Below are 114,918 nucleotides of genomic sequence, written 5' to 3' on the forward strand. Positions count from 1 at the left end.
CAGCATTCATATTATCAAACTATCCAGGAATCCCAAGCAGCAGGTATAAAATATTGGAGTAATTTTGTTGAACAAGCATATTATTGTTTATCTGAGATTGCTGAAGAAGTATCAATTGTAGGAGATTCATTAAATCAAGAATAATATGAAATGTTGTTACAGTGAACGGTTAATTAATAAATTGCTTATATTAAATGAGAGAGCAAAAGATAAAATAGATATAGGAGTAGTCAAAAAAGCTATCTATTTTGCTAAAAAATATCATGGCAGTCAAATGCGGCAATCAGGTGAGCCATATTACTCTAGAAGTGGCTTATATGATTTCCGATTATTTATTCCGCACTGATATTATTGTAACCAGTATATTGCATGATACAATAGAAGATACTGAACTTACCAAAGAGAAAATAGCAAAAGAATTTGGAGTAAAAGTAGCAAATCAAGTACAAGATTTAACAAGGATAAAATGTGAAGGAGTAAAGACTAGTTCTGCAAAAACAGTAGAATTATTGTATAAGGAAAAAAAATATGATGTACTTCTAGTCAAGTTATTTGACCGACTCCATAATATGCAAACTATAGGAGCTAAATCTCCTGAAAAGATGAAAAAAATAGTAGATGAAACTTTACAAATATTTTTAATGCTTGCAGCAGTTCTTGGGGTGCATGAAATTGAATTAAGTAAATATTGTTTATGTACAATATCCAATTATAATAACATAAGGTATTATGTAGATATTATGGATAATTTCCAACTTCCTTCTCTAGTGTTATAAAGTAATTTAAGGCAAACCAATATCCTATAATAATTGGAATTATAATAATCCATAGTCCCCAGTAATTTAAATATTCTACTAAATAAACAATTCCAAACGCAGTAATGACATACATAATAGTACGAGATAATGCAAATAAAAGATTGGGGTAAGTAAATCTTTTGAGAACAGGAAAATGTTTCAATAAAATAGGAGTAGCTGGAAACTCAGATATCCAAAATGATGCAAACGCTAATTGAACTATTAATACACCACTACTATTGAAACGATAAAGTATATACGGAAAAATTAATGTTAAAATCATAGAGAAATATAATTTTAATTTTAAAATCCTTAAAGGATATATTCTATAGCTTATTACAGCTAACAATATACCACTTAAAGTACCAATTATTGAAATTAAAAGATTCTGATGAATTACTTGCTCAACAGTGTACGAATAGTGATTTTTTAATATTTGTGGGCAATATATAAAAGCTATATAAAAAGATATAGTGGAAGCACAATATATCAAGAAATAAGATATAGAAGTTTTTGTACTTACTTTTTGTTCCCAAATTAAATTATCTTGTAGAATATTTGTATTGCGATTACATCCTATAACGACTCGTGAAATCCTAATACATTAGAAGTAAGTCATAATGTGCTAACTTTTAAAATATTATTAGAAGCACCAAGTATTAGACAGATAACTATTAACAATAAAAATGCTTTGGAAAGGAATGATGGACTTATAATTAGTCAATATGGTAGTAATTCATCTATACATAAAGTTATGCTATCTAAAATATTGAAATTTTTCATTCTAAAAATGGAAGAGGTGTAAAACAGGAAGTTTAAGTACATTATTATGTCATATTTGGAATTGCTGCTTCCAAAAGAGTATACAATACGAAAAAATACAAAAATGTGCGTAAAAAACTGTCCGGAAAACTGTTGACAGATCACCCTTTATACAATGGTAATTTTTATGTTTAAAAGAAAAAGAGATGATGGGGAAACAGATACATCGTTAAATAATTATCATCAATTATTAAGGAAGATACCAAAGACAAAATGGAGTGTTTTAGATGTTAAGAATTTACTAAATTATGTTCAAGCAATAAATAAAGATAAGGCTTTAGTAGGTTTGGATATCAAAGATATAAAAGGTAATACACCATTATTATTGGCTATAGACCAGAAAGATACGAACACTATTCATTCGTTGCTGAAGTTTGTTGGGCAAAAAGACGATGAAGGTAAATTCCTAATTGATCTAAATATACAGAATAAGGATAAGTATACAGCATTATTACTGGCTATAGACCAGAAAGATACGAACACTATTCATTCATTGCTGAAGTTTGTTGGGCAAAAAGACGATGAAGGTAAATTCCTAATTGATCTGAATATGCAGCATAAATATGGGTATACAGCATTATTACTGGCTATAGACCAGAAAGATACGAACACTATTCATTCGTTGCTGAAGTTTGCTGGGCAAAAAGACGATGAAGGTAAACTCCTAATTGATCTAAATATACAGGATAAAGATAAGTATACAGCATTATTACTGGCTATAGACCAGAAAGATACGAACACTATTCATTCGTTGCTGAAGTTTGCTGGGCAAAAAGACGATGAAGGTAAATTCCTAATTGATCTAAATCGTTGTAATTACAAAGGTAATACGCCGTTATTATTGGCTATAGACAAAGGACAGAAAAGTACTGTTGATGCGTTACTAAAGTTTGTTGGGCAAAAAGACGATGAAGGTAAATTCCTAATTGATCTAAATCGTTGTAATTACAAAGGTAATACGCCGTTATTATTGGCTATAGATACAGAACAAGAGTACACTATTAATTCGTTGCTGGAGTTTGTTGGGCAAAAAGACGATGAAGGTAAACTCCTAATTGATCTAAATATACAGAATAAGGATAAGTATACAGCATTATTACTGACTATAGACCAGAAAGATACGAACACTATTCATTCGTTGCTGAAGTTTGCTGGGCAAAAAGACGATGAAGGTAAACTCCTAATTGATCTAAATCGTTGTAATTACAAAGGTAATACGCCGTTATTATTGGCTATAGACAAAGGACAGAAAAGTACTGTTGATGCGTTACTAAAGTTTGTTGGGCAAAAAGACGATGAAGGTAAACTCCTAATTGATCTAAATATACAGAATAAGGATAAGTATACAGCATTATTACTGGCTATAGACCAGAAAGATACGAACACTATTCATTCGTTGCTGAAGTTTGCTGGGCAAAAAGACGATGAAGGTAAATTCCTAATTGATCTAAATCGTTGTAATTACAAAGGTAATACGCCGTTATTATTGGCTATAGACAAAGGACAGAAAAGTACTGTTGATGCGTTACTAAAGTTTGTTGGGCAAAAAGACGATGAAGGTAAACTCCTAATTGATCTAAATATACAGAATAAGGATAAGTATACAGCATTATTACTGGCTATAGACCAGAAAGATACGAACACTATTCATTCGTTGCTGAAGTTTGCTGGGCAAAAAGACGATGAAGGTAAATTCCTAATTGATCTAAATCGTTGTAATTACAAAGGTAATACGCCGTTATTATTGGCTATAGACAAAGGACAGAAAAGTACTGTTGATGCGTTACTAAAGTTTGTTGGGCAAAAAGACGATGAAGGTAAACTCCTAATTGATCTAAATATACAGAATAAGGATAAGTATACAGCATTATTACTGGCTATAGACCAGAAAAATACGAACACTATTCATTCGTTGCTGAAGTTTGCTGGGCAAAAAGACGATGAAGGTAAATTCCTAATTGATCTAAATCGTTGTAATTACAAAGGTAATACGCCGTTATTATTGGCTATAGATACAGAACAAGAGTACACTATTAATTCGTTGCTGGAGTTTGTTGGGCAAAAAGACGATGAAGGTAAACTCCTAATTGATCTAAATATACAGAATAAGGATAAGTATACAGCATTATTACTGGCTATAGACCAGAAAAATACGAACACTATTCATTCGTTGCTGAAGTTTGCTGGGCAAAAAGACGATGAAGGTAAATTCCTAATTGATCTAAATCGTTGTAATTACAAAGGTAATACGCCGTTATTATTGGCTATAGACAAAGGACAGAAAAGTACTGTTGATGCGTTACTAGAATTTGTTGGGCAAAAAGACGATGAAGGTAAACTCCTAGTGGATGATAAAGGTAAACCCTTGCTTGATCTAAATCGTTGTAATTACAAAGGTAATACACCGTTATTATTGGCTATAGACCAGAAAAATACGAACACTATTCATTCGTTGCTGAAGTTTGTTGGGCAAAAAGACGATGAAGGTAAACTCCTAATTGATCTAAATATACAGGATAAAGATAAGTATACACCGTTATTATTGGCTATAGATAAAAGACACAAGCAAACTGTTGCTGCGTTACTAAAGTTTGTTGGGCAAAAAGACGATGAAGGTAAACTCCTAATTGATCTAAATATACAGGATAAAGATAAGTATACACCGTTATTATTGGCTATAGACAAAGGACAGGAAAATACTGTTGCTGCGTTACTAAAGTTTGCTGGACAAAAAGACGATGAAGGTAAACTCCTGCTTAATCTGAATCTCTTTAATGATGACGGTAATACGCCGTTATTATTGGCTATAAAAAGGGAAGATACGAACACTGTAGATGAGTTACTAAAGTTTGCTGGGCAAAAAGACGATGAAGGTAAACTCCTAATTGATCTAAATATACAGAATAAGGATAAGTATACAGCATTATTACTGGCTATAGATACAGAACAAGAGTACACTATTAATTCGTTGCTGGAGTTTGCTGGGCAAAAAGACGATGAAGGTAAATTCCTAATTGATCTAAATATACAGAATAAGGATAAGTATACAGCATTATTACTGGCTATAGATACAGAACAAGAGTACACTATTAATTCGTTGCTGGAGTTTGCTGGGCAAAAAGACGATGAAGGTAAATTCCTAATTGATCTAAATATACAGGATAAAGATAAGCATACACCGTTATTATTGGCTATAGACAAAAGACAGAAAAGTACTGTTGATGCGTTACTAGAATTTGCTGGGCAAAGTACCCCCCTACTTGATCTGGATCGTTGTAATTACAAAGGTAATACGCCGTTATTATTGGCTATAGACAAAGGACAGGAAAATACTGTTGCTGCGTTACTAAAGTTTGCTGGACAAAAAGACGATGAAGGTAAACTCCTGCTTGATCTTAATATCCAAGATCATGAAGATTATACAGCATTATTATTGGCTATAGACAAAGGACAGGAAAATACTGTTGCTGCGTTACTAAAGTTTGCTGGGCAAAAAGACGATAAAGGTAAATTCCTGCTTAATCTGAATCTCTTTAATGATGACGGTAATACGCCGTTATTATTGGCTATAAAAAGGGAAGATACGAACACTGTAGATGAGTTACTAAAGTTTGTTGGACAAAAGGATGATAAAGGTAAATTCCTGCTTGATCTTAATAATATACACGATAAGTATACGCCGTTATCATTTGCTATAAAAAAGAAAGATATAGACATTATAGATAAGTTACTAAAGTTTGCTGGGCAAAAAGACGATGAAGGTAAATTCCTGCTTGATCTTAATATCCAAGATATGAAAGGTAATACACCGTTATTATTGGCATTAATATGCTCTACCTTAAAAAAGTCCGATACAACTAATACTAAAAATATTGCTGTTACAGATGAAATCATTATTAGTAGGTTACTGAATTTAGCTAAAACATCTCATGAAGGCAAGCAACCTTTGGTGGATATAACAATTAAGAATAAAGATAATTATTCAGCACTACTTTGGTTTCAAAAATATAATAATATAATAAGTGGCACAATACTTAATTTTTATCAAAGATATATCAATAACAAAAATGATGATGTTCAACAAGAAGTGCCATCGCAAATTAAAACATGTTCTATGCAAAACATTGTTGGTGCTACTACATTTCAGGAGCTATCTGCCACTGGATATTTTATAGATAAGACTATGTTTATCGAGGAGTTTCTTCTGAGTAAACCAAAAATAATACTGATTACATGTCCTAGAAGATGGGGAAAATCTGTCAATATGAGTATGATACATCAGTTCATAACAGTTCATGTTGATGATGAAGGGAATAACAATATATCTGACATAAAACAAAGTGAGAATTATAAAGTATTTGCACAACCAAATTATCTAAATACTAACAATACAATGCATATCTTAAATAGTAAAAATATTATAGACCAATATATGGGAAAATATCCTGTGATATATCTTGATTTTCGAAAGATTAAATATGAAAATGATGAACAATTAATATACTCGTGTATTAAATTATTGCAAGACGCTTTTATATCTCATGAATATTTATTAAAAAGTGATCGACTCACTGATCGTCAAAAACAATATTTTAACGACTACTATGACGTAAAAAAGTTTGATAAAACATTGATAAATGAATATGTCAGTATGATTAGTCACGGCTTATCTACTTTAGCAAAGCTGCTAAAAAAACATTTTCAAAAAAAAGTATTTGTTTTAATTGATGAATATGATACTCCAACAAATGAGTTATCGTTAGTACCGATTCCATTACATGATGTGAAAGAATATATTGTAGAAAAGAAATGCATTCCGCTAGCAAAACTTACAGAAGATGACATTAATAGTAATTTACTAGATGCTATAAATAGTATAAAGGAAAAGAAAATAATAGGTACTTCAAAGATTATAGCATCATTAATGGAAAGTATACTAAAACCAACAGATGCCGGGGAGAGTTATTTAGAAAAAGCATTAATTACAGGAATATTTAGGATATCTAAAGCGGGTTTTTTTTCTAACTTAAATAATATTACAGAATATAACTTTTTTGATAATCCATTTTCTAAGTTCTATGGATTTACTAAAGAAAATATACAAAGTTTGAAAGAATTTTTAGTTGATGGTGCCGATAATACTATTGAACAAATGATGAAATGGTATGGTGGTTATATAATAGGTGCACAGAATTTGTGCAATCCTTGGGATATAATGCAGTTTATATCTCACGATTGTCAATTTGATGTATACCGTGATAATAGTAGTAACTTGTCTTTTATTCAAAAAGTTTTAAAAAACACAGACATAAAATCAGACTTTCTCAAGTTAGTTGGAGGTTCTTTCATAGATGAAGAGTCTTGCATACCTAGCAATATGAGATTAAAGCTAAGTTTTGATTTGGATAGTTTTATTAAATTAATTGCTGTTATTAGTAGTAAAGAGGAATATTATACCAATATTCCTAAGGATTCTCTAGAAATGATTTTCCCATTTCTTCTAGCAACAGGTTATCTATCTAAGAATAAAGGTAAAATTAGCATAGTTAATAAAAGTAGTACAAATCTTTTTTGTGAGAAGCTCCTAAATATTTACCACAAAAACATAGTAATGAATTTTAATATATCTACTAAAATACAAGATGAATTATCACTATTTTTTAAGCAAAATAATGATAAGAACTTTGCACAAGTATTCCATGAGGCATTACCTGCTGCATTAAAAACAAATGCACTATGGAATGAAAGTTTAATTCAGGGAATTTGCACTTGTTTGTCATTATCATTATTAATGAATGAGAAAATATCTTGGTGTGCTAGCAATCCAGTGTATACTACAGTCGAGAGAAAAATACCTGACATTGTTCTAGTGAAAGATAAGACAGCATTATTAATTGAATTAAAGTATTCTTCTAATTCTTATAATAACACGTCGTACAATAATGCTTATCAACAAGCCTTAAAGTATTGTGATTTCTTCTTAGTAGAATATGAAATTATATATAAGAAGTGTATTCTGATATATGTGTATCCAGATACAACAATAGTAAAATCTTCCGATTTTCAACCACCAAAAACGATACAAGGAACAAATTGTTTATATGCAGGGTTAAGTGAAGATTCAATCAACTATAATATACAAATGATGAATAGTGCAAATTTAATTTTGGTTGACATTAATTCAATCAATAATATTGTCAGTAATTTAGCAATTTTAAAAGTTGCATATCAAAATAATAATCATGCCGTTGTTTTTCTTAAAAACAATAATTTTATATCAATAATTGATCCATTAAGTGAAAAATCTGAATTTAGTAATATTTTAGAAAAGCTTTCAGGTATTCTTTTAGAGGATAAAAAAATTCAAGAGGTAAATATTATTTATTCTGGCTTACAACAAACTGATACTGGAGTATGTGCTGACATATCATTGATTTTATCTAAATATATTGTAGATAAATTAAAAAATATTAAATTAGTTCAAGATATAATTACAATTATTCAATCTTTAGCAATAGAAATGTATTCGGGGCAGATATTAACAGATAGTCAAAATATAATAGTGGTTAAGTATTTTTTTCCAAAATTAACATGTAAGCAAGATGTAAGAATAATATTTGACGTGAATAAAAATAATAAAGATACACATTTGTTAGATAATGATAAAATTATCTCATTACAAAATGAAGTAACTCAACAAGATAATCATGATATGCTTGTTCAATCTTTAGATTTAATAGGCAGCAATTTCAAATATGACATTATGGATCAGTGAGTCTTTTGCGAAGATGGAAGCATAAATAGGGTCTATCAGAAAGATAGTGTAAGTATGATATCAGAGTTAGTCCATCTTTGATCAACATTTGCCCATTTTTGGTCATCAGTACCACAAAGTATAGCAAATTAATTCAAGGCAACTGACCAATCTTTAATTGTATGATTCATAAAGATTATTTCAATTTTAGGATGTGCTAAAATAATGGTATGGACCTACCCTATATACAGAATGAGAAGCGTATGCTAATCTTCTAGGATAGGAAATGAATCCTAAACAACAATAAGGAGGTCCATATGGAAGTTACCACAATTGGTATAGATATTGCAAAAAGAATTTTTCAAATTCACGGTGTAGATAAAAATGGCAAGACAATATTAAAGAAGAAATTAATGAGAGAACAGGTTTTAACTTTTATGGCTAACGTACCAAAATGTCTAGTAGGCATGGAAGCTTGCGGTGGAGCTAGCTATTGGGCAAGAGAATTAGTTAACCACTCTGCACTGCAAGTGCAGAGCTTAATATTACGGCATGAATGCCTCATGTATGTACTAACTTAAAAGTTAGAAACTATTTGTATATGGCTCATTTAGAAAGTGTCACAACACAAAAAAATATATCTGTGAAGTGTAAGATTTTGTTAAAAAATATCCTATCTTTTCTTGATAAGATATTTAAAATTTATGTTGAAACGACGCACTGCAAGTGCGGGGTTTTTCTCCCAAAGTGGGACAATAAAATTAGGTCATAATGTAAAACTAATGGCACCACAGTTTGTTAAGCCTTATGTCAAAACCAATAAAAATGATCAAGCTGATGCAGAAGGAATATGTGAGGCAGTAGCAAGACCTAGTATGAGGTTTGTACCCATTAAAACTGTAGAGCAACAAGATATTTTATTTATTCATAGGGTAAGACAGAGATTGGTAAAAAATCGTACTGCACTTGCTAATGAGATTAGAGGGCTATTATATGAATTTGGTTTTACTATTCCGCAAGGAATCAATAAGATTATAACAAAATTAACTGAGATTTTAGACGAAGGGCATTTAAGTCAGCTAAGCTACCAAACATTTAGTGAGTTAAAAGAAGAATTTGTAGAAAATGATAAAAAAATAAAAGAGCTAGAACAACGATTAAAAATCATAGCTAGCCAGTATAGTAATCACCAACAACTAATGATGATACCAGGTATAGGTTTAATAACTGCCACAGCCTTAATAGCCTCAATAGGTAATGCTAGTTGTTTTGAAAATGGTAGGCAACTATCAGCATGGCTGGGATTAGTGCCAAGGCAACACTCTAGTGGTGGCAAAAATAAGTTGCTTGGTATTAGTAAAAGAGGTGATATCTATTTACGTACTTTGTTAATTCAAGGGGCAAGATCCATTCTGAATAGCAAGATAAGATTTACCACGGAAGAACAAAAATCTAAAAAAGATTATAGCAAGTTTACTGAGTGGATGTTTAATTTATCTGAGAGAAACGGTCATAATAAAACAGTTGTCGCGGTAGCTAATAAGCTAGCAAGGGTGGTATTTGCATTACTTAGTTCAGGTGATGATTATACCGAGAGTAAAGTTTGTAGTTAAAAAACTACTCCAAATAATTGATGAAATGACATTATAGGTAATAGAAGTTTAACAAATTCCAATCCGGAATATGCGAAGAATGATAATATTGATGGTAACTAAGACGAACCTTAGCTTACAAAAAAACTGATTTAGCTAAGGGCTATTTATAAGTCGATAAAATAATAAGTATAAGTTTGTAAGCCAGCGAATTCCATCAGGGCTATAGGATAAATTGCTTGATTTATTGTCTATAAGCCGGATACATGACTGCATTCGATTTTTTTGCTGTTATATATTATTTTTTTCTTGCATTGTTGGGTAGGTCCATACATAGCTAAATGGATAGATTAGAAAAAACACGTTTAAGTTGGATAAAACTATATAAAGAGGTAAAGGATGCTGGGATTGTATGCCGTAGATGTGGTATTTCTCGACCTACTTTACGAAAATGGTTACAATGTTATGAAAAGAGCGGTGTTGATGGATTAAAAGAGCTAAGCCGTAAGCCTTATAACTGTCAAAGCAAGATAACAGCTCAACAAGAAAAGCTTATTTTATCACTAAGAAATGAACGTAAATTAGGAGTTAGGCGGGTTCAAAGTGGCCCACCGTAACAGAACATGCGAAAAGCGAAATGCATACCTTATATCCATAATACCGATAGGCTTTTCAGAAGAAGGTATTTTTTGTATAGCCCTTCTCTAATTTAAAGCCTTATTTCTCTGTAACCCTAATAATCTTCAACGTTACATAAATTGATATCCTTATTTTATTTAGCAAAAAGCTAGCTCTAAATTTAATATTTTTCACAGCAAAAAGTAACGTTTTTATTGTCCCCCAACGGGGATTATAAAAAACCCTCGCCTTTAGGCGAAGGGAAGATATAATGAAGTCGTATTAACGACGAATTAGTGAAATAAGATGAGGAGTTGAAACTGGACTGATTTTTCAAGACAAATTTTTCACTAATTTTGTTTCCCATTTTACATAATTTTTAAGCTGCATTTTGTAAGTAATCAAGATACACGTTCATCGGTTTTTTATAACCAATACTTGAATGGAATCTTTGATTGTTATATTTATCCATGTATTTATCAATACCATCTTTAAGTTCTGCGATATTTTTAAAATCATTTATAAATATACAATTATATTTTAAAGTTCTAAAAAATCTTTCAATCACAATATTATCAATGCTTCTACCCTTACCGTTCATTGAGATTTGTATATTATTCTCTTTTAGAATTCCCGTATGCTCATGTCCAGTATATTGACTACCCTGATCACTATTGAATATTTGTGGTGCAGGGTATTTATTCAGTGCATCTTTTAATACATCGGTTACAAGTGATGCATCCATAGAATTAGATACTTTATAACTTAGTATTGCCTTACTATGCCAATCTATAATCGCCACAAGATACATAAATCCTCCGTTAGTTCTAATATAAGTAATGTCACCACTCCACACTTGATTAACATAAGGTACATGAATAGTTCTATTCGTTCCTGATTTGTGCCAGTACGGCTCAAGCAAATAGCTATAAATTTTATGTTGACCATCCTTCACAGAAGTAGATTGCTTTTTATGAGGATGAATAGCTTCTATACCCATTATTCCCATATATTTAAGCACCCTATCTCTGCCCACATTAAAGCCGTCTTCCAATAATTGTTTGTATATATAACGATAACCATACTCAGGGTTATCCGTATATATTTCATCTATTCTATTTAAAATATCAAGATTATATAAGCTCATTACTTTAGCTTTATAATATACTCCAGATCTGCTTATCTTTAATAGTTCACATTGCCTTGTCTTTGCTAACGTACTCAGCTTGGGGTCGACAAGACTTTTCTTATTTGATAAGTCCAAGCTGTTTAGCTTTCCCACCGCCCAGTCCCTCTCGACTGTAGCCTTACCTAATGCTTTTGCAAGTTCATCGTTTTGATTCTTAAGTTCACTAATCTGCCCTTTGTACTCACTAACAGCTTTTGCTGGCTCAAATGCCAATGACGCATTATCTAAAAATTGTCGTTTCCAGTTTTGCATAGTTTTAGCCGTTACTTCATATTTGACCGATAACTGACCTATTGTTGATTCTTCTTTTAACATCTCTAATACTATTTTAGTTTTTGCTTCTGCACTAAAATTTTTAATTTGTTTTTTACCCATTTGTTTCTCTTTAATTTTATTTATTATTCTATACTTATTGAGAAACAAAAATACCTGCTTCTTTGTCTAATTTTTTCAGTCCATTATAGTTATAGGACTAATAGCCATAGTAAACACGATTTAAAAGTGCATTTAGTGTGGATACCAAAATATCGTAAAAGAATATTAACTGGCAAAGTAGCTGAGAGAGTAAGGGATGTGTTAAGGCAAATATCGATGGATCATGAGGTTTACCTAATATCAGGAAAAGTGGTAGCAGATCATATTCATATGTTTGTATCCTATAAACCGCAAATAGCGTTAAGTAAGTTGGTACAGTATTTAAAAGGTGGTAGTGCAAGAATCATGTTTGAAGAATTTCCCCATTTAAAAAAGCAGTTTTGGGGACGTCACTTATGGGCTAGAGGATATATGGCAGTTAGTTCAGGTAACATAACAGATGAAATAATTCAGAAATATATAGAAGAACAAGAAGGAGAACCAATTGAAGTAGGTCAATTTCAAATTGACTCTACTTTATAACCCCTCAGCTTAGAGCTGAGGGGTGTTCAGTTTGGTGATTGACACACTATGCATTTTAGCCTAGTTTGTCAATTGATTGCTAAGTATTATCTAGGTTTTATTTGATAAAAAGTAGCCACTCTAGTATTTCAGATGAAGAGATAAAAAAATATTACGATGTAGTGTGGGATACCCAAAATATAAAGCACATGATAATAATAAAAACAATGCTATATACTGGAGTTAGAGTAGGTGAGTTGGTAAAAATTAAAGCAGATGATGTCGAGCTTAATAAGTGTCAGATACGCATTAATGATGGCAAAGGTAAAAAAGACAGGATAGTACCTTTTCCAACAGGTTTTAGAGAAGTGTTAGCTCTTTATATTAAAAGTATAAAGAACAAGAAGAAAGTAGAATACTTATTTGAGTCAAATTGGAATAAACCTTATTCTGAGCATGGTATTCGGAAGATTCTAATGACTTATACTCAACAAGCCAATATGAATCATACTATAACTCCTCATAAATTAAGACATTTTCTATTTACCTGGATGAAAAAGCAAGGTATTGATGATGCTTTGATACAACCTTATTCTGGTCATGAATCTAGGCAATCTTTAGAGATATATTCTAAGCTATCGATAACTGATGCTCAAAAGACGTACAATAAGGTTATAAATGACTTTCCAATATGATAGTAGAAAACACAAAATAAAAAAGGATACTTTTAGCTATAAAAAGAGAGGGGAATTTTTAAAAGGTGACTAAGTTTAAATATTAGTTGTAAAACCAATGGATATAAGGGGTTGTAGGTAATTGACAATTTTAATTAAGATACAAAATGTGTAAAAAGTAGCTACCGTCAATAGTGCATTATGATTGGGTCTATCATAAAGATTGTGTAAGTATGATGTCAGAGTTAGTCCATCTTTGATCGACATTTGCCCATTTTTGGTCATCAGTACCACAAAGTATGGCAAATTGATTCAAGGCAACTTACACAATCTTTATGACAGACTCTTACGATTAGAGATACAGGTGTTGGATTTCGCGAGCCTTTCTAATTAAGTGTGTAAATTTTTCATAGGGCTTAAATTCTACCTTCAAATTTTATCAAAAAGTGAGCCATAGCTGCGTTCCAGTTTGGAATCGGCATAACCCATTTCTTGGTCATATAATCAATTGCCAAATACAAGGTCTTAAAAACGGCATTATCATTTGGAAAAACCCGTTTATTGTCCCACTTTGGGAGAAAAACCCCGCACTTGCAGTGCGTCGTTTCAACATAAATTTTAAATATCTTATCAAGAAAAGATAGGATATTTTTTAACAAAATCTTACACTTCACAAATATATTCTTTTTGTGTTGTGACACTTTCTAAATGAGCCATACACAAATAGTTTCTAACTTTTAAGTTAGTACATACATGAGGCATTCATGCCGTAATATTAAGCTCTGCACTTGCAGTGCAGAGTGGTTAACTCTTAGTAACCTTACGTAATTGGCTATTGACAGATTCTACACTATTAGTTGTGTATATTACTTTCCTTATCGCCTCAGGGTATCCTAGAAAAACCGTATACTTGCAGCAAAACTGCGTAACACTATCTAATTTTTTTGCTAGTATGAATTTATTGTATAAATTTGGGTTTCTACTATGCAAATATCACCGATTAATCAAAACTTACGCTATGTTTTATGATAAGTGGCTTTGTACTGAGATATTATTAAAATTCTTTACTATGAAAAAATGGCTTTCAGCCAAGGTTTTTAGTCATACTTGAGATAACATAGCGTAAGTTTTGTAATAAAAACTAGTTGAAAAAGTACCAATTATATTATAACATTTGAAATATTAATAATAATGATAATTAATCAAATGAAAAAACCAAAAGTAGCGACCTTAAGTGCTGAAGAACGAGAAGAACTAATACAACATGTCAAGGAAAGTTCATTAACGGGAGATGAACAGCAAACGATAGTAGAACTTGTGAAATTTTGTAATGAGCTAATAGACAAGCTAGCATCATCAAATATCAGTATAAATAAGCTTAAGGAAATGCTGATTGGTTTTAAGGCAGATAACAAAAAAAAGATAGTTCAGATTCATTAAAAGAACCGCCAAGTGAATCTGATAACGGGAATGGTGGTAATGAAGAAGAGTGCGATAAGCCCAAAAAGATAGATCGTAGTAATTGGCAAGGTAAATATGGGTTTGATGATTATAAGGATGCGAATACCAGCTATTTAACTCCTGAGAATTTTTGTAGTGGTGATAGCTGTCCTCACTGTTGTAATGGCAAACTATATAATAGTGAAGCTAGAAAATTGCTACAATTTACAGGTAATGCTCCAATTACAGTCAACAGATATGTAAAGAAAACGCTACGTTGTAATGCTTGTGATTATATAGTTATGAACAGTTAACCACTCTGCACTGCAAGTGCAGAGCTTAATATTACGGCATGAATGCCTCATGTATGTACTAACTTAAAAGTTAGAAACTATTTGTGTATGGCTCATTTAGAAAGTGTCACAACACAAAAAAATATATCTGTGAAGTGTAAGATTTTGTTAAAAAATATCCTATCTTTTCTTGATAAGATATTTAAAATTTATGTTGAAACGACGCACTGCAAGTGCGGGGTTTTTCTCCCAAAGTGGGACAATAAAAATATCAACAAATGGACAAATAGTAGCAGAAGTGCAATAGTGTTACAAAAGACCTATGGTACTCCTTTCTACCGTTTATCTAGGCTGCAAAGTTTAAGTGGTGTTCCTGTGGCATATAGCTCGCTCTGGCAACAATATTTAGATGTTTGGCAAGAAGGTGGTGGAGCTGAAATTTACGGGGTATTATTGGAAATGGCTGCCGAATGTAATTCACTGAACCTTGATGATACTAGAGCTAGGATTTTAGAAATTACTATAGCCAATAAGAAATTACGTACTCAAAATAAGAAAGGACGCAGCTGTTATACTACTACAATATGTGCTAAGACTGCAAATAATGAGGTGATAGTTTTATATTTTACCGGTAATAGGCATGGTGGAGAAAATATAGGTAACGTACTAAAGAATCGTAAGAATAGAACAGATTCTATCCAATTAATGACTGACGCAAGTAACAATAATAACCCGGTATTATCAGAAGCAGATCAAGAATTACTGGCAATAATAGTGATGATCAATTGTTTGTCACATGGTCAGAGAAAATTTACAGAGAATGAACTATATTACCCTGAAGAATGCGGATATTTTCTCAAACAAACACGAGGGATTTACCACAATGAACATCAATGTAAAGAGATGAGTCCTGAAGAAAAACTTGGGTATCATCAGGAACATAGCAGTAAATATATAGAAAACATATATAACAAAATAGACGAATTATTTAACGACAAGAAAGTTGAGCCTAATAGTAGGCTTGGACAAGCTATGAAATATTGGATAAATAGTTAACCACTCTGCACTGCAAGTGCAGAGCTTAATATTACGGCATGAATGCCTCATGTATGTACTAACTTAAAAGTTAGAAACTATTTGTGTATGGCTCATTTAGAAAGTGTCACAACACAAAAAGAATATATTTGTGAAGTGTAAGATTTTGTTAAAAAATATCCTATCTTTTCTTGATAAGATATTTAAAATTTATGTTGAAACGACGCACTGCAAGTGCGGGGTTTTTCTCCCAAAGTGGGACAATAAAGAAGGTTTGACCCAATTTTTAAAAATCCCAGTTAGCAATCTTGATAATAATTGGGCTGAGAGATCACTGCGTACCATTATTTTACAAAGGAAGAATTCATTATTCTTTAAAACAATCAATAGTGCTGAGATACATAGTGGTCTGTATAGTATAGTAAAGACTTGTAGTGAGAACGAGATCAATGCCTTTAAATATTTAAATTGGCTACAAGAGCAGAGTAGCAAAGCAAAGAAGCGTCCTGCGAATTATACGCCTTTTGCCTATGCAAGATATATGAATAATACGGAATTAATCGAGACAGCAGCTTAAACGACAGGAAGCCAATCATTAGAGAATTTGGCAGAACTAGGATCACCATTATGAATAAGAATGTGTAAGGTTCTATAACAAATTTGATAAGATGAATTATCAGATGGGAAAAGTTTTGCGGTAAATTTACCTTTGGATAGGCGTTTAGAGCATAGCCAAAAGCCTTGACCGTCAAAGGACAAAATTTTAATGGCAGTTCTGTTTTTATTATAGAATAAAAACAAGGAACCATTAAGAGGGTCAGAAGAAAGTTTTTGTCTACAAACAGCGATTAAGCCATCGATACCCTTGCGAAAATCGATGGCAATAGTGGCAACAAAAATAACTGACGCCGGGGTTAGTTGCAGCATAAAAATGTCTGAATTATGGTTTTTGGTTCTAGTGTTTGGATAATAAGTTTGGTACCATTTGGTTTAATAATGTGACAAGTATAGTGATTTTGTTTGGGGGCAGCTACAGGATCGGTATCTATAGAATTTAATAGTTGAAATGGGAGAAAATTAATATTTTGTTGTAGAGCTTGATTTGAAGTTGAGACAGGAGAAGTTTTGAGGGTAGGCTCATGGGCTTTTTTAATTGAACTGATTGTTGCTTTATTAATATTAAGATGTTTAGCTATCTCTTGGTAAGAATAATGATGGAGTAATTGGTAAACTAATTCCTTTAGATGGTTTGGTATAGGATCAAACTTATTAGTTTTAGTTTGACGCCAGGCTTTAAATTGCTGAGCTACTTGCTCAATAGTAATTGATGGTATTTGCATAGTATGAAACCCAAATGTATAAAAAATTCATACTAGCAAAAACATTAGATAAAGTTATGCAGTTTTGCTGCAGGTATACGAAAAACCGAGTCAATCATTTAATTTGTGTAAGTTCATTTTTTATTTTCCAATAAATCATATTTAAAATCTCCACAAAGTATTTCAAATTGATTTAAAGCTAAAGACCAATCTTTAATAGGCATGGTCCATTTTTTGGCTGCATTTTGTAGGGATAAAAATATTATTTTTTGAATTGACTTATCATCTGGAAACACCCCTTATTTTTGATAATTTTTCTAATTTGACGATTTACAGATTCTATAGTGTTAGTAGTATAAATTACCTTTCTGATCTCTTCAGGAAAGGCAAAAAACGGTATTATCCCAGACCAATTACGTTGCCAAATATCAGAAATTACCGGATATTTTTTATCCCATTTTACACCAAATTGCTGAAGTTTTAAACGTGCCATTTCGTCATTATTAGCTGTATAAATTTGTTTTAGATCTGATGTGACCTCTTTTAAATCTTTATATGACACATACTTTACTGAATTGCGAACCATATGTACAATACATAATTGTACTATAGTACTCGGGAATACACTGCTTATAGCTTCTGGAAAGCCCTTTAAACCATCCACACAAGCAACATAAATTTGTTCAATTCCTCGATTCTTTAACTCAGTAACTACTTGCATCCAAAATTTAGCACCTTCATTTTTGCCTATCCAAATGCCAACTAACTCCTTTTTCCCTTCTATATTTACAGCAAGTGCTAAATATACTGCTTTATTTATTACTATGTGATTGTCTCTAGATTTTACATAGATACAGTCCAAGTATAATATTGGATACACCCTATCTAAACAACGATTTTGCCACCTAGTTACTTCTTCTATCACCCCATCTGTTATGGTGGATATCAAGTCACCAGATACATCAGTTTGATATATTTCTTCTAAATGCCCTCGGATCTCGCTGACTGTCATACCGCGACCATAAAGGGATATCACTTTCTCATCAAATCCATTAAATCTCCTCAGCCCTTTTGGTATTAATTGAGGATTATACTCTCCTTCCCGATCTCTTGGTACTTCTACTGTCAGCTTACGACCATCCCCATCAATTACTGTCTTCTCATAGCTACCATTACGACGATTATTATCTACTTTTGGCATCTTGCTATGTTTTGAATATCCTAATTCATGATCCAACTCACTTGCTAATATTTTCTCAACTATTTGCTTCTTTAGCTGTTGAAATAAACCATCTCGACCAAATAACTCCGATGGATCTGCTTTTGATAATAATTCTTCTACTAGCTGATTACTGATGTCTAATGTATCTTTATCTGTATCTAATTTTTTAGCCATAATTCCTCCTTGCTTGCTTAAGTTACTTTTTTTACAGTAATCTCTTACTGCTTTCTTTGCAACTTACACAAACTATAGGACAGACTCGAAAAACCATTAAATTTTCCCAATGAACATACCAAGATTTAGCAATTTGTGGATACTGTTTACTCCATTTAGCTTCAAAAGATTCTAAAGCAAGATGTGCTTCTTCCTCTGTGCTAGCAGTATATATAGGCTTTAAATCAGCCGCTAATTCTTTTCGGTCTTTATATGATACATATTTTAAACTATTTCTAATCTGATGTACAATACATAATTGATGTTCGGTTTTCGGAAAAACTGCTTCTATTGCCTCAGACATACCGGTTAAATTATCACTGCAAGCAATAAGCATGTCTTGCATACCTCTGTTCTTCATCTCAGTAAAATTACCAAGCCAAAATTTCGCTCCTTCATTTTCACTGATCCACAATCCTAAAATATCCTTCCTTCCAGATAAATCAATACCTAATGCTACATATACAGACTTATTGATAATTCGTTTATCTTGACGTACTTTTACTACTAAACAGTCAAAAAATACTATAGCATATACTCGATCCAATGGTCGGCTTTGCCATATCTTGACATCCTCAATTACATCATCAGTAATTTGACTTATCAAACTTTCGCTAACGTCAGCTCCATACAATTCTTGCATTTGAATCTTAATATCAGATAAGCTCATTCCTTTAGCGTATAATGATATTATTTTATCATCAAATCCTTCAATACGTCTTTGACGCTTCGGAATTAATGCAGGTTCAAATGTACTACTTCTATCCCTTGGAACCTCAATCTCTACAACTCCATTATTTGTTACTAGATTCTTTACATTCCTACCATTACGAACATTATCACTATCAGTATGACAATATTTATCATATCCTAAATGATTATTCATCTCTGACTGCAATGCCTTCTCTACAAGCCGTTTGGTTAATTGTTTTAATAAACCATCCTCTTTAAGTAATGTTGATATATCTGTATCATTATTTATTAATAAATCTATCGCTTGATTCATTGCTTCATTTTGTTTTTGGTGCATTATAATTTCTCCTTTTGTTATATTATATTTTTATATAACCTTTGAAAAATTTACACACTTATTTGTACAGAGCCGATTTCGCTTTTCGCACGTTCTGTTACGGTGGGCCAATAAGGTTTATTCCAATTTGACTCAAATAAGTATTCTACTTTCTTCTTGTTCTTTATACTTTTAATATAAAGAGCTAACACTTCTCTAAAACCTGTTGGAAAAGGTACTATCCTGTCTTTTTTACCTTTGCCATCATTAATGCGTATCTGACACTTATTAAGCTCGACATCATCTGCTTTAATTTTTACCAACTCACCTACTCTAACTCCAGTATATAGCATTGTTTTTATTATTATCATGTGCTTTATATTTTGGGTATCCCACACTACATCGTAATATTTTTTTATCTCTTCATCTGAAATACTAGAGTGGCTACTTTTTATCAAATAAAACCTAGATAATACTTAACCCGAGTTGCCAATTAATTTATAAGAGCAGAGCTAGGTTTTATAAACGTTTGAGGTTAATTTGTAACATTAAAACACTCAATAAAAACTATATTTTTTAGAAATATGTTTGTATTGAAAATGTTTTAGTATCGAATCTCACATGGAATCAGCTTTAAATATAGCTTTTGCCAGTATAATTAATTGGCAACTCGGGTTAATAAAATTTCTGTAGCTTTTGGAAAATTAAACAATCTCAACCTTCATCTTGCATCAAACTGAGGTTATATAGAGCACTAGATAGTCTTGGTAATACTGTAGACTTTCTGCTACGTAAGCATAGAGACAAGCCTGCAGCACTTGCATTTTTTCGTAAAGCCTTTAGAGAGAATAATTTTCCTGAGAAAGTAGTAATTGATAAAAGCGGTAGTAATACGGCTGCTCTTAATGATTTGAATACAGAAGTTCCTAAAGATTATAAAATTAAGGTTATTCAGACCAAATACCTGAATAATCTTGTAGAACAAGATCATAGGTTTATCAAAAAACGTACAAAGCCAATGCTTGGTTTTAAGAGTTTTCATTCTGCAGAAATGACTATTACCGGTATAGAAAATATTCGTATGATGCAAAAAAGACAAATAATTGGAGCTAATGATAATCTTTCTACTTTTGAGAATTTTGCTATGTTAATGGCATCATAATGTCCAAAACCTTAGTTTTAACAATCTTGATGTAGTATGATTTATAGATGCGACAAAACCTGCAACAATATCAACTTAATATTTTTGTTGGAATAAAGTTCTGTATTAGTTAACATATAAGAGTTCTGATTAGTTGAATATTTTTCAGCATCATCTACTAGTTTACTTTTCTTATTTATTGTATTAATTTGTATACTCTCCTTGATTACACAATCCAATTTTCTTTTAGTCATGTTTAACCACCATGAAATAAGTTTAAAAAATTATATTATTCTATTGCCATAATTTTAGTATTAAAATTATTAACTATAAATTTATTTTAAATGCATTTAAATAAAGTTATTTGATAAACTATCTAATACTGTATAGACTATATTCTAATTCTTAAATATACATGTAGTCCAATATGTCAATAAATCTAGATCATATTATAATAATTGTATTTCTAATAATAACATTATTTACTGGACTTAAAGCTAGTAAAAATATAAAGGATATAGCAGAATATGCTATTGCTAATAAAATGTTTAGTAGTGAAATTCTTGCAATTACTATACTAGCAACATATATTACTGGTGGTAAAGGAATAGGATATACAGGTTATGTATTTGATGATGGTATTTTACCGATATTACCAACAATTTTTTGTGGAGTAATATTTTGTTTTATATTTATTATTTCATTTATTTTACCACGTATTAAATATTTTGATGGTTGCTTAACCGCCGCAGAGTTAATGGGTCAAATTTATGGTATCAAAGCTCGCTTTACTATAGGCATACTTGGAAGTTTTTATAACATTACCTTAGTGACACTACAAATTATATGGATTGGTAATATTGGTGAGTTACTTAATATTCCTAAATTATATAGCATAATATTTGGAGGTATGTTCTTAGTAATCTATTCTGCCATGGGTGGTATAAAGTCAGTAACCATAACTGATATTATACAATTTATAGCTATAACAGTTATGGTTCCTATAATAACTTACGTAGTACTTAATAAAATTGGGGGTATAGAATCTTTAATTAAACAAACTCCTACTCAATATTTTAACATTTTACACTACCCACATTTAAAAGATTACCTTATTTATTGCTTATGGTATATTTTTCCAGCTTTTCCTTTAAGTTTTCCTTTTATACAACGAATGCTTATAGCTAGAAGTAATAAACAGCTTATAAAGAGCTATTATATTAGTATGTTTTTCTTAATAATATTCTTTGCATTACTTACATTAATTGGATTATCTTCAATCGTCTTGAAAGAAACTGGAGTTATAAACCCTCAAATCAGAGGAGACCAAATAATAACTTATTTAATAAATAATTATTTTGTCTCTGGCGTTAAAGGCATTCTAGCCATTGGTCTTATCGCTGCCGTTATGTCTACAGCTGATTCTTTTTTAAATTCAGCAGGATTATTGCTTGCACATGATGTAATAAAACTTATTTGTGATAAAAGAGATATTAAAGTTAATGAGTTAAAATTAGTACGCTATATAACCTTTGGACTTGGAACGATTGCAGTATTATGGGCACTAGTTAATAATGTTTTACCTAGGATACAATATGTAGGGATAGTAGATATAGCTAAAGGTATAAATATAGCATCTGAAATTGTAGCATTAATTTTTACAATTCCTTTAATTGCAGGCATTATGGGTCTTAAAGGTAATCCTAGTTCTTTTTTTATTCCAACTATCATTACTGCTATATTTTTTATTGTTACTAAATTATTTTTTGACAATGAATTTCTAGTACCTATAACTATTTTTATAAATGTGATTAGCTTTTTTATAAGCAATTACATTATCAATCGTGGATTCATAATTGTAAAACGTGATAATATACTCAGAAAATCAACTAGTTCACATATAACTAATTATCTTAGCAATTTTTGTACATTAATAAAATCTTTTAAATCTAGAATAGAATATTATGATAACTCTAATATGTTTGCATTATTCATAGCATTTAACTATATCAGGAGTTTCGCACTTAGCAAAAAATATGTTAATCTAGCAAGAAAGAGTTTTAGTTAAGCATGGCAAGATCAAAATGTAGCAAAGACTTATATAAATCATTTTTACAAGCAAGTAGCGTAAGATATAGTGGTAAAGCATTATCTGAAGTAAGTCCAATAAACCTATCTCATGATAGTGCAAGTCGATGGTTAAATAGTAAGGATTTCCGCCCTAGCGGGATCTACAGAGAAGTGTCAAAATATATTGATAGGGAAGCTTCTTGTTTATTAGTGGGAGATGACACGTTATTGTCAAAGCAATACAGTAAGAAAATTGAGCTTGTACATTATCAATATTCTGGAGCTGTACATGATGTTATACCTGGTATAGGGATGGTCAACTTACTGCATTACAATGCTAAAACTGATCAATCTACCCCTGTAGATTATAGAATATATGATAAAGAAACTGATGGAAAAACAAAGAATGAGCATTTTTGTGATATGCTTACTTTAGCTAAGGAAAGAGGGATCAATCCTGATGCAGTAGTAATGGATGCGTGGTATAGCGGTTTGGAGAATTTGAAACATATACGTAATTTAGGTTGGACATGGGTTAGTAACCTAAGAAAAAATAGAAAAGTTAATCATAATGTTAGCTTAGAAAGTTTAGAGATTCCTGATGAGGGACTAAAAATTCACCTACGTGGATACGGTTGGGTTACGGTATTTAAGTTTGTGGCAAAAAATGGTCGCATTGATTACATAACAACTAACTTAGAAAATCCAACACGTGAACAAATAGAAAAAATTGTTAAGGCACGGTGGTCTATAGAAGTTTATCATCGAGAATTAAAACAAACTTGTGGTATTGAACGCTGTCAGGCACGCACGGGTCGAGCTCAGAGAAATCATATTTGCCTTGCTGTATTTGCTTGGCTCGATATGAACAAAAGGAGGATAAATGAAAAAATTACTTTATATCAACAAACTTGGGAAGTTATAAAAACATCAATTCAGAACAACATTAGATGCCTTTTAGCTGATTCGCAATTTTGCTAACTGCGAAACTCCTGTATATGTTACCCTTATTTATATATAGTGATGCAAAAGCTGATTTATATCACTTATTACTATTATTTCGAATAATAGGTGGGCTAATATGCATGGGTTTACTATTAAGACATTATTGGCCACTTGCGATAAAGCAATATTTTCAATATTACTACTATTTTTCTTTATGGTATTGTTTACCTTTTATTACTACTTTTACTTTTCTTTTAGAGGATAAAAATCCAGAGTGGTTAATAAATATCACTTGCTCAATAGTGTTATTAATTATACTAGTAGATTGGGTAATGTTTATAATACTATCTACTACTGCTATATTGTTTGCTGTTACTATATACTATTTATTAGTTAACAATTTTATAATAAATGTTTATAGTATATATTTACTAGTATATACATGTATTCTTTCTATTATTATTAGTATAATCTTTGTACGTAAAAAGCAACAATATTTACATACCTTAATTAATAATCAACAAGCACTAAAAAAATTATATGCTTCCACTAATGACGAATTAATAGATGCTTTAAATTATCAAGAAAAAATAGCACGTAGCTTAGGTAAAGAAGGACTAGAAATATTACAACAAGCACAAAATATTACAAATAATTTATGTAAAGAAATAATGACAAATTCTAGCGAAATCTTTACTACAACCTATAGTAAATTAACTTCTATTATGAAGTACCTTGAAGAAATAGCAAACCAAGCAAAAAATTATATAAGGCTTGAAGTAAAAATTATTAACTTAGATCATCTACTAAAAGAAATTAACGATAAAGTAATAAAATTAGACAGTGCCATAGTTCTTACTTTTTTGAATAAAATTCCTTATAAAACTTTAGTATGTGATGTAAATTTAATAGGAAAACTCCTTATAAATACAATAATACAAATAAAAAAATATAGAGTTAATACGAGTAATATACAAATATATATAGATTCTACTGAATTATGGTATAGACTTGATTCTATAAAAAACTACACTAAGAAAATTCCAGCTATAAGATTTATAATAACAACATTAGAAGACATTGGTGAACTACCAAATTTTTACATGGGAGATGTAACAAATGCTGCATTTACTTTAAATAATAAACAAGATTTATATCAAACAAAAAATATAAAGATAATAAATGCACATTATGGAGCATTACATAGTAATGAATTCAATAACGAATATAGTATAATTATTGTTCTTCCATTAAACATACGTGACGTAAGACCAAAAACTATGGATTTAAAAGAAAATGATACAGTTTTACAAGAGGTCATATCTGATTCTTTAGATATAGAAACAATAGAAAATCAATTAATACAAGATATTAATAAGAAAAATCAAAGTATAGATATAACAAGCTTCAAAAAAGCCATAAAACTGATAAAAAAATATCATGCAAAGCAAAAACGTAAATCTGGAGAACCTTTTTACTTACACCCAATCGCTGTGACAAAAATATTACTACAATTTACTTTTGATGAAGATATATTGTTAGCAGCATTACTTCACGATGTAGTGGAGGATACCCCCATGAGTTTGTCGAAAATTGAAGCAATTTTTAATCCAACCGTAGCTGCACTAGTTAGTGGAGTAACTAAATTTGATCAAACTAAAGAAAAATTAAAATTATCTAAATATGAAAATATACTAAAATTATTAGAACAAGAGGATACTAGAGTTTTAATGATAAAAATTGCAGATCGTATTCATAATATGCGTACACTCTCTTATCACGAATCATATGAAAAACAAAAAATTATAGCAGAAGAAACTCTACAATTTTATATTCCTATGGCTAACAAATTAGGACTCTCTAAAGCTGTTACAGAACTCAAACACTTAGTCTTTCAGATATTAAACAATCTCTCGACACCGTCGAGTTAGTCACTCTGAGGTGATACCCTTTGTCTAGACAAATTTTTTAAATTTTAGAGGTGTCCAAATAGGTGAAGCTAGACTGATTTTAACAATTGTAAAGGAGTCAAAAGCAGCTATTAAGGAATATATCGATTTTTATAACAACGAAAGAATGCACCAAGCATTGGGGTATAGGACTCCTAGCTTGATGGGTTCTGTCGCATATGTTGGACAATAGAAAAAAGATTGATATAATGATCTAAAAAAGATGTTAAGATGTTTCGTATTACTGCAAGATTATTATCATATTTCAAAGGATTTTGTTCTTCACCAAAAATAATAATATTATTTGTCTATATGAAATGCCGATTTTCTTTAAGTTATCGAGATTTGGAAGAAATGATGAGTATAAGGGGAGCAAAAATTGATCACTCTACATTACAAAGATGGGTTATAAAATTTGTACCATTGATAGATCAGGTGGTTAGAAAAAGAAAGAAGCCAGTTGGTAGTAGTTGGAGAATGGATGAGACTTATATTAAATTAAACGGTAAATGGGTTTATTTATATAGAGCACTAGATAGTCTTGGTAATACTGTAGACTTTCTGCTACGTAAGCATAGAGACAAGCCTGCAGCACTTGCATTTTTTCGTAAAGCCTTTAGAGAGAATAATTTTCCTGAGAAAGTAGTAATTGATAAAAGCGGTAGTAATACGGCTGCTCTTAATGATTTGAATACAGAAGTTCCTAAAGATTATAAAATTAAGGTTATTCAGACCAAATACCTGAATAATCTTGTAGAACAAGATCATAGGTTTATCAAAAAACGTACAAAGCCAATGCTTGGTTTTAAGAGTTTTCATTCTGCAGAAATGACTATTACCGGTATAGAAAATATTCGTATGATGCAAAAAAGACAAATAATTGGAGCTAATGATAATCTTTCTACTTTTGAGAATTTTGCTATGTTAATGGCATCATAATGTCCAAAACCTTAGTTTTAACAATCTTGATGTAGTATGATTTATAGATGCGACAAAACCATTTTTGCTCCCCTTATACTCATCATTTCTTCCAAATCTCGATAACTTAAAGAAAATCGGCATTTCATATAGACAAATAACATTATTATTTCTGGTGAAGAACAAAATCCTTTGAAATATGATAATAATCTTGCAGTAATACGAAACATCTTAACATCTTTTTTAGATCATTATATCAATCTTTTTTCTATTGTCCAACATATGCGACAGAACCATTTAAAAGTCAGTGTGCCAAGAATCAATAACTTCATCGTAGTAAGTTATTGAATGCTAAGTAATAGATGGTGGTATGTCCACCGATATCGGCTAGCACGAGCAGATATCAAACGACCCCACGGTGCTATTTCTGTCAAGGAGATGGTATTGATGTAAATTGTAATCATCTTTTGACCCCCTATTGTAATAAACTATTGACCCCTCTAACCATATAAAAAATTAGTTAATTTTGGTTGAAATTCAGATAGAATTTTCTAAAATCATTGTAATTTTTAATTCATACCATAGTCTATTATTTTAATCTTTAATCTACATCTTTGCCTCCTCTAAAACTTTTATAGTCACCTTTTTGGTTAAAACCCCCAGCTTCAGCTGGGAAAGACTTTAGTCCTTGTTCTAATATTTCAATTCACTATAACTTGAACATATGATATTTTAACAAGACTAGCCACACTGTATTTTACCATCGCTTTAATGTTGTTTGAATCACTAAATATCGCTATAAAATACTGCAGGGTAACCTAAGAGTTAGGATCAGAGAGATAATGCACAGGCGTTAGTAATATCTCTTTAGAGTAATAGCGACTTCCAGTCTAGATATCAACCCACCAGCTTCAGCTGGTTGTTATTGAGTACCAATTTCTATGATTTGACAATGATGCGTTATCCTATCAATCCCCGGCTTTTATTGGTATATAGCTCAGTTCATCTATCCAATAACATTTACAAGATTCAACAAATGAGGTTTTGTCGTATGTTGTAAATAGTAAAAGAATTAGGTATAATAAAATAAAAAATATAGCTATTAGAAATAGACCTATTAATTAACGTACTTATTTTTATATGATGAAAATTAACCAAATAATACCATTAATTAAAAACTTAGAAGAAGATTACACATTACTATTTCATGACGTTATTGGCAGTTTTATTAGCGAGATAACCGATCCGGATAATTTTGATGAAAATTCAGCAGAAGTTAATCTTCTAGAGTTAAGTAATAAATTAGGCGAGAATATTACCAATTATATGATTTATCGTGCAACAGAGTTTTTTCTGAGTAACGAATATCCACATAGGATTACTAAAAGGTTCTGTCGCATATGTTGGACAATAGAAAAAAGATTGATATAATGATCTAAAAAAGATGTTAAGATGTTTCGTATTACTGCAAGATTATTATCATATTTCAAAGGATTTTGTTCTTCACCAGAAATAATAATGTTATTTGTCTATATGAAATGCCGATTTTCTTTAAGTTATCGAGATTTGGAAGAAATGATGAGTATAAGGGGAGCAAAAATTGATCACTCTACATTACAAAGATGGGTTATAAAATTTGTACCATTGATAGATCAGGTGGTTAGAAAAAGAAAGAAGCCAGTTGGTAGTAGTTGGAGAATGGATGAGACTTATATTAAATTAAACGGTAAATGGGTTTATTTATATAGAGCACTAGATAGTCTTGGTAATACTGTAGACTTTCTGCTACGTAAGCATAGAGACAAGCCTGCAGCACTTGCATTTTTTCGTAAAGCCTTTAGAGAGAATAATTTTCCTGAGAAAGTAGTAATTGATAAAAGCGGTAGTAATACGGCTGCTCTTAATGATTTGAATACAGAAGTTCCTAAAGATTATAAAATTAAGGTTATTCAGACCAAATACCTGAATAATCTTGTAGAACAAGATCATAGGTTTATCAAAAAACGTACAAAGCCAATGCTTGGTTTTAAGAGTTTTCATTCTGCAGAAATGACTATTACCGGTATAGAAAATATTCGTATGATGCAAAAAAGACAAATAATTGGAGCTAATGATAATCTTTCTACTTTTGAGAATTTTGCTATGTTAATGGCATCATAATGTCCAAAACCTTAGTTTTAACAATCTTGATGTAGTATGATTTATAGATGCGACAAAACCCTGGGATTATGATAAAATTACTAGAAATATCGAAGTCATAGTAGGTGCAGATATTGATCAACTTAAAGAATGTAAATAGTAACCATTATGACACTTAAAGATAAAGCCTCTATTAGACCTCTTGCAGAAGTAATATCTGATCATCACGAAACCCCTAAGGGGTTACAAAGATGGATTTTTTCTACTAATCACAAAGATATTGGCGTAATGTATATTATATTCGCCATATTTGCTGGGCTTGTTGGTGGATTATTTTCTGTTATTTTTAGGTTAGAACTAGCAGTACCCGGCGGGCATCTACTAGGTGGTAATTATCAGCTATACAATGTATTAATTACCGCTCATGCTATAATTATGGTATTTTTCATGATTATGCCAGCTTTATTTGGTGGATTTGGTAATTACTTTGTACCAATTTTAATAGGTGCCCCGGATATGGCTTTTCCTAGGCTAAATAATATAAGTTTTTGGCTACTTGTCGCTGCTTTTATATTATTAATGCTGTCAGGTTTGGTTGATGGAGGAGCTGGTACTGGCTGGACACTGTATCCTCCTCTAAGTAGTCTAGTAGGGCATCCTGGGGCTGCTGTCGATATGGCTATTTTAAGCTTACATCTTACAGGGCTTTCCTCCATTCTTGGTTCAATTAATATGATTGTCACTATCTTTAATATGAGAACTGATGGTATGGGGTTATTTGAAATGCCCTTATTTGTTTGGTCAATTTTGGTTACTGCCTTCTTGCTGATACTAGCAATTCCTGTGTTAGGGGGTGCAATAACCATGTTACTGACTGATCGAAATTTTGGTACTACTTTTTTCAAGCCTGATGGTGGCGGAGATCCAGTGTTATTTCAGCATTTATTTTGGTTTTTTGGTCATCCAGAAGTATATATCGTAGTATTACCGGGATTTGGTATAGTCAGTCAGGTCATCTCTACTTTCTCCCGTAAGCCAATATTCGGTTATTTTGGTATGGTGGTAGCTATGGTAATTATAGGATTTGTTGGCTTTATAGTTTGGGCTCACCATATGTTTACTGTTGGTCTTTCGTACAATGCATTAATATATTTTACTGCTGGTACTATGATTATAGCTGTACCTACTGGTATCAAAATCTTTAGCTGGATTGCCACAATGTGGGGAGGATCAATTACTTTTGAAACCCCTATGTTGTTTTCCATAGGGTTTATCTTGCTATTTACTATTGGCGGAGTTACCGGCATAATATTATCAAATTCAGCAATCGACAGAATTTTACATGATACATATTATGTTGTAGCACATTTCCATTACACCATGTCGCTAGGGGCTTTATTTACCGCATTTGCTGGGTTCTATTATTGGTTTGGTAAAATGTCAGGGCGGCAATATCCTGAAATGATGGGTAAAATTCATTTTTGGATTACCTTTATTGGTGTTAATTTGACATTCTTTCCTCAGCATTTTCTAGGATTAGCTGGTATGCCAAGAAGAATACCGGATTATCCGGATGCGTTTACCGGCTGGAATATGGTTTCATCTATCGGAGCAGTTATTTCCTTTATTGCAGCTCTTTATTTTGTATTTATTGTTATTTATACTATGAAATATGGCAAAAAATGCCCAAATAATCCTTGGGGTGATGGGGCTGATACCCTTGAATGGTCAGTATCATCTCCACCACCATTTCATGGTTTTGTCGCATCTATAAATCATACTACATCAAGATTGTTAAAACTAAGGTTTTGGACATTATGATGCCATTAACATAGCAAAATTCTCAAAAGTAGAAAGATTATCATTAGCTCCAATTATTTGTCTTTTTTGCATCATACGAATATTTTCTATACCGGTAATAGTCATTTCTGCAGAATGAAAACTCTTAAAACCAAGCATTGGCTTTGTACGTTTTTTGATAAACCTATGATCTTGTTCTACAAGATTATTCAGGTATTTGGTCTGAATAACCTTAATTTTATAATCTTTAGGAACTTCTGTATTCAAATCATTAAGAGCAGCCGTATTACTACCGCTTTTATCAATTACTACTTTCTCAGGAAAATTATTCTCTCTAAAGGCTTTACGAAAAAATGCAAGTGCTGCAGGCTTGTCTCTATGCTTACGTAGCAGAAAGTCTACAGTATTACCAAGACTATCTAGTGCTCTATATAAATAAACCCATTTACCGTTTAATTTAATATAAGTCTCATCCATTCTCCAACTACTACCAACTGGCTTCTTTCTTTTTCTAACCACCTGATCTATCAATGGTACAAATTTTATAACCCATCTTTGTAATGTAGAGTGATCAATTTTTGCTCCCCTTATACTCATCATTTGTTCCAAATCTCGATAACTTAAAGAAAATCGGCATTTCATATAGACAAATAACATTATTATTTCTGGTGAAGAACAAAATCCTTTGAAATATGATAATAATCTTGCAGTAATACGAAACATCTTAACATCTTTTTTAGATCATTATATCAATCTTTTTTCTATTGTCCAACATATGCAACAGAACCTTGTTTCGTCGTCACTAAAGTGACTCCTCGCTAATCGACGTCTTTTAACTATGGATAAATGTTATAACTGCTCCACATCGTTAGGAGTAGAGGTTTCTTGTTGATCAGAACTTTCAAGGAGGTCAATAGTATCTTGCTTATTGTTCCTTGAGTAATCTTGTGCTTCATATTCTGACCTTGCAACAATTACCGTTATATTTGTACTAAGCTCAGCGTGCAACCTAACCTCTACCACGAATACACCTGTTGATTTTATCGGGTTCTCAAGAATTATACTTAAATGTGATATTAAGTGCAAAGAAGCCTTAGACAAACTTTCAGCAATTTCTTTATTATTCACTGAACCAAACAACCGACCATCATCAGCAGACTGCTTAATAAATATTAATTCCTTACCACTTATAACATTATTAATAGCTTCTGCCTCAGATCTTATTTTTAGCTCTTTCATTTCAAGATCATGTTTTTGGGCTTCTATGAACTGTTTATTAGGTTCTGTTGCCCTAATTGCTAATTTTTTGGGGATAAGATAATTACGAGCAAACCCCTTTTTTACCTTAAGAATCTCTGCAATCTTTCCAAGTTTTCTTACAGGTTTAATCAAAATAACTTCCATCTTATTCCTCTGCTCAAATTTGAAATACAAAAGGCAACAACGCTAGGATTCTAGCAATTTTTATAGCATTCTTCAGTTTTCTTTGCTTTTTGGCACATACATTGGTAATCCTACTAGGCAACATTCTACCACCTTCTGATACAAATTTTATTAACAAATCAGGGTTCTTGTAATCAATTACTGGAGCATTTGGAATAGAAAGAGGACATCCCTTACGTTTTCTAAAAAACACTCTTTTATTACTTCTATCAACCATTCTAGTTATTGACTGAGAGTCAACAGCATCATTCTCAAACATTGTAATCTTTTCCAATTTTATTACTATTTAGTCTTTATTAATTGTTACATCAACTGTTTCTTCATGATCTGAACCTTTACTTCTTAGAATCGGCGAAGGTTCAGCACTTATTGAATCAACATTGATATTAACAAACCTAATAATATTTTCACTTAGCTTCATTTTCCTTTCCAGTTCATTTATTACCGAAAAATCAGTTTTAAGCCCCATAAAAACATAATGTCCTTTTTTATTATTACCAATCTTATAGGCTAAACTTCTTAAACCCCAATATTCAGTTTTAATAACTTCACCGTTACTATCTTTAACAATTTTAGTAAAGTCATCGGTAATTTTATCTACATCAGCAGACGAAATATCTTGGCGTATGATAAAAACTGATTCGTAAAAAGCCATATATAAGAATCTCCAGCTATAAAATAAAGCCATTTATAACAATAAAAAACATTTAATTCAAGTGTTATCTTTATTATAGAGCATAATTAATGGTTTTGTCGCATCTATAAATCATACTACATCAAGATTGTTAAAACTAAGGTTTTGGACATTATGATGCCATTAACATAGCAAAATTCTCAAAAGTAGAAAGATTATCATTAGCTCCAATTATTTGTCTTTTTTGCATCATACGAATATTTTCTATACCGGTAATAGTCATTTCTGCAGAATGAAAACTCTTAAAACCAAGCATTGGCTTTGTACGTTTTTTGATAAACCTATGATCTTGTTCTACAAGATTATTCAGGTATTTGGTCTGAATAACCTTAATTTTATAATCTTTAGGAACTTCTGTATTCAAATCATTAAGAGCAGCCGTATTACTACCGCTTTTATCAATTACTACTTTCTCAGGAAAATTATTCTCTCTAAAGGCTTTACGAAAAAATGCAAGTGCTGCAGGCTTGTCTCTATGCTTACGTAGCAGAAAGTCTACAGTATTACCAAGACTATCTAGTGCTCTATATAAATAAACCCATTTACCGTTTAATTTAATATAAGTCTCATCCATTCTCCAACTACTACCAACTGGCTTCTTTCTTTTTCTAACCACCTGATCTATCAATGGTACAAATTTTATAACCCATCTTTGTAATGTAGAGTGATCAATTTTTGCTCCCCTTATACTCATCATTTCTTCCAAATCTCGATAACTTAAAGAAAATCGGCATTTCATATAGACAAATAACATTATTATTTCTGGTGAAGAACAAAATCCTTTGAAATATGATAATAATCTTGCAGTAATACGAAACATCTTAACATCTTTTTTAGATCATTATATCAATCTTTTTTCTATTGTCCAACATATGCGACAGAACCCCTAATGCTACATATACAGACTTATTGATAATTCGTTTATCTTGACGTACTTTTACTACTAAACAGTCAAAAAATACTATAGCATATACTCGATCCAATGGTCGGCTTTGCCATATCTTGACATCCTCAATTACATCATCAGTAATTTGACTTATCAAACTTTCGCTAACGTCAGCTCCATACAATTCTTGCATTTGAATCTTAATATCAGATAAGCTCATTCCTTTAGCGTATAATGATATTATTTTATCATCAAATCCTTCAATACGTCTTTGACGCTTCGGAATTAATGCAGGTTCAAATGTACTACTTCTATCCCTTGGAACCTCAATCTCTACAACTCCATTATTTGTTACTAGATTCTTTACATTCCTACCATTACGAACATTATCACTATCAGTATGACAATATTTATCATATCCTAAATGATTATTCATCTCTGACTGCAATGCCTTCTCTACAAGCCGTTTGGTTAATTGTTTTAATAAACCATCCTCTTTAAGTAATGTTGATATATCTGTATCATTATTTATTAATAAATCTATCGCTTGATTCATTGCTTCATTTTGTTTTTGGTGCATTATAATTTCTCCTTTTGTTATATTATATTTTTATATAACCTTTGAAAAATTTACACATTTATTTGTACAGAGCCGATTTAATAATGAGTGAAAAAGGTTCTATAATAGTGGTTTTTCCTTTTGCACAAATTTGATATTTATTATAAAAGCTACCAGCGTACTTCTGGGGGCAGAGACATTAATATTGCTTCAACATTACCGTTTGTCATTAAGCCAAATAATGTTCCACGGTCATATAATAAGTTAAACTCAACGTATCTGCCACGACGTACTAATTGATAATCTTTTTGCTCTTTGCTCCAAGGTAGAAACATTTTTGTTCTAACAATTTCAGGATATATTGTTAAAAATGCTTGTCCTACGTCCTTAGTAAAAGAAAAATCATTATTAAAATTTCCAGTATTTAAATAATCATAAAATATACCGCCTACTCCCCTTGGCTCATTTCTATGTTTTAAGTAAAAATACTCATCACATTGTTTTGTAAATTTAGGATAATAATTTGGATCATGTTTATCACAAGCATGTTTAAAAGCATTATGAAATTTTGTTGTCTCATTTTCATTAGGATAAAATGGCGTTAGGTCTCCACCACCGCCAAACCAATGATTAGCAGTTTCAATATAGCGGGTGTTGAAATGTACCGCTGGTATCAATGGAGAAGTAAGATGAGCCACGATAGAAATACCAGTAGCAAAGAATTGCCTACTATTTTCCGTACCCGGTATATTTTTACTAAATTCTGAAGATAATTCCCCAAAAACTGTAGAAATATTCACCCCAACTTTCTCAAATAAGTTACCACGCATTACAGACATTACTCCGCCACCACCGCCTTTTCTCTCCCAGGGTGTTCGTATGAATTTTGCGGGTACTAAATCTCTTGCCTTACTATATTCAAGCTCAATTTCCTCTAATTTGCTACATACTTGATCACGTAAATTACTGAACCATGTTATCGCCTTTTCTTTGTTAGTTATCATAATTTTTCCAGTCATTTACAGTATACTCCAAAAATTTCTTCCACTAATACTTTAAGAAAAAATAATTTTTTTATATTGAATTTCTATATCCTGTATTATGTTTTACTTGTTGGGTTCTAAGTAGTGATGTAGCTTTACTACTATCATTAGTATGTTTCTGATTGTGTATAATATTTCCTATATCTTTTACGGTATCTTTCTGCTTCATTAGCTGTAATGCTTGCGTATAAATGTCCTTCTCCGGTGATTTTGCTATAATTTTCTCTAATTTTGCTTCAACTCTTTCTCTTATTTGTTGTTTGTCTTGATCAGTTGCCTGTTTGCCAATTTTATCAACGGTCAATTGATCAATGAATTTATCCATCTCATTATTAAACGATATTATACCTTTATTGTTAGTTAAAATATCTTTTGTCGATTGCATTATTTTATATTTATCAGCTTTTGTTAGTTCTTGTATCGGTCTTGGTATAAAAATAACCTGAGTTTGACGTAAGAAAGAACATTTGAAAATTAAGAAAGGAGGGATTATAAAGTTCTCTAATAATAATGACAAAATTGGAGAATATATTATGATCCCTCTTACGGAGATTTTCTGCTTAATTGATGATTTTTGCAAGCATTTTGATACGGAGCGAAATAAATATATATTACCAAATCCTAACCGTAAGCGTAAAGTGGGCTGCAGTATAGGACTCTCAGAGATTATTACTATTATAACCTGAGTTTGACGTAAGAAAGAACATTTGAAAATTAAGAAGGGAGGGATTATAAAGTTCTCTAATAATAATGACAAAATTGGAGAATATATTATGATCCCTCTTACGGAGATTTTCTGCTTAATTGATGATTTTTGCAAGCATTTTGATACGGAGCGAAATAAATATATATTACCAAATCCTAACCGTAAGCGTAAAGTGGGCTGCAGTATAGGACTCTCAGAGATTATTACTATTATAGTAATGTTTCACTTGAGTCACTACCGTACCTTTAAAGATTTTTATTTATGCTGCCTATGCCAAAGTTATAGAAAGGAATTTCCAAAACTTGTGAGCTATAGTCGTTTTGTTCAGTTAATGCCAATGAGCTTCATGCCCATGGTGTTACTGCTAAAAAGCCTAACAGGAAAACAAACTGGTCAATATTATATCGACTCTACTAAACTTCCTGCTTGCCATAATTTAAGAATTAATAGACATAAAGTATTCAAAGACATAGCAAAAAGAGGTAAGACTTCCACTGGGTGGTTCTTTGGCTGTAAGCTACATATTGTCATTAACAGTTGCGGAGAGATTATGAGTTTTTCTTTAACTCCTGGAAATGTCGATGATAGAGCAGTGGTGGAAAATTTAGTAGATAAATTACAAGGCTGGCTTTTTGGTGATCGTGGGTATATCAGTAAAAAACTCACTCAATCCCTTGCTAATCAAGGTTTAGAACTAATAACAAAAATTAAAAGTAATATGAAAGAAAGAATAATAGATCCTATTAAAAAGCAGTTTTTAAATAAAAGGCACATTATTGAAACCATTAATGATCAATTGAAAAACCTTTTTCATATAGACCATACAAGGCATAGATCTGTTATGAATTTTCAAACTAATGTATTAGCTGGGCTACTTGCCTATGTTTTCAAACCTAATAAAATTTCTGTAGCTTTTGGAAAATTAAACAATCTCAACCTTCATCTTGCATCAAACTGAGGTTATTATAGTAATGTTTCACTTGAGTCACTACCGTACCTTTAAAGATTTTTATTTATGCTGCCTATGCCAAAGTTATAGAAAGGAATTTCCAAAACTTGTGAGCTATAGTCGTTTTGTTCAGTTAATGCCAATGAGCTTCATGCCCATGGTGTTACTGCTAAAAAGCCTAACAGGAAAACAAACTGGTCAATATTATATCGACTCTACTAAACTTCCTGCTTGCCATAATTTAAGAATTAATAGACATAAAGTATTCAAAGACATAGCAAAAAGAGGTAAGACTTCCACTGGGTGGTTCTTTGGCTGTAAGCTACATATTGTCATTAACAGTTGCGGAGAGATTATGAGTTTTTCTTTAACTCCTGGAAATGTCGATGATAGAGCAGTGGTGGAAAATTTAGTAGATAAATTACAAGGCTGGCTTTTTGGTGATCGTGGGTATATCAGTAAAAAACTCACTCAATCCCTTGCTAATCAAGGTTTAGAACTAATAACAAAAATTAAAAGTAATATGAAAGAAAGAATAATAGATCCTATTAAAAAGCAGTTTTTAAATAAAAGGCACATTATTGAAACCATTAATGATCAATTGAAAAACCTTTTTCATATAGACCATACAAGGCATAGATCTGTTATGAATTTTCAAACTAATGTATTAGCTGGGCTACTTGCCTATATTTTCAAACCTAATAAAATTTCGGTTTTGTCGCATCTATAAATCATACTACATCAAGATTGTTAAAACTAAGGTTTTGGACATTATGATGCCATTAACATAGCAAAATTCTCAAAAGTAGAAAGATTATCATTAGCTCCAATTATTTGTCTTTTTTGCATCATACGAATATTTTCTATACCGGTAATAGTCATTTCTGCAGAATGAAAACTCTTAAAACCAAGCATTGGCTTTGTACGTTTTTTGATAAACCTATGATCTTGTTCTACAAGATTATTCAGGTATTTGGTCTGAACAACCTTAATTTTATAATCTTTAGGAACTTCTGTATTCAAATCATTAAGAGCAGCCGTATTACTACCGCTTTTATCAATTACTACTTTCTCAGGAAAATTATTCTCTCTAAAGGCTTTACGAAAAAATGCAAGTGCTGCAGGCTTGTCTCTATGCTTACGTAGCAGAAAGTCTACAGTATTACCAAGACTATCTAGTGCTCTATATAAATAAACCCATTTACCGTTTAATTTAATATAAGTCTCATCCATTCTCCAACTACTACCAACTGGCTTCTTTCTTTTTCTAACCACCTGATCTATCAATGGTACAAATTTTATAACCCATCTTTGTAATGTAGAGTGATCAATTTTTGCTCCCCTTATACTCATCATTTCTTCCAAATCTCGATAACTTAAAGAAAATCGGCATTTCATATAGACAAATAACATTATTATTTCTGGTGAAGAACAAAATCCTTTGAAATATGATAATAATCTTGCAGTAATACGAAACATCTTAACATCTTTTTTAGATCATTATATCAATCTTTTTTCTATTGTCCAACATATGCGACAGAACCATAAACCATCCTCTTTAAGTAATGTTGATATATCTGTATCATTATTTATTAGTTAACCACTCTGCACTGCAAGTGCAGAGCTTAATATTACGGCATGAATGCCTAATGTATGTACTAACTTAAAAGTTAGAAACTATTTGTGTATGGCTCATTTAGAAAGTGTCACAACACAAAAAGAATATATCTGTGAAGTGTAAGATTTTGTTAAAAAATATCTGTATGATTCATTCTTATCTTTTCTTGATAAGATATTTAAAATTTATGTTGAAACGACGCACTGCAAGTGCGGGGTTTTTCTCCCAAAGTGGGACAATAAATCTATCGCTTGATTCATTGCTTCATTTTGTTTTTGGTGCATTATAATTTCTCCTTTTGTTATATTATATTTTTATATAACCTTTGAAAAATTTACACACTTATTTGTACAGAGCCATATTTTCTATACCGGTAATAGTCATTTCTGCAGAATGAAAACTCTTAAAACCAAGCATTGGCTTTGTACGTTTTTTGATAAACCTATGATCTTGTTCTACAAGATTATTCAGGTATTTGGTCTGAATAACCTTAATTTTATAATCTTTAGGAACTTCTGTATTCAAATCATTAAGAGCAGCCGTATTACTACCGCTTTTATCAATTACTACTTTCTCAGGAAAATTATTCTCTCTAAAGGCTTTACGAAAAAATGCAAGTGCTGCAGGCTTGTCTCTATGCTTACGTAGCAGAAAGTCTACAGTATTACCAAGACTATCTAGTGCTCTATATAAATAAACCCATTTACCGTTTAATTTAATATAAGTCTCATCCATTCTCCAACTACTACCAACTGGCTTCTTTCTTTTTCTAACCACCTGATCTATCAATGGTACAAATTTTATAACCCATCTTTGTAATGTAGAGTGATCAATTTTTCCTCCCCTTATACTCATCATTTCTTCCAAATCTCGATAACTTAAAGAAAATCGGCATTTCATATAGACAAATAACATTATTATTTCTGGTGAAGAACAAAATCCTTTGAAATATGATAATAATCTTGCAGTAATACGAAACATCTTAACATCTTTTTTAGATCATTATATCAATCTTTTTTCTATTGTCCAACATATGCGACAGAACCCCTTCAAATCCCTCAGCACAAGCGAGTTTCGAAAGAGATCTAATATTTTAATCTACCAATTTTTGACAAAGCTAGTTGTTTTTCTGATTGGCTTGATAAACTTTAAACTCAGCTTTTTCTCAGTTTCTTCAAATCATTTGAGTATATTATATCGAATTCAGGTTATTTAAGAGGTATATTTTTAAAGCCTAAAGAAGTAAGCATATGCATGGTTTCCAGTAGTGGTAATCCCATAATATTTGAGTAAGATCCATATATGCTAGGAACAAAGGCTTCGGCATATCCATGAATTCCGCATCCGCCTGCTTTGTTGATTCCTTCATCTAGGCTACAGTAAAATTCTATCTCTTGCTGGCTCAATCTTTTAAACTTGACTATGGTTTTCACTAATTTTTGTCGCAGCAGCACTTGTTCGAGAGTCTTTTTTATTATACAGATACCTGTATAAACCATATGACGCCTTCCAGATAAAATATTAAGGCAATATCTAATATCTTCACTTGTTAAAGCCTTGGGTAGTATTTTTCTACTGTGAACCACAACAGTATCAGCTGCTATAATTATGGCTTCACCACTTATTTTTTTGGCAACAACCTCGGCTTTTTCCTGTGCTAATCTTGTTACCAATTGGGTTGGTAACTCTCGCAAGTACTCTGTTTCATTTATATTAGCAGGAATAATTTGTGTAGGAAATACCTTGATTCTTTTTAGTAATTCAAGTCTTGCAGGTGATTGTGAGGCTAGAACTATAGGTATATTCTGTTGTTTTAAAAAAGTGGATTCTATATTTGACATAAAATATGAAAGACTCTAATGGCGGTGAATAACACGACCTTTTGTTAGATCATAAGGCGTCATTTCCACTGTAATTTTATCTCCGACAAGTATTCTAATACGATTCTTACGCATCCTACCAGAAGTATGGGCGATAATAAAATGACCATTTTCTAACTTCACTCTAAAAGTTGCGTTAGGCAAAAGCTCAAGGACAACACCTTCAAAGTTAATTAGCTCTTCTTTGCTCATTACAACTTAACTAAATTATAATTTTTAATTTCTAAAAAGGCTTGCCGTAGTGGACAATTTCAGAACCACGCTTGATATAAAATTATTAGTTATTCAAACGCTTATACACCAATATTGAAAGAATCTACATTAATATAAAAAATTTGCAAGTAATATAAGGATCACCTCACGAAAAAAGATGTAAAAAGTTAACCACTCTGCACTGTAAGTGCAGAGCTTAATATTACGGCATGAATGCCTCATGTATGTACTAACTTAAAAGTTAGAAACTATTTGTGTATGGCTCATTTAGAAAGTGTCACAACACAAAAAAATATATCTGTGAAGTGTAAGATTTTGTTAAAAAATATCCTATCTTTTCTTGATAATACCAATTGCAATAATTAACACGGTGTATTTATCCAGTCTCTATACATAATTGATTTTACTAAATCTACATTATGAGCAAGTTGATTCCAAGCGTAACAAGCCATAGTGACGATATCTTCATATACACCATAACATTGGTTAGACAAGTAATGATTCTTGATCCATTCCCAAACTTGTTCCATTGCATTAAGTTCCGGTGCATAGGGCGGAAGCGGTATCAAAGTGATATTGCTTGGCACAGTTAGTTTTTTGGCTGTGTGCCAACCTGCATTATCCGTTAGTAAAGCTATATGTCGGTTGCCTTGAATACTGCGAGAAAGGTCTTCTAAGAATTTATTCATTGCCTGTGTGTTTGCATATGGTAAAATTAATGCAAAAGCTTCTCCTGTATCATGGCAAGCAGCTCCATAAATATATGTTGAAATGAATTGCTGTTGCCGAACTTTACGGGGTCTAGTGCCACGCTTAGCCCATATACGAGTTAAGCTACCTTGTTGCCCAACTCGAGTTTCATCTTGAGACCATATCAGGAGTTTCGCAGTTAGCAAAATTGCGAATCAGCTAAAAGGCATCTAATGTTGTTCTGAATTGATGTTTTTATAACTTCCCAAGTTTGTTGATATAAAGTAATTTTTTCATTTATCCTCCTTTTGTTCATATCGAGCCAAGCAAATACGGCAAGGCAAATATGATTTCTCTGAGCTCGACCCGTGCGTGCCTGACAGCGTTCAATACCACAAGTTTGTTTTAATTCTCGATGATAAACTTCTATAGACCACCGTGCCTTAACAATTTTCTCTATTTGTTCACGTGTTGGATTTTCTAAGTTAGTTGTTATGTAATCAATGCGACCATTTTTTGCCACAAACTTAAATACCGTAACCCAACCGTATCCACGTAGGTGAATTTTTAGTCCCTCATCAGGAATCTCTAAACTTTCTAAGCTAACATTATGATTAACTTTTCTATTTTTTCTTAGGTTACTAACCCATGTCCAACCTAAATTACGTATATGTTTCAAATTCTCCAAACCGCTATACCACGCATCCATTACTACTGCATCAGGATTGATCCCTCTTTCCTTAGCTAAAGTAAGCATATCACAAAAATGCTCATTCTTTGTTTTTCCATCAGTTTCTTTATCATATATTCTATAATCTACAGGGGTAGATTGATCAGTTTTAGCATTGTAATGCAGTAAGTTGACCATCCCTATACCAGGTATAACATCATGTACAGCTCCAGAATATTGATAATGTACAAGCTCAATTTTCTTACTGTATTGCTTTGACAATAACGTGTCATCTCCCACTAATAAACAAGAAGCTTCCCTATCAATATATTTTGACACTTCTCTGTAGATCCCGCTAGGGCGGAAATCCTTACTATTTAACCATCGACTTGCACTATCATGAGATAGGTTTATTGGACTTACTTCAGATAATGCTTTACCACTATATCTTACGCTACTTGCTTGTAAAAATGATTTATATAAGTCTTTGCTACATTTTGATCTTGCCATGCTTAACTAAAACTCTTTCTTGCTAGATTAACATATTTTTTGCTAAGTGCGAAACTCCTGCATATATCAACTTTACATCTATCGATATTTTTTGGTAATAATTCTGTTAACATATCTGGAAAGTTTTTTTATATGTATTTTGAGTCTCTTGATTTGACTTTGGATGCATTGAACGAGAAGTAATCCAGCTAAAACCAAGGCGGTGCATAGTATTGTAGACTGTTTTTAAAGCACATTTAGCACCATATTCCTCAAGTAACATGATATGTAACTCCTTTCCAGTTATATACCCACCAGTTTTACTTTCACTGAGCGTATTGATTTTATCAAAAAGAGCAGACTCTTGTATAGTGTTAATCTTCCTAGGGGCACCGCTTCTTTGTGATTCAAATAATCCTTCAAAACCATGATTCCTAAATCTTCTGAGCCATGATTGCACAGTTTTCCAGTGTGACTTCACTATTTCAGATATGGCTTTAAAAGATTTGCCTAATTGAAGGTGATACATCGCCAATAAACGTATACGATTTCGACCATGCGGCTCATGTTTCATCATTTTTATAAAATCATGACCTTCAAAACCTTGCGGTAATATTAACCTAGCTATTTGATTACCTTTTATCAGTTAAAAAACCATTTTATAACACTGCGTTAATTATTGCAATTGGTATAAGATATTTAAAATTTATGTTGAAACGACGCACTGCAAGTGCGGGGTTTTTCTCCCAAAGTGGGACAATAAAGATTTATAAAAAACTACAATTTTTATTGAAAATATGATAAAGATTTAATCTTAAAAATTTTTCACATTTTAATAGTAAACTAAAGAGATTTTAAATGGCTTATATTGTTGGTAATACAGGTAAATGGGAATATGTTATAGGCGTAGAGGTACATGCCCAAATTTCTTCAGAATCCAAGCTTTTCTCTGCTAGTTCCGCCGAATTTGCTGCTCCTCCTAATTCACAAGTATCTTTAATTGATGCAGCAATGCCTGGAATGTTACCAGTATTAAATGAATATTGTGTCCATCAAGCAATTAAGACCGGTCTCGGACTTAAGGCAAAAATCAATCTTAATTCAAGATTTGATCGTAAAAATTACTTTTACCCCGACTTACCGCAAGGATATCAAATCTCGCAATTCTATCATCCAATTGTCCAAGATGGTTATTTAGACATAGTAACTCAGCAGGGAATAACCAAGAAAATTAGAATTAATCGTTTGCATTTAGAACAGGATGCGGGCAAATCTATCCATGATCAATCTCCGTATTATAGTTTCATTGATTTAAACCGGGCTGGTGTAGGATTAATGGAAATTGTTACTGAACCAGACCTTAGCTCACCGGAGGAAACAGCTGAATTTGTTCGTAAACTCAGGGCTTTGTTAAGATATATAGGAAGTTGTGATGGTGATATGGAAAAAGGATCATTACGTTGCGATGCTAATATTTCAGTTAGGCTTCCTGGGAATCCACTCGGAACAAGGTGTGAGATCAAAAACATAAATTCGATTCGTAATATTATGCGGGCAATAGAGTTTGAAGCAAATAGGCAAGTGAATTTAATCGAAAATGGTCAGACAATAATACAGGAGACTAGATTATTTGATGCTGATATTGGTGAAACTAGGACAATGCGTTTAAAAGAAGAATCTCATGACTATAGATATTTTCCTGATCCAGATCTATTACCAATAGTTTTATCTGAGGAGCTGATAGAGCAATTAGCTCGGGAGCTACCGGAACTTCCGGATGCAAAAATTAAAAGATATATTGCAGAATATAGTTTAAACACATATGACGCTGAGGTTCTTGCTGCTGATGAACAGGTAGCATATTATTTCGAAGCAGCAGTGACCTTATGCAATCCTAAGATACTTGCTAATTGGATTATTAGTGAGTTGTTTGGTCAACTTAATAAAAATGCCATTAGCTTAAATGAGTGTAAGATTACCCCAAAAATGCTTGCCCAAATGGTAAAGTTAATAGAAGATGGGGTGATTTCAGGGAAAATTGCCAAAGTAGTTTTTGAAACTATGTTTGAAACTGGCGAGCAACCGGAAAAAATTATTAAAGAAAAGGGCTTAGTGCAAATGTCAGATAGTGGTATACTATCTGCTATAATTAACGAAATATTGTCGGAAAATCCTGATTCTGTTGCTGCTTATAAAAGCGGTAAGGATAAGTTATTTGGCTTTTTTGTAGGACAAGTAATGAAAAAAACTGAAGGTAAGGCCAATCCTAGTCTAGTGAATGATTTATTAAAGGAGAAATTACAATAATTAAAATATTAGGTATTGAATCAAGTTGTGATGATACTGGCGTGGCAATAGTCACCTCAGATAAAGAAATTTTATCAAATGTTGTTATTTCCCAACATCAAGAACACAAGCTTTTTCAAGGGGTGGTACCGGAAATTGCCGCTAGATCACATTTGCAGAATTTAGAAAAAGCAGTTAGATATGTTTTAGATGAAAGCTATCTTGAGTTATCTGATATAGATGGAATCGCAGCCACTTCCGGTCCTGGCTTGATAGGAGGAGTAATAGTTGGCTCAATGTTTGCTAGGTCCATTGCTAGTGTCTTAAAGAAGCCTTTTATTGCAGTTAACCACTTAGAAGGACATTTACTTACTGCTAGATTAACCAATAAGGCTGAATATCCTTACTTACTTCTATTAGTTTCCGGCGGACATTGTCAATTTGTTGCCGCTTCCTCCCTTGGAAAATATAAAATTTTAGGACAAACTATAGATGATTCGGTTGGAGAGTGTTTTGATAAAGTAGCTAAAATGTTGGGTTTGCCTTTCCCTGGAGGCGTAGAAATTGAGAGAAGAGCAAAATTTGGCGATCCGTCTAAATATATTTTACCAAAACCCATTATCCATCAAACTGGCTGTAATATGTCGTTTTCAGGTTTAAAGACTGCAGTACGCATATTAATATCCAAATTAGAACCTATAGGTGATCAAGAAATTAATGATATAGCAGCCAGCTTTCAATATGTGGTTGGAGAAATCTTGTCAGTAAAAATGCTTAATAGCTTTAGAATGTATGAAGAATTTATAGGTAAGTTGCTATTGCCACAAAAAACTTGCGTGCTTGCCGGTGGAGTTGCTGCTAATGATTATTTGAGGTCTATACTTAAGTATCAAGCTGCAACCCAGGGATATGCACTTTTACTACCCCCTATACATTTATGCACTGATAATGCTGCTATGATCGCTTATGCTGGGCTAGAACGTCTACAAAACAATCTTACTGACCGACTCGATTTCTGTCCTAGAGCTAAATGGAGCTTAGAGGATTTATAAAAATGGGTAATCTATTAATTATTCTTCGCCATTTGCTGCTTATTAATAGCCATATAAAACACTAATATCATGCTAATTGAAATGCTCAGCATGAATAATGGTAGTTGTATCAATGATCCATCATGCATATGCCCTATTAATCCTGTAAAGCTTGCAACAATTACATAATACATAAAACCAAAAAGTGAAGATGCTGTGCCAACAAATTTACCATAATCTTCCAAAGCTTGGCTTAAGCAGTTTGGAACTATCATTGTCGTACCTGTCATAATAATACTTAGCCATAATAAAGTTTGTAATAAAGAACCTGTCACATTATCTTTATTAATTAGATTAAAATAGCTAGATAAAAAGAATAGTAGAGATCCTAAACACATAACTTTAATAGCTGTAAAGATAATATTATCAGAAGTTCTTTGCAGTTTATGCATCTTTTTGGATATAAGTCCACCTAAAGCTAAGGGAATACATATAAAGAATGTTATCATACCAAAAGATGAAGTTGAAATATTTAGTCCTGAGATAAAATAAAAAGGTGCTTCAGTAAAATAACCAAATAGCATACCATTCACTGCTCCAATTAAAAATGCTAAACCGAGCAATCTTGGATATCTGATCATTTTAGCAAAACATTCTTTGTAAAGTGGAATAACCAAACGTTCAGTTCTAAAATTTAGGTTAGTTTCTGGAAGTCTAACTGATATTAACACTATGATAAATATTGCAATCACTATCAGAACAAGAAATACCGCCGACCAATGATAAAATTTTATAACAAAACCACCTATAACTGGTCCTATAGCAGGAGAAAACGCCGTGGCAATAGCTATCGTTGAGAACATTTTACCACGCTCTGCTGGTTTTACTACGTCTCTTGCTATAGCAATGCCTAATACTGAGGCAACACTAGCTCCAAAAGCTTGTATAAATCTTGCAGCAAATAACATATTAATATTATCTGCTAGATAACAAATGAAGCATGATAAAGCATAAATCAAAAATCCTGTAAGTACGCAAGGCTTACGCCCATAACAATCAGATAAATTACCCCATATTAAAACACCAATAGCAAAACCGAACAAATAAATAGTAAGTGTGTATTCAGCTAAATTAGCACTAATTGCTAAATCCTTGGCTAAATCAGGAAGTGAGGGAGTATAAATAGTCTCGCTTAATACCGGTATGGTAACCATTAGTATAATAATATATAGTGGTGCGACTATGATATTCTCAATTTTATCTAGTTTCATTAATAACTTCCATTGGTTGCAGATATTGTCCTTTATATACTCTAGCATGCTCACCATTCATTTCCAAATCCAATTTTCCAAATCATTTAAGTATACCCTGTCTATTCCAGTGATCTGACTTTTTTAAAAAATTCCTTCATTAAATTCTCAGAAATTTCTGCTGAAAAATCACTATATATTTCAGGATGGTAAAAACAAGATTTACTGTTAAAGAAACGCCCACCATTCTCAACTCCTCCCTGTTTTGGGTCATTTGCTGCATAAAATAATCTACCTATCCTAGCAAAAGATATTGCAGCAGCACACATTGTACATGGTTCTAAAGTAACATACATATCACAGTCTGATAGATTCTTACTAGATAGAATTTGACAAGATTGATTTATCGCGACAATTTCAGCATGGAGTAGCGGATTCTTTGTTTGTTCAACAATATTATGAGCCTTTGAAATAACTTTGTTACTTATTCTATTAATTATAATAGCACCTACCGGAATTTCATGTTCATTAAAAGCAAATTGTGCTTGTTTTAAAGCCTCCTCCATGAAGAAATTGTTAAATTTGGTTGATGTTTTCACGGTAATTCACTTTTTCCTCATAACCATATGGATCTAGGTGAATAATTATTTCTGCACCTGGAAACTCTAATAACAATGCAATATAAATTTTATCACTAATATAATGAGAACTATACAATGACATATCTCCGTCCATTTCTATGTGACATTGTATAAACGGCTTACTTGCAGCATATCTAGTCTTCATTTCGTGTATACCTTTTACTTCTTTAAATCTAGTAATTATTGAGAGAATTTTTTTTCTATCTTCTTCAGGCATTTCTTCATCAATAAGATTTTTAAAAGCTTTTCTGAATAAAGCATAAGAGGCATATATTATATATATTGCAATACCAATGCCAAATAATGAATCTATAAACCAAAAACGAGTACTTAATTTTATAGAAACAATTACACCAACATTTGTTAGTAAATCTGTAAAATAATGTAATTTATCTACTTTGATTATTTCAGAACTAGTTTTTTTTATCACATAAGTTTGATAAGCCACCAAAATAACAGTTAGGATAATGCACAAATATAGTATATTAATTCCAGATTCTATATTGCTTGGAACTAATCCATCAATAAGAGACCTTAAAGAAGAAAAACCCATAAATAAACCCGAAACAACAAAGAATACTGCTTGTGAAAAAATTGCTAAATCTTGGATTTTTTCATGACCAAATCTATGGTGAGAATCAGGTGGCTGCAGTGCAAAACGAATAGCAATCAAATTAAAAAGAGAGGATGAAATATCAAGCATAGTATCAATTAAAGACGCTAGAATAGACTGAGAATCAGTTACCAGCCACGCATAAGATTTAATAAATAAAATGAATACAGCTATACTAAAAGACAAATAAGATGAGGACTTGATTAAAATTTGATGTTCTGAATTAGTCATATAAAATTTTCGATTTTATAGTATAAAATGTATTAGTGTTAGTATATATTAGTGTATAGTATATACTAACCCTAGGGTGTGTCAAATAACGTAACTCTTAAACATATGGTTTTTATGAATTTAACATGCAAAATTATAGCAATTATTTTAGCAGCAACAATGTTGCATGGCTGTACCGGTATGAATAAACAAGGTGGTGGAACATTAATTGGTGGTGTAGCTGGTGGACTTTTAGGATCGCAATTTGGTAAAGGGACTGGTCGTCTTGCCGCAACTGGTATAGGTGTTTTAGCTGGTGCACTTATTGGTGGTCAAATTGGTCAGACTATGGATGAATATGACAGGAAATTGCTAGAGCTAAGTTGGCAGAAAGCATTAGAGACTACTCCTAGTGGTCAGAGTGTAGAGTGGCGTAACCCAGATAGTGGTAATTACGGGTATGTAATACCAAGCAAAGCTTTCAAAGACGATAGTGGTCAGTATTGCCGTGAGTATACTAAGGTAGTTGTTGTGGGTGGTAAGCAAGAAAAAGCTTATGGGAAAGCTTGTCGTAGACCAGACGGTCAATGGGAAATTGTGCGATAAGTTTTATCAAAACTTATCATCGGTTGACCTTTATACCCCGTTTAGAATATAACATCAGGCTAGCACTAGCCTGATGTTTCTATTGTAAGCCCTACCAACTTTTAAATTACCCTTAAGTAAATGGGATAACGTAACAAAATTAGAGAGTGAGAATGAAGCAATATAGTGATTTTTCGAAGATTATTCATCGTGAAGGCTACATATTTATCGTAAGCTTTGCAGTTGTGACTTTTTTACTTTCTACTGTTCATAATAGTTTTGGATATGTAGGATTAGTTATAACGATTTGGTGTATATATTTTTTTAGGAATCCGGATCGATTTACCCCTATTAGTGACGATCTAGTAGTCAGTCCAGCAGACGGAACAGTGCAAAAAATAACTGAAGCAATTCCTCCGCTAGAACTTGGTCTTGGTAATCAGGAAATGATTAGAGTTAGTATTTTTTTGAATATTTTTAATGTTCATGTAAATCGTATTCCAGCTAATGGAAAGATTTTATCCCTACATTATAATCCAGGAAAATTTTTCAATGCCTCTCTTGATAAGGCAAGTATATATAACGAACGTCAGTCTGTTTTAATGGAAACAAATAGTGGTCATAAAATTGCTTTTGTTCAAATAGCAGGATTAATAGCAAGAAGAATATTATGTGATTTAGAAGAAGATACTGAGGTTAGAGTTGGTGATAGGTATGGTATCATCCGATTTGGTAGTAGAGCTGACGTCTATTTGCCACTTAAAACTGCACTTTGTGTTACTGAGGGTCAGACTTCAGTTGGTGGAGAAACTATTATTGCTGATTTTAGGATCAAGAAAACATCTGAACTTAAGTTTGAAAAAAGGTAATATTCTTACTGCTTTAATATAAGTATATAGGTATAAATTGCTTAAAATACACAAAGTTAAAATAACAAAACCAATTCCGTTTATAAAATTGCTTCCTAATTTTATCACTTTATTGGGTCTTGTGGTTGGTGTTAGTGCTATTAAATTTGGATTAGATGGTAGATGGGAAAAGGCTGTATATTGCACCTTAGTTGCTGCTATAATAGATGGAATTGATGGTAGGATAGCAAGAATGCTAAATGCTACTAGTCCTTTTGGTGCTGAACTAGATTCCTTATGTGATTTTGCTAATTTTGGAGTAGTCCCAGCTTATCTTGTATATTTATGGTCTTTTCAACAATATGAATATCAAGTATTTTCATGGGGTTCTATATTATTGTTTATGGTATGCATGGCCTTAAGGCTTGCAAGGTTTAATACTACTATTTTTCAGGAGATACATAATAAGAAAATAAAATATTTTTTTACTGGCGTGCCTGCACCTTGCGGTGCTTTACTTGCTCTAATGCCAATGATTTTGGATTTTGAAGTAAGTAGCGTTTTAGGTATCAATATCCGTAAACATACTATTATGATAGATTTATATATTGTTGTAATTGCTTTTTTACTTGCCAGCAGCCTACCAACATTTTCAACAAAAAATATTAATATAAAACACGAATATTTATCATTAGCGATGATGGTATTTGCTGTTATCATTATAAGTCTTATTATATATCCATGGTATTTGTTACCATCCATTGCCTTTATATATATGTTATCTATACCAGTGTGCTATTTTATTAGTAGGAAATTCTATTAGATTTGTTGCATAATAACTAGGGACAAGTAAGTTAGTCAAGGAGAAGGACTTACTTTTTACAGTCTATGACTATAACTTTTAATCATTTTGCCAACTCTTCAGGTTAATTGAGTATATACAGTTATACAGAGAATGAATTGCCACACCCACACTTATTTTTTGCAAGGGGGTTTCTAATTTCAAAATAGGAACTACCTAATTCTTCGATAAAATCTATTATACAATCAACCATAAGCTGCTGAGATATTTCATCGATAACTACTTTAATATTATCTTTTTCTATAATACAGTCATCTTTTGTTATGTCATTGCTTGAAACTAGAGCATAATTATAAACAAATCCAGAACAGCCTCCACCATCAACAACTACTCTAAGAACCAAACTTGGATTACTTTCTAATTTTATTAGCTCATCTACTCTTTTAAAAGCATTATCAGTAACTTTTATTGACATGTTCTTATATTATAAAGACTATTAGAATAATCCTAAAAACCTAATTTTGCAAGAGTTTCATTTAAAAACCTTGAAAAGCTTGCTAGGTAATTCTATACTGGTGTTAAACAGGCTTGCTATTATCCACATCTTTAGGATTCGTGGGACATTATCCTAAACTTGTTTTAGGATTACGTCGGTAACTTCAAATGTCGATAGCTTCTGAAAAATGTGGGTAATAGTACTACGGTTAAATAGGAGTTAATATATGCTTGCTTCATATGCAGTAGATCCAGCCAAGAGTAGGGGGAGATTGTTTAATGAATATCCTACATCTTATAGAAATGAATTTGAACGAGATCGGGATCGTATAATTCATTCAAAGGCTTTCAGACGTTTACAATATAAAACCCAGGTTTTTATTAATCATGAAGGGGATCATTATCGAAATCGCCTTACTCATTCGATTGAAGTTTCTACGGTTGCACGTTCTATTGCTAAAACCCTTAATTTATCAAGTGATTTAGCTGAAACTGTAGCTCTTGCTCATGATCTTGGGCATACTCCTTTTGGTCATGCAGGGGAGATCGCACTAAATAAATGTATGGAAGATTATGGTGGATTTTCCCATAATGCTCATTCATTAAAGATTCTTACTAAAGTAGAGAAAAGATATGCGGCTTATAATGGATTAAATTTGACATGGGAAGTGCTAGAAGGAATTGTTAAACATAATGGTCCTTTAATAAATAACATACCTAAATATATAGTAGAGTATGATTTACAACATGATCTTGACTTAGCTCACTATTCCTCAGCTGAAGCTCAAATTGCTTCATTAGCTGATGATATTAGTTATATTTCTCATGATTTGGAAGATAGTGTTGGTGCTAAGATTATTGATTTTAATCATCTAGCAGAAATTAAATTTATTGATCAATATGCTTTTGAAATTAAGTCCAAGTTTAAGGATATAACAACTTCTCGTCTTATTTATGAAATCGTACGTAAATTGATGAGTGATTTAATTACCGATCTATTGCTACAAACAAATGATAACTTACAAAAACAGAAAATAACTACAACAGCTGATATACGACATCTTGATTATCAGATTGTTGATTTTACTGACGAGACAAAAGAACATATAATGGCAATTAGACAATTCTTGTATAATAAAGTATATAAACATAATAAACTGACTTCTATAACTTTAAAGTGTCAAAATATTATACAAGGGTTATTTAGGGTATATATGGATAATATTGATTTATTACCATTTACTTGGAAGGAATTAATTGTACCAGGGGATGTAAAATCCAAAGCTGATATAGTAGCAGATTATATAGCTGGCATGACTGAGCGCTTCGCTATTCAAGAATATCAAGATCTTTATTCCTTCAATTTTAATAATATTTGATTTATGAATATATTTAATAAATTACGTGAAGATATCATTAGTACAGCTAGACAAATATGCGATAATGAAGATGTGTTAAAATTGGCGGCTATAGAAATTCCTAAAGATAATCTCAATGGTGATCTTTCAAGTAATATAGCTATGATTATCGCTGCAAAACAAAATATTAAACCTAAGGAACTAGCTATTAGATTTAAAGAACTATTAACGCCTCTTCCATATATCGCGTCTATAGAAGTTGCTGGTCCAGGATTTATTAACTTTACTATCAAAGCTGATATGTGGCATAACTCTATCAATGATATATTGCTGGATAAGGAGGATTTTTTTAAGATTAATTTTGGTAATAATCAAAAGGTTAATATTGAATATGTATCTGCAAATCCAACTGGTCCTATGCATATTGGTCATGCTAGAGGTGCTGTTTATGGTGATGCTTTAGCCAAAGTTCTAGATAGTACTGGCTATATTGTTACCAAAGAATATTACCTTAATGATGCCGGCTCTCAAGTGGATGACTTAGCTAGTTCAGTTATTTTACGTTATAAACAAGCATTAACAAAAGAAGAGATCGTAATACCAGAAGGGCTTTATCCTGGAGAATATTTGGTAGATATTGGACAAAAGTTGGTGGAAAAATTTGGTGATAAATTATTAACAATGACCGATAGGCAACGTCATGAACTCGTTAAGGATTTTGCAGTAGAAGAAATGTTAGCTATAATTAAGCAGGATTTAAAGGAGCTAGATATTGAACACGAGGTATTCTTCTCGGAAAAGTCACTGCATGATAGTGGTAAGATTGATGAAGTTGTACAAATGCTTACTAAAATGGGACTAATATATGAGGGGCAGTTGTCCCCTCCTAAAGGTAAAATAGATGAATCTTGGGATTCAAGAACTCAGAAATTGTTTAAATCTACGGCTTTTGGTGATAATCAAGATAGACCAATAGAAAAATCTGACGGTAGTTGGTCATATTTTGCCTCTGATTTAGCTTATGCTAAGAATAAAATAGATCGTGGTTTTGATCATCTAGTTTATATTCTAGGTGCAGATCATTGTGGCTACGTAAAAAGAATTGAGGCAATAGTTAAAGCTCTTGGTGGAGAAAAAGTTAAAGTTGATGTTAAGATTTGCCAGTTAGTAAATTTTGTTGAAAACGGTATCACTATAAAAATGTCAAAACGTAGCGGTAATTTTACTAGTGTACGAGATGTAACAAATGAGGTAGGTAAAGATATAATAAGATTTATAATGCTAACCCGTAAAAATGATATTGCTCTTGACTTCGACCTAGTAAAAGTAAAAGAACAATCAAAAGACAATCCTGTATTTTACGTACAATATGCTCATGTTAGGACAATATCTATACTGGAAAAATCTAAAGAATCCATGCCAAAAGCATATGGTAAATTCTTAGAGAATGAGTATGACTTGTCGTTACTTTCCAGCGAAGAGGAAATAGAAATAATTAAACTTCTTGCTTCATGGTCAAAAGTTTTAGAGATTTCGGCAAAATATTTTGAACCCCACAGAGTAGCTTTTTATCTGATTAATTTAGCTTCAAAATTCCATGCTTTATGGAATTTTGGCAAGGAAAATAATGATTATCGGTTTCTAATTGAAGATAATATAGAGTTAACCACCGCTCGCCTTGCTTTAGCAAAATCTATTCAAAAGATTATAAAAGTTGGTTTTGATGTTATAGGGGTAACACCTATGAATAAAATGTAATGAAGTATTGTAATTTATAAGTTGATGACTAACCGCACTTTACTCTTATTAATTATTCTCTCAATAATTAGTGGTATTACATATTTAGTTTATACTAATTACAGCCGAAATAGTGGTCAAGTAGTAATAATTTACCCTGATCCATCACCTACAAAAATTAAACCACAAGATAGTGGTGGGATAGTAATACCAAATGCAAATAATATAATTTATGAGAGTTTACAACAAAAAAAGACCAACAAACCTATAATATTACAACCTGAACCGGAAAAGCCATTAAATATTGCTAAACAAAAACTAGCAGAAAGTGATGAAGAACTTGACTCGATAGACACGATTTTATTTAGTATAGTAGAAACTGATCAAGCTAAGTATGAAAAACACAAACTAAGTAAAGATGAAGAAGGAACAGAAACAATTTTACCTAATATAGTAAGAAATGACTTGGTGCAAAAAGAGAATTTAATAGAGCAAAAATTTGTTCCAATAGTTCAACCATCTAATAATAAAGCTGGTTTAAATGTCATAAAAGTTACTGAATCACATCGCAAAATTGATGAAACACAGTTAAATAAGTCGAATCAAGGTGGTTATAAAATTCAAATAGCCTCAGTAAAATCTGAATCAGAAGCTAATCAAGAAGGAGAAAGAATCAAAAAAAAATATGCAAAAATTCTTAATAATACGGTAGTAAATATTAAGAAGATACAATCTAGTACAGGAAGTTTTTTCTATTTAGTATTAGTAGGTAATTACCAAAGTATAAGCCAAGCTAAAGCGATTTGTAAGAAACTATCTGACAATCAGCAAGGTTGTATAATTACTAACCGTTGATGTATTTTTAAGGCAGTTCCAATCAATATCATACCAAAAAATATTATATTTATGAACATTAAAATTAAGAAATTAGAACATTCTGTAGATATTTTGCCCAGTTATGCTACTGAGCATAGTGCTGGTATGGATCTAGTAGCAGCAAATATTGAACCAATCACTATAAAACCACAAGAAGTAAAGTTAGTACCCACGGGAATTTGTATAGCATTACCTAGTCATTTAGAAGCTCAAATCAGACCAAGATCAGGCTTGGCACTAAAACATGCTGTTACCGTGCTGAATTCACCTGGTACAATTGATGCTGATTATCGTGGTGAGATAAAGGTAATTTTAATTAATCATCATCCTAAAGAAGATTTTGTAATTGAGCGTGGCATGAAAATTGCTCAAATGGTTATTGCTAGATATGAGCAGATATTATGGGATGAGGTTAATTCGTTAGATGAAACCTCTAGAGGTTCTGGTGGATTTGGTTCAACTGGGAAATTCTAAATTAACCTGATTCGATATAAGAATTATTAATTCTTATATCGAATTCAGGTTAAATAGATAATTTTTTACTTTAATTCTAAGAATTTGGCAAATCAAGGCAATATCCTATAGCACGGATCGTTTTTATAAATACCTCAGATTCTTTATTTTTTAGAGATGTTCTTATTCTATTTATATGTACATCAATAGTACGTAGATCAATAGCTGTATCTCTGCCCCACACTTTGTCTACAATATCTTGACGGGCAAATATTACTTTAGGTGCTTTGATAAAAAGTTGTAAAATCTTAAATTCTGTTGGTCCTAAACGAATTATCCTGCCGTTATTAGTTACTTTATAGGTAGTAAGATCCATACTTACTTCCTTATATTTTATAACTTTATCTTGTAGAATTAAATTAGATCGTTGGAGTAATGATCTTATTGAAATCATTAGCTGATCTGAAGTGAATGGTTTAGTAAGAGAAACAACAAAGTTATTAGTATACTTGCAGCAAAACTGCGTAACACTATCAGGAGTTTCGCACTTAGCAAAAAATATGTTAATCTAGCAAGAAAGAGTTTTAGTTAAGCATGGCAAGATCAAAATGTAGCAAAGACTTATATAAATCATTTTTACAAGCAAGTAGCGTAAGATATAGTGGTAAAGCATTATCTGAAGTAAGTCCAATAAACCTATCTCATGATAGTGCAAGTCGATGGTTAAATAGTAAGGATTTCCGCCCTAGCGGGATCTACAGAGAAGTGTCAAAATATATTGATAGGGAAGCTTCTTGTTTATTAGTGGGAGATGACACGTTATTGTCAAAGCAATACAGTAAGAAAATTGAGCTTGTACATTATCAATATTCTGGAGCTGTACATGATGTTATACCTGGTATAGGGATGGTCAACTTACTGCATTACAATGCTAAAACTGATCAATCTACCCCTGTAGATTATAGAATATATGATAAAGAAACTGATGGAAAAACAAAGAATGAGCATTTTTGTGATATGCTTACTTTAGCTAAGGAAAGAGGGATCAATCCTGATGCAGTAGTAATGGATGCGTGGTATAGCGGTTTGGAGAATTTGAAACATATACGTAATTTAGGTTGGACATGGGTTAGTAACCTAAGAAAAAATAGAAAAGTTAATCATAATGTTAGCTTAGAAAGTTTAGAGATTCCTGATGAGGGACTAAAAATTCACCTACGTGGATACGGTTGGGTTACGGTATTTAAGTTTGTGGCAAAAAATGGTCGCATTGATTACATAACAACTAACTTAGAAAATCCAACACGTGAACAAATAGAGAAAATTGTTAAGGCACGGTGGTCTATAGAAGTTTATCATCGAGAATTAAAACAAACTTGTGGTATTGAACGCTGTCAGGCACGCACGGGTCGAGCTCAGAGAAATCATATTTGCCTTGCTGTATTTGCTTGGCTCGATATGAACAAAAGGAGGATAAATGAAAAAATTACTTTATATCAACAAACTTGGGAAGTTATAAAAACATCAATTCAGAACAACATTAGATGCCTTTTAGCTGATTCGCAATTTTGCTAACTGCGAAACTCCTGACTATCTAATTTTTTTGCTAGTATGAATTTATTGTATAAATTTGGGTTTCTACTATGCAAATATCACCGATTAATCAAAACTTACGCTATGTTTTATGATAAGTGGCTTTGTACTGAGATATTATTAAAATTCTTTACTATGAAAAAATGGCTTTCAGCCAAGGTTTTTAGTCATACTTGAGATAACATAGCGTAAGTTTTCTAATAAAAACTAGTTGAAAAAGTACGAATTATATTATAACATTTGAAATATTAATAATAATGATAATTAATCAAATGAAAAAACCAAAAGTAGCGACCTTAAGTGCTGAAGAACGAGAAGAACTAATACAACATGTCAAGGAAAGTTCATTAACGGGAGATGAACAGCAAACGATAGTAGAACTTGTGAAATTTTGTAATGAGCTAATAGACAAGCTAGCATCATCAAATATCAGTATAAATAAGCTTAAGGAAATGCTGATTGGTTTTAAGGCAGATAACAAAAAAAAGATAGTTCAGATTCATTAAAAGAACCGCCAAGTGAATCTGATAACGGGAATGGTGGTAATGAAGAAGAGTGCGATAAGCCCAAAAAGATAGATCGTAGTAATTGGCAAGGTAAATATGGGTTTGATGATTATAAGGATGCGAATACCAGCTATTTAACTCCTGAGAATTTTTGTAGTGGTGATAGCTGTCCTCACTGTTGTAATGGCAAACTATATAATAGTGAAGCTAGAAAATTGCTACAATTTACAGGTAATGCTCCAATTACAGTCAACAGATATGTAAAGAAAACGCTACGTTGTAATGCTTGTGATTATATAGTTATGAACAATAAAAATATCAACAAATGGACAAATAGTAGCAGAAGTGCAATAGTGTTACAAAAGACCTATGGTACTCCTTTCTACCGTTTATCTAGGCTGCAAAGTTTAAGTGGTGTTCCTGTGGCATATAGCTCGCTCTGGCAACAATATTTAGATGTTTGGCAAGAAGGTGGTGGAGCTGAAATTTACGGGGTATTATTGGAAATGGCTGCCGAATGTAGTTCACTGAACCTTGATGATACTAGAGCTAGGATTTTAGAAATTACTATAGCCAATAAGAAATTACGTACTCAAAATAAGAAAGGACGCAGCTGTTATACTACTACAATATGTGCTAAGACTGCAAATAATGAGGTGATAGTTTTATATTTTACCGGTAATAGGCATGGTGGAGAAAATATAGGTAACGTACTAAAGAATCGTAAGAATAGAACAGATTCTATCCAATTAATGACTGACGCAAGTAACAATAATAACCCGGTATTATCAGAAGCAGATCAAGAATTACTGGCAATAATAGTGATGATCAATTGTTTGTCACATGGTCAGAGAAAATTTACAGAGAATGAACTATATTACCCTGAAGAATGCGGATATTTTCTCAAACAAACACGAGGGATTTACCACAATGAACATCAATGTAAAGAGATGAGTCCTGAAGAAAAACTTGGGTATCATCAGGAACATAGCAGTAAATATATAGAAAACATATATAACAAAATAGACGAATTATTTAACGACAAGAAAGTTGAGCCTAATAGTAGGCTTGGACAAGCTATGAAATATTGGATAAATAATAAAGAAGGTTTGACCCAATTTTTAAAAATCCCAGTTAGCAATCTTGATAATAATTGGGCTGAGAGATCACTGCGTACCATTATTTTACAAAGGAAGAATTCATTATTCTTTAAAACAATCAATAGTGCTGAGATACATAGTGGTCTGTATAGTATAGTAAAGACTTGTAGTGAGAACGAGATCAATGCCTTTAAATATTTAAATTGGCTACAAGAGCAGAGTAGCAAAGCAAAGAAGCGTCCTGCGAATTATACGCCTTTTGCCTATGCAAGATATATGAATAATACGGAATTAATCGAGACAGCAGCTTAAACGACAGGAAGCCAATCATTAGAGAATTTGGCAGAACTAGGATCACCATTATGAATAAGAATGTGTAAGGTTCTATAACAAATTTGATAAGATGAATTATCAGATGGGAAAAGTTTTGCGGTAAATTTACCTTTGGATAGGCGTTTAGAGCATAGCCAAAAGCCTTGACCGTCAAAGGACAAAATTTTAATGGCAGTTCTGTTTTTATTATAGAGTTAACCACTCTGCACTGCAAGTGCAGAGCTTAATATTACGGCATGAATGCCTCATGTATGTACTAACTTAAAAGTTAGAAACTATTTGTGTATGGTTCATTTAAAAAGTGTCACAACACAAAAAGAATATATCTGTGAAGTGTAAGATTTTGTTAAAAAAATATCTTATCTTATCTTTTCTTGATAAGATATTTAAAATTTATGTTGAAACGACGCACTGCAAGTGCGGGGTTTTTCTCCCAAAGTGGGACAATAAAAACAAGGAACCATTAAGAGGGTCAGAAGAAAGTTTTTGTCTACAAACAGCGATTAAGCCATCGATACCCTTGCGAAAATCGATGGCAATAGTGGCAACAAAAATAACTGACGCCGGGGTTAGTTGCAGCATAAAAATGTCTGAATTATGGTTTTTGGTTCTAGTGTTTGGATAATAAGTTTGGTACCATTTGGTTTAATAATGTGACAAGTATAGTGATTTTGTTTGGGGGCAGCTACAGGATCGGTATCTATAGAATTTAATAGTTGAAATGGGAGAAAATTAATATTTTGTTGTAGAGCTTGATTTGAAGTTGAGACAGGAGAAGTTGAGTCTGTCCTATAGTTTGTGTAAGTTGCAAAGAAAGCAGTAAGAGATTACTGTAAAAAAAGTAACTTAAGCAAGCAAGGAGGAATTATGGCTAAAAAATTAGATACAGATAAAGATACATTAGACATCAGTAATCAGCTAGTAGAAGAATTATTATCAAAAGCAGATCCATCGGAGTTATTTGGTCGAGATGGTTTATTTCAACAGCTAAAGAAGCAAATAGTTGAGAAAATATTAGCAAGTGAGTTGGATCATGAATTAGGATATTCAAAACATAGCAAGATGCCAAAAGTAGATAATAATCGTCGTAATGGTAGCTATGAGAAGACAGTAATTGATGGGGATGGTCGTAAGCTGACAGTAGAAGTACCAAGAGATCGGGAAGGAGAGTATAATCCTCAATTAATACCAAAAGGGCTGAGGAGATTTAATGGATTTGATGAGAAAGTGATATCCCTTTATGGTCGCGGTATGACAGTCAGCGAGATCCGAGGGCATTTAGAAGAAATATATCAAACTGATGTATCTGGTGACTTGATATCCACCATAACAGATGGGGTGATAGAAGAAGTAACTAGGTGGCAAAATCGTTGTTTAGATAGGGTGTATCCAATATTATACTTGGACTGTATCTATGTAAAATCTAGAGACAATCACATAGTAATAAATAAAGCAGTATATTTAGCACTTGCTGTAAATATAGAAGGGAAAAAGGAGTTACTTGGCATTTGGATAGGCAAAAATGAAGGTGCTAAATTTTGGATGCAAGTAGTTACTGAGTTAAAGAATCGAGGAATTGAACAAATTTATGTTGCTTGTGTGGATGGTTTAAAGGGCTTTCCAGAAGCTATAAGCAGTGTATTCCCGAGTACTATAGTACAATTATGTATTGTACATATGGTTCGCAATTCAGTAAAGTATGTGTCATATAAAGATTTAAAAGAGGTCACATCAGATCTAAAACAAATTTATACAGCTAATAATGACGAAATGGCACGTTTAAAACTTCAGCAATTTGGTGTAAAATGGGATAAAAAATATCCGGTAATTTCTGATATTTGGCAACGTAATTGGTCTGGGATAATACCGTTTTTTGCCTTTCCTGAAGAGATCAGAAAGGTAATTTATACTACTAACACTATAGAATCTGTAAATCGTCAAATTAGAAAAATTATCAAAAATAAGGGGGTGTTTCCAGATGATAAGTCAATTCAAAAAATAATATTTTTATCCCTACAAAATGCAGCCAAAAAATGGACCATGCCTATTAAAGATTGGTCTTTAGCTTTAAATCAATTTGAAATACTTTGTGGAGATTTTAAATATGATTTATTGGAAAATAAAAAATGAACTTACACAAATTAAATGATTGACTCGAGAAGTTTTGAGGGTAGGCTCATGGGCTTTTTTAATTGAACTGATTGTTGCTTTATTGTCCCACTTTGGGAGAAAAACCCCGCACTTGCAGTGCGTCGTTTCAACATAAATTTTAAATATCTTATCAAGAAAAGATAAGAATGAATCATACAGATATTTTTTAACAAAATCTTACACTTCACAGATATATTCTTTTTGTGTTGTGACACTTTCTAAATGAGCCATATACAAATAGTTTCTAACTTTTAAGTTAGTACATACATTAGACATTCATGCCGTAATATTAAGCTCTGCACTTGCAGTGCAGAGTGGTTAACTAATATTAAGATGTTTAGCTATCTCTTGGTAAGAATAATGATGGAGTAATTGGTAAACTAATTCCTTTAGATGGTTTGGTATAGGATCAAACTTATTAGTTTTAGTTTGACGCCAGGCTTTAAATTGCTGAGCTACTTGCTCAATAGTAATTGATGGTATTTGCATAGTATGAAACCCAAATGTATAAAAAATTCATACTAGCAAAAACATTAGATAAAGTTATGCAGTTTTGCTGCAGGTATACAGTTATTATCTTCCAAAGTATAATTAGACGGTGATTCTCCGGAATGTAGCAAAAAAATTATTGGTACTTTCTCTAAACCATTAATTTCTCTTAGTTTAGTTGCTATTTCTGTAGCAACTTTATCTTGTACCATCGAATCAACAATAATTATGTCAGGGTGATTTGCAATAGAGGAAGCTATAGCTTTTTCTATTGTATTAGCCTTAACAAGATTAAACCATGCTCTCTCTATGACATTAGATAGTCCGTCCGCCAAAAATATTTAAAGCCCCCCATAATCTATGATTGAATAAAATTTTTACAAAAAAAATTCTAATATTTGCACTAAAATTAAAAATTGTTTTCAATTTTATTAAAAAAACCTCAGTTTGATGTAAGAGGAAGGTTGAGATTGTTTAATTTTCCAAAAGCTACAGAAATTTTATTAGGCTTAAAAACATAGGCAAGCAGTCCAGCTAATACGTTAGTTTGAAAATTCATAACAGATCTGTGCCTTGTATGGTCTATATGACAAAGGTTTTTTAGTTGATCGTTAATGGTTTCAATAATATACCTTTTATTTAAAAACCGCTTTTTAATAGGATCTATTATTTTTTCTTTCATATTACTTTTAATTTTTGTTATTAGTTCTAAACCTTGATTAGCAAGGGATTGAGTGAGTTTTTTACTGATATACCCACGATCACCAAAAAGCCAGCCTTGTAATTTATCTACTAAATTTTCCACCACTGCTCTATCATCAACATTTCCTGGAGTTAAAGAAAAACTCATAATCTCTCCGCAACTGTTAATGACAATATGTAGCTTACAACCAAAGAACCACCCAGTGGAAGTCTTACCTCTTTTTGCTATGTCTTTGAATACTTTATGTCTATTAATTCTTAAATTATGGCAAGCAGGAAGTTTAGTAGAGTCGATATAATATTGACCAGTTTGTTTTCCTGATAGGCTTTTTAGCAGTAACACCATGGGCATGAAGCTCATTGGCATTAACTGAATAAAACGACTATAGCTCACAAGTTTTGGAAATTCCTTTCTATAACTTTGACATAGGCAGCATAAATAAAAATCTTTAAAGGTACGGTAGTGACTCAAGTGAAACATTACTATAATAGTAATAATCTCTGAGAGTCCTATACTGCAAACTACTTTACGCTTACGGTTAGGATTTGGTAATATATATTTATTTTGCTCCGTATCAAAATGCTTGCAAAAATCATCAATTAAGCAGAAAATCTCCGTAAGAGGGATCATAATATATTCTCCAATTTTGTTGTTATTATTCGAGAACTTTATAATCCCTCCCTTCTTACTTTTCAAATATTCTTTCTCCTAACACACTAGTTTAAAAGAAGGTTTTATTTTTACCATAGCTCACCACCAACAGTTTGTTTATGTTATTACATAATGCTTAGCATTTTGTTTGGTGCTTACGTCAAACTCAGGTTAAAAAATTTCTGTTTTAGTAAAATTTTTACATGAGCTTATTGTTAACGATTTTTTTTAATCGTTTAGCAAGTTTTTTAATGATAATTTTTTTATGTAGAGTTAGGCATGATGTGTAAATGATTGGCAATACATCGTAAATTCAAACCTATAGCAGAGATTATTGGATTGATCACATCTCCTATCACACCCTTCAAGAAGTTTCTGCCCATCCTGCCATATTGTTTCAAATGCCCTATTATTGGTTCTATAGCACTGCGTCTCCTGATCATACACTTGTCTTCTTTCAATAACTTTTTCCGAGTTTTTGGGGTATATACCTTACTCTTCTCTTTAACATTGCTGCCAGTATAACCAAGATCAACAAACGATTTTTTTATCTTTATTCCAGTTACATTTTCTACCGCTTCAAAACTCTGCTGCAATGTATGACCATCATAAGGATTATTATGAAACGATTTTGCTGACAGTACAAAATTTCTACGACCACTGACTACTACCGCAACTTTATTGCCAAACTCATATGGCTTGTTTCGTTTTCCCTTCCCTATACACTCTACCTCAGGGGCATGAAAACTATACAATATTTTATTCTGTTCTTTGTATTGCTTTTTCTCTTCTCTTTTTAAAACAGATTGGCTATGTATTTGTTTTACTTTTTTCAATACTTCTTGATCTCTGATAGATAAGTTTAATTTCTGATTTTTTATCTCACGCTCACATATTCTAACCAAACGACCAAGTAACGTTTTTAAATGCTTCATTATTTTCCAACGCTTCTTGGCTTTGCTATGCTCTTTATACTTCCAGAGCTTTATTATATCTCGCTTATAGGTTCTAGCGTAGGTTTCGTTTAAACTTATACCCAAACTTTGGCAAAGCTTCACAATACTAAGCCTAGCTTTATCCATTAAATAAACATCATGTGGGTGCTTGATATTCTTAATTTGTACCGTTGTATCAGCAATTATCAATTCCAAATCTTTTTTTTTAATTGTGTTAGTTCTTATTCCAACTCTTATCAACTCTGCTAATATCTCGTTATATCCAGATTCACCTAATAAATTACGAAATCTTCTTATGCTAGTTTCCGACATCGCTATATCTGTTTCTATATATTCCCACCCACAGAAATATTGCCAATACATGTTTTCTTTTAGTTCTTCCTCTGCTAATGAATCTGAAAAATTATACATTGCTTGTAGCATCGTTACACCAAGCATCACTCTATGACATTTTCTATTTCTACCAAATCTCTTAATAGAAACATTTTTTGATAACCATTCTTCTAGACCAGACCAATTTATTAATTCTCTTAATTTATATAGCTTATTATTTGAGTTTAATTCTTCTTTTAATTTATAACCAAAAAGTTTTCCTTGTTTTTGTGATTTGATAATATTTTCTATTGGCATATTGACTGAAATCCATAAGGTTTATTAGCATATTTTAACATTTTCTTATGGATTTCTTTATTATTTTCTGCCATTAAACCCTATTATCTATAAGACTTATAGAGTTTTGCCGGACAGACTAGATAAAGAAACGTTAATGCTTTTAGTTGATTCTATAATAAGAACTCTAGGTGGTAATTTATCAAACATTTTAAATAGTCTCCCCGTCAAAAGTGCTAAAAATTAAGAAAAATTCAAAATTTAATACCTTAGCCAAAAATTCTTGTATAAAATTTGAGAGTTTAATTTTTTTGATTTAAATTTTTGGTACAAAAAGATGATTTTTAGAGAATTTTTGCATGATGATTTATTGTCCCACTTTGGGAGAAAAACCCCGCACTTGCAGTGCGTCGTTTCAACATAAATTTTAAATATCTTATCAACCCCAGTTGCCAATTAATTTGGTATATCAAAAAGTTCTATAGGCAGCAAAGTTTTGATAGAAGGTTTGTTTTCTAGCAACTGATAATTGATTAGGCAGGATAGCATATGACTAAATGCATTTGTAACTGATCTATGTCTAGAATGCTCCAATTTATCAAGAAATTTAAGTTTGCCTATTACGGTTTCTATCAGAGTTCTTTTGAGCAACATAACCTTATCTGTAATAGGGAGTAATATATTTTTCATATTCTTTTTAACCCGAGTAATAAGTTGGATGCCTTTGTCATGCAAATCATCAAATAATTCTTTATACCAATTGCAATAATTAACGCAGTGTTATAAAATGGTTTTTTAACTGATAAAAGGTAATCAAATAGCTAGGTTAATATTACCGCAAGGTTTTGAAGGTCATGATTTTATAAAAATGATGAAACATGAGCCGCATGGTCGAAATCGTATACGTTTATTGGCGATGTATCACCTTCAATTAGGCAAATCTTTTAAAGCCATATCTGAAATAGTGAAGTCACACTGGAAAACTGTGCAATCATGGCTCAGAAGATTTAGGAATCATGGTTTTGAAGGATTATTTGAATCACAAAGAAGCGGTGCCCCTAGGAAGATTAACACTATACAAGAGTCTGCTCTTTTTGATAAAATCAATACGCTCAGTGAAAGTAAAACTGGTGGGTATATAACTGGAAAGGAGTTACATATCATGTTACTTGAGGAATATGGTGCTAAATGTGCTTTAAAAACAGTCTACAATACTATGCACCGCCTTGGTTTTAGCTGGATTACTTCTCGTTCAATGCATCCAAAGTCAAATCAAGAGACTCAAAATACATATAAAAAAACTTTCCAGATATGTTAACAGAATTATTACCAAAAAATATCGATAGATGTAAAGTTGATATATGGTCTCAAGATGAAACTCGAGTTGGGCAACAAGGTAGCTTAACTCGTATATGGGCTAAGCGTGGCACTAGACCCCGTAAAGTTCGGCAACAGCAATTCATTTCAACATATATTTATGGAGCTGCTTGCCATGATACAGGAGAAGCTTTTGCATTAATTTTACCATATGCAAACACACAGGCAATGAATAAATTCTTAGAAGACCTTTCTCGCAGTATTCAAGGCAACCGACATATAGCTTTACTAACGGATAATGCAGGTTGGCACACAGCCAAAAAACTAACTGTGCCAAGCAATATCACTTTGATACCGCTTCCGCCCTATGCACCGGAACTTAATGCAATGGAACAAGTTTGGGAATGGATCAAGAATCATTACTTGTCTAACCAATGTTATGGTGTATATGAAGATATCGTCACTATGGCTTGTTACGCTTGGAATCAACTTGCTCATAATGTAGATTTAGTAAAATCAATTATGTATAGAGACTGGATAAATACACCGTGTTAATTATTGCAATTGGTATTAGATATATAACCGCGATCGCCAAAAACTTTGCCATATATACCAGATATCATTCCTTTAAGCCCTTTCCTATCATCCTTATTACCACTGCTGAAAGATACCTTTATCAGATTACCTTCGGTATCTATGATTAAATGTAACTTTAGTCCATAAAACCACCCCTTAGTGGTTTTTCCTCTTGCCGCTATTCCTTTAAAAACCTTATGTGAACTTATACGATAATTCTTACATACGGCTATACCTGTAGCATCTACAAAAGACAGACCTGTGCATTCAGCAAGCAAATGATTCAGTAATATTGCTAAATAAGGCATACTTCTACCTATCAATTTAGTAAAATGTTCATAGCTAACAAGTTTAAAATCTTCTGTATAATTATGTAAGATTACTTGTTTGTAATAATGCTTAAAACAATCACAATATGAATCATAGTAACCAATTAATATGGTTACTACTTCGCTTATTGATAAATAATTACTTACACCAGGTTTAAATTTACTACTATTAATTGTAGGCAAATTATTTTCCAAATTCTTTATAAAATCGTCGACAAAACAGTAAATTGCGGTAAAATCTTTTTTCATAGGTTATTTTGTTATTGGTTGAAAAAGATAAAATAACCTATGTCCCTTTTAAAATCTACCTTTCATCTCTCCTATTTAATTGGCAACTGGGGTTTATCAAGAAAAGATAAGAATGAATCATACAGATATTTTTTAACAAAATCTTACACTTCACAGATATATTCTTTTTGTGTTGTGACACTTTCTAAATGAGCCATACACAAATAGTTTCTAACTTTTAAGTTAGTACATACATTAGGCATTCATGCCGTAATATTAAGCTCTGCACTTGCAGTGCAGAGTGGTTAACTAATATAAGCCCAGGAGTTTCGCACTTAGCAAAAAATATGTTAATCTAGCAAGAAAGAGTTTTAGTTAAGCATGGCAAGATCAAAATGTAGCAAAGACTTATATAAATCATTTTTACAAGCAAGTAGCGTAAGATATAGTGGTAAAGCATTATCTGAAGTAAGTCCAATAAACCTATCTCATGATAGTGCAAGTCGATGGTTAAATAGTAAGGATTTCCGCCCTAGCGGGATCTACAGAGAAGTGTCAAAATATATTGATAGGGAAGCTTCTTGTTTATTAGTGGGAGATGACACGTTATTGTCAAAGCAATACAGTAAGAAAATTGAGCTTGTACATTATCAATATTCTGGAGCTGTACATGATGTTATACCTGGTATAGGGATGGTCAACTTACTGCATTACAATGCTAAAACTGATCAATCTACCCCTGTAGATTATAGAATATATGATAAAGAAACTGATGGAAAAACAAAGAATGAGCATTTTTGTGATATGCTTACTTTAGCTAAGGAAAGAGGGATCAATCCTGATGCAGTAGTAATGGATGCGTGGTATAGCGGTTTGGAGAATTTGAAACATATACGTAATTTAGGTTGGACATGGGTTAGTAACCTAAGAAAAAATAGAAAAGTTAATCATAATGTTAGCTTAGAAAGTTTAGAGATTCCTGATGAGGGACTAAAAATTCACCTACGTGGATACGGTTGGGTTACGGTATTTAAGTTTGTGGCAAAAAATGGTCGCATTGATTACATAACAACTAACTTAGAAAATCCAACACGTGAACAAATAGAGAAAATTGTTAAGGCACGGTGGTCTATAGAAGTTTATCATCGAGAATTAAAACAAACTTGTGGTATTGAACGCTGTCAGGCACGCACGGGTCGAGCTCAGAGAAATCATATTTGCCTTGCCGTATTTGCTTGGCTCGATATGAACAAAAGGAGGATAAATGAAAAAATTACTTTATATCAACAAACTTGGGAAGTTATAAAAACATCAATTCAGAACAACATTAGATGCCTTTTAGCTGATTCGCAATTTTGCTAACTGCGAAACTCCTGAAGCCTACTAATTTAATTATTTATTTACAATCCATGTAAAACGGTTATATTTTTGCAATCAAAAGGTATTAGTGATTTATTAATTAGGTTCTGTCGCATATGTTGGACAATAGAAAAAAGATTGATATAATGATCTAAAAAAGATGTTAAGATGTTTCGTATTACTGCAAGATTATTATCATATTTCAAAGGATTTTGTTCTTCACCAGAAATAATAATGTTATTTGTCTATATGAAATGCCGATTTTCTTTAAGTTATCGAGATTTGGAAGAAATGATGAGTATAAGGGGAGCAAAAATTGATCACTCTACATTACAAAGATGGGTTATAAAATTTGTACCATTGATAGATCAGGTGGTTAGAAAAAGAAAGAAGCCAGTTGGTAGTAGTTGGAGAATGGATGAGACTTATATTAAATTAAACGGTAAATGGGTTTATTTATATAGAGCACTAGATAGTCTTGGTAATACTGTAGACTTTCTGCTACGTAAGCATAGAGACAAGCCTGCAGCACTTGCATTTTTTCGTAAAGCCTTTAGAGAGAATAATTTTCCTGAGAAAGTAGTAATTGATAAAAGCGGTAGTAATACGGCTGCTCTTAATGATTTGAATACAGAAGTTCCTAAAGATTATAAAATTAAGGTTATTCAGACCAAATACCTGAATAATCTTGTAGAACAAGATCATAGGTTTATCAAAAAACGTACAAAGCCAATGCTTGGTTTTAAGAGTTTTCATTCTGCAGAAATGACTATTACCGGTATAGAAAATATTCGTATGATGCAAAAAAGACAAATAATTGGAGCTAATGATAATCTTTCTACTTTTGAGAATTTTGCTATGTTAATGGCATCATAATGTCCAAAACCTTAGTTTTAACAATCTTGATGTAGTATGATTTATAGATGCGACAAAACCAATATTGTTGCCAGAGCGAGCTATATGCCACAGGAACACCACTTAAACTTTGCAGCCTAGATAAACGGTAGAAAGGAGTACCATAGGTCTTTTGTAACACTATTGCACTTCTGCTACTATTTGTCCATTTGTTGATATTTTTATTGTTCATAACTATATAATCACAAGCATTACAACGTAGCGTTTTCTTTACATATCTGTTGACTGTAATTGGAGCATTACCTGTAAATTGTAGCAATTTTCTAGCTTCACTATTATATAGTTTGCCATTACAACAGTGAGGACAGCTATCACCACTACAAAAATTCTCAGGAGTTAAATAGCTGGTATTCGCATCCTTATAATCATCAAACCCATATTTACCTTGCCAATTACTACGATCTATCTTTTTGGGCTTATCGCACTCTTCTTCATTACCACCATTCCCGTTATCAGATTCACTTGGCGGTTCTTTTAATGAATCTGAACTATCTTTTTTTTGTTATCTGCCTTAAAACCAATCAGCATTTCCTTAAGCTTATTTATACTGATATTTGATGATGCTAGCTTGTCTATTAGCTCATTACAAAATTTCACAAGTTCTACTATCGTTTGCTGTTCATCTCCCGTTAATGAACTTTCCTTGACATGTTGTATTAGTTCTTCTCGTTCTTCAGCACTTAAGGTCGCTACTTTTGGTTTTTTCATTTGATTAATTATCATTATTATTAATATTTCAAATGTTATAATATAATTGGTACTTTTTCAACTAGTTTTTATTACAAAACTTACGCTATGTTATCTCAAGTATGACTAAAAACCTTGGCTGAAAGCCATTTTTTCATAGTAAAGAATTTTAATAATATCTCAGTACAAAGCCACTTATCATAAAACATAGCGTAAGTTTTGATTAATCGGTGATATTTGCATAGTAGAAACCCAAATTTATACAATAAATTCATACTAGCAAAAAAATTAGATAGTGTTACGCAGTTTTGCTGCAAGTATACATTGCTATAACGCCTTTTATTGTGACAAGCTTTAATCGTTGTAGAGTCAATAAAATAAATACCTGTTTCCTCACCAAACAACAAATGAATCAACATATTTAGCGGTATGAATAATCGTGCCATTAATTCAACAAATCTATTATAACTCAAGGCTTTAGGGAAATCATCCTTATGCATGCACTCTATATAACTTTTATAGAAAAATTTAAAATTCTTAGCATAGGATGTATGAAACATAATTATTATTGTTAACATTTCACTTAAACTCATGCTACAACAGCGATTTCTCTGCTTATTTGATGGTAATAACTTTCTCTGTTCATACTCCAAATAAATTTTACAAAAATCATCTATTTGGACTTTGTCCAAAGTCCAAATCTATAAAACTATATAATTCTGTGATATCTTTTTTCATGCCTGTAGTTTGTTTTTTTGTTTAAAAATATAAATACTGCAGGCACTCCTTTTTGACAATCCTTTTATCTATTACTATTTCATCTATATCTTATCCCGAACTGACGTATTATAGATTTTTGGTACACTCAGAATGATATTGTTCATTTTCAATCACTCATGGTTTTATCTGTTTGTGCCAAGAGCGTTTAATATTATGATAAATATTGTGCATACTATCTAAAAATGATTTTCTTTTATGCCAAAATGGTGGATTTATCCCAGCTTTTTTAATAAGTACAGTAGGTATTTTTACCACTAAACTTGTTTTTATCTTTTTATGAGGATTACCCCAAAAATTTCTAAGCTCAATTGCACCTATTTCTTTAGTAGGGATTAGGGTAGTATTTACAACGCTTGATGAACTAACATACTTTTTTATTTTTTCAGATAATAATTTTCTTTCTATTCCCCTAAGTTCAAATAGTAACAAAGGATTGTAATCAATTTCTTCTGCAATCTTTAAATATAATCCTGCTATATGCTTACAAGGATTCTCCCAATCAGGACATGAACAAGAAGTTTCTATCTCTTTACTATTCTGTGGTAAAATTGTAGAGATAGTAGAAGGTAATTCTCGTGTTACTAGTTTAGCAAGCAATAATGGATCACTTTCAATATTGCTAATTATAGACGCTGCGTTGGACAATTTAGAGAAAGTAATTTGGCTGTTGTAATAGGGAACTTTATACACTCCAAAATATGGGTTTATATTACCCATCATGGTAGCTGAGACGGTGTTTTGTTCTTGTCGATAATTAGATAATCTATTTGGAGTACGGTAGGCACTTCCACGCTGCAATCTTCCCTCTTCTATAAAAGACTTTAAAACTTCTAGAAATTTCTCTCCCCACCACGTTTTATTATTCACCTGATAGAGCCTCCTGTCGTAATTTTATTAAATCCATGAAAGTTTGAGTATTTATACCTTTAAGCCATGATGAATCATCACTTAGCACAGATTCTGACAAAGTGACTTTATCTGTAATAATTTGATCTATTGTCTCTTCTAAAGTACCTTGAGTAATAAATTTGTGTACTAAAACCTTTTTCTGTTGTCCAATACGAAAAGCCCTATCTGTTGCTTGATTTTCAACGGCGGGATTCCACCACCTGTCAAAGTGTATTACTTGACTTGCTTTTGTTAATGTAATGCCGACGCCCCCTGCTTTTAATGAAAGAATAAATATTGCTGGAGGTGTGTTATCATTTTGAAACTCTTCAATCATACTATCTCTTACAGTTCTACTAGTAGAACCATGTAATAGATAAGTATTATACTTTAAAGCAAAAAATTTATTTATAGCTTCACAAATTTCCTTATATTGAGAGAAAACCAAAATACTTTCTTTATTTTCTATACCCTCATCAATTATTGATTCTAATCTTTGTAGCTTTAACGATCTGTTTGCTGTAAATTCACTATTATCTTGCAAATATTGCATAGGATGATTACAAATTTGCTTTAATCTAGTTAAACTAGATAGCATGTCCGCACTCGACAATTCTCCGCTTTTAATTTTATCGCTGATCTTATTAACTACGGCTTGATATAATGAGGCTTGTTCTTTAGTAAGTTGGCAATAAACTTTTTGCTCAATTTTATCTGGTAATTCTGATATAATAGACTTATCAGTTTTAAGTCTACGCAATATAAACGGCTCTATAAGCCTCTTTAACTGGGATCTATTTTCATTTTCTCCATGGAATTTTTTCTTAAATATTTTTAAATCTCCTAGATAATCCTTATTTAGAAAGTTAAATATTGACCAAAGATCAACTACACTATTTTCTATAGGTGTACCGGTTAATGCAATATAGTGTTTAGCTTTTAAACCAAATAAAGATTTGCTTTGTTGGGCTTTTGGATTTTTTATGTTTTGTGCCTCATCAAGGATAATTCTATGCCACGTAGCGTCAGTAAATACTTTATAATCTTTACGGATCATAGTGAACGTTGTTAACACTACATCGCAGTGAGTAAAATCACGATCTTTGTTTTTAGCATGATAGGTTTTTATAGAGAGATGGGGAGCAAACCTTTTAAATTCTCTTTCCCAATTGCCCATGACCGAAGTAGGAACAACCAAGAGATTATTCCCTGTATTATTTGTTGCCGCAATGTGTGCAATAATTTGAATAGTTTTACCAAGACCCATATCATCTGCTAAACACGGATTCAACCCCATTTGCTCCATATACTGCATCCAAGAAAAACCTTGTGTTTGATAAGGTCTTAGTATTCCATAGAATGCACTTGGAGTATCTAGTATTTTAAAGCTTTGTTTGCTATAAAGAGACATAAGGAATTGATTGGTACTGTAATCAAATTCAATATCAGGATGAGAGGCTTTGTTAAGTAGTTGAAAAATATTCATATCCTCTACTTGATTATTTGCCCAAAAATCAAGTATGCGATCCATATGTTCTAAATCAAGCTGTACCCATTCTCCTCTAAATTGCACCAACTCTTCCTTATTGGCAATTAATTGTCTCCATTCTTCAAAAGTAATGTCTTGCCCGTTTAAAGATAATGAGTATTCAAACGATAAAATACCGTCAAGGGTGAAATAACTATTTTCATTTTGTGATGCAGTGCAATTATTTTTACGTTTAAGCTTCAATTTAGCTGTATTGTATCCTTTTGGTGTATACCAAGAAGGTATAATTACGCTAAAGCCGGATTGTTGTAATGTCCAAGCAGTCTCCTTGAGAAAGAGCCTAGCTTCTTCTTGCGTTAATTCAAACGGTATAATTTTATCTTTACTAAATGCCTGTTCTAGGTCAGGATAAATGCGCATTGCCAAACCTAAATCATTTAAGCAATCATGCCATTGATTATTAATAAGTTCATACTTTGACTGTTCGTCATCATCTTTTTTGAGCAGAGTAAGATTCCATTTAGAATCTTTATTTTCAGGGGCTTCAAGTTTGATGCAGATATTATGTTTAGTTTTATCTAGAGCTGATTTCCAAATTAACCAATGTTTTGTATCAGCATGAGAAAACTTCTTTTGTTTTGAATTAAAAAAACTCTCTAAAAAAGTTCCTGTGATAATTTTAGTTTGTTCCGTAGACAAGTATGTTTGCTTAGCAATATTTGTAACAGTATGATCAAAAAAATGTTGTAACAATTCGGATTTATCATAACAATTATTATTAATATAACAACATACCTCCGGCATCTGTTTAGCTAATTGCCTCACATCAGGATGATATGTAGTCCAGATTGGTTCATCGTTCTGATCAATGCTGGGTATATATAATTCATACTCTAGGATTTCAGAGATTATATCGGTTAGTTGCTGCCAATACATGAAATCTTGTGCCAAGCGTAAAGTATCTGAAGGTAATATATTTTTAATTTCCGAAACATTAACATAGAGACAATTGACTTGATGATATTGCCAACCTATCTTATCCGGAATTTCTAAGTTGTATTCTCTTTCTATTAAAGGTGAGGCAACTGGCATTGTATCGTATGTAGGAAGTAAAATATCAACTCTTCCTCGTTTACCGAAAGCTAGCTGCTTATCCGGAGTGTATATTTTGTTCTTTGTTTCGAGCCAAAGACATATTTGATTTTCGGCAGGATGCCATATTCCGTGTAATACTTCCATAATATTAAGACTTACTGTACATATCTAAATAATTATGCCATTAATCTTCTATTTCTTTTTTAGATAAACCAGTAGACGCAGAAATTATCTCAACTGACACACCAGCTTTAAGCAAATTTCTAGCTACAGCCATAGCTTTTTTCTTTTCTCCTCTAGCTTCTCCAATCTGGATTCCATACTGTGTACCCTCTTCTATATATTTTTGTGCAACAGTCCTCATAATGTCTCCTTTTTCTTCTTCAGATAAATGCTTAGCCAAAACCTGTTCTAATTTTGGCTGCTTATCCTCTAGTAATTTGGTATCAGTATACCATAAGAACGATCGAAGGTAAATATATCCTTTTTCTTTATCCAATATTATAACATGTTTAAACTTTATTAAAAACTCTTCCCACAGCCTTATCATATCTCGTTGATGAATGTGTTTTAGCATATACTCTAACATACCAATATACGTCAGTTCGGGATAAGATATAGATGAAATAGTAATAGATAAAAGGATTGTCAAAAAGGAGTGCCTGCAGTATTTATATTTTTAAACAAAAAAACAAACTACAGGCATGAAAAAAGATATCACAGAATTATATAGTTTTATAGATGATTTTTGTAAAATTTATTTGGAGTATGAACAGAGAAAGTTATTACCATCAAATAAGCAAAGAAATCGCTGTTGTAGCATGAGTCTAAGTGAAATGTTAACAATAATAATTATGTTTCATACATCCTATGCTAAGAATTTTAAATTTTTCTATAAAAGTTATATAGAGTGCATGCATAAGGATGATTTTCCCAAAGCCTTGAGTTATAATAGATTTGTTGAATTAATGGCACGATTATTCATACCGCTAAATATGTTGATTCATTTGTTGTTTGGTGAGGAAACAGGTATTTATTTTATTGACTCTACAACGATTAAAGCTTGTCACAATAAAAGGCGTTATAGCAATAAAGTTTTTAAAGGATTAGCCAAACATAGTAAATCCTCTATGGGGTATTTTTATGGTTTTAAATTACATGTAATAATCAATAATAAAGGGGAGTTTATGGCATTAAAAGTGACCAAAGGCAATGTAGATGATAGGGTTCCAGTACCGGAGTTAACAAAAAGATTAACTGGAATTATAGCAGCTGATAAAGGTTATATTAAGCAAAATTTGTTCTTAAATTTATATGAAAGAGGCTTAAAAATGATTCATGGAATTAAGAAGAATATGGAAAATAAATTAATGGATTTGAAAGAAAAAATGAGTCAATCATTTAATTTGTGTAAGTTCATTTTTTATTTTCCAATAAATCATATTTAAAATCTCCACAAAGTATTTCAAATTGATTTAAAGCTAAAGACCAATCTTTAATAGGCATGGTCCATTTTTTGGCTGCATTTTGTAGGGATAAAAATATTATTTTTTGAATTGACTTATCATCTGGAAACACCCCCTTATTTTTGATAATTTTTCTAATTTGACGATTTACAGATTCTATAGTGTTAGTAGTATAAATTACCTTTCTGATCTCTTCAGGAAAGGCAAAAAACGGTATTATCCCAGACCAATTACGTTGCCAAATATCAGAAATTACCGGATATTTTTTATCCCATTTTACACCAAATTGCTGAAGTTTTAAACGTGCCATTTCGTCATTATTAGCTGTATAAATTTGTTTTAGATCTGATGTGACCTCTTTTAAATCTTTATATGACACATACTTTACTGAATTGCGAACCATATGTACAATACATAATTGTACTATAGTACTCGGGAATACACTGCTTATAGCTTCTGGAAAGCCCTTTAAACCATCCACACAAGCAACATAAATTTGTTCAATTCCTCGATTCTTTAACTCAGTAACTACTTGCATCCAAAATTTAGCACCTTCATTTTTGCCTATCCAAATGCCAAGTAACTCCTTTTTCCCTTCTATATTTACAGCAAGTGCTAAATATACTGCTTTATTTATTACTATGTGATTGTCTCTAGATTTTACATAGATACAGTCCAAGTATAATATTGGATACACCCTATCTAAACAACGATTTTGCCACCTAGTTACTTCTTCTATCACCCCATCTGTTATGGTGGATATCAAGTCACCAGATACATCAGTTTGATATATTTCTTCTAAATGCCCTCGGATCTCGCTGACTGTCATACCGCGACCATAAAGGGATATCACTTTCTCATCAAATCCATTAAATCTCCTCAGCCCTTTTGGTATTAATTGAGGATTATACTCTCCTTCCCGATCTCTTGGTACTTCTACTGTCAGCTTACGACCATCCCCATCAATTACTGTCTTCTCATAGCTACCATTACGACGATTATTATCTACTTTTGGCATCTTGCTATGTTTTGAATATCCTAATTCATGATCCAACTCACTTGCTAATATTTTCTCAACTATTTGCTTCTTTAGCTGTTGAAATAAACCATCTCGACCAAATAACTCCGATGGATCTGCTTTTGATAATAATTCTTCTACTAGCTGATTACTGATGTCTAATGTATCTTTATCTGTATCTAATTTTTTAGCCATAATTCCTCCTTGCTTGCTTAAGTTACTTTTTTTACAGTAATCTCTTACTGCTTTCTTTGCAACTTACACAAACTATAGGACAGACTCGAAAAAATCTTACTTCGAAAACGTAACTTAATTGAAACAGTTTTTGATTATCTAAAAAATAAAATGAACCTTGAACATACTAGACATAGATCACCAATAAATGCCTTTGTCCATATATTATCTACTCTTGTTGCTTACTCATTAAAGAAAAATAAACCTTCAACAAAATTTGATTTTAATCTACATGTTCACAATATCCTTATCCCGAATTGACGTAATATGCCTCTTCTTAACAATTTCATCATCTGACATACTTCGCAAATTAACTAATTGATAATCCTCTGTCATTAATTGCTTGGCTATAGCTGCATCGGTAAACAGACTCCATAAATTCCTAGGAACATTATAAACTTCCTTACCATTATAAATCACTAAATTATATACTAATGGTAGTTTATTTCTCCCTTTCTTATGCCTCTCACATAATAATAATGTGTATTTCCATAACCGCAAAGCTGTCCAAGGTTCTGTCGCATATGTTGGACAATAGAAAAAAGATTGATATAATGATCTAAAAAAGGAAACTGGACTGATTTTTCAAGACAAATTTTTCACTAATTTTGTTTCCCATTTTACATAATTTTTAAGCTGCATTTTGTAAGTAATCAAGATACACGTTCATCGGTTTTTTATAACCAATACTTGAATGGAATCTTTGATTGTTATATTTATCCATGTATTTATCAATACCATCTTTAAGTTCTGCGATATTTTTAAAATCATTTATAAATATACAATTATATTTTAAAGTTCTAAAAAATCTTTCAATCACAATATTATCAATGCTTCTACCCTTACCGTTCATTGAGATTTGTATATTATTCTCTTTTAGAATTCCCGTATGCTCATGTCCAGTATATTGACTACCCTGATCACTATTGAATATTTGTGGTGCAGGGTATTTATTCAGTGTATCTTTTAATACATCGGTTACAAGTGATGCATCCATAGAATTAGATACTTTATAACTTAGTATTGCCTTACTATGCCAATCTATAATCGCCACAAGATACATAAATCCTCCGTTAGTTCTAATATAAGTAATGTCACCACTCCACACTTGATTAACATAAGGTACATGAATAGTTCTATTCGTTCCTGATTTGTGCCAGTACGGCTCAAGCAAATAGCTATAAATTTTATGTTGACCATCCTTCACAGAAGTAGATTGCTTTTTATGAGGATGAATAGCTTCTATACCCATTATTCCCATATATTTAAGCACCCTATCTCTGCCCACATTAAAGCCGTCTTCCAATAATTGTTTGTATATATAACGATAACCATACTCAGGGTTATCCGTATATATTTCATCTATTCTATTTAAAATATCAAGATTATATAAGCTCATTACTTTAGCTTTATAATATACTCCAGATCTGCTTATCTTTAATAGTTCACATTGCCTTGTCTTTGCTAACGTACTCAGCTTGGGGTCGACAAGACTTTTCTTATTTGATAAGTCCAAGCTGTTTAGCTTTCCCACCGCCCAGTCCCTCTCGACTGTAGCCTTACCTAATGCTTTTGCAAGTTCATCGTATACCTGCAGCAAAACTGCATAACTTTATCTAATGTTTTTGCTAGTATGAATTTTTTATACATTTGGGTTTCATACTATGCAAATACCATCAATTACTATTGAGCAAGTAGCTCAGCAATTTAAAGCCTGGCGTCAAACTAAAACTAATAAGTTTGATCCTATACCAAACCATCTAAAGGAATTAGTTTACCAATTACTCCATCATTATTCTTACCAAGAGATAGCTAAACATCTTAATATTAGTTAACCACTCTGCACTGCAAGTGCAGAGCTTAATATTACGGCATGAATGCCTCATGTATGTACTAACTTAAAAGTTAGAAACTATTTGTGTATGGCTCATTTAGAAAGTGTCACAACACAAAAAGAATATATTTGTGAAGTGTAAGATTTTGTTAAAAAATATCCTATCTTTTCTTGATAAGATATTTAAAATTTATGTTGAAACGACGCACTGCAAGTGCGGGGTTTTTCTCCCAAAGTGGGACAATAAAAACAGAACTGCCATTAAAATTTTGTCCTTTGACGGTCAAGGCTTTTGGCTATGCTCTAAACGCCTATCCAAAGGTAAATTTACCGCAAAACTTTTCCCATCTGATAATTCATCTTATCAAATTTGTTATAGAACCTTACACATTCTTATTCATAATGGTGATCCTAGTTCTGCCAAATTCTCTAATGATTGGCTTCCTGTCGTTTAAGCTGCTGTCTCGATTAATTCCGTATTATTCATATATCTTGCATAGGCAAAAGGCGTATAATTCGCAGGACGCTTCTTTGCTTTGCTACTCTGCTCTTGTAGCCAATTTAAATATTTAAAGGCATTGATCTCGTTCTCACTACAAGTCTTTACTATACTATACAGACCACTATGTATCTCAGCACTATTGATTGTTTTAAAGAATAATGAATTCTTCCTTTGTAAAATAATGGTACGCAGTGATCTCTCAGCCCAATTATTATCAAGATTGCTAACTGGGATTTTTAAAAATTGGGTCAAACCTTCTTTATTATTTATCCAATATTTCATAGCTTGTCCAAGCCTACTATTAGGCTCAACTTTCTTGTCGTTAAATAATTCGTCTATTTTGTTATATATGTTTTCTATATATTTACTGCTATGTTCCTGATGATACCCAAGTTTTTCTTCAGGACTCATCTCTTTACATTGATGTTCATTGTGGTAAATCCCTCGTGTTTGTTTGAGAAAATATCCGCATTCTTCAGGGTAATATAGTTCATTCTCTGTAAATTTTCTCTGACCATGTGACAAACAATTGATCATCACTATTATTGCCAGTAATTCTTGATCTGCTTCTGATAATACCGGGTTATTATTGTTACTTGCGTCAGTCATTAATTGGATAGAATCTGTTCTATTCTTACGATTCTTTAGTACGTTACCTATATTTTCTCCACCATGCCTATTACCGGTAAAATATAAAACTATCACCTCATTATTTGCAGTCTTAGCACATATTGTAGTAGTATAACAGCTGCGTCCTTTCTTATTTTGAGTACGTAATTTCTTATTGGCTATAGTAATTTCTAAAATCCTAGCTCTAGTATCATCAAGGTTCAGTGAACTACATTCGGCAGCCATTTCCAATAATACCCCGTAAATTTCAGCTCCACCACCTTCTTGCCAAACATCTAAATATTGTTGCCAGAGCGAGCTATATGCCACAGGAACACCACTTAAACTTTGCAGCCTAGATAAACGGTAGAAAGGAGTACCATAGGTCTTTTGTAACACTATTGCACTTCTGCTACTATTTGTCCATTTGTTGATATTTTTATTGTTCATAACTATATAATCACAAGCATTACAACGTAGCGTTTTCTTTACATATCTGTTGACTGTAATTGGAGCATTACCTGTAAATTGTAGCAATTTTCTAGCTTCACTATTATATAGTTTGCCATTACAACAGTGAGGACAGCTATCACCACTACAAAAATTCTCAGGAGTTAAATAGCTGGTATTCGCATCCTTATAATCATCAAACCCATATTTACCTTGCCAATTACTACGATCTATCTTTTTGGGCTTATCGCACTCTTCTTCATTACCACCATTCCCGTTATCAGATTCACTTGGCGGTTCTTTTAATGAATCTGAACTATCTTTTTTTTGTTATCTGCCTTAAAACCAATCAGCATTTCCTTAAGCTTATTTATACTGATATTTGATGATGCTAGCTTGTCTATTAGCTCATTACAAAATTGCACAAGTTCTACTATCGTTTGCTGTTCATCTCCCGTTAATGAACTTTCCTTGACATGTTGTATTAGTTCTTCTCGTTCTTCAGCACTTAAGGTCGCTACTTTTGGTTTTTTCATTTGATTAATTATCATTATTATTAATATTTCAAATGTTATAATATAATTGGTACTTTTTCAACTAGTTTTTATTACAAAACTTACGCTATGTTATCTCAAGTATGACTAAAAACCTTGGCTGAAAGCCATTTTTTCATAGTAAAGAATTTTAATAATATCTCAGTACAAAGCCACTTATCATAAAACATAGCGTAAGTTTTGATTAATCGGTGATATTTGCATAGTAGAAACCCAAATTTATACAATAAATTCATACTAGCAAAAAAATTAGATAGTGTTACGCAGTTTTGCTGCAAGTATACGTTCATCGTTTTGATTCTTAAGTTCACTAATCTGCCCTTTGTACTCACTAACAGCTTTTGCTGGCTCAAATGCCAATGACGCATTATCTAAAAATTGTCGTTTCCAGTTTTGCATAGTTTTAGCCGTTACTTCATATTTGACCGATAACTGACCTATTGTTGATTCTTCTTTTAACATCTCTAATACTATTTTAGTTTTTGCTTCTGCACTAAAATTTTTAATTTGTTTTTTACCCATTTGTTTCTCTTTAATTTTATTTATTATTCTATACTTATTGAGAAACAAAAATACCTGCTTCTTTGTCTAATTTTTTCAGTCCATTATAGTATAGTTTTCATGCCCCTGAGGTATAGTGTATAGGGAAGGGAAAACGAAACAAGCCATATGAGTTTGGCAATAAAGTTGCGGTAGTAGTCAGTGGTCGTAGAAATTTTGTACTGTCAGCAAAATCGTTTCATAATAATCCTTATGATGGTCATACATTGCAGCAGAGTTTTGAAGCGGTAGAAAATGTAACTGGAATAAAGATAAAAAAATCGTTTGTTGATCTTGGTTATACTGGCAGCAATGTTAAAGAGAAGAGTAAGGTATATACCCCAAAAACTCGGAAAAAGTTATTGAAAGAAGACAAGTGTATGATCAGGAGACGCAGTGCTATAGAACCAATAATAGGGCATTTGAAACAATATGGCAGGATGGGCAGAAACTTCTTGAAGGGTGTGATAGGAGATGTGATCAATCCAATAATCTCTGCTATAGGTTTGAATTTACGATGTATTGCCAATCATTTACACATCATGCCTAACTCTACATAAAAAAATTATCATTAAAAAACTTGCTAAACGATTAAAAAAAATCGTTAACAATAAGCTCATGTAAAAATTTTACTAAAACAGAAATTTTTTAATAAAATTGAAAACAATTTTTAATTTTAGTGCAAATATTAGAATTTTTTTTGTAAAAATTTTATTCAATCATAGATTATGGGGGGCTTTAAATATTTTTGGCGGACGGACTAGCAATAATTTTGCAGGCTCTGTACAAATAAGTGTGTAAAGTTTTCAAAGATTATATAAAAATATAATATAACAAAAGGAGAAATTATAATGCACCAAAAACAAAATGAAGCAATGAATCAAGCGATAGATTTATTAATAAATAATGATACAGATATATCAACATTACTTAAAGAGGATGGTTTATTAAAACAATTAACCAAACGGCTTGTAGAGAAGGCATTGCAGTCAGAGATGAATAATCATTTAGGATATGATAAATACTTGAATATATGATATTTTAATATACATAAGAGCAAGCTCTTCATGTATATTAAAATATCATATATTCAAGTTATAGTGAATTGAAATATTAGAACAAGGACTGAAGTCTTTCCCAGCTGAAGCTGGGGGTTTTAACCAAAAAGGTGACTATAAAAAATGAATTACAAAATGCAGCAGAGACGCAGAAAAATCAAGGAATAATAGTTAAAGGTACTATATAGGTTATATTAAAAATAATAATAATTAACTAATGAAGAATATGTCAAAACAACTAAAACATGATGCATTGTTTAAAAAGATAATGGTCAATCAAATAGCAGCTCAAGAATTTTTGGAGCATTATTTACCAGAAGAGGTTAAGGAAATAGTTGATTTAACCAAAATAACAATAGAGAAAGAATCATTTGTTGAGGATGACCTAAAAAGAGCTCTTAGTGATTTAGTCTATTCTGTTAAGACTAAAGATAATGAGCAAGCCTTTGTGTATGTGTTGATTGAGGCGGAGATAAGACCAAAATATTGGATGGCACTCAAATTATGGAGATATATGTTGCTATTAGCTGAAAGACATAAAAAAGGTAGGAATAAAATACCGTTGATAGTACCAATGGTGTTTTATCATGGTACTAGAAGGTTTAATGTGCCAAAGAACTTGTTTGAGTTATTTAGCGATCCCAAACTTGCAAAGCAATTGATGTGTGAGGATTATAAGGTAATAGATTTACAAGCAATGTCTGATGATGAGATAAAGCAGAAGCAACATTTTGGTATGTTACAATTTATGATGAAAAATATACAGAAGCGAGATATATTGAAGTTGTGGGATGAACTTTTAACAAATTTTAAACCATATATTAGTATAGATAAGGCAACAGGCTATATTTACATAAAATCATTTTTATGGTATAGTGACGCTAAGATAGAAGAAGGTAGGCAACAAGAGCTAGAGAAGCTAATAGCTAGTCATTTAACTGCAACAGAAGAGGAGAATATTATGAGAACTATCGCTGAGAAATATATTGATGAGGGTATAGAAAAGGGTATAGTCCAAGGCATCCAGGTCGGTAAAGCTGAAGGTAAAGCTGAAGAGAGAGTTGAAATAGCAAAAAAAATGTTAGTTCAAGGCTCTGATTTTACTTTTATTTCTGCTGTAACTGGTCTTGACGAATCTTTTATTCACTCTCTTGCTCAAAAAAAATAATTTATTTTTAGTAATATTTTGAGATAAGCTGAGTAAAATTTTTATGATTAATAATGTGACTATAAAAAATAAACCTTTGTTATATTTTCTATCGGCATTAATCAGATAATCCTTAAGTTTTTTGCCAATATTATAGCTTTTTCTTATGGATTCTCTATATATTTTTATCTGCTAAGTATATTATATATTATCCTTCTAGACTTTTGACGGGGAGACTTATTACCTCACCTGTAGCCTTATGCTAAATTTTTGCAGAAATGTTTACAGTTCCCTTACAGCTAAGAGTATCTAGTCGCTCCGCCAAAACTCTACAAGCCTTATAGACAAAGGGGTTTTAAGGCAAAAAGTAATAGTAAAATCCATAAGAAAATGAAGGGTTTTATATCAAAAGCTTATGGAAATACAAAAAAATGGTAACGAGCAAATTGAGTATGTTTTGGGAAATAGGGTGTTTTTGATACAAAAACTTGAAATTAGCTCTCGAAATCATAATAATTTAGTCTAAAATCATACAATTTTTGGAAATTAGTGCCACAAGTAGTATTTTTTTGAGTTTTGGCGGACGGACTATCTAATGAATTGAAACAAAATTTGGAATCGCTGTGACAAAAAATACCGGCTCTATATATCTACATTACCTAATAACTCAATTGCTTCCTGTGCATACTCCAACTCAAGATGACCTTGAAAATATTCAATCACCCCTTTTTTGGTAGACTTAAATCCATGACCACCAAATAGAGGTTGATCATATTGCTTCAGTAGTATATATACATATGGGTATAGTATATCATCACCAGATACCTGTCCTACTACGCATGCTGTTCTATTTAATAAAAGATCCTTTACAATATAATCTAAATGCATATCTTGACATTGCTTAAGAAGACTCACATACTGACAATTGCTTGCCTCTAAATTTTGAGCTAGGAATTCAGAAAATCGAATAGAAATATTTGCTCTAAAATCTACAATCTCTTGTTTTGTATAAATTATATCATGATCACTAATGAGATGCGAAACTATACCAGGCATATCATGAATATTTTTTATCAAATTCAAGAATCTTGTTGTATCTATTTCTTGATCACCATATGTCTGAAAAATAAGTGGACCACTTTTAGTTTTTTGAGATACTAAAAGTTTAAAATCATTCTTACATGTATTAACAATATTATTATTAATTTGTGTTACATTATCGATAGCATCAATAGCTCTCAGGCCATGGTAAAGTGGACAATTTGTAATTCGAGTATCTTTTAAAGCGTTGGCAATATCTGTAATCTCTTGACCCCTTATTTTGCTACCACTAAGATGAAGAGTTGTAATCTGAGTATCTTTTAAGACACCAGCAATATCTTTAACCCCTTGATACCCTATTTGGTTATAACTAAGATTAAGAGTTGTAATCTGGGTATCTTTTAAGAAACCAGCAATATCTTTAGCCCCTTGATTCCCTATTTGGTTCAAACTAAGATGAAGAGTTGTAATCTGAGTATCTTTTAAGACACCAGCAAGATATTTAGCCCCTTGCTTCCCTATTTGGTTATAACTAAGATCAAGAGTTGTAATCTGAGTATCTTTTAAGACACCAGCAATATCTTTAGCCCCTTGATCCCCTATTTGGTTTTTACTAAGATCAAGAGTTGTAATCTGAGTATCTTTGAAGAAACCAGCAAGATATTTAGCCCCTTGATCCCCTATTTGGTTATAACTAAGATTAAGAGTTGTAATCTGAGTATCTTTGAAGAAATCAGCAAGATATTTAGCCCCTTGATACCCTATTTGGTTTTTACTAAGATTAAGAGTTGTAATCTGAGTATCTTTGAAGAAACCAGCAAGATATTTAGCCCCTTGATACCCTATTTGGTTATAACTAAGATCAAGAGTTGTAATCTGGGTATCTTTTAAGAGATCAGCAAGATATTTAGCCCCTTGATACCCTATTTGGTTATAACTAAGATCAAGAGTTGTAATCTGAGTATCTTTGAAGAAACCAGCAATATCTTTAGCCCCTTGATCCGCTATTTGGTTATAACTAAGATCAAGAGTTGTAATCTGGGTATCTTTTAAGAGATCAGCAAGATATTTAGCCCCTTGCTTCCCTATTTGGTTTTTACTAAGATCAAGAGTTGTAATCTGGGTATCTTTTAAGAAACCAGCAAGATATTTAGTCCCTTGATCCCCTATTTCGTTATAACTAAGATTAAGAGTTGTAATCTGAGTATCTTTTAAGAGATCAGCAATATCTTTAGCCCCTTGATCCCCTATTTCGTTATAACTAAGATTAAGAGTTGTAATCTGAGTATCTTTGAAGAAACCAGCAAGATATTTAGCCCCTTGCTTCCCTATTTGGTTTTTACTAAAATTAAGAGTTGTAATCTGAGTATCTTTTAAGACACCAGCAAGATATTTAGCCCCTTGCTTCCCTATTTGGTTATAACTAAGATTAAGAGTTGTAATCTGAGTATCTTTTAAGACACCAGCAAGATATTTAGCCCCTTGCTTCCCTATTTGGTTATCACTAAGATCAAGAGTTGTAATCTGAGTATCTTTTAAGACATCAGCAATATCTTTAGCCCCTTGATCCCCTATTTGGTTCTCACTAAGATTAAGAGTTGTAATCTGAGTATCTTTTAAGACACCAGCAAGATATTTAGCCCCTTGCTTCCGTATTTGGTTCTCACTAAGATTAAGAGTTGTAATCTGAGTATCTCTTAAGAGATCAGCAATATCTTTAGTTCCTTGATCCCCTATTCGCCTAAAACTAAGATCAAGAATTTTAAAATCAGCGTCATTTTGAGCATACTCTAACAATTTATTATACATATAAAGTAAACTTTTATTGTCCCACTTTGGGAGAAAAACCCCGCACTTGCAGTGCGTCGTTTCAACATAAATTTTAAATATCTTATCAAGAAAAGATAAGAATGAATCATACAGATATTTTTTAACAAAATCTTACACTATAATGGACTGAAAAAATTAGACAAAGAAGCAGGTATTTTTGTTTCTCAATAAGTATAGAATAATAAATAAAATTAAAGAGAAACAAATGGGTAAAAAACAAATTAAAAATTTTAGTGCAGAAGCAAAAACTAAAATAGTATTAGAGATGTTAAAAGAAGAATCAACAATAGGTCAGTTATCGGTCAAATATGAAGTAACGGCTAAAACTATGCAAAACTGGAAACGACAATTTTTAGATAATGCGTCATTGGCATTTGAGCCAGCAAAAGCTGTTAGTGAGTACAAAGGGCAGATTAGTGAACTTAAGAATCAAAACGATGAACTTGCAAAAGCATTAGGTAAGGCTACAGTCGAGAGGGACTGGGCGGTGGGAAAGCTAAACAGCTTGGACTTATCAAATAAGAAAAGTCTTGTCGACCCCAAGCTGAGTACGTTAGCAAAGACAAGGCAATGTGAACTATTAAAGATAAGCAGATCTGGAGTATATTATAAAGCTAAAGTAATGAGCTTATATAATCTTGATATTTTAAATAGAATAGATGAAATATATACGGATAACCCTGAGTATGGTTATCGTTATATATACAAACAATTATTGGAAGACGGCTTTAATGTGGGCAGAGATAGGGTCAGGAGTTTCGCACTTAGCAAAAAATATGTTAATCTAGCAAGAAAGAGTTTTAGTTAAGCATGGCAAGATCAAAATGTAGCAAAGACTTATATAAATCATTTTTACAAGCAAGTAGCGTAAGATATAGTGGTAAAGCATTATCTGAAGTAAGTCCAATAAACCTATCTCATGATAGTGCAAGTCGATGGTTAAATAGTAAGGATTTCCGCCCTAGCGGGATCTACAGAGAAGTGTCAAAATATATTGATAGGGAAGCTTCTTGTTTATTAGTGGGAGATGACACGTTATTGTCAAAGCAATACAGTAAGAAAATTGAGCTTGTACATTATCAATATTCTGGAGCTGTACATGATGTTATACCTGGTATAGGGATGGTCAACTTACTGCATTACAATGCTAAAACTGATCAATCTACCCCTGTAGATTATAGAATATATGATAAAGAAACTGATGGAAAAACAAAGAATGAGCATTTTTGTGATATGCTTACTTTAGCTAAGGAAAGAGGGATCAATCCTGATGCAGTAGTAATGGATGCGTGGTATAGCGGTTTGGAGAATTTGAAACATATACGTAATTTAGGTTGGACATGGGTTAGTAACCTAAGAAAAAATAGAAAAGTTAATCATAATGTTAGCTTAGAAAGTTTAGAGATTCCTGATGAGGGACTAAAAATTCACCTACGTGGATACGGTTGGGTTACGGTATTTAAGTTTGTGGCAAAAAATGGTCGCATTGATTACATAACAACTAACTTAGAAAATCCAACACGTGAACAAATAGAGAAAATTGTTAAGGCACGGTGGTCTATAGAAGTTTATCATCGAGAATTAAAACAAACTTGTGGTATTGAACGCTGTCAGGCACGCACGGGTCGAGCTCAGAGAAATCATATTTGCCTTGCTGTATTTGCTTGGCTCGATATGAACAAAAGGAGGATAAATGAAAAAATTACTTTATATCAACAAACTTGGGAAGTTATAAAAACATCAATTCAGAACAACATTAGATGCCTTTTAGCTGATTCGCAATTTTGCTAACTGCGAAACTCCTGAGGGTGCTTAAATATATGGGAATAATGGGTATAGAAGCTATTCATCCTCATAAAAAGCAATCTACTTCTGTGAAGGATGGTCAACATAAAATTTATAGCTATTTGCTTGAGCCGTACTGGCACAAATCAGGAACGAATAGAACTATTCATGTACCTTATGTTAATCAAGTGTGGAGTGGTGACATTACTTATATTAGAACTAACGGAGGATTTATGTATCTTGTGGCGATTATAGATTGGCATAGTAAGGCAATACTAAGTTATAAAGTATCTAATTCTATGGATGCATCACTTGTAACCGATGTATTAAAAGATGCACTGAATAAATACCCTGCACCACAAATATTCAATAGTGATCAGGGTAGTCAATATACTGGACATGAGCATACGGGAATTCTAAAAGAGAATAATATACAAATCTCAATGAACGGTAAGGGTAGAAGCATTGATAATATTGTGATTGAAAGATTTTTTAGAACTTTAAAATATAATTGTATATTTATAAATGATTTTAAAAATATCGCAGAACTTAAAGATGGTATTGATAAATACATGGATAAATATAACAATCAAAGATTCCATTCAAGTATTGGTTATAAAAAACCGATGAACGTGTATCTTGATTACTTACAAAATGCAGCTTAAAAATTATGTAAAATGGGAAACAAAATTAGTGAAAAATTTGTCTTGAAAAATCAGTCCAGTTTCTACAAGACAGGAGTTTCGCAGTTAGCAAAATTGCGAATCAGCTAAAAGGCATCTAATGTTGTTCTGAATTGATGTTTTTATAACTTCCCAAGTTTGTTGATATAAAGTAATTTTTTCATTTATCCTCCTTTTGTTCATATCGAGCCAAGCAAATACGGCAAGGCAAATATGATTTCTCTGAGCTCGACCCGTGCGTGCCTGACAGCGTTCAATACCACAAGTTTGTTTTAATTCTCGATGATAAACTTCTATAGACCACCGTGCCTTAACAATTTTCTCTATTTGTTCACGTGTTGGATTTTCTAAGTTAGTTGTTATGTAATCAATGCGACCATTTTTTGCCACAAACTTAAATACCGTAACCCAACCGTATCCACGTAGGTGAATTTTTAGTCCCTCATCAGGAATCTCTAAACTTTCTAAGCTAACATTATGATTAACTTTTCTATTTTTTCTTAGGTTACTAACCCATGTCCAACCTAAATTACGTATATGTTTCAAATTCTCCAAACCGCTATACCACGCATCCATTACTACTGCATCAGGATTGATCCCTCTTTCCTTAGCTAAAGTAAGCATATCACAAAAATGCTCATTCTTTGTTTTTCCATCAGTTTCTTTATCATATATTCTATAATCTACAGGGGTAGATTGATCAGTTTTAGCATTGTAATGCAGTAAGTTGACCATCCCTATACCAGGTATAACATCATGTACAGCTCCAGAATATTGATAATGTACAAGCTCAATTTTCTTACTGTATTGCTTTGACAATAACGTGTCATCTCCCACTAATAAACAAGAAGCTTCCCTATCAATATATTTTGACACTTCTCTGTAGATCCCGCTAGGGCGGAAATCCTTACTATTTAACCATCGACTTGCACTATCATGAGATAGGTTTATTGGACTTACTTCAGATAATGCTTTACCACTATATCTTACGCTACTTGCTTGTAAAAATGATTTATATAAGTCTTTGCTACATTTTGATCTTGCCATGCTTAACTAAAACTCTTTCTTGCTAGATTAACATATTTTTTGCTAAGTGCGAAACTCCTGCAAGAGTCTGCTCTTTTTGATAAAATCAATACGCTCAGTGAAAGTAAAACTGGTGGGTATATAACTGGAAAGGAGTTACATATCATGTTACTTGAGGAATATGGTGCTAAATGTGCTTTAAAAACAGTCTACAATACTATGCACCGCCTTGGTTTTAGCTGGATTACTTCTCGTTCAATGCATCCAAAGTCAAATCAAGAGACTCAAAATACATATAAAAAAACTTTCCAGATATGTTAACAGAATTATTACCAAAAAATATCGATAGATGTAAAGTTGATATATGGTCTCAGGATGAAACTCGAGTTGGGCAACAAGGTAGCTTAACTCGTATATGGGCTAAGCGTGGCACTAGACCCCGTAAAGTTCGGCAACAGCAATTCATTTCAACATATATTTATGGAGCTGCTTGCCATGATACAGGAGAAGCTTTTGCATTAATTTTACCATATGCAAACACACAGGCAATGAATAAATTCTTAGAAGACCTTTCTCGCAGTATTCAAGGCAACCGACATATAGCTTTACTAACGGATAATGCAGGTTGGCACACAGCCAAAAAACTAACTGTGCCAAGCAATATCACTTTGATACCGCTTCCGCCCTATGCACCGGAACTTAATGCAATGGAACAAGTTTGGGAATGGATCAAGAATCATTACTTGTCTAACCAATGTTATGGTGTATATGAAGATATCGTCACTATGGCTTGTTACGCTTAGAATCAACTTGCTCATAATGTAGATTTAGTAAAATCAATTATGTATAGAGACTGGATAAATACACCGTGTTAATTATTGCAATTGGTATTATCGATAAATAGCTCTTTAGCTAATCCTAATCGGAGAGATGAGATAGAGTTAGATAATCGTACGTTATATATACACAGTCCTAGTAATATAATAGATAGACATTTTGCTTCTTTTGATCGCTATTGGCAGAACTTGCTCAATGGCAGTATGTATCTATATGAAGGAGGTTCTACAAGTACTAAGATTATTACAGAAGACAAGCGATATGTTGTGATTATGGAAGTAGCGGGTTATGATAAAAGTCAGATTAAAATTAACTTAAAAGGCAATCATCTAGTTGTTCATAGTGATAACGAAGCTAACACTAGCAAAAAGGATAGCGATAAAGATTATACCCACAAGGATAGACGGTTTAATTACACTATAAGGTTAAATGATGACATCGATAAAAAAACCATCTCTTCCAATTTAAAAAATGGTATCTTGACGATAATATTACCTCGTATTGAAATAAAAGAAGCTGATATGAAGGAAATACCTATTAATTAGCCTGCAACGATGCAAAATATCTTTGCACTCCCAATATATTGTATTATACTGAACTCAGTAAGCAATTTGTTCCGGTCTAGTTTTTCCCGAACTGTTTGAGATTGTGAATATAATGTGTAAGTAAAATAATGGTGTTTTTAAAAAGATAATTGGTTTTAGATATTTTTCTAGGACAAGTGTCAAATTGCTTTTAAAAAACCCCTTAAAAAGGTTGATATTTTTCGAAAAAAGTAAAAACATTTAATGTTTTGATATTATTTAACAATAATATACTTACTTTACATTTTTTTTAAATTTATAATTACTGCAAAATGATGCAATCTATTGATATTAAACAATTATCAAAACAATATGCTACTTCGGAAGCAGTAATATCCACTGCTATTGAGGAATTAATACAACATGGCTTTTTGAAGAAAGTGAAAAATAAAAAGAAAGGCGATTCTTTGATTTTAACTTGTCCTGATAAAAAATTATCTAAAGAAGTTGAGAGTCAAAATATGAAATTTATTATTAAGTAGACTGATCGACTACAAATTTATCTGCATATGCAGTAGTTGAGATTTAACTTACATTTGATAAAATAAATAAATGTTAAATGGAGGTTCAAATGAATTTGAATCAAAAAATAATAAAACCAAAACTAGGATTATTAGAATTTATGATTTATCAAATAAAAAATTTACCTATAAACTAGATTATTTAATATTTAGTAGTTTGTGAGTTTTATGGTATAATGAGTAACATGTAAAACTATAACACCTCTTCAATAAATTACTATTTATGGCTATTACTAAGTTTCTCGATCCTAAAAATGATGTTGCCTTTCGCCGTATATTTGGCTCGGAGAAGAATAAAGATATTCTTATTCATTTCATTAATGATGTGCTAGAGCTTAAAGGTAGCGATAGAATCAAAGAAGTAACATTTTTACCTACTATTCAAGAACCAGAGATTGCTTCAAAGAAGCAAAGCATAGTAGATGTGTTATGTAAAGATGAAAATGGAGTGCAGCTAATTATTGAGATGCAGGTATCTCCGCAAGAAGGATTTGAGAAGCGAGCACAATATTATGCAGCAAAAGCCTATTCACGGCAGTTAAATAAAGGTAAGAAAGAAGGAGCTAGATATATAGATTTAAAGGCTGTAATATTTATTGCTATTAGCGATAATATTATATTTAAAGACAAAGTATTCTATAAGTCTGATCATATTATTTTGGATAAAGATAGCTATGCCCATGATTTAAAGGATTTTTCTTTTACTTTTATAGAGCTACCGAAGTTTAAAATCACAGATATAAATTTACTGACCAACATAATAGAGAAGTGGTGTTATTTTTTTAAGCACGCAGACGAAACAAGTGAATCGGACTTACGTAAGATCATAGGATCAGATCAAGTAATAGAGAGAGCTTATGAAGAATTAAACCAGTTTAACTGGACGGAAGAAGAATTGTTAACTTACGAGCAAGAAACTAAACGTATCATGGATAATAAAGCAGCAGAAGATTACCTAATAGAAAGTGCTAAAGCTGAAGGTAAAGCTGAAGGTATCGAAATAGGTGAAACTAGAGGTATCCAAATAGGTAAAGCTGAATTGGTAAAGATACTGTTACAGAATGGCAATTCTGTGGAGTCAATTGCTAAGATGACAGATATGTCTATTAAGGAAATCAAGGAATTATTAAATATACAGATACAATAAGAAAGGGAAGCATCAGCAATTCTAAATATGAGCTATAGTGCTGTAACAAAAGATTTTTGTATGAGAGTCACACAACTCTAGATTAAATGTCTATCCGGCAAAACTCTATAAGTCTTATAGATAATAGGTTTTAATGGCAGAAAATAATAAAGAAATCCATAAGAAAATGTTAAAATATGCTAATAAACCTTATGGATTTCAGTCAATATGCCAATAGAAAATATTATCAAATCACAAAAACAAGGAAAACTTTTTGGTTATAAATTAAAAGAAGAATTAAACTCAAATAATAAGCTATATAAATTAAGAGAATTAGTTAACCACTCTGCACTGCAAGTGCAGAGCTTAATATTACGGCATGAATGCCTCATGTATGTACTAACTTAAAAGTTAGAAACTATTTGTGTATGGCTCATTTAGAAAGTGTCACAACACAAAAAGAATATATCTGTAAAGTGTAAGATTTTGTTAAAAAATATCCTATCTTTTCTTGATAAGATATTTAAAATTTATGTTGAAACGACGCACTGCAAGTGCGGGGTTTTTCTCCCAAAGTGGGACAATAAATTGGTCTGGTCTAGAAGAATGGTTATCAAAAAATGTTTCTATTAAGAGATTTGGTAGAAATAGAAAATGTCATAGAGTGATGCTTGGTGTAACGATGCTACAAGCAATGTATAATTTTTCAGATTCATTAGCAGAGGAAGAACTAAAAGAAAACATGTATTGGCAATATTTCTGTGGGTGGGAATATATAGAAACAGATATAGCGATGTCGGAAACTAGCATAAGAAGATGGTTCTGTCGCATATGTTGGACAATAGAAAAAAGATTGATATAATGATCTAAAAAAGATGTTAAGATGTTTCGTATTACTGCAAGATTATTATCATATTTCAAAGGATTTTGTTCTTCACTAGAAATAATAATGTTATTTGTCTATATGAAATGCCGATTTTCTTTAAGTTATCGAGATTTGGAAGAAATGATGAGTATAAGGGGAGCAAAAATTGATCACTCTACATTACAAAGATGGGTTATAAAATTTGTACCATTGATAGATCAGGTGGTTAGAAAAAGAAAGAAGCCAGTTGGTAGTAGTTGGAGAATGGATGAGACTTATATTAAATTAAACGGTAAATGGGTTTATTGTCCCACTTTGGGAGAAAAACCCCGCACTTGCAGTGCGTCGTTTCAACATAAATTTTAAATATCTTATCAAGAAAAGATAAGAATGAATCATACAGATATTTTTTAACAAAATCTTACACTTCACAGATATATTCTTTTTGTGTTGTGACACTTTCTAAATGAGCCATACACAAATAGTTTCTAACTTTTAAGTTAGTACATACATGAGGCATTCATGCCGTAATATTAAGCTCTGCACTTGCAGTGCAGAGTGGTTAACTTATATAGAGCACTAGATAGTCTTGGTAATACTGTAGACTTTCTGCTACGTAAGCATAGAGACAAGCCTGCAGCACTTGCATTTTTTCGTAAAGCCTTTAGAGAGAATAATTTTCCTGAGAAAGTAGTAATTGATAAAAGCGGTAGTAATACGGCTGCTCTTAATGATTTGAATACAGAAGTTCCTAAAGATTATAAAATTAAGGTTATTCAGACCAAATACCTGAATAATCTTGTAGAACAAGATCATAGGTTTATCAAAAAACGTACAAAGCCAATGCTTGGTTTTAAGAGTTTTCATTCTGCAGAAATGACTATTACCGGTATAGAAAATATTCGTATGATGCAAAAAAGACAAATAATTGGAGCTAATGATAATCTTTCTACTTTTGAGAATTTTGCTATGTTAATGGCATCATAATGTCCAAAACCTTAGTTTTAACAATCTTGATGTAGTATGATTTATAGATGCGACAAAACCTAATTTGCTTACTCTTATAACTGACCAATTTCAGACTATAACTTTTAATCATTTTGCCAACTCTTCAGGTTAATTGAGTATACAATATGCAACAAGTTGTTATAAAATATAAAAAGATGTCAAAGATGTTAGGGGTTTCTGTCAAAAAAGCAGCAAAACTACAGGATGATCTAATAGCAAAAGATTACGGAAGTGTTATACGCTGGCGATAAGATTAGGTGTGTTAGGATAAGCTCTCCTCCTGATCCACAAATGGCTGCTTATTTGCGTCAAACTAGAGCCCCTATAATATTTACCAAATAATGTAAAATATAACAGTATTATGTTAATCAACTAATGTAGGTAATAATATGTTAAATAAAGTTAAATTATATAGTCTGACTATTGCATCGATCATATTATCGATAAATAGCTCTTTAGCTAATCCTAATCGGAGAGATGAGATAGAGTTAGATAATCGTACGTTATATATACACAGTCCTAGTAATATAATAGATAGACATTTTGCTTCTTTTGATCGCTATTGGCAGAACTTGCTCAATGGCAGTATGTATCTATATGAAGGAGGTGCTACAAGTACTAAGATTATTACAGAAGACAAGCGATATGTTGTGATTATGGAAGTAGCGGGTTATGATAAAAGTCAGATTAAAATTAACTTAAAAGGCAATCATCTAGTTGTTCATAGTGATAACGAAGCTAACACTAGCAAAAAGGATAGCGATAAAGATTATACCCACAAGGATAGACGGTTTAATTACACTATAAGGTTAAATGATGACATCGATAAAAAAACCATCTCTTCCAATTTAAAAAATGGTATCTTGACGATAATATTACCTCGTATTGAAATAAAAGAAGCTGATATGAAGGAAATACCTATTAATTAGCCTGCAACGATGCAAAATATCTTTGCACTCCCAATATATTGTATTATACTGAACTCAGTAAGCAATTTGTTCCGGTCTAGTTTTTCCCGAACTGTTTGAGATTGTGAATATAATGTGTAAGTAAAATAATGGTGTTTTTAAAAAGATAATTGGTTTTAGATATTTTTCTAGGACAAGTGTCAAATTGCTTTTAAAAAACCCCTTAAAAAGGTTGATATTTTTCGAAAAAAGTAAAAACATTTAATGTTTTGATATTATTTAACAATAATATACTTACTTTACATTTTTTTTAAATTTATAATTACTGCAAAATGATGCAATCTATTGATATTAAACAATTATCAAAACAATATGCTACTTCGGAAGCAGTAATATCCACTGCTATTGAGGAATTAATACAACATGGCTTTTTGAAGAAAGTGAAAAATAAAAAGAAAGGCGATTCTTTGATTTTAACTTGTCCTGATAAAAAATTATCTAAAGAAGTTGAGAGTCAAAATATGAAATTTATTATTAAGTAGACTGATCGACTACAAATTTATCTGCATATGCAGTAGTTGAGATTGGTTTTGTCGCATCTATAAATTATACTACATCAAGATTGTTAAAACTAAGGTTTTGGACATTATGATGCCATTAACATAGCAAAATTCTCAAAAGTAGAAAGATTATCATTAGCTCCAATTATTTGTCTTTTTGAGTCAATCATTTAATTTGTGTAAGTTCATTTTTGAGTCAATCATTTAATTTGTGTAAGTTCATTTTTTATTTTCCAATAAATCATATTTAAAATCTCCACAAAGTATTTCAAATTGATTTAAAGCTAAAGACCAATCTTTAATAGGCATGGTCCATTTTTTGGCTGCATTTTGTAGGGATAAAAATATTATTTTTTGAATTGACTTATCATCTGGAAACACCCCCTTATTTTTGATAATTTTTCTAATTTGACGATTTACAGATTCTATAGTGTTAGTAGTATAAATTACCTCAGGAGTTTCGCAGTTAGCAAAATTGCGAATCAGCTAAAAGGCATCTAATGTTGTTCTGAATTGATGTTTTTATAACTTCCCAAGTTTGTTGATATAAAGTAATTTTTTCATTTATCCTCCTTTTGTTCATATCGAGCCAAGCAAATACAGCAAGGCAAATATGATTTCTCTGAGCTCGACCCGTGCGTGCCTGACAGCGTTCAATACCACAAGTTTGTTTTAATTCTCGATGATAAACTTCTATAGACCACCGTGCCTTAACAATTTTCTCTATTTGTTCACGTGTTGGATTTTCTAAGTTAGTTGTTATGTAATCAATGCGACCATTTTTTGCCACAAACTTAAATACCGTAACCCAACCGTATCCACGTAGGTGAATTTTTAGTCCCTCATCAGGAATCTCTAAACTTTCTAAGCTAACATTATGATTAACTTTTCTATTTTTTCTTAGGTTACTAACCCATGTCCAACCTAAATTACGTATATGTTTCAAATTCTCCAAACCGCTATACCACGCATCCATTACTACTGCATCAGGATTGATCCCTCTTTCCTTAGCTAAAGTAAGCATATCACAAAAATGCTCATTCTTTGTTTTTCCATCAGTTTCTTTATCATATATTCTATAATCTACAGGGGTAGATTGATCAGTTTTAGCATTGTAATGCAGTAAGTTGACCATCCCTATACCAGGTATAACATCATGTACAGCTCCAGAATATTGATAATGTACAAGCTCAATTTTCTTACTGTATTGCTTTGACAATAACGTGTCATCTCCCACTAATAAACAAGAAGCTTCCCTATCAATATATTTTGACACTTCTCTGTAGATCCCGCTAGGGCGGAAATCCTTACTATTTAACCATCGACTTGCACTATCATGAGATAGGTTTATTGGACTTACTTCAGATAATGCTTTACCACTATATCTTACGCTACTTGCTTGTAAAAATGATTTATATAAGTCTTTGCTACATTTTGATCTTGCCATGCTTAACTAAAACTCTTTCTTGCTAGATTAACATATTTTTTGCTAAGTGCGAAACTCCTGTTAATATCAGATAAGCTCATTCCTTTAGCGTATAACGATATTATTTTATCATCAAATCCTTCAATACGTCTTTGACGCTTCGGAATTAATGCAGGTTCAAATGTACTACTTCTATCCCTTGGAACCTCAATCTCTACAACTCCATTATTTGTTACTAGATTCTTTACATTCCTACCATTACGAACATTATCACTATCAGTATGACAATATTTATCATATCCTAAGTGATTATTCATCTCTGACTGCAATGCCTTCTCTACAAGCCGTTTGGTTAATTGTTTTAGTTAACCACTCTGCACTGCAAGTGCAGAGCTTAATATTACGGCATGAATGCCTAATGTATGTACTAACTTAAAAGGGTTTTGTCGCATCTATAAATCATACTACATCAAGATTGTTAAAACTAAGGTTTTGGACATTATGATGCCATTAACATAGCAAAATTCTCAAAAGTAGAAAGATTATCATTAGCTCCAATTATTTGTCTTTTTTGCATCATACGAATATTTTCTATACCGGTAATAGTCATTTCTGCAGAATGAAAACTCTTAAAACCAAGCATTGGCTTTGTACGTTTTTTGATAAACCTATGATCTTGTTCTACAAGATTATTCAGGTATTTGGTCTGAACAACCTTAATTTTATAATCTTTAGGAACTTCTGTATTCAAATCATTAAGAGCAGCCGTATTACTACCGCTTTTATCAATTACTACTTTCTCAGGAAAATTATTCTCTCTAAAGGCTTTACGAAAAAATGCAAGTGCTGCAGGCTTGTCTCTATGCTTACGTAGCAGAAAGTCTACAGTATTACCAAGACTATCTAGTGCTCTATATAAATAAACCCATTTACCGTTTAATTTAATATAAGTCTCATCCATTCTCCAACTACTACCAACTGGCTTCTTTCTTTTTCTAACCACCTGATCTATCAATGGTAGAAATTTTATAACCCATCTTTGTAATGTAGAGTGATCAATTTTTGCTCCCCTTATACTCATCATTTCTTCCAAATCTCGATAACTTAAAGAAAATCGGCATTTCATATAGACAAATAACATTATTATTTCTGGTGAAGAACAAAATCCTTTGAAATATGATAATAATCTTGCAGTAATACGAAACATCTTAACATCTTTTTTAGATCATTATATCAATCTTTTTTCTATTGTCCAACATATGCGACAGAACCGTAATATCTCTTTAGAGTAATAGCGACTTCCAGTCTAGATATCAACCCACCAGCTTCAGCTGGTTGTTATTGAGTTTGTGTTTCTTGCAATTCTAGTTGTATTTCTCTATATCTAATAATATCAGCATAATTTCCTTGTGGAGCTATTTGACCAGCTTGATCTGATGGTATTAATGTGACAGTTGTGGGAGCTAGCTGTAAAATCCAGTTTTTTTCTATAGAATTTTCTATTCTATTGTTATCTTGTTGTTGATTTTCATTATTAATTGTCATAGCATACCTCTTACCGTTTTCGGTTGTGAAAATAGGTGTCACAGAGGTTAAAGGATTAAAATTTTGTCTTTTTAATTTAACCTCTGTGTTTGACACTACACCACGTAGCATCATTCACACAGATATCACCACGATTCCTAGAAGTACAGAGGATTTTCCAAGCTTTTTGACAGATTTTTGCACAATATAGTTAACCACTCTGCACTGCAAGTGCAGAGCTTAATATTACGGCATGAATGCCTCATGTATGTACTAACTTAAAAGTTAGAAACTATTTGTGTATGGCTCATTTAGAAAGTGTCACAACACAAAAAAATATATCTGTGAAGTGTAAGATTTTGTTAAAAAATATCCTATCTTTTCTTGATAAGATATTTAAAATTTATGTTGAAACGACGCACTGCAAGTGCGGGGTTTTTCTCCCAAAGTGGGACAATAAACAGCTGCATAAATGAGACAGCTAGGATTTAATGAACATAGTATTTTTATATTAAATATAGAAAAAAGCCTTAAAATTAGCAATTTTTCTAGCATTTAACCTTATTTTTTACTATAATCTATAGTAGAATATTTAGTAAATAACTTCATGTCAGTAACTATAGAAAAAACACCGGTTCTGTCGCATATGTTGGACAATAGAAAAAAGATTGATATAATGATCTAAAAAAGATGTTAAGATGTTTCGTATTACTGCAAGATTATTATCATATTTCAAAGGATTTTGTTCTTCACCAGAAATAATAATGTTATTTGTCTATATGAAATGCCGATTTTCTTTAAGTTATCGAGATTTGGAAGAAATGATGAGTATAAGGGGAGCAAAAATTGATCACTCTACATTACAAAGATGGGTTATAAAATTTGTACCATTGATAGATCAGGTGGTTAGAAAAAGAAAGAAGCCAGTTGGTAGTAGTTGGAGAATGGATGAGACTTATATTAAATTAAACGGTAAATGGGTTTATTTATATAGAGCACTAGATAGTCTTGGTAATACTGTAGACTTTCTGCTACGTAAGCATAGAGACAAGCCTGCAGCACTTGCATTTTTTCGTAAAGCCTTTAGAGAGAATAATTTTCCTGAGAAAGTAGTAATTGATAAAAGCGGTAGTAATACGGCTGCTCTTAATGATTTGAATACAGAAGTTCCTAAAGATTATAAAATTAAGGTTATTCAGACCAAATACCTGAATAATCTTGTAGAACAAGATCATAGGTTTATCAAAAAACGTACAAAGCCAATGCTTGGTTTTAAGAGTTTTCATTCTGCAGAAATGACTATTACCGGTATAGAAAATATTCGTATGATGCAAAAAAGACAAATAATTGGAGCTAATGATAATCTTTCTACTTTTGAGAATTTTGCTATGTTAATGGCATCATAATGTCCAAAACCTTAGTTTTAACAATCTTGATGTAGTATGATTTATAGATGCGACAAAACCGCATTAGGTATTGATTTATCTGGAAGGAAGGATATTTTAGGATTGTGGATCAGTGAAAATGAAGGAGCGAAATTTTGGCTTGGTAATTTTACTGAGATGAAGAACAGAGGTATGCAAGACATGCTTATTGCTTGCAGTGATAATTTAACCGGTATGTCTGAGGCAATAGAAGCAGTTTTTCCGAAAACCGAACATCAATTATGTATTGTACATCAGATTAGAAATAGTTTAAAATATGTATCATATAAAGACCGAAAAGAATTAGCGGCTGATTTAAAGCCTATATATACTGCTAGCACAGAGGAAGAAGCACATCTTGCTTTAGAATCTTTTGAAGCTAAATGGAGTAAACAGTATCCACAAATTGCTAAATCTTGGTATGTTCATTGGGAAAATTTAATGGTTTTTCTAGGATACCCTGAGGCGATAAGGAAAGTAATATACACAACTAATAGTGCAGAATCTGTCAATAGCCAATTACGTAAGGTTACTAAGAATAAACGGGTTTTTCCAAATGATAATGCCGTTTTTAAGACCTTGTATTTGGCAATTGATTATATGACCAAGAAATGGGTTATGCCGATTCCAAACTGGAACGCAGCTATGGCTCACTTTTTGATAAAATTTGAAGGTAGAATTTAAGCCCTATGAAAAATTTACACACTTAATTAGAAAGGCTCATTAAATCCTTAGACTCTCAAGTAATTGGTGCATTCGATTGGATTCGAACCAACGACCTCTGCCTTCGGAGGGCAACGCTCTATCCAGCTGAGCTACGAATGCTTAATTTATTGCTGCTTCTCAAACATGAAAATACAATAGATATTTTTCGCTAATAGCAACTACTGATCGTAACTTTTAAATTACCCTATGGCTTTATCTGAGAGAAGAATTCTTAACCTAACAAATATGGGGCGAATGACGGGACTTGAACCCGCGACCCTCAGATCCACAATCTGATGCTCTAACCAACTGAGCTACATCCGCCATGTAACCTGCGTTAAAGTAAATTATTATCACCCATAAGTCAAGTATATTCAAACCAAGTTACCATGACTTAATACTTTTATTGTCCCACTTTGGGAGAAAAACCCCGCACTTGCAGTGCGTCGTTTCAACATAAATTTTAAATATCTTATCAAGAAAAGATAGGATATTTTTTAACAAAATCTTACACTTCACAGATATATTTTTTTGTGTTGTGACACTTTCTAAATGAGCCATACACAAATAGTTTCTAACTTTTAAGTTAGTACATACATGAGGCATTCATGCCGTAATATTAAGCTCTGCACTTGCAGTGCAGAGTGGTTAACTCTTAGAATTTTTGCTGTCATAATTATATGATATTATTTTACTAATTCATCTAACTTACCTTCTTCTTCAAGTTTATGAAGAGCGTCACATCCACCAATATGCTTATCATTAATAAATATTTGTGGTAATGTACGTTGTCCATTAGCTTTAGCTTGCAACTCTAATCTTTGCTTGTCACTATAATTGTCTACGATTATTTCTTGATAAGGTATATTTTTTTGATCAAGTAGCTTTTTGGCCTTAGTGCAATAGGGACAATATGTTAATGTATAAATGATGACCGTATAAAAAAGAATGCTTTTCATAAGAGTTACCCTATTTAATTGGTTATAAAACTATTATCCACATATAATAAACTTTTAGCAAGTTACAAGTTAATGATAAATAAGTTTTCAATAGTATCTAAATATAGTCCAGCTGGCGATCAGCCAAAAGCAATTAATGAAATCGTTAAAGGTCTTGAATCTAGAATGCGTTCACAAATACTCTTTGGTATTACTGGTTCTGGTAAGACCTTTACTATGGCAAATATTATTGAGAGAACCGGTCGACCATCGCTTATTATGGTACATAATAAGACATTAGCTGCACAAATTTATTCAGAAATGAAGGCAATTTTTCCCAATAATGCCGTTGAATATTTTGTATCATATTATGATTATTTCCAACCTGAAGCATATATTGCAAAAACCGATACTTATATAGAAAAAGAATCTTCGATAAATGAACAAATAGATTTATTAAGACACTCTGCTACTAGGTCACTGCTGGAACGTCGGGATGTAATTGTTGTATCCTCAGTTTCTTGTATTTATGGTCTTGGTTCACCAAATCTTTATTATCAGATGACAATAAGCCTTAAGTCTAGGGAAATTTATGCTAGAGATAAATTGCTTAATGACTTAGTAAATTTACAATATGAGCGTAATGATGTGGGGTTTGAACGCGGTACGTTTAGGGTAAAAGGTGATAATATTGATATATTTCCAGTACATTATAACGATAAAGCTTGGCGATTGTCATTTTTTGGCAATGAACTTGAATATATAAGCGAATTTGATCCGCTTACAGGTGAAAAATTAGCTAAATTGGATCAAGCTGTGATTTATGCTAAGTCCCACTTTGTAACACCTAAAGAAGTAGTACAAAATGCTATATCGCAAATTGAAGAGGAATTACAACGACGCTTAGAATTTCTTAAAGCACATGATAAATTAGTAGAGGCTCAAAGATTAAATCAACGTACTCAATATGATATGGAAATGATGATGGAAACTGGTAGCTGTAAAGGCATTGAGAATTACTCTCGATTCCTAACTGGTAAAGCAAATGGGCAACCCCCGCCAACCCTATTTGAATATTTGCCTAAAGATGCTTTACTATTTGTCGATGAAAGTCATGTATCTGTTCCGCAAATTAGAGCAATGTATAATGGTGATAGGGCTAGAAAAGAAGTATTAGTGGAACACGGATTTCGTCTTCCATCAGCCTTAGATAATAGACCATTAAAATTTGAGGAATGGCAAGATTTTAGACCTCAAACGGTTTTTGTTTCGGCTACACCGGGGGCTTTCGAATTGGAAGAAACAGCAGGAGTTACGGTTGAGCAAATTATTAGACCAACAGGGCTACTTGACCCAAAATGTATTATAAAACCAGCGACTAACCAAGTTGAAGATTTGATAAGTGAGATTCAATATACGATAAATAAAGGATTTCGTGTTTTAGTGACAACATTAACTAAAAAAATGTCAGAAGATTTAACAAATTATCTACAAGAATTAGGGTATAAAGTATCATATTTGCACTCTAATGTTCATACTCTTGAACGTATAGAAATCATAAGAGATTTACGCCAAGGTACTATAGATATTATTGTTGGTATTAATTTATTGCGAGAAGGTTTAGATATTCCAGAATGTGGACTTGTTGCGATACTTGATGCTGATAAAGAAGGTTTTTTGCGTTCTGAAGTCTCATTAATTCAAACTATCGGCAGGGCTGCAAGGAATAGTCAAGGAAGAGTAATACTCTACGCAGATCGCAACACCAAGTCTATTGATAAGGCTGTAGGTGAGACATATAGAAGAAGAAAAATTCAGGAGGAATATAATAGGCAACATAGTATAGTACCGCAGACAATTAATCACCATATCCATGCACTAATCGAATTAGAAAAATTGGATAGTAAGTTAGATAATAAAAAACAAACTCATATATTATTAGATAATCCAATGAAATTGAAAGCTCATATCGATAGATTAAAGAAGGAAATGTATGAAAAGGCTAGTAATTTAGAATTTGAACAGGCGGCAAAAATACGAGATCAAATTAATGTACTAGAAGAAGCAGCTTTAGAGCTAACTTAATTTAAAGGGTTTTGTTGCATCTATAAATCATACTACGGCTCTGTACAAATAAGTGTGTAAATTTTTCAAAGGTTATATAAAAATATAATATAACAAAAGGAGAAATTATAATGCACCAAAAACAAAATGAAGCAATGAATCAAGCGATAGATTTATTAATAAATAATGATACAGATATATCAACATTACTTAAAGAGGATGGTTTATTAAAACAATTAACCAAACGGCTTGTAGAGAAGGCATTGCAGTCAGAGATGAATAATCATTTAGGATATGATAAATATTGTCATACTGATAGTGATAATGTTCGTAATGGTAGGAATGTAAAGAATCTAGTAACAAATAATGGAGTTGTAGAGATTGAGGTTCCAAGGGATAGAAGTAGTACATTTGAACCTGCATTAATTCCGAAGCGTCAAAGACGTATTGAAGGATTTGATGATAAAATAATATCATTATACGCTAAAGGAATGAGCTTATCTGATATTAAGATTCAAATGCAAGAATTGTATGGAGCTGACGTTAGCGAAAGTTTGATAAGTCAAATTACTGATGATGTAATTGAGGATGTCAAGATATGGCAAAGCCGACCATTGGATCGAGTATATGCTATAGTATTTTTTGACTGTTTAGTAGTAAAAGTACGTCAAGATAAACGAATTATCAATAAGTCTGTATATGTAGCATTAGGTATTGATTTATCTGGAAGGAAGGATATTTTAGGATTGTGGATCAGTGAAAATGAAGGAGCGAAATTTTGGCTTGGTAATTTTACTGAGATGAAGAACAGAGGTATGCAAGACATGCTTATTGCTTGCAGTGATAATTTAACCGGTATGTCTGAGGCAATAGAAGCAGTTTTTCCGAAAACCGAACATCAATTATGTATTGTACATCAGATTAGAAATAGTTTAAAATATGTATCATATAAAGACCGAAAAGAATTAGCGGCTGATTTAAAGCCTATATATACTGCTAGCACAGAGGAAGAAGCACATCTTGCTTTAGAATCTTTTGAAGCTAAATGGAGTAAACAGTATCCACAAATTGCTAAATCTTGGTATGTTCATTGGGAAAATTTAATGGTTTTTCTAGGATACCCTGAGGCGATAAGGAAAGTAATATACACAACTAATAGTGTAGAATCTGTCAATAGCCAATTACGTAAGGTTACTAAGAATAAACGGGTTTTTCCAAATGATAATGCCGTTTTTAAGACCTTGTATTTGGCAATTGATTATATGACCAAGAAATGGGTTATGCCGATTCCAAACTGGAACGCAGCTATGGCTCACTTTTTGATAAAATTTGAAGGTAGAATTTAAGCCCTATGAAAAATTTACACACTTAATTAGAAAGGCTCCATACTACATCAAGATTGTTAAAACTAAGGTTTTGGACATTATGATGCCATTAACATAGCAAAATTCTCAAAAGTAGAAAGATTATCATTAGCTCCAATTATTTGTCTTTTTTGCATCATACGAATATTTTCTATACCGGTAATAGTCATTTCTGCAGAATGAAAACTCTTAAAACCAAGCATTGGCTTTGTACGTTTTTTGATAAACCTATGATCTTGTTCTACAAGATTATTCAGGTATTTGGTCTGAATAACCTTAATTTTATAATCTTTAGCAACTTCTGTATTCAAATCATTAAGAGCAGCCGTATTACTACCGCTTTTATCAATTACTACTTTCTCAGGAAAATTATTCTCTCTAAAGGCTTTACGAAAAAATGCAAGTGCTGCAGGCTTGTCTCTATGCTTACGTAGCAGAAAGTCTACAGTATTACCAAGACTATCTAGTGCTCTATATAAGTTAACCACTCTGCACTGCAAGTGCAGAGCTTAATATTACGGCATGAATGCCTCATGTATGTACTAACTTAAAAGTTAGAAACTATTTGTGTATGGCTCATTTAGAAAGTGTCACAACACAAAAAGAATATATCTGTGAAGTGTAAGATTTTGTTAAAAAATATCTGTATGATTCATTCTTATCTTTTCTTGATAAGATATTTAAAATTTATGTTGAAACGACGCACTGCAAGTGCGGGGTTTTTCTCCCAAAGTGGGACAATAAACCCATTTACCGTTTAATTTAATATAAGTCTCATCCATTCTCCAACTACTACCAACTGGCTTCTTTCTTTTTCTAACCACCTGATCTATCAATGGTACAAATTTTATAACCCATCTTTGTAATGTAGAGTGATCAATTTTGCTTCTGTCGCATATGTTGGACAATAGAAAAAAGATTGATATAATGATCTAAAAAAGATGTTAAGATGTTTCGTATTACTGCAAGATTATTATCATATTTCAAAGGATTTTGTTCTTCACCAGCAATAATAATGTTATTTGTCTATATGAAATGCCGATTTTCTTTAAGTTATCGAGATTTGGAAGAAATGATGAGTATAAGGGGAGCAAAAATTGATCACTCTACATTACAAAGATGGGTTATAAAATTTGTACCATTGATAGATCAGGTGGTTAGAAAAAGAAAGAAGCCAGTTGGTAGTAGTTGGAGAATGGATGAGACTTATATTAAATTAAACGGTAAATGGGTTTATTTATATAGAGCACTAGATAGTCTTGGTAATACTGTAGACTTTCTGCTACGTAAGCATAGAGACAAGCCTGCAGCACTTGCATTTTTTCGTAAAGCCTTTAGAGAGAATAATTTTCCTGAGAAAGTAGTAATTGATAAAAGCGGTAGTAATACGGCTGCTCTTAATGATTTGAATACAGAAGTTCCTAAAGATTATAAAATTAAGGTTATTCAGACCAAATACCTGAATAATCTTGTAGAACAAGATCATAGGTTTATCACAAAACGTACAAAGCCAATGCTGGGTTTTAAGAGTTTTCATTCTGCAGAAATGACTATTACCGGTATAGAAAATATTCGTATGATGCAAAAAAGACAAATAATTGGAGCTAATGATAATCTTTCTACTTTTGAGAATTTTGCTATGTTAATGGCATCATAATGTCCAAAACCTTAGTTTTAACAATCTTGATGTAGTATGATTTATAGATGCAACAAAACCATAAAGCTCTGGAAGTATAAAGAGCATAGCAAAGCCAAGAAGCGTTGGAAAATAATGAAGCATTTAAAAACGTTACTTGGTCGTTTGGTTAGAATATGTGAGCGTGAGATAAAAAATCAGAAATTAAACTTATCTATCAGAGATCAAGAAGTATTGAAAAAAGTAAAACAAATACATAGCCAATCTGTTTTAAAAAGAGAAGAGAAAAAGCAATACAAAGAACAGAATAAAATATTGTATAGTTTTCATGCCCCTGAGGTAGAGTGTATAGGGAAGGGAAAACGAAACAAGCCATATGAGTTTGGCAATAAAGTTGCGGTAGTAGTCAGTGGTCGTAGAAATTTTGTACTGTCAGCAAAATCGTTTCATAATAATCCTTATGATGGTCATACATTGCAGCAGAGTTTTGAAGCGGTAGAAAATGTAACTGGAATAAAGATAAAAAAATCGTTTGTTGATCTGTATACTTGCAGCAAAACTGCGTAACACTATCTAATTTTTTTGCTAGTATGAATTTATTGTATAAATTTGGGTTTCTACTATGCAAATATCACCGATTAATCAAAACTTACGCTATGTTTTATGATAAGTGGCTTTGTACTGAGATATTATTAAAATTCTTTACTATGAAAAAATGGCTTTCAGCCAAGGTTTTTAGTCATACTTGAGATAACATAGCGTAAGTTTTGTAATAAAAACTAGTTGAAAAAGTACCAATTATATTATAACATTTGAAATATTAATAATAATGATAATTAATCAAATGAAAAAACCAAAAGTAGCGACCTTAAGTGCTGAAGAACGAGAAGAACTAATACAACATGTCAAGGAAAGTTCATTAACGGGAGATGAACAGCAAACGATAGTAGAACTTGTGAAATTTTGTAATGAGCTAATAGACAAGCTAGCATCATCAAATATCAGTATAAATAAGCTTAAGGAAATGCTGATTGGTTTTAAGGCAGATAACAAAAAAAAGATAGTTCAGATTCATTAAAAGAACCGCCAAGTGAATCTGATAACGGGAATGGTGGTAATGAAGAAGAGTGCGATAAGCCCAAAAAGATAGATCGTAGTAATTGGCAAGGTAAATATGGGTTTGATGATTATAAGGATGCGAATACCAGCTATTTAACTCCTGAGAATTTTTGTAGTGGTGATAGCTGTCCTCACTGTTGTAATGGCAAACTATATAATAGTGAAGCTAGAAAATTGCTACAATTTACAGGTAATGCTCCAATTACAGTCAACAGATATGTAAAGAAAACGCTACGTTGTAATGCTTGTGATTATATAGTTATGAACAATAAAAATATCAACAAATGGACAAATAGTAGCAGAAGTGCAATAGTGTTACAAAAGACCTATGGTACTCCTTTCTACCGTTTATCTAGGCTGCAAAGTTTAAGTGGTGTTCCTGTGGCATATAGCTCGCTCTGGCAACAATATTTAGATGTTTGGCAAGAAGGTGGTGGAGCTGAAATTTACGGGGTATTATTGGAAATGGCTGCCGAATGTAGTTCACTGAACCTTGATGATACTAGAGCTAGGATTTTAGAAATTACTATAGCCAATAAGAAATTACGTACTCAAAATAAGAAAGGACGCAGCTGTTATACTACTACAATATGTGCTAAGACTGCAAATAATGAGGTGATAGTTTTATATTTTACCGGTAATAGGCATGGTGGAGAAAATATAGGTAACGTACTAAAGAATCGTAAGAATAGAACAGATTCTATCCAATTAATGACTGACGCAAGTAACAATAATAACCCGGTATTATCAGAAGCAGATCAAGAATTACTGGCAATAATAGTGATGATCAATTGTTTGTCACATGGTCAGAGAAAATTTACAGAGAATGAACTATATTACCCTGAAGAATGCGGATATTTTCTCAAACAAACACGAGGGATTTACCACAATGAACATCAATGTAAAGAGATGAGTCCTGAAGAAAAACTTGGGTATCATCAGGAACATAGCAGTAAATATATAGAAAACATATATAACAAAATAGACGAATTATTTAACGACAAGAAAGTTGAGCCTAATAGTAGGCTTGGACAAGCTATGAAATATTGGATAAATAATAAAGAAGGTTTGACCCAATTTTTAAAAATCCCAGTTAGCAATCTTGATAATAATTGGGCTGAGAGATCACTGCGTACCATTATTTTACAAAGGAAGAATTCATTATTCTTTAAAACAATCAATAGTGCTGAGATACATAGTGGTCTGTATAGTATAGTAAAGACTTGTAGTGAGAACGAGATCAATGCCTTTAAATATTTAAATTGGCTACAAGAGCAGAGTAGCAAAGCAAAGAAGCGTCCTGCGAATTATACGCCTTTTGCCTATGCAAGATATATGAATAATACGGAATTAATCGAGACAGCAGCTTAAACGACAGGAAGCCAATCATTAGAGAATTTGGCAGAACTAGGATCACCATTATGAATAAGAATGTGTAAGGTTCTATAACAAATTTGATAAGATGAATTATCAGATGGGAAAAGTTTTGCGGTAAATTTACCTTTGGATAGGCGTTTAGAGCATAGCCAAAAGCCTTGACCGTCAAAGGACAAAATTTTAATGGCAGTTCTGTTTTTATTATAGAATAAAAACAAGGAACCATTAAGAGGGTCAGAAGAAAGTTTTTGTCTACAAACAGCGATTAAGCCATCGATACCCTTGCGAAAATCGATGGCAATAGTGGCAACAAATATAATGGACTGAAAAAATTAGACAAAGAAGCAGGTATTTTTGTTTCTCAATAAGTATAGAATAATAAATAAAATTAAAGAGAAACAAATGGGTAAAAAACAAATTAAAAATTTTAGTGCAGAAGCAAAAACTAAAATAGTATTAGAGATGTTAAAAGAAGAATCAACAATAGGTCAGTTATCGGTCAAATATGAAGTAACGGCTAAAACTATGCAAAACTGGAAACGACAATTTTTAGATAATGCGTCATTGGCATTTGAGCCAGCAAAAGCTGTTAGTGAGTACAAAGGGCAGATTAGTGAACTTAAGAATCAAAACGATGAACTTGCAAAAGCATTAGGTAAGGCTACAGTCGAGAGGGACTGGGCGGTGGGAAAGCTAAACAGCTTGGACTTATCAAATAAGAAAAGTCTTGTCGACCCCAAGCTGAGTACGTTAGCAAAGACAAGGCAATGTGAACTATTAAAGATAAGCAGATCTGGAGTATATTATAAAGCTAAAGTAATGAGCTTATATAATCTTGATATTTTAAATAGAATAGATGAAATATATACGGATAACCCTGAGTATGGTTATCGTTATATATACAAACAATTATTGGAAGACGGCTTTAATGTGGGCAGAGATAGGGTGCTTAAATATATGGGAATAATGGGTATAGAAGCTATTCATCCTCATAAAAAGCAATCTACTTTTGTGAAGGATGGTCAACATAAAATTTATAGCTATTTGCTTGAGCCGTACTGGCACAAATCAGGAACGAATAGAACTATTCATGTACCTTATGTTAATCAAGTGTGGAGTGGTGACATTACTTATATTAGAACTAACGGAGGATTTATGTATCTTGTGGCGATTATAGATTGGCATAGTAAGGCAATACTAAGTTATAAAGTATCTAATTCTATGGATGCATCACTTGTAACCGATGTATTAAAAGATGCACTGAATAAATACCCTGCACCACAAATATTCAATAGTGATCAGGGTAGTCAATATACTGGACATGAGCATACGGGAATTCTAAAAGAGAATAATATACAAATCTCAATGAACGGTAAGGGTAGAAGCATTGATAATATTGTGATTGAAAGATTTTTTAGAACTTTAAAATATAATTGTATATTTATAAATGATTTTAAAAATATCGCAGAACTTAAAGATGGTATTGATAAATACATGGATAAATATAACAATCAAAGATTCCATTCAAGTATTGGTTATAAAAAACCGATGAACGTGTATCTTGATTACTTACAAAATGCAGCTTAAAAATTATGTAAAATGGGAAACAAAATTAGTGAAAAATTTGTCTTGAAAAATCAGTCCAGTTTCAAAAATAACTGACGCCGGGGTTAGTTGCAGCATAAAAATGTCTGAATTATGGTTTTTGGTTCTAGTGTTTGGATAATAAGTTTGGTACCATTTGGTTTAATAATGTGACAAGTATAGTGATTTTGTTTGGGGGCAGCTACAGGATCGGTATCTATAGAATTTAATAGTTGAAATGGGAGAAAATTAATATTTTGTTGTAGAGCTTGATTTGAAGTTGAGACAGGAGAAGTTTTGAGGGTAGGCTCATGGGCTTTTTTAATTGAACTGATTGTTGCTTTATTAATATTAAGATGTTTAGCTATCTCTTGGTAAGAATAATGATGGAGTAATTGGTAAACTAATTCCTTTAGATGGTTTGGTATAGGATCAAACTTATTAGTTTTAGTTTGACGCCAGGCTTTAAATTGCTGAGCTACTTGCTCAATAGTAATTGATGGTATTTGCATAGTATGAAACCCAAATGTATAAAAAATTCATACTAGCAAAAACATTAGATAAAGTTATGCAGTTTTGCTGCAGGTATACATAGAACCAATAATAGGGCATTTGAAACAATATGGCAGGATGGGCAGAAACTTCTTGAAGGGTGTGATAGGAGATGTGATCAATCCAATAATCTCTGCTATAGGTTTGAATTTACGATGTATTGCCAATCATTTACACATCATGCCTAACTCTACATAAAAAAATTATCATTAAAAAACTTGCTAAACGATTAAAAAAAATCGTTAACAATAAGCTCATGTAAAAATTTTACTAAAACAGAAATTTTTCAATAAAATTGAAAACAATTTTTAATTTTAGTCCAAATATTAGAATTTTTTTTGTAAAAATTTTATTCAATCATAGATTATGGGGGGCTTTAAATATTTTTGGCGGACGGACTAGAAAGGCTCTAAATTTCGTATTTCAGAACCTCAAACTAAGGGGCAAAAAACTTGAGACCTCTCTACGTTTCCCGTTCGATATTTTTGAAAAAACGACAACTTGTACCGAATGGCCGGGCGTAGTGGACAATTTCAGAACCTCAACAGACATAAAATTATTAATCATTCAAACGCTTACAGTCTATTACTAAAGCTCTGTAACCTGATATTGTAACTCCATATTTTTCCCACAAAAAGCCATGCAGATTTTTAGTATTTGTTTAACATGTTGATGCTCCTTTATTTTAGTATCATATTTCCTATCAATAATTTGTTGTAGACCAAACCCTGCTATAGTCGCTAAATCTTCTGAAGCTTTAGCGATTTTATACTCAATAATCATAGCTTTGTCACCTTTACCAACCTTAGGGATCATGATTACATCAGGGCGTCCATCACCTGATTCTTGCTCACTTGATATTATATAGTTAGAAGCTAGCATATTAACAAATCCGAGCATAAAGCCGCTATAAAATAATTCGGCTTTTTTTTCTCCTACTTGGTGAAAACTAGTGCTACCCAACAGTAACTCCTGCATTCTTTGTTTAAACTCCTCTATTTTGCCATCTATTAACAAGCTAATAAATGAGTAGTACCTAGAACTATCAATGTTTATTTGTTTGCTGACCCATTGGAGTACTCTTTTTTCATAAATATATTTTACTTCATAATTAGGAATAGATAGTTCATAAATATCTCTTTCTGGCATTTTAGCATGTGGATTTAAGTAGCCACTAAACAACAATAAACTAAACAACCCTTCCGGCTGACCAATGTCCATGAAACTGATATGCTTGGTAATGCTAGAAACGATAGGTTTACCAGCAGCTAATAGCTGAATATCCTGCTGCACTTCATCTGACAATAAAACATGGTCGATCCAGCCAGTTCCTCCACTATCTAGCCAGTAATGATCAAGCTTACCTTCACTTGATAAACACATCATAATTGACCAAGGATTATAGATGACTTCTCCCCCAAAATTATAGCCATTATACCAATCCTTAATTTCTGCTGGACTGGTAGTAAGTGGTACTTTAGTTAATAACTCATCCACTTCTGTTTGAGTAAACCCATAGCTACTTGCAAAGTTTTTATCTAATAAACTATATTCTTTAACATTATTCAAACCGGAGAATAATTCAGCTTTGGCAATCCGCAGAATTCCTGTAATAACTCCCCGTTCAACTGGCAATTCTTGATCACCAGTTTCCTTTTTAAAGGTAGATTTCATGATGCCACGGAAAATTTCTAACACTTTCTGAAATTCTGCCTCATTAGTGCCAAACCAGCGGTAAGCACTATTAATTGGCGTATCATATTCATCAATCAATACCCAAGGCTTTTTATTGTAATGTTTGTACAGCAAGTGGCTTAAAATAGCCAAACTATTTTTGATGTTGTCTAGAGTTACATCAGAAGATAAATATTGGTTAAAATCAGCTATCTCACTTGTTTTCAGTTTGTTACTGTCACTTAAATAGCTATGAGCTTGAAACAACTTCCGCAACTGGCTTTTTACACCTTGTTCAATATCATAATAGCTTGAGCCTTCTACGCTTTTAAAGGTGATGAATATTACGGGGAATTGCCCTTGGCGTTTCACTACATTTTCACAAGACACTATCTTTAAAGGTTGCAATTCTTTTGCTTCGTCAAACCCCAAATCTACTTCTCCCCCAGCAAATAATTTATAATTTACCTGCTTTTCTGTCGGCAAAGGATTACCCTCATTGTCTAGCTCTATTTCTAGAAAACGCCTGACCATATCCATATTAATACTCTTCCCCCAACGTCTTGGTCGAGTGATTAGAATTACTTCTCCACTGTCTTCTAGTAATTCTTTGATCATTAAGCTTTTATCAACAAATACATCACTATTTAACAATAATGTTTTAAAGTCATCAGTACCTACCCTCATTCTAGGTAGTTTTTGCTCATCTAAAATCCTATTAATGCTTTCAGTTGTTGTATTACTCAAAGGG

127 protein-coding genes, 2 tRNA genes and 16 pseudogenes (2 of these 145 only partly in view) are annotated in these 114,918 nt (G+C 32.1%); 76 read left to right on the forward strand and 69 right to left on the reverse strand.

The window, feature by feature from the left end; all coding sequences use genetic code 11:
* From AAHN00_RS09620 to AAHN00_RS09650, 7 genes and pseudogenes are all read left to right on the forward strand, one after another.
* On the forward strand, positions 1–144 hold the end of the coding sequence (locus AAHN00_RS09620; protein WP_342271138.1) for a hypothetical protein. The gene continues 384 nt to the left of window position 1, outside the view; only the last 144 of its 528 coding nucleotides appear in the window; its start codon lies beyond the left edge, outside the window; it ends in the stop codon at positions 142–144.
* A 1-nt stretch (position 145) separates the two neighbouring features.
* Positions 146–776, forward strand: a pseudogene (locus AAHN00_RS09625) (HD domain-containing protein).
* A 970-nt stretch (positions 777–1,746) separates the two neighbouring features.
* Positions 1,747–8,394, forward strand: a complete 6,648-nt coding sequence (locus tag AAHN00_RS09630) for an ankyrin repeat domain-containing protein (RefSeq protein ID WP_342271139.1) — start codon at positions 1,747–1,749, stop codon at positions 8,392–8,394.
* A 296-nt stretch (positions 8,395–8,690) separates the two neighbouring features.
* Positions 8,691–8,873, forward strand: a pseudogene (locus AAHN00_RS09635) (IS110 family transposase); the annotation flags it as partial.
* A 101-nt stretch (positions 8,874–8,974) separates the two neighbouring features.
* Complete coding sequence (locus AAHN00_RS09640) at positions 8,975–9,145, forward strand: hypothetical protein (RefSeq protein ID WP_342271140.1); 171 nt, start codon at positions 8,975–8,977, stop codon at positions 9,143–9,145.
* Positions 9,138–9,986: pseudogene (locus AAHN00_RS09645) on the forward strand (IS110 family transposase); the annotation flags it as partial. The gene AAHN00_RS09640 and the pseudogene AAHN00_RS09645, both read left to right, overlap by 8 nt.
* Before the next feature lie 320 nt (positions 9,987–10,306).
* Positions 10,307–10,582, forward strand: coding sequence for a helix-turn-helix domain-containing protein (locus AAHN00_RS09650; RefSeq protein WP_342271141.1), 276 nt, complete (start codon positions 10,307–10,309; stop codon positions 10,580–10,582).
* Between the two features lie 380 nt (positions 10,583–10,962).
* Here AAHN00_RS09650 and AAHN00_RS09655 read toward each other — a convergent pair whose 3' ends face one another.
* On the reverse strand, positions 10,963–12,147 hold the full coding sequence (locus AAHN00_RS09655) for an IS3 family transposase (RefSeq protein WP_342270912.1): 1,185 nt from the start codon (positions 12,145–12,147) through the stop codon (positions 10,963–10,965).
* Between the two features lie 69 nt (positions 12,148–12,216).
* On the opposite strand from AAHN00_RS09655, the gene tnpA reads away from it, so the two are divergent.
* Entirely contained in the window at positions 12,217–12,669 is a 453-nt protein-coding gene (gene tnpA / locus AAHN00_RS09660) for an IS200/IS605 family transposase (protein WP_342272638.1), read from the forward strand.
* Positions 12,670–12,770: 101 nt separating this feature from the next.
* Complete coding sequence (locus AAHN00_RS09665; RefSeq protein ID WP_342271142.1) at positions 12,771–13,343, forward strand: site-specific integrase; 573 nt, start codon at positions 12,771–12,773, stop codon at positions 13,341–13,343.
* A gap of 395 nt (positions 13,344–13,738) precedes the next feature.
* On the opposite strand, the gene AAHN00_RS09670 is transcribed toward AAHN00_RS09665, so the two are convergent.
* Both AAHN00_RS09670 and AAHN00_RS15135 read right to left on the reverse strand, forming a co-directional pair.
* Positions 13,739–14,023 (reverse strand): hypothetical protein, encoded by a 285-nt coding sequence (locus AAHN00_RS09670; RefSeq protein ID WP_342271143.1) that lies wholly within the window; start codon positions 14,021–14,023, stop codon positions 13,739–13,741.
* Between the two features lie 103 nt (positions 14,024–14,126).
* Positions 14,127–14,312: a transposase gene (locus AAHN00_RS15135; protein WP_410521473.1), complete on the reverse strand. Its 186-nt coding sequence runs from the start codon at positions 14,310–14,312 to the stop codon at positions 14,127–14,129.
* Positions 14,313–14,528: 216 nt separating this feature from the next.
* Between AAHN00_RS15135 and AAHN00_RS09680 the strand changes: the two genes are divergently transcribed.
* The 3 genes from AAHN00_RS09680 (at position 14,529) to AAHN00_RS09690 (ending at position 16,667) form a co-directional block, all read left to right on the forward strand.
* Positions 14,529–14,762 carry a hypothetical protein gene (locus tag AAHN00_RS09680; RefSeq protein ID WP_250310741.1) on the forward strand — a complete coding sequence of 78 codons (234 nt, stop codon included), beginning with the start codon at positions 14,529–14,531 and terminating at the stop codon, positions 14,760–14,762.
* Positions 14,763–15,163: 401 nt separating this feature from the next.
* On the forward strand, positions 15,164–16,111 hold the full coding sequence (locus AAHN00_RS09685) for an IS66 family transposase (RefSeq protein ID WP_342271144.1): 948 nt from the start codon (positions 15,164–15,166) through the stop codon (positions 16,109–16,111).
* Between the two features lie 103 nt (positions 16,112–16,214).
* Complete coding sequence (locus AAHN00_RS09690; protein ID WP_342271145.1) at positions 16,215–16,667, forward strand: IS66 family transposase; 453 nt, start codon at positions 16,215–16,217, stop codon at positions 16,665–16,667.
* On the opposite strand, the gene tnpB (AAHN00_RS09695) is transcribed toward AAHN00_RS09690, so the two are convergent.
* The 5 genes and pseudogenes from tnpB (AAHN00_RS09695) to AAHN00_RS09715 form a co-directional block, all read right to left on the reverse strand.
* Positions 16,664–17,017 (reverse strand): IS66 family insertion sequence element accessory protein TnpB, encoded by a 354-nt coding sequence (tnpB, locus tag AAHN00_RS09695; RefSeq protein ID WP_341752109.1) that lies wholly within the window; start codon positions 17,015–17,017, stop codon positions 16,664–16,666. The genes AAHN00_RS09690 and tnpB (AAHN00_RS09695) overlap by 4 nt on opposite strands.
* Complete coding sequence (locus AAHN00_RS09700) at positions 17,005–17,430, reverse strand: hypothetical protein (RefSeq protein WP_342271013.1); 426 nt, start codon at positions 17,428–17,430, stop codon at positions 17,005–17,007. Before AAHN00_RS09700 ends, tnpB (AAHN00_RS09695) begins: the two co-directional genes overlap by 13 nt.
* Positions 17,431–17,543: 113 nt before the next feature.
* Positions 17,544–18,805 (reverse strand): annotated as a pseudogene (locus tag AAHN00_RS09705) (IS256 family transposase).
* A 31-nt stretch (positions 18,806–18,836) separates the two neighbouring features.
* Positions 18,837–19,874, reverse strand: a complete 1,038-nt coding sequence (locus AAHN00_RS09710; protein ID WP_342271146.1) for an IS256 family transposase — start codon at positions 19,872–19,874, stop codon at positions 18,837–18,839.
* 50 nt (positions 19,875–19,924) lie between these two features.
* Positions 19,925–20,311, reverse strand: coding sequence for a tyrosine-type recombinase/integrase (locus AAHN00_RS09715; protein ID WP_342271147.1), 387 nt, complete (start codon positions 20,309–20,311; stop codon positions 19,925–19,927).
* A 284-nt stretch (positions 20,312–20,595) separates the two neighbouring features.
* On the opposite strand from AAHN00_RS09715, the pseudogene AAHN00_RS09720 reads away from it, so the two are divergent.
* The 6 genes and pseudogenes from AAHN00_RS09720 to AAHN00_RS09740 form a co-directional block, all read left to right on the forward strand.
* Positions 20,596–21,015, forward strand: a pseudogene (locus AAHN00_RS09720) (IS6 family transposase); the annotation flags it as partial.
* Positions 21,016–21,421: 406 nt separating this feature from the next.
* Complete coding sequence (locus tag AAHN00_RS09725; protein WP_342271148.1) at positions 21,422–23,062, forward strand: sodium:solute symporter family protein; 1,641 nt, start codon at positions 21,422–21,424, stop codon at positions 23,060–23,062.
* A gap of 2 nt (positions 23,063–23,064) precedes the next feature.
* Positions 23,065–24,045 (forward strand): transposase, encoded by a 981-nt coding sequence (locus AAHN00_RS09730; protein WP_342271025.1) that lies wholly within the window; start codon positions 23,065–23,067, stop codon positions 24,043–24,045.
* 104 nt (positions 24,046–24,149) lie between these two features.
* Positions 24,150–25,940, forward strand: a complete 1,791-nt coding sequence (locus AAHN00_RS09735) for an HD domain-containing protein (protein WP_342271149.1) — start codon at positions 24,150–24,152, stop codon at positions 25,938–25,940.
* 85 nt (positions 25,941–26,025) lie between these two features.
* Positions 26,026–26,151 carry an IS3 family transposase gene (locus AAHN00_RS15140; RefSeq protein ID WP_410521446.1) on the forward strand — a complete coding sequence of 42 codons (126 nt, stop codon included), beginning with the start codon at positions 26,026–26,028 and terminating at the stop codon, positions 26,149–26,151.
* Positions 26,152–26,189: 38 nt separating this feature from the next.
* The gene (locus AAHN00_RS09740; RefSeq protein ID WP_342271150.1) at positions 26,190–26,897 is read left to right on the forward strand and encodes an IS6 family transposase; all 708 of its coding nucleotides are present in this window, start codon (positions 26,190–26,192) and stop codon (positions 26,895–26,897) included.
* Positions 26,898–26,956: 59 nt separating this feature from the next.
* Here the strand turns inward: AAHN00_RS09740 and AAHN00_RS09745 are convergent.
* Positions 26,957–27,106: pseudogene (locus AAHN00_RS09745) on the reverse strand (IS6 family transposase); the annotation flags it as partial.
* Between the two features lie 910 nt (positions 27,107–28,016).
* Here AAHN00_RS09745 and AAHN00_RS09750 point away from each other — a divergent pair.
* From AAHN00_RS09750 to ctaD, 3 genes are all read left to right on the forward strand, one after another.
* The gene (locus tag AAHN00_RS09750; protein WP_342271151.1) at positions 28,017–28,307 is read left to right on the forward strand and encodes a hypothetical protein; all 291 of its coding nucleotides are present in this window, start codon (positions 28,017–28,019) and stop codon (positions 28,305–28,307) included.
* A 21-nt stretch (positions 28,308–28,328) separates the two neighbouring features.
* Positions 28,329–29,036: an IS6 family transposase gene (locus tag AAHN00_RS09755; protein ID WP_342270905.1), complete on the forward strand. Its 708-nt coding sequence runs from the start codon at positions 28,329–28,331 to the stop codon at positions 29,034–29,036.
* Positions 29,037–29,183: 147 nt separating this feature from the next.
* Positions 29,184–30,836: a cytochrome c oxidase subunit I gene (ctaD, locus tag AAHN00_RS09760; RefSeq protein ID WP_342271152.1), complete on the forward strand. Its 1,653-nt coding sequence runs from the start codon at positions 29,184–29,186 to the stop codon at positions 30,834–30,836.
* Here the strand turns inward: ctaD and AAHN00_RS09765 are convergent.
* The 8 genes from AAHN00_RS09765 to AAHN00_RS09800 form a co-directional block, all read right to left on the reverse strand.
* Positions 30,831–31,538: an IS6 family transposase gene (locus AAHN00_RS09765; protein ID WP_342271153.1), complete on the reverse strand. Its 708-nt coding sequence runs from the start codon at positions 31,536–31,538 to the stop codon at positions 30,831–30,833. The two genes, ctaD and AAHN00_RS09765, sit on opposite strands and share 6 nt — an antisense overlap.
* 126 nt (positions 31,539–31,664) lie before the next feature.
* Entirely contained in the window at positions 31,665–32,219 is a 555-nt protein-coding gene (gene rplI, locus AAHN00_RS09770; RefSeq protein WP_342271154.1) for a 50S ribosomal protein L9, read from the reverse strand.
* A 13-nt stretch (positions 32,220–32,232) separates the two neighbouring features.
* Complete coding sequence (gene rpsR / locus AAHN00_RS09775) at positions 32,233–32,517, reverse strand: 30S ribosomal protein S18 (RefSeq protein WP_342272639.1); 285 nt, start codon at positions 32,515–32,517, stop codon at positions 32,233–32,235.
* A 27-nt stretch (positions 32,518–32,544) separates the two neighbouring features.
* Positions 32,545–32,913: a 30S ribosomal protein S6 gene (gene rpsF / locus AAHN00_RS09780; protein WP_341751584.1), complete on the reverse strand. Its 369-nt coding sequence runs from the start codon at positions 32,911–32,913 to the stop codon at positions 32,545–32,547.
* A gap of 151 nt (positions 32,914–33,064) precedes the next feature.
* On the reverse strand, positions 33,065–33,772 hold the full coding sequence (locus AAHN00_RS09785; RefSeq protein ID WP_342270905.1) for an IS6 family transposase: 708 nt from the start codon (positions 33,770–33,772) through the stop codon (positions 33,065–33,067).
* A gap of 13 nt (positions 33,773–33,785) precedes the next feature.
* Positions 33,786–34,418, reverse strand: a complete 633-nt coding sequence (locus AAHN00_RS09790) for a transposase (protein WP_342271155.1) — start codon at positions 34,416–34,418, stop codon at positions 33,786–33,788.
* Positions 34,419–34,567: 149 nt separating this feature from the next.
* Entirely contained in the window at positions 34,568–35,404 is an 837-nt protein-coding gene (hemF, locus tag AAHN00_RS09795; protein ID WP_342272640.1) for an oxygen-dependent coproporphyrinogen oxidase, read from the reverse strand.
* Positions 35,405–35,471: 67 nt separating this feature from the next.
* Complete coding sequence (locus AAHN00_RS09800; protein WP_342271156.1) at positions 35,472–35,957, reverse strand: hypothetical protein; 486 nt, start codon at positions 35,955–35,957, stop codon at positions 35,472–35,474.
* 16 nt (positions 35,958–35,973) lie between these two features.
* Between AAHN00_RS09800 and AAHN00_RS09805 the strand changes: the two genes are divergently transcribed.
* From AAHN00_RS09805 to AAHN00_RS09815, 3 genes are all read left to right on the forward strand, one after another.
* On the forward strand, positions 35,974–36,126 hold the full coding sequence (locus tag AAHN00_RS09805; RefSeq protein WP_342271157.1) for a hypothetical protein: 153 nt from the start codon (positions 35,974–35,976) through the stop codon (positions 36,124–36,126).
* Between the two features lie 87 nt (positions 36,127–36,213).
* On the forward strand, positions 36,214–37,104 hold the full coding sequence (locus AAHN00_RS09810; RefSeq protein ID WP_342270939.1) for an IS982 family transposase: 891 nt from the start codon (positions 36,214–36,216) through the stop codon (positions 37,102–37,104).
* Entirely contained in the window at positions 37,091–37,825 is a 735-nt protein-coding gene (locus tag AAHN00_RS09815; RefSeq protein ID WP_342271158.1) for an IS982 family transposase, read from the forward strand. The genes AAHN00_RS09810 and AAHN00_RS09815 overlap by 14 nt, the downstream gene beginning before the upstream one ends.
* Before the next feature lie 41 nt (positions 37,826–37,866).
* Here the strand turns inward: AAHN00_RS09815 and AAHN00_RS09820 are convergent, their stop codons facing one another.
* Positions 37,867–38,574 carry an IS6 family transposase gene (locus tag AAHN00_RS09820; protein ID WP_342271159.1) on the reverse strand — a complete coding sequence of 236 codons (708 nt, stop codon included), beginning with the start codon at positions 38,572–38,574 and terminating at the stop codon, positions 37,867–37,869.
* Between the two features lie 224 nt (positions 38,575–38,798).
* Here AAHN00_RS09820 and AAHN00_RS09825 point away from each other — a divergent pair, with 224 nt between their 5' ends.
* Complete coding sequence (locus AAHN00_RS09825; protein ID WP_342271160.1) at positions 38,799–39,002, forward strand: hypothetical protein; 204 nt, start codon at positions 38,799–38,801, stop codon at positions 39,000–39,002.
* Positions 39,003–39,064: 62 nt separating this feature from the next.
* Here the strand turns inward: AAHN00_RS09825 and AAHN00_RS09830 are convergent.
* The 6 genes and pseudogenes from AAHN00_RS09830 to AAHN00_RS09855 all read right to left on the reverse strand — a co-directional run.
* Positions 39,065–39,694: pseudogene (locus AAHN00_RS09830) on the reverse strand (IS6 family transposase); the annotation flags it as partial.
* A gap of 227 nt (positions 39,695–39,921) precedes the next feature.
* Positions 39,922–40,554, reverse strand: a complete 633-nt coding sequence (locus AAHN00_RS09835; RefSeq protein ID WP_342271161.1) for a nucleoside triphosphate pyrophosphatase — start codon at positions 40,552–40,554, stop codon at positions 39,922–39,924.
* A 15-nt stretch (positions 40,555–40,569) separates the two neighbouring features.
* Positions 40,570–40,785, reverse strand: a complete 216-nt coding sequence (infA, locus tag AAHN00_RS09840; RefSeq protein ID WP_341748261.1) for a translation initiation factor IF-1 — start codon at positions 40,783–40,785, stop codon at positions 40,570–40,572.
* A gap of 383 nt (positions 40,786–41,168) precedes the next feature.
* Positions 41,169–41,702, reverse strand: a complete 534-nt coding sequence (locus tag AAHN00_RS09845; RefSeq protein ID WP_342271162.1) for an IS630 family transposase — start codon at positions 41,700–41,702, stop codon at positions 41,169–41,171.
* Positions 41,696–42,676 carry a transposase gene (locus AAHN00_RS09850; RefSeq protein WP_342271025.1) on the reverse strand — a complete coding sequence of 327 codons (981 nt, stop codon included), beginning with the start codon at positions 42,674–42,676 and terminating at the stop codon, positions 41,696–41,698. Before AAHN00_RS09850 ends, AAHN00_RS09845 begins: the two co-directional genes overlap by 7 nt.
* Before the next feature lie 106 nt (positions 42,677–42,782).
* Positions 42,783–43,232, reverse strand: coding sequence for a helix-turn-helix domain-containing protein (locus tag AAHN00_RS09855; protein WP_342271056.1), 450 nt, complete (start codon positions 43,230–43,232; stop codon positions 42,783–42,785).
* A 281-nt stretch (positions 43,233–43,513) separates the two neighbouring features.
* Between AAHN00_RS09855 and gatB the strand changes: the two genes are divergently transcribed.
* Both gatB and tsaD read left to right on the forward strand, forming a co-directional pair.
* On the forward strand, positions 43,514–44,962 hold the full coding sequence (gene gatB / locus AAHN00_RS09860) for an Asp-tRNA(Asn)/Glu-tRNA(Gln) amidotransferase subunit GatB (RefSeq protein WP_342271163.1): 1,449 nt from the start codon (positions 43,514–43,516) through the stop codon (positions 44,960–44,962).
* Positions 44,959–45,993: a tRNA (adenosine(37)-N6)-threonylcarbamoyltransferase complex transferase subunit TsaD gene (gene tsaD, locus AAHN00_RS09865; protein ID WP_342272641.1), complete on the forward strand. Its 1,035-nt coding sequence runs from the start codon at positions 44,959–44,961 to the stop codon at positions 45,991–45,993. The genes gatB and tsaD overlap by 4 nt, the downstream gene beginning before the upstream one ends.
* 14 nt (positions 45,994–46,007) lie before the next feature.
* Here the strand turns inward: tsaD and AAHN00_RS09870 are convergent, their stop codons facing one another.
* From AAHN00_RS09870 to AAHN00_RS09880, 3 genes are all read right to left on the reverse strand, one after another.
* A complete protein-coding gene (locus tag AAHN00_RS09870; RefSeq protein WP_342271164.1) occupies positions 46,008–47,243 on the reverse strand; it encodes a multidrug effflux MFS transporter in 1,236 nt (411 codons plus the stop codon).
* Positions 47,244–47,344: 101 nt separating this feature from the next.
* Complete coding sequence (locus AAHN00_RS09875) at positions 47,345–47,788, reverse strand: nucleoside deaminase (RefSeq protein WP_342272642.1); 444 nt, start codon at positions 47,786–47,788, stop codon at positions 47,345–47,347.
* A gap of 10 nt (positions 47,789–47,798) precedes the next feature.
* Positions 47,799–48,707, reverse strand: coding sequence for a cation diffusion facilitator family transporter (locus tag AAHN00_RS09880; RefSeq protein ID WP_342271165.1), 909 nt, complete (start codon positions 48,705–48,707; stop codon positions 47,799–47,801).
* A gap of 114 nt (positions 48,708–48,821) precedes the next feature.
* On the opposite strand from AAHN00_RS09880, the gene AAHN00_RS09885 reads away from it, so the two are divergent.
* The 3 genes from AAHN00_RS09885 to AAHN00_RS09895 all read left to right on the forward strand — a co-directional run bounded on the left by AAHN00_RS09885 (position 48,822) and on the right by AAHN00_RS09895 (position 50,942).
* Positions 48,822–49,292 (forward strand): RT0821/Lpp0805 family surface protein, encoded by a 471-nt coding sequence (locus tag AAHN00_RS09885; RefSeq protein ID WP_342272643.1) that lies wholly within the window; start codon positions 48,822–48,824, stop codon positions 49,290–49,292.
* A gap of 152 nt (positions 49,293–49,444) precedes the next feature.
* A complete protein-coding gene (locus AAHN00_RS09890; RefSeq protein WP_341751576.1) occupies positions 49,445–50,140 on the forward strand; it encodes a phosphatidylserine decarboxylase in 696 nt (231 codons plus the stop codon).
* 37 nt (positions 50,141–50,177) lie between these two features.
* On the forward strand, positions 50,178–50,942 hold the full coding sequence (locus AAHN00_RS09895) for a phosphatidylcholine/phosphatidylserine synthase (protein ID WP_342271166.1): 765 nt from the start codon (positions 50,178–50,180) through the stop codon (positions 50,940–50,942).
* A 121-nt stretch (positions 50,943–51,063) separates the two neighbouring features.
* Here the strand turns inward: AAHN00_RS09895 and AAHN00_RS09900 are convergent, their stop codons facing one another.
* On the reverse strand, positions 51,064–51,396 hold the full coding sequence (locus AAHN00_RS09900; protein WP_341751578.1) for a HesB/IscA family protein: 333 nt from the start codon (positions 51,394–51,396) through the stop codon (positions 51,064–51,066).
* 247 nt (positions 51,397–51,643) lie between these two features.
* Between AAHN00_RS09900 and AAHN00_RS09905 the strand changes: the two genes are divergently transcribed.
* From AAHN00_RS09905 to dut, 4 genes are read left to right on the forward strand one after another with little or no spacing between them, the layout of a single operon-like run.
* Positions 51,644–52,795 carry a deoxyguanosinetriphosphate triphosphohydrolase gene (locus tag AAHN00_RS09905; protein ID WP_342271167.1) on the forward strand — a complete coding sequence of 384 codons (1,152 nt, stop codon included), beginning with the start codon at positions 51,644–51,646 and terminating at the stop codon, positions 52,793–52,795.
* A 3-nt stretch (positions 52,796–52,798) separates the two neighbouring features.
* Positions 52,799–54,532, forward strand: a complete 1,734-nt coding sequence (gene argS / locus AAHN00_RS09910; RefSeq protein WP_342271168.1) for an arginine--tRNA ligase — start codon at positions 52,799–52,801, stop codon at positions 54,530–54,532.
* A 24-nt stretch (positions 54,533–54,556) separates the two neighbouring features.
* Positions 54,557–55,366 (forward strand): SPOR domain-containing protein, encoded by an 810-nt coding sequence (locus tag AAHN00_RS09915; RefSeq protein WP_342271169.1) that lies wholly within the window; start codon positions 54,557–54,559, stop codon positions 55,364–55,366.
* A gap of 51 nt (positions 55,367–55,417) precedes the next feature.
* Positions 55,418–55,861 (forward strand): dUTP diphosphatase, encoded by a 444-nt coding sequence (gene dut / locus AAHN00_RS09920; protein WP_342271170.1) that lies wholly within the window; start codon positions 55,418–55,420, stop codon positions 55,859–55,861.
* A gap of 76 nt (positions 55,862–55,937) precedes the next feature.
* Here dut and AAHN00_RS09925 read toward each other — a convergent pair whose 3' ends face one another.
* A complete protein-coding gene (locus AAHN00_RS09925) occupies positions 55,938–56,216 on the reverse strand; it encodes a winged helix-turn-helix domain-containing protein (protein ID WP_342271171.1) in 279 nt (92 codons plus the stop codon).
* A gap of 218 nt (positions 56,217–56,434) precedes the next feature.
* Here AAHN00_RS09925 and AAHN00_RS09930 point away from each other — a divergent pair, with 218 nt between their 5' ends.
* The 3 genes from AAHN00_RS09930 to AAHN00_RS09940 all read left to right on the forward strand — a co-directional run bounded on the left by AAHN00_RS09930 (position 56,435) and on the right by AAHN00_RS09940 (position 59,351).
* Positions 56,435–57,415 (forward strand): transposase, encoded by a 981-nt coding sequence (locus AAHN00_RS09930; protein ID WP_342271025.1) that lies wholly within the window; start codon positions 56,435–56,437, stop codon positions 57,413–57,415.
* A gap of 290 nt (positions 57,416–57,705) precedes the next feature.
* Positions 57,706–57,939, forward strand: coding sequence for a hypothetical protein (locus tag AAHN00_RS09935; protein WP_250310741.1), 234 nt, complete (start codon positions 57,706–57,708; stop codon positions 57,937–57,939).
* Between the two features lie 215 nt (positions 57,940–58,154).
* Positions 58,155–59,351 carry an IS66 family transposase gene (locus AAHN00_RS09940; protein WP_342270935.1) on the forward strand — a complete coding sequence of 399 codons (1,197 nt, stop codon included), beginning with the start codon at positions 58,155–58,157 and terminating at the stop codon, positions 59,349–59,351.
* Here the strand turns inward: AAHN00_RS09940 and tnpB (AAHN00_RS09945) are convergent.
* Positions 59,348–59,551 (reverse strand): annotated as a pseudogene (tnpB, locus tag AAHN00_RS09945) (IS66 family insertion sequence element accessory protein TnpB); the annotation flags it as partial. The gene AAHN00_RS09940 and the pseudogene tnpB (AAHN00_RS09945) sit on opposite strands and share 4 nt — an antisense overlap.
* A 214-nt stretch (positions 59,552–59,765) precedes the next feature.
* Positions 59,766–59,954, reverse strand: coding sequence for an IS66 family insertion sequence element accessory protein TnpB (gene tnpB, locus AAHN00_RS15145; RefSeq protein ID WP_342271559.1), 189 nt, complete (start codon positions 59,952–59,954; stop codon positions 59,766–59,768).
* 285 nt (positions 59,955–60,239) lie between these two features.
* Here tnpB (AAHN00_RS15145) and AAHN00_RS09955 point away from each other — a divergent pair, with 285 nt between their 5' ends.
* Positions 60,240–61,502, forward strand: a complete 1,263-nt coding sequence (locus AAHN00_RS09955; protein WP_342270914.1) for an IS256 family transposase — start codon at positions 60,240–60,242, stop codon at positions 61,500–61,502.
* Between the two features lie 11 nt (positions 61,503–61,513).
* Here AAHN00_RS09955 and AAHN00_RS09960 read toward each other — a convergent pair whose 3' ends face one another.
* The 6 genes and pseudogenes from AAHN00_RS09960 to AAHN00_RS15150 all read right to left on the reverse strand — a co-directional run.
* Entirely contained in the window at positions 61,514–61,738 is a 225-nt protein-coding gene (locus AAHN00_RS09960) for a hypothetical protein (protein ID WP_342271173.1), read from the reverse strand.
* Positions 61,739–61,841: 103 nt separating this feature from the next.
* Positions 61,842–62,012, reverse strand: a complete 171-nt coding sequence (locus tag AAHN00_RS09965) for a hypothetical protein (protein ID WP_342271174.1) — start codon at positions 62,010–62,012, stop codon at positions 61,842–61,844.
* Between the two features lie 44 nt (positions 62,013–62,056).
* Positions 62,057–62,347 (reverse strand): hypothetical protein, encoded by a 291-nt coding sequence (locus tag AAHN00_RS09970; RefSeq protein ID WP_342271175.1) that lies wholly within the window; start codon positions 62,345–62,347, stop codon positions 62,057–62,059.
* Positions 62,348–62,454: 107 nt separating this feature from the next.
* Positions 62,455–63,345, reverse strand: coding sequence for an IS982 family transposase (locus AAHN00_RS09975; protein ID WP_342270981.1), 891 nt, complete (start codon positions 63,343–63,345; stop codon positions 62,455–62,457).
* A 284-nt stretch (positions 63,346–63,629) separates the two neighbouring features.
* Positions 63,630–64,952: an IS5 family transposase gene (locus AAHN00_RS09980; RefSeq protein ID WP_342271031.1), complete on the reverse strand. Its 1,323-nt coding sequence runs from the start codon at positions 64,950–64,952 to the stop codon at positions 63,630–63,632.
* 435 nt (positions 64,953–65,387) lie between these two features.
* A pseudogene (locus AAHN00_RS15150) lies at positions 65,388–65,672 on the reverse strand (transposase); the annotation flags it as partial.
* Positions 65,673–65,799: 127 nt separating this feature from the next.
* On the opposite strand from AAHN00_RS15150, the gene AAHN00_RS09985 reads away from it, so the two are divergent.
* Together AAHN00_RS09985 and AAHN00_RS09990 are read left to right on the forward strand one after the other, a co-directional pair.
* Positions 65,800–66,249, forward strand: coding sequence for a helix-turn-helix domain-containing protein (locus tag AAHN00_RS09985; protein WP_342271056.1), 450 nt, complete (start codon positions 65,800–65,802; stop codon positions 66,247–66,249).
* Positions 66,243–66,803, forward strand: coding sequence for an IS630 family transposase (locus tag AAHN00_RS09990; RefSeq protein WP_342270961.1), 561 nt, complete (start codon positions 66,243–66,245; stop codon positions 66,801–66,803). Before AAHN00_RS09985 ends, AAHN00_RS09990 begins: the two co-directional genes overlap by 7 nt.
* Here AAHN00_RS09990 and AAHN00_RS09995 read toward each other — a convergent pair.
* Together AAHN00_RS09995 and AAHN00_RS10000 are read right to left on the reverse strand one after the other, a co-directional pair.
* On the reverse strand, positions 66,800–67,402 hold the full coding sequence (locus AAHN00_RS09995) for an IS982 family transposase (RefSeq protein WP_342271176.1): 603 nt from the start codon (positions 67,400–67,402) through the stop codon (positions 66,800–66,802). The two genes, AAHN00_RS09990 and AAHN00_RS09995, sit on opposite strands and share 4 nt — an antisense overlap.
* Before the next feature lie 55 nt (positions 67,403–67,457).
* Positions 67,458–67,583, reverse strand: a complete 126-nt coding sequence (locus AAHN00_RS10000) for a hypothetical protein (RefSeq protein WP_342271177.1) — start codon at positions 67,581–67,583, stop codon at positions 67,458–67,460.
* Between the two features lie 179 nt (positions 67,584–67,762).
* Here AAHN00_RS10000 and AAHN00_RS10005 point away from each other — a divergent pair, with 179 nt between their 5' ends.
* Positions 67,763–68,743 (forward strand): transposase, encoded by a 981-nt coding sequence (locus tag AAHN00_RS10005; protein WP_342271025.1) that lies wholly within the window; start codon positions 67,763–67,765, stop codon positions 68,741–68,743.
* Between the two features lie 165 nt (positions 68,744–68,908).
* Positions 68,909–69,616: an IS6 family transposase gene (locus AAHN00_RS10010; protein ID WP_342270905.1), complete on the forward strand. Its 708-nt coding sequence runs from the start codon at positions 68,909–68,911 to the stop codon at positions 69,614–69,616.
* On the opposite strand, the gene AAHN00_RS10015 is transcribed toward AAHN00_RS10010, so the two are convergent.
* The 6 genes from AAHN00_RS10015 to AAHN00_RS10040 all read right to left on the reverse strand — a co-directional run bounded on the left by AAHN00_RS10015 (position 69,597) and on the right by AAHN00_RS10040 (position 75,171).
* A complete protein-coding gene (locus tag AAHN00_RS10015) occupies positions 69,597–69,914 on the reverse strand; it encodes a hypothetical protein (protein WP_342271178.1) in 318 nt (105 codons plus the stop codon). The genes AAHN00_RS10010 and AAHN00_RS10015 overlap by 20 nt on opposite strands.
* Positions 69,915–70,129: 215 nt before the next feature.
* Positions 70,130–70,363, reverse strand: coding sequence for a hypothetical protein (locus AAHN00_RS10020; RefSeq protein WP_250310741.1), 234 nt, complete (start codon positions 70,361–70,363; stop codon positions 70,130–70,132).
* Positions 70,364–70,458: 95 nt separating this feature from the next.
* On the reverse strand, positions 70,459–71,034 hold the full coding sequence (locus tag AAHN00_RS10025) for a hypothetical protein (RefSeq protein ID WP_342271179.1): 576 nt from the start codon (positions 71,032–71,034) through the stop codon (positions 70,459–70,461).
* Between the two features lie 202 nt (positions 71,035–71,236).
* Complete coding sequence (locus AAHN00_RS10030) at positions 71,237–71,989, reverse strand: SWIM zinc finger family protein (protein WP_342271180.1); 753 nt, start codon at positions 71,987–71,989, stop codon at positions 71,237–71,239.
* Positions 71,982–74,738, reverse strand: coding sequence for a DEAD/DEAH box helicase (locus AAHN00_RS10035; RefSeq protein ID WP_342271181.1), 2,757 nt, complete (start codon positions 74,736–74,738; stop codon positions 71,982–71,984). The genes AAHN00_RS10030 and AAHN00_RS10035 overlap by 8 nt, the downstream gene beginning before the upstream one ends.
* Positions 74,739–74,778: 40 nt before the next feature.
* The gene (locus tag AAHN00_RS10040; protein ID WP_342271182.1) at positions 74,779–75,171 is read right to left on the reverse strand and encodes a transposase; all 393 of its coding nucleotides are present in this window, start codon (positions 75,169–75,171) and stop codon (positions 74,779–74,781) included.
* A gap of 127 nt (positions 75,172–75,298) precedes the next feature.
* Between AAHN00_RS10040 and AAHN00_RS10045 the strand changes: the two genes are divergently transcribed.
* Positions 75,299–76,042: an IS982 family transposase gene (locus AAHN00_RS10045; RefSeq protein ID WP_342271183.1), complete on the forward strand. Its 744-nt coding sequence runs from the start codon at positions 75,299–75,301 to the stop codon at positions 76,040–76,042.
* Here the strand turns inward: AAHN00_RS10045 and AAHN00_RS10050 are convergent.
* On the reverse strand, positions 76,011–77,273 hold the full coding sequence (locus tag AAHN00_RS10050; protein ID WP_342270914.1) for an IS256 family transposase: 1,263 nt from the start codon (positions 77,271–77,273) through the stop codon (positions 76,011–76,013). The two genes, AAHN00_RS10045 and AAHN00_RS10050, sit on opposite strands and share 32 nt — an antisense overlap.
* Positions 77,274–77,360: 87 nt before the next feature.
* Between AAHN00_RS10050 and AAHN00_RS10055 the strand changes: the two are divergent.
* A pseudogene (locus AAHN00_RS10055) lies at positions 77,361–77,573 on the forward strand (transposase); the annotation flags it as partial.
* Positions 77,574–77,576: 3 nt separating this feature from the next.
* Here AAHN00_RS10055 and AAHN00_RS10060 read toward each other — a convergent pair.
* Positions 77,577–77,822, reverse strand: a pseudogene (locus AAHN00_RS10060) (Rpn family recombination-promoting nuclease/putative transposase); the annotation flags it as partial.
* A gap of 121 nt (positions 77,823–77,943) precedes the next feature.
* Positions 77,944–78,897, reverse strand: a pseudogene (locus tag AAHN00_RS10065) (IS3 family transposase); the annotation flags it as partial.
* Between the two features lie 79 nt (positions 78,898–78,976).
* Between AAHN00_RS10065 and AAHN00_RS10070 the strand changes: the two are divergent.
* Both AAHN00_RS10070 and tnpB (AAHN00_RS10075) read left to right on the forward strand, forming a co-directional pair.
* Positions 78,977–79,147 carry a hypothetical protein gene (locus tag AAHN00_RS10070; protein WP_342271174.1) on the forward strand — a complete coding sequence of 57 codons (171 nt, stop codon included), beginning with the start codon at positions 78,977–78,979 and terminating at the stop codon, positions 79,145–79,147.
* A 103-nt stretch (positions 79,148–79,250) separates the two neighbouring features.
* Complete coding sequence (gene tnpB, locus AAHN00_RS10075) at positions 79,251–79,601, forward strand: IS66 family insertion sequence element accessory protein TnpB (protein WP_342271184.1); 351 nt, start codon at positions 79,251–79,253, stop codon at positions 79,599–79,601.
* Here tnpB (AAHN00_RS10075) and AAHN00_RS10080 read toward each other — a convergent pair.
* The 3 genes from AAHN00_RS10080 to AAHN00_RS10090 all read right to left on the reverse strand — a co-directional run bounded on the left by AAHN00_RS10080 (position 79,598) and on the right by AAHN00_RS10090 (position 81,783).
* Positions 79,598–80,794, reverse strand: a complete 1,197-nt coding sequence (locus AAHN00_RS10080) for an IS66 family transposase (RefSeq protein ID WP_342270935.1) — start codon at positions 80,792–80,794, stop codon at positions 79,598–79,600. The genes tnpB (AAHN00_RS10075) and AAHN00_RS10080 overlap by 4 nt on opposite strands.
* 215 nt (positions 80,795–81,009) lie before the next feature.
* Positions 81,010–81,243 carry a hypothetical protein gene (locus AAHN00_RS10085; RefSeq protein ID WP_342271185.1) on the reverse strand — a complete coding sequence of 78 codons (234 nt, stop codon included), beginning with the start codon at positions 81,241–81,243 and terminating at the stop codon, positions 81,010–81,012.
* Between the two features lie 267 nt (positions 81,244–81,510).
* Positions 81,511–81,783 carry a transposase gene (locus AAHN00_RS10090; RefSeq protein ID WP_342271186.1) on the reverse strand — a complete coding sequence of 91 codons (273 nt, stop codon included), beginning with the start codon at positions 81,781–81,783 and terminating at the stop codon, positions 81,511–81,513.
* Positions 81,784–81,902: 119 nt separating this feature from the next.
* Between AAHN00_RS10090 and AAHN00_RS10095 the strand changes: the two genes are divergently transcribed.
* From AAHN00_RS10095 to AAHN00_RS10105, 3 genes are all read left to right on the forward strand, one after another.
* Positions 81,903–82,361, forward strand: a complete 459-nt coding sequence (locus AAHN00_RS10095; protein ID WP_342272644.1) for a transposase — start codon at positions 81,903–81,905, stop codon at positions 82,359–82,361.
* Between the two features lie 291 nt (positions 82,362–82,652).
* A complete protein-coding gene (locus AAHN00_RS10100; RefSeq protein ID WP_410521474.1) occupies positions 82,653–82,838 on the forward strand; it encodes a hypothetical protein in 186 nt (61 codons plus the stop codon).
* Positions 82,839–83,085: 247 nt separating this feature from the next.
* On the forward strand, positions 83,086–84,027 hold the full coding sequence (locus AAHN00_RS10105; RefSeq protein ID WP_342271187.1) for an Rpn family recombination-promoting nuclease/putative transposase: 942 nt from the start codon (positions 83,086–83,088) through the stop codon (positions 84,025–84,027).
* Positions 84,028–84,648: 621 nt separating this feature from the next.
* Here the strand turns inward: AAHN00_RS10105 and AAHN00_RS10110 are convergent.
* Together AAHN00_RS10110 and AAHN00_RS10115 are read right to left on the reverse strand one after the other, a co-directional pair.
* The gene (locus AAHN00_RS10110; protein ID WP_342271188.1) at positions 84,649–86,856 is read right to left on the reverse strand and encodes a hypothetical protein; all 2,208 of its coding nucleotides are present in this window, start codon (positions 86,854–86,856) and stop codon (positions 84,649–84,651) included.
* Positions 86,838–86,984, reverse strand: coding sequence for a hypothetical protein (locus AAHN00_RS10115; RefSeq protein ID WP_342271189.1), 147 nt, complete (start codon positions 86,982–86,984; stop codon positions 86,838–86,840). The genes AAHN00_RS10110 and AAHN00_RS10115 overlap by 19 nt, the downstream gene beginning before the upstream one ends.
* A 98-nt stretch (positions 86,985–87,082) precedes the next feature.
* On the opposite strand from AAHN00_RS10115, the gene AAHN00_RS10120 reads away from it, so the two are divergent.
* The 3 genes and pseudogenes from AAHN00_RS10120 to AAHN00_RS10130 all read left to right on the forward strand — a co-directional run.
* Positions 87,083–87,685 (forward strand): IS3 family transposase, encoded by a 603-nt coding sequence (locus AAHN00_RS10120; RefSeq protein ID WP_342271190.1) that lies wholly within the window; start codon positions 87,083–87,085, stop codon positions 87,683–87,685.
* Positions 87,686–87,687: 2 nt separating this feature from the next.
* Positions 87,688–88,668, forward strand: a complete 981-nt coding sequence (locus AAHN00_RS10125) for a transposase (protein ID WP_342271025.1) — start codon at positions 87,688–87,690, stop codon at positions 88,666–88,668.
* A 14-nt stretch (positions 88,669–88,682) separates the two neighbouring features.
* Positions 88,683–89,327: pseudogene (locus tag AAHN00_RS10130) on the forward strand (IS3 family transposase); the annotation flags it as partial.
* An 84-nt stretch (positions 89,328–89,411) separates the two neighbouring features.
* Here the strand turns inward: AAHN00_RS10130 and AAHN00_RS10135 are convergent.
* A complete protein-coding gene (locus tag AAHN00_RS10135; RefSeq protein ID WP_342271025.1) occupies positions 89,412–90,392 on the reverse strand; it encodes a transposase in 981 nt (326 codons plus the stop codon).
* Positions 90,393–90,431: 39 nt separating this feature from the next.
* Here AAHN00_RS10135 and AAHN00_RS10140 point away from each other — a divergent pair, with 39 nt between their 5' ends.
* From AAHN00_RS10140 to AAHN00_RS10180, 9 genes and pseudogenes are all read left to right on the forward strand, one after another.
* Positions 90,432–90,692 (forward strand): winged helix-turn-helix domain-containing protein, encoded by a 261-nt coding sequence (locus AAHN00_RS10140; RefSeq protein WP_342271191.1) that lies wholly within the window; start codon positions 90,432–90,434, stop codon positions 90,690–90,692.
* Entirely contained in the window at positions 90,686–91,174 is a 489-nt protein-coding gene (locus AAHN00_RS10145; protein ID WP_342271192.1) for an IS630 family transposase, read from the forward strand. The genes AAHN00_RS10140 and AAHN00_RS10145 overlap by 7 nt, the downstream gene beginning before the upstream one ends.
* Positions 91,175–91,249: 75 nt before the next feature.
* On the forward strand, positions 91,250–91,753 hold the full coding sequence (locus AAHN00_RS10150) for an Hsp20/alpha crystallin family protein (protein ID WP_342271193.1): 504 nt from the start codon (positions 91,250–91,252) through the stop codon (positions 91,751–91,753).
* A 311-nt stretch (positions 91,754–92,064) separates the two neighbouring features.
* On the forward strand, positions 92,065–92,274 hold the full coding sequence (locus tag AAHN00_RS10155) for a hypothetical protein (protein WP_342271194.1): 210 nt from the start codon (positions 92,065–92,067) through the stop codon (positions 92,272–92,274).
* A 262-nt stretch (positions 92,275–92,536) separates the two neighbouring features.
* A complete protein-coding gene (locus AAHN00_RS10160) occupies positions 92,537–93,460 on the forward strand; it encodes an Rpn family recombination-promoting nuclease/putative transposase (protein WP_342271195.1) in 924 nt (307 codons plus the stop codon).
* Positions 93,461–93,667: 207 nt separating this feature from the next.
* A complete protein-coding gene (locus tag AAHN00_RS10165; protein WP_342270896.1) occupies positions 93,668–93,847 on the forward strand; it encodes a hypothetical protein in 180 nt (59 codons plus the stop codon).
* Between the two features lie 36 nt (positions 93,848–93,883).
* Positions 93,884–94,072: a hypothetical protein gene (locus tag AAHN00_RS10170; RefSeq protein WP_342271196.1), complete on the forward strand. Its 189-nt coding sequence runs from the start codon at positions 93,884–93,886 to the stop codon at positions 94,070–94,072.
* On the forward strand, positions 94,068–94,301 hold the full coding sequence (locus AAHN00_RS10175; RefSeq protein ID WP_342272645.1) for a transposase: 234 nt from the start codon (positions 94,068–94,070) through the stop codon (positions 94,299–94,301). The genes AAHN00_RS10170 and AAHN00_RS10175 overlap by 5 nt, the downstream gene beginning before the upstream one ends.
* A 21-nt stretch (positions 94,302–94,322) precedes the next feature.
* Positions 94,323–94,610: pseudogene (locus tag AAHN00_RS10180) on the forward strand (IS6 family transposase); the annotation flags it as partial.
* On the opposite strand, the gene AAHN00_RS10185 reads toward AAHN00_RS10180, so the two are convergent.
* Entirely contained in the window at positions 94,590–94,763 is a 174-nt protein-coding gene (locus AAHN00_RS10185) for a hypothetical protein (RefSeq protein WP_342271197.1), read from the reverse strand. The pseudogene AAHN00_RS10180 and the gene AAHN00_RS10185 sit on opposite strands and share 21 nt — an antisense overlap.
* Positions 94,764–94,862: 99 nt before the next feature.
* Between AAHN00_RS10185 and AAHN00_RS10190 the strand changes: the two genes are divergently transcribed.
* The 3 genes from AAHN00_RS10190 (at position 94,863) to AAHN00_RS10200 (ending at position 96,762) form a co-directional block, all read left to right on the forward strand.
* Positions 94,863–95,291 carry an IS6 family transposase gene (locus AAHN00_RS10190; protein WP_410521382.1) on the forward strand — a complete coding sequence of 143 codons (429 nt, stop codon included), beginning with the start codon at positions 94,863–94,865 and terminating at the stop codon, positions 95,289–95,291.
* 410 nt (positions 95,292–95,701) lie between these two features.
* Positions 95,702–96,241, forward strand: a complete 540-nt coding sequence (locus AAHN00_RS10195; RefSeq protein ID WP_342271198.1) for an Hsp20/alpha crystallin family protein — start codon at positions 95,702–95,704, stop codon at positions 96,239–96,241.
* A 311-nt stretch (positions 96,242–96,552) separates the two neighbouring features.
* Positions 96,553–96,762: a hypothetical protein gene (locus AAHN00_RS10200; protein ID WP_342271194.1), complete on the forward strand. Its 210-nt coding sequence runs from the start codon at positions 96,553–96,555 to the stop codon at positions 96,760–96,762.
* Positions 96,763–96,999: 237 nt separating this feature from the next.
* Here AAHN00_RS10200 and AAHN00_RS10205 read toward each other — a convergent pair whose 3' ends face one another.
* The 5 genes from AAHN00_RS10205 to AAHN00_RS10225 all read right to left on the reverse strand — a co-directional run bounded on the left by AAHN00_RS10205 (position 97,000) and on the right by AAHN00_RS10225 (position 99,865).
* On the reverse strand, positions 97,000–97,266 hold the full coding sequence (locus AAHN00_RS10205; protein WP_342272646.1) for a transposase: 267 nt from the start codon (positions 97,264–97,266) through the stop codon (positions 97,000–97,002).
* A complete protein-coding gene (locus AAHN00_RS10210) occupies positions 97,247–98,227 on the reverse strand; it encodes a transposase (protein WP_342271025.1) in 981 nt (326 codons plus the stop codon). Before AAHN00_RS10210 ends, AAHN00_RS10205 begins: the two co-directional genes overlap by 20 nt.
* Before the next feature lie 2 nt (positions 98,228–98,229).
* Positions 98,230–98,523, reverse strand: a complete 294-nt coding sequence (locus AAHN00_RS10215; protein WP_342271199.1) for a transposase — start codon at positions 98,521–98,523, stop codon at positions 98,230–98,232.
* A gap of 182 nt (positions 98,524–98,705) precedes the next feature.
* On the reverse strand, positions 98,706–99,413 hold the full coding sequence (locus AAHN00_RS10220) for an IS6 family transposase (RefSeq protein ID WP_342271200.1): 708 nt from the start codon (positions 99,411–99,413) through the stop codon (positions 98,706–98,708).
* A 131-nt stretch (positions 99,414–99,544) separates the two neighbouring features.
* The gene (locus AAHN00_RS10225; RefSeq protein ID WP_342271201.1) at positions 99,545–99,865 is read right to left on the reverse strand and encodes a hypothetical protein; all 321 of its coding nucleotides are present in this window, start codon (positions 99,863–99,865) and stop codon (positions 99,545–99,547) included.
* Positions 99,866–100,032: 167 nt separating this feature from the next.
* Here AAHN00_RS10225 and AAHN00_RS10230 point away from each other — a divergent pair, with 167 nt between their 5' ends.
* The 3 genes from AAHN00_RS10230 to AAHN00_RS10240 all read left to right on the forward strand — a co-directional run bounded on the left by AAHN00_RS10230 (position 100,033) and on the right by AAHN00_RS10240 (position 101,838).
* Entirely contained in the window at positions 100,033–100,206 is a 174-nt protein-coding gene (locus AAHN00_RS10230) for a hypothetical protein (RefSeq protein WP_342271202.1), read from the forward strand.
* A 222-nt stretch (positions 100,207–100,428) separates the two neighbouring features.
* A complete protein-coding gene (locus AAHN00_RS10235) occupies positions 100,429–101,136 on the forward strand; it encodes an IS6 family transposase (protein ID WP_342270905.1) in 708 nt (235 codons plus the stop codon).
* Positions 101,137–101,172: 36 nt separating this feature from the next.
* Positions 101,173–101,838 carry an IS256 family transposase gene (locus AAHN00_RS10240; RefSeq protein WP_342271203.1) on the forward strand — a complete coding sequence of 222 codons (666 nt, stop codon included), beginning with the start codon at positions 101,173–101,175 and terminating at the stop codon, positions 101,836–101,838.
* A 64-nt stretch (positions 101,839–101,902) separates the two neighbouring features.
* On the opposite strand, the gene AAHN00_RS10245 is transcribed toward AAHN00_RS10240, so the two are convergent.
* From AAHN00_RS10245 to grxC, 4 genes are all read right to left on the reverse strand, one after another.
* Positions 101,903–101,979 (reverse strand) — tRNA-Arg (locus AAHN00_RS10245).
* Between the two features lie 127 nt (positions 101,980–102,106).
* A tRNA-His gene (locus AAHN00_RS10250) sits at positions 102,107–102,183 on the reverse strand.
* Between the two features lie 60 nt (positions 102,184–102,243).
* Positions 102,244–102,420 (reverse strand): hypothetical protein, encoded by a 177-nt coding sequence (locus AAHN00_RS10255; RefSeq protein ID WP_342271204.1) that lies wholly within the window; start codon positions 102,418–102,420, stop codon positions 102,244–102,246.
* A gap of 125 nt (positions 102,421–102,545) precedes the next feature.
* Positions 102,546–102,818 carry a glutaredoxin 3 gene (gene grxC, locus AAHN00_RS10260; RefSeq protein ID WP_341751446.1) on the reverse strand — a complete coding sequence of 91 codons (273 nt, stop codon included), beginning with the start codon at positions 102,816–102,818 and terminating at the stop codon, positions 102,546–102,548.
* Positions 102,819–102,893: 75 nt separating this feature from the next.
* On the opposite strand from grxC, the gene uvrB reads away from it, so the two are divergent.
* Both uvrB and AAHN00_RS10270 read left to right on the forward strand, forming a co-directional pair.
* Positions 102,894–104,882: an excinuclease ABC subunit UvrB gene (gene uvrB, locus AAHN00_RS10265; protein ID WP_342272647.1), complete on the forward strand. Its 1,989-nt coding sequence runs from the start codon at positions 102,894–102,896 to the stop codon at positions 104,880–104,882.
* A gap of 110 nt (positions 104,883–104,992) precedes the next feature.
* Positions 104,993–106,207 carry an IS256 family transposase gene (locus AAHN00_RS10270; protein ID WP_342270921.1) on the forward strand — a complete coding sequence of 405 codons (1,215 nt, stop codon included), beginning with the start codon at positions 104,993–104,995 and terminating at the stop codon, positions 106,205–106,207.
* Between the two features lie 77 nt (positions 106,208–106,284).
* On the opposite strand, the pseudogene AAHN00_RS10275 reads toward AAHN00_RS10270, so the two are convergent.
* Positions 106,285–106,710: pseudogene (locus AAHN00_RS10275) on the reverse strand (IS6 family transposase); the annotation flags it as partial.
* Positions 106,711–106,812: 102 nt separating this feature from the next.
* On the opposite strand from AAHN00_RS10275, the gene AAHN00_RS10280 reads away from it, so the two are divergent.
* Positions 106,813–106,986, forward strand: coding sequence for a hypothetical protein (locus AAHN00_RS10280; RefSeq protein ID WP_342271197.1), 174 nt, complete (start codon positions 106,813–106,815; stop codon positions 106,984–106,986).
* Here AAHN00_RS10280 and AAHN00_RS10285 read toward each other — a convergent pair.
* Positions 106,966–107,112 (reverse strand): annotated as a pseudogene (locus tag AAHN00_RS10285) (IS6 family transposase); the annotation flags it as partial. The gene AAHN00_RS10280 and the pseudogene AAHN00_RS10285 sit on opposite strands and share 21 nt — an antisense overlap.
* A gap of 62 nt (positions 107,113–107,174) precedes the next feature.
* On the opposite strand from AAHN00_RS10285, the gene AAHN00_RS10290 reads away from it, so the two are divergent.
* From AAHN00_RS10290 to AAHN00_RS10305, 4 genes are all read left to right on the forward strand, one after another.
* Positions 107,175–107,882, forward strand: coding sequence for an IS6 family transposase (locus AAHN00_RS10290; RefSeq protein ID WP_342271205.1), 708 nt, complete (start codon positions 107,175–107,177; stop codon positions 107,880–107,882).
* Between the two features lie 36 nt (positions 107,883–107,918).
* On the forward strand, positions 107,919–108,428 hold the full coding sequence (locus tag AAHN00_RS10295) for a hypothetical protein (RefSeq protein WP_342271206.1): 510 nt from the start codon (positions 107,919–107,921) through the stop codon (positions 108,426–108,428).
* A 277-nt stretch (positions 108,429–108,705) separates the two neighbouring features.
* Positions 108,706–108,939: a hypothetical protein gene (locus tag AAHN00_RS10300; protein WP_250310741.1), complete on the forward strand. Its 234-nt coding sequence runs from the start codon at positions 108,706–108,708 to the stop codon at positions 108,937–108,939.
* Between the two features lie 215 nt (positions 108,940–109,154).
* Complete coding sequence (locus tag AAHN00_RS10305; protein ID WP_342270935.1) at positions 109,155–110,351, forward strand: IS66 family transposase; 1,197 nt, start codon at positions 109,155–109,157, stop codon at positions 110,349–110,351.
* Here AAHN00_RS10305 and tnpB (AAHN00_RS10310) read toward each other — a convergent pair.
* On the reverse strand, positions 110,348–110,677 hold the full coding sequence (gene tnpB / locus AAHN00_RS10310) for an IS66 family insertion sequence element accessory protein TnpB (protein ID WP_342272648.1): 330 nt from the start codon (positions 110,675–110,677) through the stop codon (positions 110,348–110,350). The two genes, AAHN00_RS10305 and tnpB (AAHN00_RS10310), sit on opposite strands and share 4 nt — an antisense overlap.
* 82 nt (positions 110,678–110,759) lie before the next feature.
* On the opposite strand from tnpB (AAHN00_RS10310), the gene AAHN00_RS10315 reads away from it, so the two are divergent.
* The gene (locus AAHN00_RS10315; protein ID WP_342270888.1) at positions 110,760–111,944 is read left to right on the forward strand and encodes an IS3 family transposase; all 1,185 of its coding nucleotides are present in this window, start codon (positions 110,760–110,762) and stop codon (positions 111,942–111,944) included.
* Positions 111,945–112,027: 83 nt separating this feature from the next.
* Here the strand turns inward: AAHN00_RS10315 and AAHN00_RS10320 are convergent, their stop codons facing one another.
* Positions 112,028–112,453, reverse strand: a complete 426-nt coding sequence (locus tag AAHN00_RS10320) for a hypothetical protein (RefSeq protein ID WP_342271013.1) — start codon at positions 112,451–112,453, stop codon at positions 112,028–112,030.
* A gap of 64 nt (positions 112,454–112,517) precedes the next feature.
* Between AAHN00_RS10320 and AAHN00_RS10325 the strand changes: the two genes are divergently transcribed.
* Positions 112,518–112,691: a hypothetical protein gene (locus AAHN00_RS10325; protein WP_342271207.1), complete on the forward strand. Its 174-nt coding sequence runs from the start codon at positions 112,518–112,520 to the stop codon at positions 112,689–112,691.
* 390 nt (positions 112,692–113,081) lie between these two features.
* Here AAHN00_RS10325 and AAHN00_RS10330 read toward each other — a convergent pair whose 3' ends face one another.
* On the reverse strand, positions 113,082–114,918 hold the 3' portion of the coding sequence (locus AAHN00_RS10330) for an AAA family ATPase (RefSeq protein WP_342271208.1). Its footprint extends 11 nt past the window's final position; 1,837 of the gene's 1,848 nt are visible here — the last part of the coding sequence; the start codon falls outside the window, past its right edge; its stop codon occupies positions 113,082–113,084.

Origin of the sequence: Candidatus Tisiphia endosymbiont of Parasteatoda lunata (assembly GCF_964030955.1) — a bacterium.
GTDB lineage: Bacteria > Pseudomonadota > Alphaproteobacteria > Rickettsiales > Rickettsiaceae > Tisiphia.

What these genes read in the sequence shown, in the direction of transcription:
- AAHN00_RS09930 (WP_342271025.1), top strand. Translation starts at nt 56,435, where the DNA reads ATGGCAAGATCAAAATGTAGCAAAGACTTATATAAATCATTTTTACAA.
- tnpB (WP_342271559.1), bottom strand. Translation starts at nt 59,954, where the DNA reads ATGCTGCAACTAACCCCGGCGTCAGTTATTTTTGTTGCCACTATTGCC.
- AAHN00_RS09805 (WP_342271157.1), top strand. Translation starts at nt 35,974, where the DNA reads ATGATCCCTCTTACGGAGATTTTCTGCTTAATTGATGATTTTTGCAAG.
- AAHN00_RS10010 (WP_342270905.1), top strand. Translation starts at nt 68,909, where the DNA reads ATGTTTCGTATTACTGCAAGATTATTATCATATTTCAAAGGATTTTGT.
- AAHN00_RS09850 (WP_342271025.1), bottom strand. Translation starts at nt 42,676, where the DNA reads ATGGCAAGATCAAAATGTAGCAAAGACTTATATAAATCATTTTTACAA.
- AAHN00_RS09885 (WP_342272643.1), top strand. Translation starts at nt 48,822, where the DNA reads ATGAATTTAACATGCAAAATTATAGCAATTATTTTAGCAGCAACAATG.
- AAHN00_RS09875 (WP_342272642.1), bottom strand. Translation starts at nt 47,788, where the DNA reads ATGGAGGAGGCTTTAAAACAAGCACAATTTGCTTTTAATGAACATGAA.
- AAHN00_RS10255 (WP_342271204.1), bottom strand. Translation starts at nt 102,420, where the DNA reads ATGGCTCATTTAGAAAGTGTCACAACACAAAAAAATATATCTGTGAAG.
- AAHN00_RS09740 (WP_342271150.1), top strand. Translation starts at nt 26,190, where the DNA reads ATGTTTCGTATTACTGCAAGATTATTATCATATTTCAAAGGATTTTGT.
- AAHN00_RS09725 (WP_342271148.1), top strand. Translation starts at nt 21,422, where the DNA reads ATGTCAATAAATCTAGATCATATTATAATAATTGTATTTCTAATAATA.
- ctaD (WP_342271152.1), top strand. Translation starts at nt 29,184, where the DNA reads ATGACACTTAAAGATAAAGCCTCTATTAGACCTCTTGCAGAAGTAATA.
- AAHN00_RS10125 (WP_342271025.1), top strand. Translation starts at nt 87,688, where the DNA reads ATGGCAAGATCAAAATGTAGCAAAGACTTATATAAATCATTTTTACAA.
- AAHN00_RS09995 (WP_342271176.1), bottom strand. Translation starts at nt 67,402, where the DNA reads ATGAAAAAAGATTTTACCGCAATTTACTGTTTTGTCGACGATTTTATA.
- AAHN00_RS09915 (WP_342271169.1), top strand. Translation starts at nt 54,557, where the DNA reads ATGACTAACCGCACTTTACTCTTATTAATTATTCTCTCAATAATTAGT.
- AAHN00_RS10220 (WP_342271200.1), bottom strand. Translation starts at nt 99,413, where the DNA reads ATGTTTCGTATTACTGCAAGATTATTATCATATTTCAAAGGATTTTGT.
- AAHN00_RS10135 (WP_342271025.1), bottom strand. Translation starts at nt 90,392, where the DNA reads ATGGCAAGATCAAAATGTAGCAAAGACTTATATAAATCATTTTTACAA.
- AAHN00_RS10105 (WP_342271187.1), top strand. Translation starts at nt 83,086, where the DNA reads ATGTCAAAACAACTAAAACATGATGCATTGTTTAAAAAGATAATGGTC.
- AAHN00_RS09685 (WP_342271144.1), top strand. Translation starts at nt 15,164, where the DNA reads ATGGCTCATTTAGAAAGTGTCACAACACAAAAAAATATATCTGTGAAG.
- AAHN00_RS09630 (WP_342271139.1), top strand. Translation starts at nt 1,747, where the DNA reads ATGTTTAAAAGAAAAAGAGATGATGGGGAAACAGATACATCGTTAAAT.
- AAHN00_RS09655 (WP_342270912.1), bottom strand. Translation starts at nt 12,147, where the DNA reads ATGGGTAAAAAACAAATTAAAAATTTTAGTGCAGAAGCAAAAACTAAA.
- grxC (WP_341751446.1), bottom strand. Translation starts at nt 102,818, where the DNA reads ATGAAAAGCATTCTTTTTTATACGGTCATCATTTATACATTAACATAT.
- AAHN00_RS09855 (WP_342271056.1), bottom strand. Translation starts at nt 43,232, where the DNA reads ATGATGAAACATGAGCCGCATGGTCGAAATCGTATACGTTTATTGGCG.
- AAHN00_RS09870 (WP_342271164.1), bottom strand. Translation starts at nt 47,243, where the DNA reads ATGAAACTAGATAAAATTGAGAATATCATAGTCGCACCACTATATATT.
- gatB (WP_342271163.1), top strand. Translation starts at nt 43,514, where the DNA reads ATGGCTTATATTGTTGGTAATACAGGTAAATGGGAATATGTTATAGGC.
- AAHN00_RS09810 (WP_342270939.1), top strand. Translation starts at nt 36,214, where the DNA reads ATGATCCCTCTTACGGAGATTTTCTGCTTAATTGATGATTTTTGCAAG.
- AAHN00_RS10045 (WP_342271183.1), top strand. Translation starts at nt 75,299, where the DNA reads ATGAAAAAAGATATCACAGAATTATATAGTTTTATAGATGATTTTTGT.
- AAHN00_RS10215 (WP_342271199.1), bottom strand. Translation starts at nt 98,523, where the DNA reads ATGAATAATCACTTAGGATATGATAAATATTGTCATACTGATAGTGAT.
- AAHN00_RS10315 (WP_342270888.1), top strand. Translation starts at nt 110,760, where the DNA reads ATGGGTAAAAAACAAATTAAAAATTTTAGTGCAGAAGCAAAAACTAAA.
- AAHN00_RS10120 (WP_342271190.1), top strand. Translation starts at nt 87,083, where the DNA reads ATGGGTAAAAAACAAATTAAAAATTTTAGTGCAGAAGCAAAAACTAAA.
- AAHN00_RS09755 (WP_342270905.1), top strand. Translation starts at nt 28,329, where the DNA reads ATGTTTCGTATTACTGCAAGATTATTATCATATTTCAAAGGATTTTGT.
- AAHN00_RS09735 (WP_342271149.1), top strand. Translation starts at nt 24,150, where the DNA reads ATGGGTTTACTATTAAGACATTATTGGCCACTTGCGATAAAGCAATAT.
- AAHN00_RS10320 (WP_342271013.1), bottom strand. Translation starts at nt 112,453, where the DNA reads ATGCAAATACCATCAATTACTATTGAGCAAGTAGCTCAGCAATTTAAA.
- AAHN00_RS09820 (WP_342271159.1), bottom strand. Translation starts at nt 38,574, where the DNA reads ATGTTTCGTATTACTGCAAGATTATTATCATATTTCAAAGGATTTTGT.
- AAHN00_RS10155 (WP_342271194.1), top strand. Translation starts at nt 92,065, where the DNA reads ATGATGCAATCTATTGATATTAAACAATTATCAAAACAATATGCTACT.
- AAHN00_RS10020 (WP_250310741.1), bottom strand. Translation starts at nt 70,363, where the DNA reads ATGAAAAAACCAAAAGTAGCGACCTTAAGTGCTGAAGAACGAGAAGAA.
- AAHN00_RS10145 (WP_342271192.1), top strand. Translation starts at nt 90,686, where the DNA reads ATGTTAACAGAATTATTACCAAAAAATATCGATAGATGTAAAGTTGAT.
- AAHN00_RS10195 (WP_342271198.1), top strand. Translation starts at nt 95,702, where the DNA reads ATGTTAAATAAAGTTAAATTATATAGTCTGACTATTGCATCGATCATA.
- AAHN00_RS09965 (WP_342271174.1), bottom strand. Translation starts at nt 62,012, where the DNA reads ATGCAAATACCATCAATTACTATTGAGCAAGTAGCTCAGCAATTTAAA.
- AAHN00_RS10210 (WP_342271025.1), bottom strand. Translation starts at nt 98,227, where the DNA reads ATGGCAAGATCAAAATGTAGCAAAGACTTATATAAATCATTTTTACAA.
- AAHN00_RS10270 (WP_342270921.1), top strand. Translation starts at nt 104,993, where the DNA reads ATGCACCAAAAACAAAATGAAGCAATGAATCAAGCGATAGATTTATTA.
- tnpB (WP_341752109.1), bottom strand. Translation starts at nt 17,017, where the DNA reads ATGCTGCAACTAACCCCGGCGTCAGTTATTTTTGTTGCCACTATTGCC.
- AAHN00_RS10235 (WP_342270905.1), top strand. Translation starts at nt 100,429, where the DNA reads ATGTTTCGTATTACTGCAAGATTATTATCATATTTCAAAGGATTTTGT.
- AAHN00_RS09750 (WP_342271151.1), top strand. Translation starts at nt 28,017, where the DNA reads ATGATGAAAATTAACCAAATAATACCATTAATTAAAAACTTAGAAGAA.
- AAHN00_RS09700 (WP_342271013.1), bottom strand. Translation starts at nt 17,430, where the DNA reads ATGCAAATACCATCAATTACTATTGAGCAAGTAGCTCAGCAATTTAAA.
- AAHN00_RS10230 (WP_342271202.1), top strand. Translation starts at nt 100,033, where the DNA reads ATGGCTCATTTAGAAAGTGTCACAACACAAAAAAATATATCTGTGAAG.
- rpsR (WP_342272639.1), bottom strand. Translation starts at nt 32,517, where the DNA reads ATGTTTGAGAATGATGCTGTTGACTCTCAGTCAATAACTAGAATGGTT.
- AAHN00_RS09880 (WP_342271165.1), bottom strand. Translation starts at nt 48,707, where the DNA reads ATGACTAATTCAGAACATCAAATTTTAATCAAGTCCTCATCTTATTTG.
- AAHN00_RS10160 (WP_342271195.1), top strand. Translation starts at nt 92,537, where the DNA reads ATGGCTATTACTAAGTTTCTCGATCCTAAAAATGATGTTGCCTTTCGC.
- AAHN00_RS09985 (WP_342271056.1), top strand. Translation starts at nt 65,800, where the DNA reads ATGATGAAACATGAGCCGCATGGTCGAAATCGTATACGTTTATTGGCG.
- AAHN00_RS10165 (WP_342270896.1), top strand. Translation starts at nt 93,668, where the DNA reads ATGCCAATAGAAAATATTATCAAATCACAAAAACAAGGAAAACTTTTT.
- AAHN00_RS09650 (WP_342271141.1), top strand. Translation starts at nt 10,307, where the DNA reads ATGGATAGATTAGAAAAAACACGTTTAAGTTGGATAAAACTATATAAA.
- AAHN00_RS09640 (WP_342271140.1), top strand. Translation starts at nt 8,975, where the DNA reads ATGGCTCATTTAGAAAGTGTCACAACACAAAAAAATATATCTGTGAAG.
- AAHN00_RS09955 (WP_342270914.1), top strand. Translation starts at nt 60,240, where the DNA reads ATGGCTAAAAAATTAGATACAGATAAAGATACATTAGACATCAGTAAT.
- AAHN00_RS10225 (WP_342271201.1), bottom strand. Translation starts at nt 99,865, where the DNA reads ATGATGCTACGTGGTGTAGTGTCAAACACAGAGGTTAAATTAAAAAGA.
- AAHN00_RS10290 (WP_342271205.1), top strand. Translation starts at nt 107,175, where the DNA reads ATGTTTCGTATTACTGCAAGATTATTATCATATTTCAAAGGATTTTGT.
- AAHN00_RS10070 (WP_342271174.1), top strand. Translation starts at nt 78,977, where the DNA reads ATGCAAATACCATCAATTACTATTGAGCAAGTAGCTCAGCAATTTAAA.
- AAHN00_RS10090 (WP_342271186.1), bottom strand. Translation starts at nt 81,783, where the DNA reads ATGGGTAAAAAACAAATTAAAAATTTTAGTGCAGAAGCAAAAACTAAA.
- AAHN00_RS10085 (WP_342271185.1), bottom strand. Translation starts at nt 81,243, where the DNA reads ATGAAAAAACCAAAAGTAGCGACCTTAAGTGCTGAAGAACGAGAAGAA.
- AAHN00_RS10300 (WP_250310741.1), top strand. Translation starts at nt 108,706, where the DNA reads ATGAAAAAACCAAAAGTAGCGACCTTAAGTGCTGAAGAACGAGAAGAA.
- AAHN00_RS10110 (WP_342271188.1), bottom strand. Translation starts at nt 86,856, where the DNA reads ATGTATAATAAATTGTTAGAGTATGCTCAAAATGACGCTGATTTTAAA.
- argS (WP_342271168.1), top strand. Translation starts at nt 52,799, where the DNA reads ATGAATATATTTAATAAATTACGTGAAGATATCATTAGTACAGCTAGA.
- AAHN00_RS09925 (WP_342271171.1), bottom strand. Translation starts at nt 56,216, where the DNA reads ATGGATCTTACTACCTATAAAGTAACTAATAACGGCAGGATAATTCGT.
- AAHN00_RS09710 (WP_342271146.1), bottom strand. Translation starts at nt 19,874, where the DNA reads ATGCACCAAAAACAAAATGAAGCAATGAATCAAGCGATAGATTTATTA.
- AAHN00_RS09905 (WP_342271167.1), top strand. Translation starts at nt 51,644, where the DNA reads ATGCTTGCTTCATATGCAGTAGATCCAGCCAAGAGTAGGGGGAGATTG.
- AAHN00_RS10040 (WP_342271182.1), bottom strand. Translation starts at nt 75,171, where the DNA reads ATGCTAAAACACATTCATCAACGAGATATGATAAGGCTGTGGGAAGAG.
- AAHN00_RS10295 (WP_342271206.1), top strand. Translation starts at nt 107,919, where the DNA reads ATGATTTATAGATGCAACAAAACCATAAAGCTCTGGAAGTATAAAGAG.
- AAHN00_RS09990 (WP_342270961.1), top strand. Translation starts at nt 66,243, where the DNA reads ATGTTAACAGAATTATTACCAAAAAATATCGATAGATGTAAAGTTGAT.
- AAHN00_RS09790 (WP_342271155.1), bottom strand. Translation starts at nt 34,418, where the DNA reads ATGCACCAAAAACAAAATGAAGCAATGAATCAAGCGATAGATTTATTA.
- AAHN00_RS09730 (WP_342271025.1), top strand. Translation starts at nt 23,065, where the DNA reads ATGGCAAGATCAAAATGTAGCAAAGACTTATATAAATCATTTTTACAA.
- AAHN00_RS09890 (WP_341751576.1), top strand. Translation starts at nt 49,445, where the DNA reads ATGAAGCAATATAGTGATTTTTCGAAGATTATTCATCGTGAAGGCTAC.
- AAHN00_RS10100 (WP_410521474.1), top strand. Translation starts at nt 82,653, where the DNA reads ATGCACCAAAAACAAAATGAAGCAATGAATCAAGCGATAGATTTATTA.
- AAHN00_RS10035 (WP_342271181.1), bottom strand. Translation starts at nt 74,738, where the DNA reads ATGGAAGTATTACACGGAATATGGCATCCTGCCGAAAATCAAATATGT.
- AAHN00_RS09900 (WP_341751578.1), bottom strand. Translation starts at nt 51,396, where the DNA reads ATGTCAATAAAAGTTACTGATAATGCTTTTAAAAGAGTAGATGAGCTA.
- AAHN00_RS09765 (WP_342271153.1), bottom strand. Translation starts at nt 31,538, where the DNA reads ATGTTTCGTATTACTGCAAGATTATTATCATATTTCAAAGGATTTTGT.
- AAHN00_RS10050 (WP_342270914.1), bottom strand. Translation starts at nt 77,273, where the DNA reads ATGGCTAAAAAATTAGATACAGATAAAGATACATTAGACATCAGTAAT.
- AAHN00_RS10200 (WP_342271194.1), top strand. Translation starts at nt 96,553, where the DNA reads ATGATGCAATCTATTGATATTAAACAATTATCAAAACAATATGCTACT.
- AAHN00_RS09980 (WP_342271031.1), bottom strand. Translation starts at nt 64,952, where the DNA reads ATGCCAATAGAAAATATTATCAAATCACAAAAACAAGGAAAACTTTTT.
- dut (WP_342271170.1), top strand. Translation starts at nt 55,418, where the DNA reads ATGAACATTAAAATTAAGAAATTAGAACATTCTGTAGATATTTTGCCC.
- rpsF (WP_341751584.1), bottom strand. Translation starts at nt 32,913, where the DNA reads ATGGCTTTTTACGAATCAGTTTTTATCATACGCCAAGATATTTCGTCT.
- AAHN00_RS09680 (WP_250310741.1), top strand. Translation starts at nt 14,529, where the DNA reads ATGAAAAAACCAAAAGTAGCGACCTTAAGTGCTGAAGAACGAGAAGAA.
- AAHN00_RS09785 (WP_342270905.1), bottom strand. Translation starts at nt 33,772, where the DNA reads ATGTTTCGTATTACTGCAAGATTATTATCATATTTCAAAGGATTTTGT.
- AAHN00_RS10240 (WP_342271203.1), top strand. Translation starts at nt 101,173, where the DNA reads ATGATTTATAGATGCGACAAAACCGCATTAGGTATTGATTTATCTGGA.
- AAHN00_RS09935 (WP_250310741.1), top strand. Translation starts at nt 57,706, where the DNA reads ATGAAAAAACCAAAAGTAGCGACCTTAAGTGCTGAAGAACGAGAAGAA.
- AAHN00_RS09835 (WP_342271161.1), bottom strand. Translation starts at nt 40,554, where the DNA reads ATGTCAAATATAGAATCCACTTTTTTAAAACAACAGAATATACCTATA.
- AAHN00_RS10005 (WP_342271025.1), top strand. Translation starts at nt 67,763, where the DNA reads ATGGCAAGATCAAAATGTAGCAAAGACTTATATAAATCATTTTTACAA.
- rplI (WP_342271154.1), bottom strand. Translation starts at nt 32,219, where the DNA reads ATGGAAGTTATTTTGATTAAACCTGTAAGAAAACTTGGAAAGATTGCA.
- infA (WP_341748261.1), bottom strand. Translation starts at nt 40,785, where the DNA reads ATGAGCAAAGAAGAGCTAATTAACTTTGAAGGTGTTGTCCTTGAGCTT.
- AAHN00_RS09975 (WP_342270981.1), bottom strand. Translation starts at nt 63,345, where the DNA reads ATGATCCCTCTTACGGAGATTTTCTGCTTAATTGATGATTTTTGCAAG.